119 protein-coding genes and 4 pseudogenes (2 of these 123 cut by a window edge) are annotated in these 111,763 nt (G+C 69.5%); 43 read left to right on the forward strand and 80 right to left on the reverse strand.

Annotated features, from left to right (window positions below; translation table 11 throughout):
• Positions 1-232, forward strand: partial view of a TetR/AcrR family transcriptional regulator gene (locus K5L49_RS11295; protein ID WP_223692809.1) — the 3' end only. It extends 473 nt beyond the left edge of the window; 232 of the gene's 705 nt are visible here — the last part of the coding sequence; the start codon falls outside the window, past its left edge; the stop codon is at positions 230-232.
• A 28-nt stretch (positions 233-260) separates the two neighbouring features.
• Positions 261-620 carry a hypothetical protein gene (locus tag K5L49_RS11300; RefSeq protein WP_223692811.1) on the forward strand — a complete coding sequence of 120 codons (360 nt, stop codon included), beginning with the start codon at positions 261-263 and terminating at the stop codon, positions 618-620.
• Between the two features lie 48 nt (positions 621-668).
• On the opposite strand, the gene K5L49_RS20460 is transcribed toward K5L49_RS11300, so the two are convergent.
• The 4 genes from K5L49_RS20460 to K5L49_RS11320 all read right to left on the reverse strand — a co-directional run bounded on the left by K5L49_RS20460 (position 669) and on the right by K5L49_RS11320 (position 4,725).
• Complete coding sequence (locus tag K5L49_RS20460; RefSeq protein WP_223692813.1) at positions 669-1,976, reverse strand: HYR domain-containing protein; 1,308 nt, start codon at positions 1,974-1,976, stop codon at positions 669-671.
• A complete protein-coding gene (locus K5L49_RS11310) occupies positions 1,973-2,185 on the reverse strand; it encodes a hypothetical protein (protein WP_223692815.1) in 213 nt (70 codons plus the stop codon). Before K5L49_RS11310 ends, K5L49_RS20460 begins: the two co-directional genes overlap by 4 nt.
• A gap of 75 nt (positions 2,186-2,260) precedes the next feature.
• Positions 2,261-2,941, reverse strand: coding sequence for a response regulator transcription factor (locus K5L49_RS11315; RefSeq protein WP_223692817.1), 681 nt, complete (start codon positions 2,939-2,941; stop codon positions 2,261-2,263).
• Complete coding sequence (locus K5L49_RS11320; protein ID WP_223692818.1) at positions 2,929-4,725, reverse strand: sensor histidine kinase; 1,797 nt, start codon at positions 4,723-4,725, stop codon at positions 2,929-2,931. Before K5L49_RS11320 ends, K5L49_RS11315 begins: the two co-directional genes overlap by 13 nt.
• Before the next feature lie 160 nt (positions 4,726-4,885).
• Between K5L49_RS11320 and K5L49_RS11325 the strand changes: the two genes are divergently transcribed.
• The 3 genes from K5L49_RS11325 (at position 4,886) to acs (ending at position 8,591) form a co-directional block, all read left to right on the forward strand.
• The gene (locus K5L49_RS11325) at positions 4,886-5,377 is read left to right on the forward strand and encodes a nucleoside deaminase (RefSeq protein WP_223692820.1); all 492 of its coding nucleotides are present in this window, start codon (positions 4,886-4,888) and stop codon (positions 5,375-5,377) included.
• A gap of 144 nt (positions 5,378-5,521) precedes the next feature.
• Positions 5,522-6,400, forward strand: a complete 879-nt coding sequence (locus K5L49_RS11330; protein WP_223692822.1) for a hypothetical protein — start codon at positions 5,522-5,524, stop codon at positions 6,398-6,400.
• 154 nt (positions 6,401-6,554) lie between these two features.
• Positions 6,555-8,591, forward strand: a complete 2,037-nt coding sequence (acs, locus tag K5L49_RS11335; protein ID WP_223692824.1) for an acetate--CoA ligase — start codon at positions 6,555-6,557, stop codon at positions 8,589-8,591.
• A gap of 27 nt (positions 8,592-8,618) precedes the next feature.
• On the opposite strand, the gene K5L49_RS11340 is transcribed toward acs, so the two are convergent.
• Complete coding sequence (locus tag K5L49_RS11340; protein WP_223692826.1) at positions 8,619-9,548, reverse strand: aldo/keto reductase; 930 nt, start codon at positions 9,546-9,548, stop codon at positions 8,619-8,621.
• A 62-nt stretch (positions 9,549-9,610) separates the two neighbouring features.
• Here K5L49_RS11340 and K5L49_RS11345 point away from each other — a divergent pair, with 62 nt between their 5' ends.
• Positions 9,611-10,138 (forward strand): hypothetical protein, encoded by a 528-nt coding sequence (locus tag K5L49_RS11345; protein ID WP_223692828.1) that lies wholly within the window; start codon positions 9,611-9,613, stop codon positions 10,136-10,138.
• A complete protein-coding gene (locus K5L49_RS11350; RefSeq protein WP_223692830.1) occupies positions 10,135-10,695 on the forward strand; it encodes a 4'-phosphopantetheinyl transferase family protein in 561 nt (186 codons plus the stop codon). Before K5L49_RS11345 ends, K5L49_RS11350 begins: the two co-directional genes overlap by 4 nt.
• Here the strand turns inward: K5L49_RS11350 and K5L49_RS11355 are convergent.
• From K5L49_RS11355 to K5L49_RS11365, 3 genes are all read right to left on the reverse strand, one after another.
• A complete protein-coding gene (locus K5L49_RS11355) occupies positions 10,673-12,040 on the reverse strand; it encodes a M1 family metallopeptidase (RefSeq protein ID WP_223692833.1) in 1,368 nt (455 codons plus the stop codon). The two genes, K5L49_RS11350 and K5L49_RS11355, sit on opposite strands and share 23 nt — an antisense overlap.
• Complete coding sequence (locus K5L49_RS11360; RefSeq protein WP_223692835.1) at positions 12,037-16,026, reverse strand: Pls/PosA family non-ribosomal peptide synthetase; 3,990 nt, start codon at positions 16,024-16,026, stop codon at positions 12,037-12,039. The genes K5L49_RS11355 and K5L49_RS11360 overlap by 4 nt, the downstream gene beginning before the upstream one ends.
• A 91-nt stretch (positions 16,027-16,117) precedes the next feature.
• A complete protein-coding gene (locus K5L49_RS11365) occupies positions 16,118-16,744 on the reverse strand; it encodes a hypothetical protein (protein ID WP_223692837.1) in 627 nt (208 codons plus the stop codon).
• Positions 16,745-17,026: 282 nt separating this feature from the next.
• Between K5L49_RS11365 and K5L49_RS11370 the strand changes: the two genes are divergently transcribed.
• On the forward strand, positions 17,027-17,719 hold the full coding sequence (locus K5L49_RS11370; protein WP_223692839.1) for an ATP-dependent endonuclease: 693 nt from the start codon (positions 17,027-17,029) through the stop codon (positions 17,717-17,719).
• Between the two features lie 80 nt (positions 17,720-17,799).
• Here K5L49_RS11370 and K5L49_RS11375 read toward each other — a convergent pair whose 3' ends face one another.
• The 3 genes from K5L49_RS11375 to K5L49_RS11385 all read right to left on the reverse strand — a co-directional run bounded on the left by K5L49_RS11375 (position 17,800) and on the right by K5L49_RS11385 (position 20,162).
• A complete protein-coding gene (locus tag K5L49_RS11375; protein ID WP_223692841.1) occupies positions 17,800-18,723 on the reverse strand; it encodes an AEC family transporter in 924 nt (307 codons plus the stop codon).
• A 58-nt stretch (positions 18,724-18,781) separates the two neighbouring features.
• The gene (locus K5L49_RS11380; protein ID WP_223692842.1) at positions 18,782-19,162 is read right to left on the reverse strand and encodes a hypothetical protein; all 381 of its coding nucleotides are present in this window, start codon (positions 19,160-19,162) and stop codon (positions 18,782-18,784) included.
• Between the two features lie 103 nt (positions 19,163-19,265).
• On the reverse strand, positions 19,266-20,162 hold the full coding sequence (locus K5L49_RS11385) for a LysR family transcriptional regulator (protein ID WP_223692843.1): 897 nt from the start codon (positions 20,160-20,162) through the stop codon (positions 19,266-19,268).
• A 78-nt stretch (positions 20,163-20,240) separates the two neighbouring features.
• Here K5L49_RS11385 and K5L49_RS11390 point away from each other — a divergent pair, with 78 nt between their 5' ends.
• Complete coding sequence (locus tag K5L49_RS11390; RefSeq protein ID WP_223692844.1) at positions 20,241-21,311, forward strand: TDT family transporter; 1,071 nt, start codon at positions 20,241-20,243, stop codon at positions 21,309-21,311.
• 25 nt (positions 21,312-21,336) lie between these two features.
• Here the strand turns inward: K5L49_RS11390 and K5L49_RS11395 are convergent.
• Positions 21,337-22,117: pseudogene (locus tag K5L49_RS11395) on the reverse strand (putative protein N(5)-glutamine methyltransferase).
• Between the two features lie 71 nt (positions 22,118-22,188).
• On the opposite strand from K5L49_RS11395, the gene K5L49_RS11400 reads away from it, so the two are divergent.
• Positions 22,189-24,132 (forward strand): MSCRAMM family protein, encoded by a 1,944-nt coding sequence (locus K5L49_RS11400; RefSeq protein WP_223692845.1) that lies wholly within the window; start codon positions 22,189-22,191, stop codon positions 24,130-24,132.
• A gap of 121 nt (positions 24,133-24,253) precedes the next feature.
• The gene (locus K5L49_RS11405) at positions 24,254-24,523 is read left to right on the forward strand and encodes a hypothetical protein (RefSeq protein ID WP_223692846.1); all 270 of its coding nucleotides are present in this window, start codon (positions 24,254-24,256) and stop codon (positions 24,521-24,523) included.
• A gap of 13 nt (positions 24,524-24,536) precedes the next feature.
• On the opposite strand, the gene K5L49_RS11410 is transcribed toward K5L49_RS11405, so the two are convergent.
• Positions 24,537-24,935, reverse strand: a complete 399-nt coding sequence (locus tag K5L49_RS11410; protein ID WP_223692847.1) for a GNAT family N-acetyltransferase — start codon at positions 24,933-24,935, stop codon at positions 24,537-24,539.
• 66 nt (positions 24,936-25,001) lie between these two features.
• On the opposite strand from K5L49_RS11410, the gene K5L49_RS11415 reads away from it, so the two are divergent.
• The 6 genes from K5L49_RS11415 to K5L49_RS11440 all read left to right on the forward strand — a co-directional run bounded on the left by K5L49_RS11415 (position 25,002) and on the right by K5L49_RS11440 (position 29,703).
• Entirely contained in the window at positions 25,002-25,691 is a 690-nt protein-coding gene (locus tag K5L49_RS11415; protein WP_223692848.1) for a hypothetical protein, read from the forward strand.
• 131 nt (positions 25,692-25,822) lie between these two features.
• The gene (locus K5L49_RS11420; RefSeq protein WP_223692850.1) at positions 25,823-25,987 is read left to right on the forward strand and encodes a hypothetical protein; all 165 of its coding nucleotides are present in this window, start codon (positions 25,823-25,825) and stop codon (positions 25,985-25,987) included.
• A 74-nt stretch (positions 25,988-26,061) separates the two neighbouring features.
• The gene (locus tag K5L49_RS11425; protein WP_223692852.1) at positions 26,062-26,463 is read left to right on the forward strand and encodes a RidA family protein; all 402 of its coding nucleotides are present in this window, start codon (positions 26,062-26,064) and stop codon (positions 26,461-26,463) included.
• A 57-nt stretch (positions 26,464-26,520) separates the two neighbouring features.
• Positions 26,521-27,375, forward strand: a complete 855-nt coding sequence (locus K5L49_RS11430) for a hypothetical protein (RefSeq protein WP_223692854.1) — start codon at positions 26,521-26,523, stop codon at positions 27,373-27,375.
• A gap of 152 nt (positions 27,376-27,527) precedes the next feature.
• Entirely contained in the window at positions 27,528-28,544 is a 1,017-nt protein-coding gene (locus K5L49_RS11435) for a Gfo/Idh/MocA family protein (protein WP_223692856.1), read from the forward strand.
• A 136-nt stretch (positions 28,545-28,680) separates the two neighbouring features.
• A complete protein-coding gene (locus tag K5L49_RS11440; RefSeq protein ID WP_223692858.1) occupies positions 28,681-29,703 on the forward strand; it encodes a Gfo/Idh/MocA family protein in 1,023 nt (340 codons plus the stop codon).
• Positions 29,704-29,858: 155 nt separating this feature from the next.
• On the opposite strand, the gene K5L49_RS11445 is transcribed toward K5L49_RS11440, so the two are convergent.
• The 9 genes from K5L49_RS11445 to K5L49_RS11485 all read right to left on the reverse strand — a co-directional run bounded on the left by K5L49_RS11445 (position 29,859) and on the right by K5L49_RS11485 (position 41,577).
• Positions 29,859-31,517, reverse strand: coding sequence for a glycoside hydrolase family 3 protein (locus tag K5L49_RS11445; RefSeq protein WP_223692859.1), 1,659 nt, complete (start codon positions 31,515-31,517; stop codon positions 29,859-29,861).
• A gap of 74 nt (positions 31,518-31,591) precedes the next feature.
• On the reverse strand, positions 31,592-34,348 hold the full coding sequence (locus K5L49_RS11450) for an FAD-binding and (Fe-S)-binding domain-containing protein (protein ID WP_223692861.1): 2,757 nt from the start codon (positions 34,346-34,348) through the stop codon (positions 31,592-31,594).
• Positions 34,345-35,034 (reverse strand): PIG-L deacetylase family protein, encoded by a 690-nt coding sequence (locus K5L49_RS11455; protein WP_223692862.1) that lies wholly within the window; start codon positions 35,032-35,034, stop codon positions 34,345-34,347. Before K5L49_RS11455 ends, K5L49_RS11450 begins: the two co-directional genes overlap by 4 nt.
• Positions 35,035-35,065: 31 nt before the next feature.
• On the reverse strand, positions 35,066-35,917 hold the full coding sequence (locus K5L49_RS11460) for a carbohydrate ABC transporter permease (RefSeq protein ID WP_223692864.1): 852 nt from the start codon (positions 35,915-35,917) through the stop codon (positions 35,066-35,068).
• 31 nt (positions 35,918-35,948) lie between these two features.
• A complete protein-coding gene (locus tag K5L49_RS11465) occupies positions 35,949-36,917 on the reverse strand; it encodes a carbohydrate ABC transporter permease (RefSeq protein ID WP_223692866.1) in 969 nt (322 codons plus the stop codon).
• A gap of 76 nt (positions 36,918-36,993) precedes the next feature.
• On the reverse strand, positions 36,994-38,298 hold the full coding sequence (locus K5L49_RS11470) for an extracellular solute-binding protein (RefSeq protein WP_223692868.1): 1,305 nt from the start codon (positions 38,296-38,298) through the stop codon (positions 36,994-36,996).
• Between the two features lie 32 nt (positions 38,299-38,330).
• Positions 38,331-39,305, reverse strand: coding sequence for a GNAT family N-acetyltransferase (locus K5L49_RS11475; protein ID WP_223692869.1), 975 nt, complete (start codon positions 39,303-39,305; stop codon positions 38,331-38,333).
• Positions 39,306-39,400: 95 nt separating this feature from the next.
• Positions 39,401-40,639, reverse strand: coding sequence for an exo-beta-N-acetylmuramidase NamZ family protein (locus tag K5L49_RS11480; protein WP_223692871.1), 1,239 nt, complete (start codon positions 40,637-40,639; stop codon positions 39,401-39,403).
• 68 nt (positions 40,640-40,707) lie between these two features.
• On the reverse strand, positions 40,708-41,577 hold the full coding sequence (locus K5L49_RS11485) for a MurR/RpiR family transcriptional regulator (protein ID WP_223692873.1): 870 nt from the start codon (positions 41,575-41,577) through the stop codon (positions 40,708-40,710).
• A gap of 160 nt (positions 41,578-41,737) precedes the next feature.
• Here K5L49_RS11485 and K5L49_RS11490 point away from each other — a divergent pair, with 160 nt between their 5' ends.
• The 5 genes from K5L49_RS11490 (at position 41,738) to K5L49_RS11510 (ending at position 44,840) form a co-directional block, all read left to right on the forward strand.
• Positions 41,738-42,658, forward strand: a complete 921-nt coding sequence (locus tag K5L49_RS11490; RefSeq protein WP_223692875.1) for an N-acetylglucosamine kinase — start codon at positions 41,738-41,740, stop codon at positions 42,656-42,658.
• Positions 42,651-43,601: an N-acetylmuramic acid 6-phosphate etherase gene (gene murQ, locus K5L49_RS11495; RefSeq protein ID WP_223692876.1), complete on the forward strand. Its 951-nt coding sequence runs from the start codon at positions 42,651-42,653 to the stop codon at positions 43,599-43,601. Before K5L49_RS11490 ends, murQ begins: the two co-directional genes overlap by 8 nt.
• The gene (locus K5L49_RS11500; protein ID WP_223692878.1) at positions 43,598-44,200 is read left to right on the forward strand and encodes a GNAT family N-acetyltransferase; all 603 of its coding nucleotides are present in this window, start codon (positions 43,598-43,600) and stop codon (positions 44,198-44,200) included. Before murQ ends, K5L49_RS11500 begins: the two co-directional genes overlap by 4 nt.
• A 107-nt stretch (positions 44,201-44,307) precedes the next feature.
• The gene (locus K5L49_RS11505) at positions 44,308-44,607 is read left to right on the forward strand and encodes a hypothetical protein (protein WP_223692880.1); all 300 of its coding nucleotides are present in this window, start codon (positions 44,308-44,310) and stop codon (positions 44,605-44,607) included.
• A 35-nt stretch (positions 44,608-44,642) separates the two neighbouring features.
• Positions 44,643-44,840 (forward strand): hypothetical protein, encoded by a 198-nt coding sequence (locus K5L49_RS11510; protein ID WP_223692882.1) that lies wholly within the window; start codon positions 44,643-44,645, stop codon positions 44,838-44,840.
• A 105-nt stretch (positions 44,841-44,945) separates the two neighbouring features.
• On the opposite strand, the gene K5L49_RS11515 is transcribed toward K5L49_RS11510, so the two are convergent.
• From K5L49_RS11515 to K5L49_RS11520, 3 genes and pseudogenes are all read right to left on the reverse strand, one after another.
• Positions 44,946-46,448 (reverse strand): glycoside hydrolase family 3 C-terminal domain-containing protein, encoded by a 1,503-nt coding sequence (locus K5L49_RS11515; RefSeq protein WP_374107706.1) that lies wholly within the window; start codon positions 46,446-46,448, stop codon positions 44,946-44,948.
• Positions 46,422-47,209, reverse strand: a pseudogene (locus tag K5L49_RS20680) (glycoside hydrolase family 3 N-terminal domain-containing protein); the annotation flags it as partial. The pseudogene K5L49_RS20680 and the gene K5L49_RS11515, both read right to left, overlap by 27 nt.
• 106 nt (positions 47,210-47,315) lie before the next feature.
• Positions 47,316-50,030, reverse strand: coding sequence for a hypothetical protein (locus K5L49_RS11520; RefSeq protein ID WP_223692884.1), 2,715 nt, complete (start codon positions 50,028-50,030; stop codon positions 47,316-47,318).
• 187 nt (positions 50,031-50,217) lie between these two features.
• Between K5L49_RS11520 and K5L49_RS11525 the strand changes: the two genes are divergently transcribed.
• Complete coding sequence (locus tag K5L49_RS11525) at positions 50,218-50,451, forward strand: hypothetical protein (protein ID WP_223692886.1); 234 nt, start codon at positions 50,218-50,220, stop codon at positions 50,449-50,451.
• 18 nt (positions 50,452-50,469) lie between these two features.
• Here K5L49_RS11525 and K5L49_RS11530 read toward each other — a convergent pair whose 3' ends face one another.
• Together K5L49_RS11530 and K5L49_RS11535 are read right to left on the reverse strand one after the other, a co-directional pair.
• A complete protein-coding gene (locus tag K5L49_RS11530; protein ID WP_223692887.1) occupies positions 50,470-50,670 on the reverse strand; it encodes a hypothetical protein in 201 nt (66 codons plus the stop codon).
• Positions 50,671-50,707: 37 nt separating this feature from the next.
• A complete protein-coding gene (locus tag K5L49_RS11535; RefSeq protein ID WP_223692889.1) occupies positions 50,708-51,340 on the reverse strand; it encodes a TMEM175 family protein in 633 nt (210 codons plus the stop codon).
• Positions 51,341-51,533: 193 nt separating this feature from the next.
• Between K5L49_RS11535 and K5L49_RS11540 the strand changes: the two genes are divergently transcribed.
• Both K5L49_RS11540 and K5L49_RS11545 read left to right on the forward strand, forming a co-directional pair.
• Positions 51,534-52,313, forward strand: a complete 780-nt coding sequence (locus tag K5L49_RS11540; protein ID WP_223692891.1) for an amino acid permease — start codon at positions 51,534-51,536, stop codon at positions 52,311-52,313.
• A gap of 85 nt (positions 52,314-52,398) precedes the next feature.
• Positions 52,399-53,028, forward strand: a complete 630-nt coding sequence (locus K5L49_RS11545; protein ID WP_308116538.1) for a hypothetical protein — start codon at positions 52,399-52,401, stop codon at positions 53,026-53,028.
• Between the two features lie 167 nt (positions 53,029-53,195).
• Here the strand turns inward: K5L49_RS11545 and K5L49_RS11550 are convergent, their stop codons facing one another.
• The 8 genes from K5L49_RS11550 to K5L49_RS11585 form a co-directional block, all read right to left on the reverse strand.
• Positions 53,196-53,432, reverse strand: coding sequence for a carbon storage regulator (locus K5L49_RS11550; protein WP_223692893.1), 237 nt, complete (start codon positions 53,430-53,432; stop codon positions 53,196-53,198).
• 4 nt (positions 53,433-53,436) lie between these two features.
• A complete protein-coding gene (locus K5L49_RS11555; RefSeq protein WP_223692895.1) occupies positions 53,437-54,153 on the reverse strand; it encodes a hypothetical protein in 717 nt (238 codons plus the stop codon).
• A gap of 64 nt (positions 54,154-54,217) precedes the next feature.
• Complete coding sequence (locus K5L49_RS11560) at positions 54,218-56,266, reverse strand: flagellar biosynthesis protein FlhA (protein ID WP_223692897.1); 2,049 nt, start codon at positions 56,264-56,266, stop codon at positions 54,218-54,220.
• Positions 56,263-57,381: an EscU/YscU/HrcU family type III secretion system export apparatus switch protein gene (locus K5L49_RS11565; RefSeq protein WP_223692898.1), complete on the reverse strand. Its 1,119-nt coding sequence runs from the start codon at positions 57,379-57,381 to the stop codon at positions 56,263-56,265. Before K5L49_RS11565 ends, K5L49_RS11560 begins: the two co-directional genes overlap by 4 nt.
• Complete coding sequence (locus tag K5L49_RS11570) at positions 57,378-58,139, reverse strand: flagellar biosynthetic protein FliR (protein ID WP_223692900.1); 762 nt, start codon at positions 58,137-58,139, stop codon at positions 57,378-57,380. The genes K5L49_RS11565 and K5L49_RS11570 overlap by 4 nt, the downstream gene beginning before the upstream one ends.
• Entirely contained in the window at positions 58,139-58,414 is a 276-nt protein-coding gene (fliQ, locus tag K5L49_RS11575; RefSeq protein ID WP_223692901.1) for a flagellar biosynthesis protein FliQ, read from the reverse strand. The genes K5L49_RS11570 and fliQ overlap by 1 nt, the downstream gene beginning before the upstream one ends.
• Entirely contained in the window at positions 58,414-59,184 is a 771-nt protein-coding gene (gene fliP / locus K5L49_RS11580) for a flagellar type III secretion system pore protein FliP (protein WP_223695291.1), read from the reverse strand. Before fliP ends, fliQ begins: the two co-directional genes overlap by 1 nt.
• A gap of 77 nt (positions 59,185-59,261) precedes the next feature.
• Complete coding sequence (locus K5L49_RS11585) at positions 59,262-59,822, reverse strand: FliO/MopB family protein (protein ID WP_223692903.1); 561 nt, start codon at positions 59,820-59,822, stop codon at positions 59,262-59,264.
• A 59-nt stretch (positions 59,823-59,881) separates the two neighbouring features.
• Between K5L49_RS11585 and K5L49_RS11590 the strand changes: the two genes are divergently transcribed.
• Positions 59,882-60,628 (forward strand): formylglycine-generating enzyme family protein, encoded by a 747-nt coding sequence (locus tag K5L49_RS11590; RefSeq protein ID WP_223692905.1) that lies wholly within the window; start codon positions 59,882-59,884, stop codon positions 60,626-60,628.
• A gap of 16 nt (positions 60,629-60,644) precedes the next feature.
• Here the strand turns inward: K5L49_RS11590 and fliN are convergent, their stop codons facing one another.
• From fliN to K5L49_RS11605, 3 genes are read right to left on the reverse strand one after another with little or no spacing between them, the layout of a single operon-like run.
• A complete protein-coding gene (gene fliN, locus K5L49_RS11595; protein ID WP_223692906.1) occupies positions 60,645-61,367 on the reverse strand; it encodes a flagellar motor switch protein FliN in 723 nt (240 codons plus the stop codon).
• A gap of 1 nt (position 61,368) precedes the next feature.
• Entirely contained in the window at positions 61,369-62,250 is an 882-nt protein-coding gene (locus K5L49_RS11600) for a flagellar motor switch protein FliM (protein ID WP_223692908.1), read from the reverse strand.
• A 32-nt stretch (positions 62,251-62,282) separates the two neighbouring features.
• Entirely contained in the window at positions 62,283-63,749 is a 1,467-nt protein-coding gene (locus K5L49_RS11605) for an MDR family MFS transporter (RefSeq protein ID WP_223692910.1), read from the reverse strand.
• A gap of 67 nt (positions 63,750-63,816) precedes the next feature.
• Between K5L49_RS11605 and K5L49_RS11610 the strand changes: the two genes are divergently transcribed.
• From K5L49_RS11610 to K5L49_RS11625, 4 genes are all read left to right on the forward strand, one after another.
• Positions 63,817-64,410: a TetR/AcrR family transcriptional regulator gene (locus K5L49_RS11610; protein ID WP_223692912.1), complete on the forward strand. Its 594-nt coding sequence runs from the start codon at positions 63,817-63,819 to the stop codon at positions 64,408-64,410.
• A gap of 94 nt (positions 64,411-64,504) precedes the next feature.
• The gene (locus K5L49_RS11615; protein ID WP_223692913.1) at positions 64,505-64,834 is read left to right on the forward strand and encodes a flagellar FlbD family protein; all 330 of its coding nucleotides are present in this window, start codon (positions 64,505-64,507) and stop codon (positions 64,832-64,834) included.
• On the forward strand, positions 64,834-65,646 hold the full coding sequence (locus K5L49_RS11620) for a motility protein A (RefSeq protein WP_223692916.1): 813 nt from the start codon (positions 64,834-64,836) through the stop codon (positions 65,644-65,646). The genes K5L49_RS11615 and K5L49_RS11620 overlap by 1 nt, the downstream gene beginning before the upstream one ends.
• 1 nt (position 65,647) lies before the next feature.
• Positions 65,648-66,460, forward strand: a complete 813-nt coding sequence (locus tag K5L49_RS11625; RefSeq protein WP_223692918.1) for an OmpA/MotB family protein — start codon at positions 65,648-65,650, stop codon at positions 66,458-66,460.
• A 16-nt stretch (positions 66,461-66,476) separates the two neighbouring features.
• On the opposite strand, the gene K5L49_RS11630 is transcribed toward K5L49_RS11625, so the two are convergent.
• Together K5L49_RS11630 and K5L49_RS11635 are read right to left on the reverse strand one after the other, a co-directional pair.
• Entirely contained in the window at positions 66,477-67,226 is a 750-nt protein-coding gene (locus tag K5L49_RS11630; protein WP_223692920.1) for an ABC transporter permease, read from the reverse strand.
• A gap of 78 nt (positions 67,227-67,304) precedes the next feature.
• Positions 67,305-68,788 (reverse strand): annotated as a pseudogene (locus K5L49_RS11635) (MFS transporter).
• A gap of 138 nt (positions 68,789-68,926) precedes the next feature.
• Between K5L49_RS11635 and K5L49_RS11640 the strand changes: the two are divergent.
• Positions 68,927-69,508 carry a TetR/AcrR family transcriptional regulator gene (locus tag K5L49_RS11640; RefSeq protein ID WP_223692922.1) on the forward strand — a complete coding sequence of 194 codons (582 nt, stop codon included), beginning with the start codon at positions 68,927-68,929 and terminating at the stop codon, positions 69,506-69,508.
• Between the two features lie 73 nt (positions 69,509-69,581).
• On the opposite strand, the gene K5L49_RS11645 is transcribed toward K5L49_RS11640, so the two are convergent.
• From K5L49_RS11645 to K5L49_RS11705, 13 genes and pseudogenes are all read right to left on the reverse strand, one after another.
• On the reverse strand, positions 69,582-70,823 hold the full coding sequence (locus K5L49_RS11645; protein ID WP_223692924.1) for an FAD/NAD(P)-dependent oxidoreductase: 1,242 nt from the start codon (positions 70,821-70,823) through the stop codon (positions 69,582-69,584).
• Positions 70,738-71,007, reverse strand: a complete 270-nt coding sequence (locus K5L49_RS20685; RefSeq protein WP_374107684.1) for an FAD-dependent oxidoreductase — start codon at positions 71,005-71,007, stop codon at positions 70,738-70,740. The genes K5L49_RS11645 and K5L49_RS20685 overlap by 86 nt, the downstream gene beginning before the upstream one ends.
• Entirely contained in the window at positions 71,004-71,306 is a 303-nt protein-coding gene (locus K5L49_RS11655) for a (2Fe-2S)-binding protein (RefSeq protein ID WP_223692926.1), read from the reverse strand. The genes K5L49_RS20685 and K5L49_RS11655 overlap by 4 nt, the downstream gene beginning before the upstream one ends.
• Positions 71,299-72,453 (reverse strand): annotated as a pseudogene (locus K5L49_RS11660) (NAD(P)/FAD-dependent oxidoreductase); the annotation flags it as partial. The gene K5L49_RS11655 and the pseudogene K5L49_RS11660, both read right to left, overlap by 8 nt.
• A 55-nt stretch (positions 72,454-72,508) precedes the next feature.
• Entirely contained in the window at positions 72,509-73,438 is a 930-nt protein-coding gene (locus K5L49_RS11665; protein ID WP_223692928.1) for a dihydrodipicolinate synthase family protein, read from the reverse strand.
• 9 nt (positions 73,439-73,447) lie between these two features.
• Positions 73,448-73,864 carry a YybH family protein gene (locus K5L49_RS11670; protein ID WP_223692930.1) on the reverse strand — a complete coding sequence of 139 codons (417 nt, stop codon included), beginning with the start codon at positions 73,862-73,864 and terminating at the stop codon, positions 73,448-73,450.
• On the reverse strand, positions 73,861-75,564 hold the full coding sequence (locus K5L49_RS11675) for a DUF885 domain-containing protein (protein WP_223692932.1): 1,704 nt from the start codon (positions 75,562-75,564) through the stop codon (positions 73,861-73,863). The genes K5L49_RS11670 and K5L49_RS11675 overlap by 4 nt, the downstream gene beginning before the upstream one ends.
• Positions 75,561-76,793, reverse strand: coding sequence for an amidohydrolase family protein (locus K5L49_RS11680; RefSeq protein WP_223692933.1), 1,233 nt, complete (start codon positions 76,791-76,793; stop codon positions 75,561-75,563). The genes K5L49_RS11675 and K5L49_RS11680 overlap by 4 nt, the downstream gene beginning before the upstream one ends.
• A 49-nt stretch (positions 76,794-76,842) precedes the next feature.
• Positions 76,843-77,631 (reverse strand): ABC transporter ATP-binding protein, encoded by a 789-nt coding sequence (locus K5L49_RS11685; RefSeq protein ID WP_223692935.1) that lies wholly within the window; start codon positions 77,629-77,631, stop codon positions 76,843-76,845.
• A gap of 2 nt (positions 77,632-77,633) precedes the next feature.
• Positions 77,634-78,473: an ABC transporter ATP-binding protein gene (locus K5L49_RS11690; protein ID WP_223692937.1), complete on the reverse strand. Its 840-nt coding sequence runs from the start codon at positions 78,471-78,473 to the stop codon at positions 77,634-77,636.
• A complete protein-coding gene (locus tag K5L49_RS11695) occupies positions 78,470-79,384 on the reverse strand; it encodes an ABC transporter permease (RefSeq protein WP_223692939.1) in 915 nt (304 codons plus the stop codon). The genes K5L49_RS11690 and K5L49_RS11695 overlap by 4 nt, the downstream gene beginning before the upstream one ends.
• Complete coding sequence (locus tag K5L49_RS11700) at positions 79,381-80,403, reverse strand: ABC transporter permease (RefSeq protein ID WP_223692940.1); 1,023 nt, start codon at positions 80,401-80,403, stop codon at positions 79,381-79,383. The genes K5L49_RS11695 and K5L49_RS11700 overlap by 4 nt, the downstream gene beginning before the upstream one ends.
• 99 nt (positions 80,404-80,502) lie before the next feature.
• Positions 80,503-82,098 (reverse strand): ABC transporter substrate-binding protein, encoded by a 1,596-nt coding sequence (locus K5L49_RS11705; RefSeq protein ID WP_223692942.1) that lies wholly within the window; start codon positions 82,096-82,098, stop codon positions 80,503-80,505.
• A 188-nt stretch (positions 82,099-82,286) separates the two neighbouring features.
• Here K5L49_RS11705 and K5L49_RS11710 point away from each other — a divergent pair, with 188 nt between their 5' ends.
• Positions 82,287-82,841 carry a helix-turn-helix domain-containing protein gene (locus K5L49_RS11710; protein ID WP_223692944.1) on the forward strand — a complete coding sequence of 185 codons (555 nt, stop codon included), beginning with the start codon at positions 82,287-82,289 and terminating at the stop codon, positions 82,839-82,841.
• A 91-nt stretch (positions 82,842-82,932) separates the two neighbouring features.
• Here K5L49_RS11710 and K5L49_RS11715 read toward each other — a convergent pair whose 3' ends face one another.
• Genes K5L49_RS11715 through K5L49_RS20470 form a run of 3 tightly spaced genes read right to left on the reverse strand, consistent with a single transcriptional unit; the run spans position 82,933 to position 85,208 of the window.
• Positions 82,933-84,102 (reverse strand): flagellar hook protein FlgE, encoded by a 1,170-nt coding sequence (locus tag K5L49_RS11715; protein WP_223692946.1) that lies wholly within the window; start codon positions 84,100-84,102, stop codon positions 82,933-82,935.
• A 25-nt stretch (positions 84,103-84,127) separates the two neighbouring features.
• The gene (locus K5L49_RS11720; RefSeq protein ID WP_223692948.1) at positions 84,128-84,580 is read right to left on the reverse strand and encodes a flagellar hook assembly protein FlgD; all 453 of its coding nucleotides are present in this window, start codon (positions 84,578-84,580) and stop codon (positions 84,128-84,130) included.
• A 19-nt stretch (positions 84,581-84,599) separates the two neighbouring features.
• A complete protein-coding gene (locus K5L49_RS20470; RefSeq protein ID WP_223692949.1) occupies positions 84,600-85,208 on the reverse strand; it encodes a flagellar hook-length control protein FliK in 609 nt (202 codons plus the stop codon).
• A gap of 273 nt (positions 85,209-85,481) precedes the next feature.
• On the opposite strand from K5L49_RS20470, the gene K5L49_RS11730 reads away from it, so the two are divergent.
• Positions 85,482-86,195, forward strand: coding sequence for a hypothetical protein (locus K5L49_RS11730; RefSeq protein ID WP_223692951.1), 714 nt, complete (start codon positions 85,482-85,484; stop codon positions 86,193-86,195).
• On the opposite strand, the gene K5L49_RS11735 is transcribed toward K5L49_RS11730, so the two are convergent.
• The 14 genes from K5L49_RS11735 to K5L49_RS11800 all read right to left on the reverse strand — a co-directional run bounded on the left by K5L49_RS11735 (position 86,128) and on the right by K5L49_RS11800 (position 97,311).
• Positions 86,128-86,844, reverse strand: a complete 717-nt coding sequence (locus K5L49_RS11735; protein WP_223692952.1) for a C40 family peptidase — start codon at positions 86,842-86,844, stop codon at positions 86,128-86,130. The two genes, K5L49_RS11730 and K5L49_RS11735, sit on opposite strands and share 68 nt — an antisense overlap.
• Entirely contained in the window at positions 86,841-87,275 is a 435-nt protein-coding gene (locus K5L49_RS11740) for a flagellar FliJ family protein (RefSeq protein WP_223692955.1), read from the reverse strand. The genes K5L49_RS11735 and K5L49_RS11740 overlap by 4 nt, the downstream gene beginning before the upstream one ends.
• Positions 87,275-88,648 carry a FliI/YscN family ATPase gene (locus K5L49_RS11745; protein WP_223692957.1) on the reverse strand — a complete coding sequence of 458 codons (1,374 nt, stop codon included), beginning with the start codon at positions 88,646-88,648 and terminating at the stop codon, positions 87,275-87,277. The genes K5L49_RS11740 and K5L49_RS11745 overlap by 1 nt, the downstream gene beginning before the upstream one ends.
• Positions 88,645-89,256 (reverse strand): FliH/SctL family protein, encoded by a 612-nt coding sequence (locus K5L49_RS11750; RefSeq protein WP_223692959.1) that lies wholly within the window; start codon positions 89,254-89,256, stop codon positions 88,645-88,647. Before K5L49_RS11750 ends, K5L49_RS11745 begins: the two co-directional genes overlap by 4 nt.
• A complete protein-coding gene (gene fliG, locus K5L49_RS11755; protein ID WP_223692961.1) occupies positions 89,246-90,265 on the reverse strand; it encodes a flagellar motor switch protein FliG in 1,020 nt (339 codons plus the stop codon). The genes K5L49_RS11750 and fliG overlap by 11 nt, the downstream gene beginning before the upstream one ends.
• On the reverse strand, positions 90,262-91,860 hold the full coding sequence (fliF, locus tag K5L49_RS11760) for a flagellar basal-body MS-ring/collar protein FliF (RefSeq protein WP_223692963.1): 1,599 nt from the start codon (positions 91,858-91,860) through the stop codon (positions 90,262-90,264). The genes fliG and fliF overlap by 4 nt, the downstream gene beginning before the upstream one ends.
• Entirely contained in the window at positions 91,860-92,168 is a 309-nt protein-coding gene (fliE, locus tag K5L49_RS11765; protein WP_223692964.1) for a flagellar hook-basal body complex protein FliE, read from the reverse strand. Before fliE ends, fliF begins: the two co-directional genes overlap by 1 nt.
• Positions 92,168-92,560: a flagellar basal body rod protein FlgC gene (locus tag K5L49_RS11770; protein ID WP_223692965.1), complete on the reverse strand. Its 393-nt coding sequence runs from the start codon at positions 92,558-92,560 to the stop codon at positions 92,168-92,170. The genes fliE and K5L49_RS11770 overlap by 1 nt, the downstream gene beginning before the upstream one ends.
• A complete protein-coding gene (locus tag K5L49_RS11775; RefSeq protein ID WP_223695293.1) occupies positions 92,560-92,901 on the reverse strand; it encodes a flagellar basal body rod protein FlgB in 342 nt (113 codons plus the stop codon). Before K5L49_RS11775 ends, K5L49_RS11770 begins: the two co-directional genes overlap by 1 nt.
• A 424-nt stretch (positions 92,902-93,325) precedes the next feature.
• On the reverse strand, positions 93,326-93,619 hold the full coding sequence (locus tag K5L49_RS11780; RefSeq protein ID WP_223692966.1) for a hypothetical protein: 294 nt from the start codon (positions 93,617-93,619) through the stop codon (positions 93,326-93,328).
• Positions 93,606-94,043: a flagellar export chaperone FliS gene (locus K5L49_RS11785; RefSeq protein WP_223692967.1), complete on the reverse strand. Its 438-nt coding sequence runs from the start codon at positions 94,041-94,043 to the stop codon at positions 93,606-93,608. Before K5L49_RS11785 ends, K5L49_RS11780 begins: the two co-directional genes overlap by 14 nt.
• Positions 94,040-95,425, reverse strand: a complete 1,386-nt coding sequence (gene fliD / locus K5L49_RS11790; protein ID WP_223692968.1) for a flagellar filament capping protein FliD — start codon at positions 95,423-95,425, stop codon at positions 94,040-94,042. Before fliD ends, K5L49_RS11785 begins: the two co-directional genes overlap by 4 nt.
• 115 nt (positions 95,426-95,540) lie before the next feature.
• Entirely contained in the window at positions 95,541-96,374 is an 834-nt protein-coding gene (locus tag K5L49_RS11795; RefSeq protein WP_223692969.1) for a flagellin N-terminal helical domain-containing protein, read from the reverse strand.
• Positions 96,375-96,492: 118 nt separating this feature from the next.
• Positions 96,493-97,311 (reverse strand): sigma-70 family RNA polymerase sigma factor, encoded by an 819-nt coding sequence (locus K5L49_RS11800; RefSeq protein ID WP_223692971.1) that lies wholly within the window; start codon positions 97,309-97,311, stop codon positions 96,493-96,495.
• 442 nt (positions 97,312-97,753) lie between these two features.
• Between K5L49_RS11800 and flgN the strand changes: the two genes are divergently transcribed.
• The 5 genes from flgN to fliW are packed head-to-tail and all read left to right on the forward strand — an operon-like array spanning position 97,754 to position 100,960.
• Complete coding sequence (flgN, locus tag K5L49_RS11805; RefSeq protein WP_223692973.1) at positions 97,754-98,248, forward strand: flagellar export chaperone FlgN; 495 nt, start codon at positions 97,754-97,756, stop codon at positions 98,246-98,248.
• Positions 98,249-98,259: 11 nt separating this feature from the next.
• Complete coding sequence (locus K5L49_RS11810; protein ID WP_223692974.1) at positions 98,260-98,790, forward strand: flagellar basal body protein; 531 nt, start codon at positions 98,260-98,262, stop codon at positions 98,788-98,790.
• Positions 98,712-99,683 carry a FlgK family flagellar hook-associated protein gene (locus K5L49_RS11815; protein ID WP_374107707.1) on the forward strand — a complete coding sequence of 324 codons (972 nt, stop codon included), beginning with the start codon at positions 98,712-98,714 and terminating at the stop codon, positions 99,681-99,683. Before K5L49_RS11810 ends, K5L49_RS11815 begins: the two co-directional genes overlap by 79 nt.
• 3 nt (positions 99,684-99,686) lie before the next feature.
• On the forward strand, positions 99,687-100,571 hold the full coding sequence (flgL, locus tag K5L49_RS11820; RefSeq protein WP_223692977.1) for a flagellar hook-associated protein FlgL: 885 nt from the start codon (positions 99,687-99,689) through the stop codon (positions 100,569-100,571).
• Positions 100,568-100,960 (forward strand): flagellar assembly protein FliW, encoded by a 393-nt coding sequence (gene fliW / locus K5L49_RS11825; protein ID WP_223692979.1) that lies wholly within the window; start codon positions 100,568-100,570, stop codon positions 100,958-100,960. Before flgL ends, fliW begins: the two co-directional genes overlap by 4 nt.
• A gap of 49 nt (positions 100,961-101,009) precedes the next feature.
• Here the strand turns inward: fliW and K5L49_RS11830 are convergent, their stop codons facing one another.
• Positions 101,010-102,311 (reverse strand): serine hydrolase domain-containing protein, encoded by a 1,302-nt coding sequence (locus K5L49_RS11830; RefSeq protein ID WP_223692981.1) that lies wholly within the window; start codon positions 102,309-102,311, stop codon positions 101,010-101,012.
• Between the two features lie 69 nt (positions 102,312-102,380).
• Between K5L49_RS11830 and K5L49_RS11835 the strand changes: the two genes are divergently transcribed.
• The 4 genes from K5L49_RS11835 to K5L49_RS11850 all read left to right on the forward strand — a co-directional run bounded on the left by K5L49_RS11835 (position 102,381) and on the right by K5L49_RS11850 (position 104,541).
• A complete protein-coding gene (locus K5L49_RS11835; RefSeq protein WP_223692983.1) occupies positions 102,381-102,683 on the forward strand; it encodes a DUF2470 domain-containing protein in 303 nt (100 codons plus the stop codon).
• A 95-nt stretch (positions 102,684-102,778) separates the two neighbouring features.
• A complete protein-coding gene (locus tag K5L49_RS11840) occupies positions 102,779-103,192 on the forward strand; it encodes a DUF4383 domain-containing protein (RefSeq protein ID WP_223692985.1) in 414 nt (137 codons plus the stop codon).
• A 25-nt stretch (positions 103,193-103,217) separates the two neighbouring features.
• Entirely contained in the window at positions 103,218-103,802 is a 585-nt protein-coding gene (locus K5L49_RS11845) for a hypothetical protein (RefSeq protein ID WP_223692987.1), read from the forward strand.
• A gap of 91 nt (positions 103,803-103,893) precedes the next feature.
• Positions 103,894-104,541, forward strand: coding sequence for a biliverdin-producing heme oxygenase (locus K5L49_RS11850; protein WP_223692989.1), 648 nt, complete (start codon positions 103,894-103,896; stop codon positions 104,539-104,541).
• Positions 104,542-104,593: 52 nt separating this feature from the next.
• On the opposite strand, the gene K5L49_RS11855 is transcribed toward K5L49_RS11850, so the two are convergent.
• Positions 104,594-104,947, reverse strand: coding sequence for an FHA domain-containing protein (locus K5L49_RS11855; RefSeq protein WP_223692991.1), 354 nt, complete (start codon positions 104,945-104,947; stop codon positions 104,594-104,596).
• Between the two features lie 37 nt (positions 104,948-104,984).
• Positions 104,985-106,262 carry an ATP-dependent DNA helicase gene (locus K5L49_RS11860; RefSeq protein WP_223692993.1) on the reverse strand — a complete coding sequence of 426 codons (1,278 nt, stop codon included), beginning with the start codon at positions 106,260-106,262 and terminating at the stop codon, positions 104,985-104,987.
• 88 nt (positions 106,263-106,350) lie between these two features.
• Here K5L49_RS11860 and K5L49_RS11865 point away from each other — a divergent pair, with 88 nt between their 5' ends.
• Positions 106,351-107,424, forward strand: a complete 1,074-nt coding sequence (locus tag K5L49_RS11865) for a hypothetical protein (RefSeq protein ID WP_223692994.1) — start codon at positions 106,351-106,353, stop codon at positions 107,422-107,424.
• 48 nt (positions 107,425-107,472) lie between these two features.
• Here K5L49_RS11865 and K5L49_RS11870 read toward each other — a convergent pair whose 3' ends face one another.
• From K5L49_RS11870 to K5L49_RS11900, 7 genes are all read right to left on the reverse strand, one after another.
• A complete protein-coding gene (locus tag K5L49_RS11870; RefSeq protein WP_263299293.1) occupies positions 107,473-109,383 on the reverse strand; it encodes a bifunctional copper resistance protein CopD/cytochrome c oxidase assembly protein in 1,911 nt (636 codons plus the stop codon).
• A gap of 189 nt (positions 109,384-109,572) precedes the next feature.
• Entirely contained in the window at positions 109,573-109,860 is a 288-nt protein-coding gene (locus K5L49_RS11875) for an HU family DNA-binding protein (protein ID WP_223692998.1), read from the reverse strand.
• Positions 109,861-110,219: 359 nt separating this feature from the next.
• Positions 110,220-110,525, reverse strand: a complete 306-nt coding sequence (gene rpsN, locus K5L49_RS11880; protein ID WP_223693000.1) for a 30S ribosomal protein S14 — start codon at positions 110,523-110,525, stop codon at positions 110,220-110,222.
• Between the two features lie 3 nt (positions 110,526-110,528).
• Positions 110,529-110,696 (reverse strand): 50S ribosomal protein L33, encoded by a 168-nt coding sequence (gene rpmG, locus K5L49_RS11885; RefSeq protein ID WP_027692168.1) that lies wholly within the window; start codon positions 110,694-110,696, stop codon positions 110,529-110,531.
• Positions 110,696-110,932, reverse strand: a complete 237-nt coding sequence (gene rpmB / locus K5L49_RS11890) for a 50S ribosomal protein L28 (RefSeq protein ID WP_055857759.1) — start codon at positions 110,930-110,932, stop codon at positions 110,696-110,698. Before rpmB ends, rpmG begins: the two co-directional genes overlap by 1 nt.
• 267 nt (positions 110,933-111,199) lie before the next feature.
• The gene (locus K5L49_RS11895) at positions 111,200-111,592 is read right to left on the reverse strand and encodes a Fur family transcriptional regulator (protein WP_223693001.1); all 393 of its coding nucleotides are present in this window, start codon (positions 111,590-111,592) and stop codon (positions 111,200-111,202) included.
• Positions 111,593-111,601: 9 nt separating this feature from the next.
• Positions 111,602-111,763, reverse strand: partial view of a metal ABC transporter permease gene (locus K5L49_RS11900; protein WP_223693002.1) — the 3' end only. 720 nt of this gene lie beyond the right edge of the window; the window shows 162 of its 882 coding nt (coding positions 721-882); its start codon lies beyond the right edge, outside the window — the gene reads right to left on this strand; it ends in the stop codon at positions 111,602-111,604.

A 111,763-nucleotide genomic window follows, 5' to 3' on the forward strand; every position in this document is an offset into this window, starting at 1 on the left:
CAGCGGGCACGTGCGCAGCATCGTGCAGCAGCAGGTGACGACCGGCGCACCCGAAGAGGCCACGGCCGCCCTCATGATGGAGATCATCGGGGAGAACGCCACACGGTTCCCCCACGTTGCGTCAGCGTTCGCCGGCGCCTCGGCCGGCGACGACCGCGACAACGCCCTCGCGTTCGGCACCGAGCGCATCCTGGATGGCATCCAGCAGCTCATCGTGACACGCGCCGGCTGACACCGCGCGGGTTCGCTACTCTTCAGAGGTGACCGCTCCGTACCCGAACCAGCCGTCGGCGCCGTCGAGCAGGGCGGCGCGGCTCTCCGTGTCGTTCGCGCTTTTCATCATCGTCGCGAACATCGTCCTCAACCTCGTGGCCGGAGCGGTGCTGTCGAACTCCCCCTCGCCGCTGCTCGCCTGGGCGTCCGTGATCGTGCACCTGCTCATCGTGGCGGCACTGTTCGCCTTCTCGCTCCGCTACGGCCTCGCCGGCCTGCGAGAGACCGCCGGAGGCGCGATGCGCGGGCGCGGATCCGCCATCGCCGGAATCATCCTCGCGAGCCTGCTTCTGGCGTTCACGGTCGGCTCCACCCTGCTTCAGATCGCCGGGGCGTTCGCCGACTGACGTCCCACGGGTGCGCGGCGGCGGCACAGCCAACCATGCGGCGGCGCCTCAGCCAACCATGCGGCGGCGCCTGGCGATCAGGAACGTCGTGGCGCCCACGAGCAGCAGGGTGGCGGCGGCGAGAAGAGCGGCGATGGGATCGCTCCCGGTCGCGGCGAGCGGCGTCGCATCCCCGGCCGCAGTGCCGGTTGGCTCCCGGCCACCGGTGGTCGCATCCCCGGGGCCGGCCGGCACGACGACGGCCTTCGCAGGGGTGACCTGCACCGTGAGCACGGCGGTCGCACCGGTCGAGAGCTGAGTCACGGTGATCGTGTGCGGGCTGGCGTGCGGGAAGCCTACGGCGAAAGACCCGTCCGCTTTCGTGATCTCGTCGCTCGACACGCTCGACACCACCGAGTAGTCCGCCGCAGGCAGCGGCGAGGTTGCGCCGGTGTAGTCGGTGGCCGAGATCGAGAACGTGCTGGTGCCGCCCTGGGCGGGAGCGGTCGCACCCTCCGGGGCGAGGTGAACGGCCGGAGTCTGCGCAGCGCGCACGCGTGCTGTGAACGACGTCGACGACACGTTGCCCAGGGCATCCCTGGCGGTGCAGGTCACGAGGGTGTCCCCCGCAGCGAAGGCCGAACCGCTCGTCGACGAGCAGTGTTCGTCGGCGACATCCGCCGGGTCGACGGCCGGGTCGGCCCAGATGATCGGCACCGACGTCTCCCCCGGTGAGAGCTGACGGATGAGATCGGGAAGCGCCCGGAGGGCGGGGCCGGTGGTGTCGATCGTCGCCGCGGCCGGGGCGACCGCGAGGTTCGTGTCCGTGCTCGCCGCCGCATCCTGGCCGTGCACGGCGCCCGCCGGCAGACCGACCGTCACCGTGCCGTCGTTCGCCACACCGGTGATCGTGACCCGGTAGATGGATGCGCTCGACGAGAGGGCGAGCCCGACGGTGTCGAGCGGAATCGGGTAGTCCTTCGCGCGCTGAACGGGTGTGAGCAGCGACACCGACGCACCGACGGGATGCGCGGTGCCACCGAGGAGGAGATCCGGCGCATCGAAACCCGCGACGGCCTCCGAGAAGCGCACATCGAAGGTCGGCAGTGTTCTCGTCGGCGTGGCTTTCGCCGGGGAGAGGGCGATGCTCGCCGCGAGGGGCAGACCGTCGCAACGCCCGAGGAACTCGCTGCGATTGTCGCTGTCGCCGTCCGCGATGCTGTCGCCGTAGATGCCGGCGATGATCGGGTTCGCGGTCGGCGCAGCAGTGAAGGGCGCGACGATGGATGACCCGTCAGTGACCGTGACGACGTCGTAGGGCGCTGCCGTGAAAAGAACCGTGCCGTTGCCGTCGATGACCTGCGGTGTCGCCGTCACCCCGTCTCCGGCCGTGCCGAACGTCCCCCGTAGCCGGGTTTCGCGGTGAGGCTCCACGAGGAGCAGCCGATGTCGGATGTGGCCATGCGGTCGGTCAGCAGCGACAGGTTGCACGCGGTCAGGCTCAGCGCGAGCGTGCCCGCAATGGCGAGACCGACGCTCCGGCGGATGATCCGCCGACGACGCGGCGAACGGTGTGCTGCCGTCATGTGTGCGATCCCTTGCTCTGAAGCTGACTCCCCAGAGTAGAAAGCGGGGGATGTGCGCACCAGGGAGCTGGGTACCTACCTGATCTCCGCCACCCGACCCGGCGCCGCCTCACTCATCAGGTAGCGGGTCACCGCGCGCACGCGGCGGTGCACATCGTCTTCGGCGAGCAGGCCGAAGGTCTCGTAGATCCGCGAGATGTGGCCGACGACCGAGCGCTCGGTGAGATGCAGGGCTGCCCCGATCGCGGCGTTCGACAGGCCCTGCGCCATCAGTTCGATGATCTGCTGCTGGCGGGCCGTCAGCTCGCCTTCGACGGCCGCCCTCCGGCGGGCTCCGGCCGCCAGGGATTCCACCACTTCCGTGTCGAGGATCGTGGCACCCCCGGCGATCCCGGTCAGGTCGGCGCAGAACCGTTCGATGTCTCCGACGCGCTGCTTCAGGAAGTAGCCGACACCGCCACCACCCCCGCCGATCAGTTCGCGAGCGTACTGCTGCTGCACATGCTGCGAGAGCACGACGACGGCGGTCTCCGGATGCGCGGCACGGATCGCGAGGGCCGCCAGCAGGCCCTCGTCGCGCATCGCCGGCGGCATGCGGATGTCTGTGATCGCGATCGCCGGGCGTTCGTCGGCGACCGCCCGGATCAGCTCGTCGGCCGTTCCGACCGAGCGCACGACCTCGAACCCACGGTCGCGCAGCACCGCCGACAGGCCTTCCCGGATGAGCGGCTCGTCATCCGCGATCACCACCCGCATGGCATCCTCACGCTCACTCTCGTTCCGCCGCCCGGCTCGGAACGGAAAGCGACCCGGCCGCCCATCGTCTCGACCCGGTCGACGATGCCGCGCACCCCGACCCCGCTCGGCTGACTCCCGCGGGCCGTTCCTGTGCCGTTCCACTCGGCGCCGTCGCCGTCGTCGCAGATGTCCATCCGCAGTTCGCCATCGTCGAGGGCGAGGTGAACGGTCACCGAGGATGCGCGCGCGTGCTTCACCACATTGGTCAGAGCCTCCGCCGCGACGAAGTACAGGGCTCGCTGGATGTTCGGCGGAATCCGCTGCTCCGCCTGCGCCATCGAGGGGGAGATCTCGACGGTCGACGGCACCGGCGCGTGACCGGCCAGCCCCTCGATGGCCGCCCCGAGCCCGCGCTCGACCAGCAACGGGGGCATCACCTCGCGCACGAGTCCACGCACTTCGGCGGCGGCGACGTCGATTGCCTGACGCAGGCCGGTCGCGGCCGCCGCCGCATCGGCGTCGTCGAGCCGTGCGGCGAGCGAGCCCGCCTGCATCGACAGCACGACCAGGCGCATCTGCACCCCGTCGTGCAGATTCTGGGCGATCTGCGCGCGCGCGTCGTCGGCGGCGCCCACCAGGCGCACCCGCGAATCCCGAACCTCCTGCTCGCTCCGTCGGAGCCGGTCCGTGAGATGTTGGCGGGCGACAGCGACCGCGATGAGCTGCCCGGCCGCTTCGAGGCGTGAGGAGTCGGTGACCAGCAGTGTCGAGTACACGATCGCCGCCAACAGATTCGGCCCGTCACGGATGGCGTGGACGCCGACACGCTCGTCGTCCGAGCGCATCCGGAGGGCGTGCCCCTCGGCCGGGTCGACCACCACCGAATCGATCGCGTCGCCGCGCAGATCGCACAGCCCCCGGGCCTCCGACCACAGCATCACCTCGGCCGTCGGGTCGCCCAGGAGGCGCGTGAGCGCGTGCGACAGCTCGGGATCACCCACCCCGTGGTCACCGGCCGGGCGGTGCGCCGCGGTGGACTCCGGAACGAACCGCCCGCGCAGCATCCCGAGCACGAAAGCCACCGGCACGCTGCAGAGCAGCACGTACTGGGTCACGAAGAGGGCGACCGGGTTCAGGCCGAGGATCGGCAGCATCGGCACGGCGACCACGGCGATGAGGCCGTACAGGTAGAACGAGGTCAGCAGGCGGCGTGCTGCCGACCCCGCCCGGGCCAGCCGGAGCGCCAGCACGACGACCACGGTGAGCTGCACGGCGAACATGGCCCATCCTTTGACCGCGAGGAGGACTCCCACCGCGCGGTCGGTCGCCCCCGCGACGGCCGACGTCTCGACGACCGCGACGATGACCGCCTGCATCCCCACCACCGTCAGATAGGCGGAGCCCGCGGTGACGCGCTCGACCCACCCCACCAGGCGCCCGCCAGGGTAGATCAGCAGAAGGTGCACGCACACCGCGATGATCGCCGCCGACGCCACCGTGCCCACAAGGCGAAGCGCTGTCTCGCCACTGTTGACGAGGCAGCCGACCACGACCGCGGCGCTCCCCGCGACGATGAGCGCGCCCACCGGATTGGTGGGCCGTCTCTCCCAGGCGGAGATCCCGGCGACGAGGTAGACGGCGGCGACGGCGAAGGGCAGGCCGAGAGAGAGCGCTGCGTCGGGAACCGAGTAGTCGGCGACGACGACCGAGATGACGCTGAGGGCCACGAGCAGGATCACGATCACGGCGAACGCCCGGCGCAGACTGTGCGACGATTCCCCACCCCGGCGGTCTGCCGTCATCCCTCGACCTCTTCTGCTCGGCACCACGCTAGCGCTGACCGGGCGAACATTTGTGCCGAATGCGGCGTCCCAGGCGGCCTCAGGCGATATGTGGCGCAGATGTTGGGGGCAGGATTGGGGTGCGGGAGACACCACCCGCCCGCACCGAGGAGGACAACGGATGACCGACCCCACGACAGTGTCGCCGACCGACGAGACGGTTCTGCGGCGGGCGATCGAGGTCGCCCGCCTCGCCCGCGAGGCGGGGAGCCACCCCTTCGGCGCCGTTCTCGTCACTGCCGGAGGAGCCACCTTCGAGGCGCAGAACTCGGTCGGCGACGGCGACCCCACCGGGCACGCCGAGACGAACCTGGTGCGGCTGGTCAGCATCCGCCTCAGCCGCGAGGAGCTGCGGACCAGCGCCCTCTACGCCAGCACCGAACCGTGCGCCATGTGCGCCGGCGCCATCTACTGGTCCGGGATCGGCCGGGTCGTCTACGCCCTCCCCGAGCAGGCTCTTGCCGCCCTGGTGCCGGCGCAGGACGGCGAGCCGACGCTGGACCTCCCTTGCCGCGAGGTGTTCGCCCGCGGCGGGCAGACCGTCACCGTCGCCGGCCCGGCGCTACTGCCGGAGGCGACCGCCGTGCACGCCGGGTTCTGGGAGTCGCTGTAGGAGTTGCCGCCCCGCGGGAACGGATCCACGTATCGAATGGTCGCAAACTGTCGTTCTGAGCGTCGTTTCGGGCGTCGAAACGATAGTTTGCGACCGCTCAACGGGAACACGGCCACCCGGCGCGGCCGTCCGCCACAATGGAACGTGCACAATCTCGGACTCCTCTTCGACGTCGACGGGCCGCTCGCCAGCCCGGTCACCCGGACCATCGCCATCCGCAGCATCGTCACCGACCTCGTCGCGATGACGGCGGCCGGGGTGCCGATCGCGTTCATCACCGGCCGGTCGGGCGACTTCATCCGCAACCAAGTGGTGGCCCCGCTCCGCGACGCCGGGCTCGCGGACGCCCTCGACCAGCAGGGTGCGCGCATGTTCGGCGTGTTCGAGAAGGGCGGCGCCTGGGCGCCCATCACCGGCGACGGGATGGGGGAGGTGACCGTCGACGAGACCGTGGCGTTCGGCGCCGACGCGGTCGACCGCATCCGGAACCTGGTTCGCGAGCGGTTCGCCGACACCATGTTCTTCGACGAGACGAAGCGCGCGATGATCTCGGTCGAGCAGCGCACCGACGTCGACACGGCGACCTTCGCCGAGGCGCAGGACCATTACTGCGACGCCGCCTTCGACCTGCTCACCGGACTCGGCTACGGTCTGCGCCACGGCGAGCGCGTGTCACCGGATGCGCGCGGCGACGTGCCGTTCCGCATCGACCCGACGATCATCTCGACCGACATCGAGTCGGTGCTGCTCGACAAAGACCGCGGAGCCCAGCGCGCATTCGACTATTTCGCGGCCCGCGGCGCGCTCCCGCGGCGCTGGCGGTCGATCGGCGACTCGCGCAGCGACTACCTGATGGCCGATTTCGTGCACGGCGCCGGCTTCGACGTGGCCCACGTGGATGTGCGGCCGGCCGACGGCATCCTCGACCGGCCCTACGAGGTGATCACGATCGGCGACGCGACCCACGACACCGCCGGCGCCGAGTTCCTCGCTCACTGGCGCAGGGAGCTCGGGCTCGAGTGATGCTGTCCCGCCCTTCCGCGATGGGCTCGGCGCTCGCGGCGCCGGGGGCGGGGCTCACCGCCCTCAGCCTGCCCGCCGGCGCAGCCCCGCCGACTATTGCGCAATACGACGCCGGCCGCCGCGGGCGGCCAGCGCTCCCGGTATCGTCGCAGCGGTGACCACGATCGAGAATCCGGCCGCCCCCACCCGCGTCTACCCGCCCGAACCTGTCTTCGCCGCGCTGGCGAACGTCGGCGAGGAGGCCTGGGAGCAGGCCGCCGATCCTGTCGCCTTCTGGGAGCGCCAGGCCGAACGTCTGCACTGGGAGCGACGCTGGGATCGGGCGCACACCTGGGAACCGGCACGACCGACCGGCGAGGTCGACCCCGACGGGCGCGATGTGCTCACCGTTCCGAAAGCCGAATGGTTCGCCGGCGGCCGGCTCAACGCCGCCGTGAACTGCGTCGACCGGCACGTGGACGCAGGGAACGGCGACCGTGTCGCCATCCGCTTCGAAGGCGAGCCCGGCGACCGGGAGACGATCACCTACGCCGAATTGCAACGCCGAGTGGCGCAGGCGGCCAACGCGCTGGAGCGACTCGGGGTCGGCGAGGGCGACCGGGTCGTCGTCTACCTGCCGGTCATCCCGGAGACGATCGTGATCACGCTGGCGATCGCGCGCATCGGTGCCGTGCATTCGCTGGTGTTCGGCGGTTTCTCTGCCGAGGCACTGCGATTCCGGGTGGAGGACACCGGGGCCAAACTGCTGGTGACCACCGACGGGCAGTTCCGGCGCGGCGCGGCCGTCGCCGTCAAGGAGCGGGCCGACGAGGCTGCGCGCGGCGAGAACGCGATCGAGCATGTGCTCGTGGTGCGGCGCACGGGCGAGCTGACCCCGGACATCCCGTGGACCCCGGGGCGCGACGTGTGGTGGCACGAGGTCGTCGACACCGCGCCGACGACGCACGAGCCGCGGTTCTTCGACGCGGAGACGCCCCTGTTCATCATCTACACCTCGGGCACCACGGGCACCCCGAAAGGCGTGGTGCACACCACGGGCGGCTACCTCACCCAGGCCTCGTGGAGCCACTGGGCACTGTTCGACGCGAAGCCGGACGATGTCTACTGGTGCACGGCCGACCTCGCCTGGGTGACGGCGCACACCTACGTGCTCTACGGTCCGTTCTCGAACGGCGCCACCTCGGTCATCTATGAGGGGACCCCGAACACCCCGCACCCCGGCCGGCATTTCGAGATCGTCGAACGGTACGGCGTCACCACGTACTACACGGCGCCGACGCTCATTCGCACGTTCATGACCTGGTTCCCGAATGGTCTCCCCGCCGACTGGGACCTCTCCAGCATCCGGCTGCTCGGCACGGTGGGCGAGGCGATCAACCCGGCGGCGTGGGAGTGGTTCCGGGCGAACGTCGGGGCCGGGAGTGCCCCGATCGTCGACACCTGGTGGCAGTCGGAGAGCGGATCGGCCATCGTTGCGCCCCTCCCCGGCGTGGCCGTGCTGAAGCCGGGGTCTGCCGGGCGGGCCGTTCCCGGTGTCACCGTGCGGGTCGTGGATGCGCACGGCGACGACGTTCCGAGCGGCACGAGCGGCTTCATCGTGATCGACGGCACCTGGCCCTCGATGGCACGCACGGTCTGGCGCAACCCGCAACGGTACCTCGACTCGTATTGGCGGCCGTATGCTGACCGCGGCTACTTCCTGGCGGGCGACGGCGCCAAGGTGGATGCCGACGGAGACATCTGGCTGCTCGGCCGCATCGACGATGTGATCAACGTCTCGGGCCACCGTCTCTCGACGATCGAGATCGAGTCGGCGCTGGTCGCGCATCCCGCGGTCGGTGAGGCCGGTGTGGTGGGGGTGACGGATGCGACGACCGGGCAGGCCGTCGCCGCGTTCGTGATCCCGGCCAGGTCGTTGACCGCCGAGGAGCGGGCCGACCCCGCCGTCTGGCGGGCTATCGAAGACGAGCTGGGGGCGGCATTGCGCGCCCAGGTGACCCGCGAGATCGGCGCGATCGCCAAGCCGCGGGACATCATCGTGGTGCCCGACCTGCCCAAGACCCGCTCGGGCAAGATCATGCGCCGGCTGCTCGTCGACCTGTTCGACGACCGCCCGCTCGGCGACACAACCTCTCTGCAGGACGACACCGTTCCCGCCCAGATCGCGACCCGCCTCGCCGACCGCGCCTGAAACGCCTGCGAGGCGGGGAGGCGCGGGTCAGGGGAGGATGTGACCGGCGGCGGTGAAGAGGCGGTACCACTCTTCTCGGCTGAGGCTCACATCCGAGCCGGCGGCAGAGTCGAGCAGGTGGTCGACCTTCGTCGTGCCGAGCACCACCTGCATCCGGGCCGGGTGGCGGGTGATCCAGGCGACAGCGATGGCCGCCGGCGCTACGCCGTACGCAGCCGCGAGGTCGTCGATCACCGTGTTGAGCTCGGGATACGCCTGCCGATCGCCGAGGAACACACCGTCGAAGAACGCCTTCTGGAACGGCGACCAGGCCTGCAGGGTGATGTCGTTGAGCCGGCTGTAGTCGAGGATGCCGTTGTCGCGGTCGATCGATTGGTCGAGGCCCACCATGTTGGCGGCGATGCCGGCGGCGATCAGCGGCGCGTGGGTGATGCTCAGCTGCACCTGGTTGATCACCAGCGGCTGTGTGACGAAACGCTTGAGCAGCTCGATCTGTCCCGGGGTGTGGTTGGAGACACCGAAGGTGCGCACCTTGCCGGCCTGCTGAAGTTCGTCGAACGCGGCGGCGACCTCCTCCGGCTCGACCAGCGTGTCCGGCCGGTGCAGCAGCAGTGTGTCGAGGTAGTCCGTGTTCAGCGCGGCGAGCGACTCGTCGACCGTGCGCAGGATGTGCTCCTTCGAGAAGTCGAAGAAGCCGGGACGGATGCCCACCTTCGACTGGATGATCACCGATCCGCGCTCCGAGGCCGGGATCGCGCCCGCCTCGCCGAACCGGCGCTCGCACTCGTGCCGTTCGGTTCCGTAGATGTCGGCGTGATCGAAAGTGGTGATTCCGGCGTCGCGCGCGGCGCGCACCAGGGTGCGGATCTCCTCGTCGCTGAGGGAGCTGATCCGCATCAGGCCGAGGATGATGTCGGAGGATTCGAGGGTCGTGTTCGGAAGCGTGAACGTCTTCATCCCTCTATCTTGGTCCCCCGCGCGCCCACCGCGACCCCCGCGTGGGTCGATATCCTCTCCTCGTGGACGATGCGCGCGACGAGAAGGCGATCGATGGCATCCGCGTGCTGCTCCGGGATGCGGTCGAGCGGCTCGACGTCGCGGGCGCCCGCGACGAGGGTCTCGCCGTCTTCGTGCCGCGGCACCGACGGATGCTGGTGACCCGCGAGGCCGTGCTGCGGCCGGCCGGCCGGGTGTGGCGGCTCGGCGTTCTGCTGCTCGACCGCTCAGGGTCGCTGCATGCCACCGGTTCGATCACCCGCGCCGCTGAGTCGAACCGACCGACCTTCCAATCCGTCTCCGCGGAGACGCGGCGAGAACTGCGCGTCGCGGCGGTGCGCGGGCATTTCGCGGTGGGCGAGACCGTGAACTACGACGCCCCCGAGATCGACCTGTCTGCGGCCGGGCTCCGCGGAGCGGGCGGGCCGCTCGTCCTGCGCGACGGTGTCGCATTGGTGCGCTGGAGCCCGGCGGCCTTCGCCACGGTTCCGTTCGGCCCCTACCTCGCCGAGCGGGTGAGCCTGCTCACCGATCCGCCGCAGGGCGCGTGAGCGTGCTCGGGGAACGGCGCGACCGCGGCCTCCTTCTGCGGGTCGTGCACGGAACACTCTCGGGCCGGCCCGTGCTGCGCGAGCTGGTGTCAGAGCTGTGCGGGGTTCCGGTCTCATCCGTTCTCATTCAGGCGCGCTGCCCAGACTGCGGCGGCGCGCACGGGCGGCCGGTGGTCATGGCTCCGGCGGCCGCCACGCGCATCCGCGTCAGCCTGAGCCATGTGGGCGACACCGTGGTGGCCGCGGCCTCTCTCGACCGCGCGGTCGGGGTGGATGCGGAGCCCGCGGATGCGGCGACGGACCCGGAACGCACCACGGCCATCGAGCACGTCTCCGGGCGGGAGGGCGCCGATCCGCTCGCACGGTGGACCAGCATCGAAGCCGTGCTGAAGGCCGACGGCCGCGGGCTGCGCGTCGACCCGTCGGCCGTCACGTTCGGCCGGTCCGTCGACGGGGTGCGGATGCTGGCCCGGCTCCCCGACAGCGATCGTGTCTATGAGGTGTGGGAGGCGGCGGCCGACCCCGAGCTGAGGATCAGCGTCGCCCGCGAGCTCTGACGGAGGTCGCCGGGGCGGGCGGCAGAGCGGGGAGCGGTTCCCCGTCGAGCCAGGCGTCGAAGAGGGCGTCCAGTCCCGTTGCACCGGCCAGACGCTCGCCGGCGAACGTGCGGAAGTCTTCCGTGGTCACCACCCCGAACCGGTTCTGTTCGGTCCACGCGCGCACGAGGTCGAAGAACGCCGCATCCCCCGCCGTGATCCGGAGCGCGTGCAGGGTGAGCGCGCCGCGCTTGTAGACGCGGTCGTCGAACATCGACGCGGCGCCCGGGTCGGCCAGAACGAGGTCCTGCGGCAGGGCCTGCAGACCCGCATGGTAGCGACGGGCGAGCTGATCGGTCGTCTCGCCGCCGGCGCGCTCCGACCAGAGCCACTCGGCGTAGCAGGCGAAGCCCTCGTTGAGCCAGATGTGCCGCCAGGCGGCGAGGCCGACGCTGTTGCCGAACCATTGGTGGGCGAGCTCGTGGGCGATGAGCCGTTCCGACCCGCCCGCGCCATCCACATGGTTCTCCCCGAAGATCGCGGCGGCCTGCGCCTCGAGCGGGATCTCGAGCGGGTCGGCCGTCACCACGACGGTGTAGTCCTCGAACGGGTAGGGGCCGAAGATCTCCGCGAAGTACCCGAGCATGGTCGCGAGGGGGGCGAAGTCGGCGTGCACGCGGGCCTCCAGCTCCGCAGGGAAGGCGAACGCGACCGAGGTCGGGCTGAGCTCGGCCCGGCGCAGCAGGTAGCGCCCGATCTGCACGGTCGCGAGGTAGGTGGCCGTCGGCTCCTCGCAGTCGTACGTCCAGGTCGCGCGACCCGACGACACAGTGCGGTCGGTCAGCCGACCGGATGCGACGACGGCGTACATCTCCTCGGCCGACACCCGGATGCGGTAGCGGGCTTTGTCGGAGGGGTGGTCGTTGCAGGGGAACCACGTCGGTGCCCCCGAGGGTTGGGCTGCGACGATGACGCCGTCGGTCAGCTCCTCCCAGCCGACCGTGCCCCACGGGCTGCGACGCGGCGCGGGCGATCCGGCGTAGTCGAACTCCACCGTGAACGTCTCGCCGGCGCCGATCATCCGTTCGGGCGTCACCACGACCTTCGACGGCGTCTGCGTGAAGCGGGTGCGCTTGCTGCCGTTCAGCCGCACCTTCCCCACCCGCAGCCGCACGAGGTCGAGACTGAACGACGAGAGCTCCTGCGTGCTCGTGGCGACGATGACCGCTCGGGCGTCGAGGCGATTGGTGGCCACGCGGTACCGCAGGTCGAGGTCGTATGACTCCACCGTGTATCCGCCGTTGCCCGAGTGCGGCAGGTAGGGGTCTCCCGCGTGGTGGGCTCCGGCGCTCTTCGCGCCCGTCATGGCGTCGTCGCGTGGTAGTCGGCGATCGTGACCTCGCGCCACGGGCCTATCGGGTTGCCGCTCCACCGGCTGCGATCCGGAACGAGCTCCCCGCGCATCACCAGCGAGGCCGGCCCGACGGTGGCGTGCTCGCCGATGCGCGCCGCCGGCAGGATGACGCTGTGCGGCCCGAGGGTCGCGCCCGTCTCCAGCGTCACCGTGTCCATGCTCATGATTCGATCATGGAACAGGTGGGTTTGCACCACACAGCCCCGATTCACCGTGGATGCGTCCCCCAACCGCACCAGATCGGCCTCGGGCAGCCAGTAGCTGTCACACCAGACTCCGCGCCCGATCGAGGCGCCGAGACTGCGGAGCCACCACACCAGCGCCGGCGTACCGGCGGCGGCTTCGGCGAACCACGGAGCGGCCACCATCTCGGTGAAGGTGTCCGACACCTCGCTGCGCCAGACGAACGACGACCAGAGTGGATGCTCGGCCACCCGGATGCGCCCGATCAGCACCCACTTCGCCGCCGTACTCACCGCGGCGGCCACGGCTCCGGCCGCCAGCATGACCACACCACTCAACAGGACCGTCGCCAGCAGACCCCAAGCCTCGGCGAGCGCCGCCAGCGCGAACAGCACCGCCAGCCCGATGGCGCAGGTGATGAACACGGGGACGATGCGGCCCAACTCCCAGAGCGTGCGAGCGGTGCGCAGGCCCCCGGACGGGTTGTACGTGCGGTTGTCGTCCCCGGTCGCGGCCGTGCGTCGCAGCCGAACCGGCGGGGAGCCGAGCCACGACGACCCCGGCTTCGATTTGCGCGGTGCGGCGGAGAGCACTGCCACAAGGCCGTCACGAGGAACCCGGTGGCCGGCGCCGGCCATTCCCGAGTTGCCGAGGAAGGCCCGCGCCCCGATCTCCGCCCGCGCCAGCCGCACGCGTCCGCCACCCAGCTCGTAGGAGGCGACAAGAGTGTCGTCGGCGAGGAACGCGCCGTCTTTGACAGTGGTCATGCCCGGCAGCAGCAGCACGGTGGAGGCTTCGACGTCGCGGCCGACCTCGGCCCCGAGCATCCGGAGCCAGACCGGAGTGAACAGGCTGGAGTAGAGCGGGAAGAGCAGGGTGCGTGCGAGGTCGAGCAGCCGTTCGGTCGTCCAGACCTGCCAGCCCACCCGACCGCGAACCGGGTAGGTGCCGGCGCCGACGCCGATGCCGAGCAGACGCACCCCGACGACGACCGCTCCGGCAAGCACGAGGCCGGCAACGAGCGTCGCCGGCACCACCGCCGCCAGCGCCGGCAGCAGCGCGGCGGCGAGCGAGGACGAACCGGCCACGAACACCGCGACGAGCACACCCCCGGCGGCGAACGCCACGACCGGCAGCAGCGCGATCGCCACGGCCGACACCGCATACGCGAGCAGCCAGCGCGTGCGCCGGGCCGGACGTTCCTGATCCCACCAGGCCGAGGCCGGGCCGACCCGCTCGGCAGGCGAGCCCGCCCAGCGCTGGCCGGCTCGAACCCGACCGAACACCGACGAGCCGGGCGCGATCTCGGCGTTCTTGCCGATGCGCGCCCCGGGAAGGAGGGTGCTGCGCGCGCCCACCGTGCTGTTCGCGCCGATGCGGATCGCGCCGATGCGCAGCAGATCCCCGTCGATCCAGTGCCCGGAGAGGTCCACCTCCGGTTCGATGGCCGCGCCGGCGCCGATGCGCAGCATCCCGGTCACCGGCGGCAGCGCGTGCAGGTCGACATCCGGCCCGATCCGGGCGCCGAGGGCGCGAGCGTAGTAGGTGATCCACGGCGCTCCGGCCAGGCTCACCGCTCCGACCTGGTGCGCCACCTGCTCGGCGAGCCACAAACGCAGGTGCACCCCGCCGCCGCGCGGGTAGTCGCCCGCGGTCACACCGGCCAGCAGGAGCCGCGCGCACGCCACCGAGACGGCCATGCGCCCGAACGGCGTCGCGAAGACCAGCAGCCCAACGATGAGCAGCCACAGCGGGGCAGTCGGCAGAAAATCGAACCCGCCGAACCCGTTGAGGATCGCGCTGGCGGTGAGCAGCCACAGTAACCAACGGAAACCGCTCAGCACGAACAAGGGGATGCCGAGCAGAGTCTGCAACCACTGCATCCGCGCCGGCGTCGGCGGAACCGTGTGGGTCGAGGCGGCGGCGACCGGATGCGAACCACTCAACCGCCCCGCGAGCTCGGCCGCCATCGCCCCCAGCCGCGGATGCGAGTAGATATCGGCGACCGTGAACTCGGGGTCGCGCTGCCGGATGCGGGTGACCAGCTGCGCCGCAGAGAGCGAACCGCCGCCCAGGTCGAAGAAATTGTCGTCGGGGTTCGTGACCGGGAGCCCGAGCACCGCCTGCCAATCGGCGGCCAGCTCGCGCACGGCCGGATCGAGGTCGGCCGCGCCGGCCTCCGCCTCGGGCAGCGGCCAGGGGAGGGCCGCCCGATCGACCTTGCCCGAAATGCGCGTCGGCAGGTCGCCCACCACCGCGAGCAGCGGCACCAGGGCCGCCGGCAGTTCCTCGCGCAGCCGCGCCAGCGCCGCCGAGCGGTCGAACGAAGCCGGATCGGCCACGGCCAGGTAGCCCACCAGAACCTGGTTGCCGGCGTCGGTGCTGCGCACTGCGGCCGCCGCCCCGGAGACGCCGGCGAGGCCCTGCAACGCCGACTCGATCTCCCCGAGCTCGATGCGGCGGCCACCCACCTTCACCTGGTCGTCGGCGCGCCCCTGGAAGAGCAGGCCGGCCGGGTCGAACCGCACGAGGTCGCCGCTGCGGTAGGCGCGCTCCCAACCGAGGGTCGGGAACGGAGCGTACTTCTCCGCATCCTTCGCCGGGTCGAGGTAGCGTGCCAGACCGACACCGCCGATGATCAGCTCACCCACCTCGCCCTCCGGAACGGGCAGACCCTCGGCGTTCACGACGGCGAGCGCCCACCCGTCGAGCGGCAGCCCGATGCGCACCGGCTCCCCCGGGGCGAGCAGCGCGCCGCAGGCGACGACGGTCGCCTCGGTCGGACCGTAGGTGTTCCAGACTTCGCGCCCTTCGACCGCCAACCGTTCCACCAGCTCGGGCGGGCACGCCTCCCCACCGAAGATCAGCAGCCGGACATTCTCCAGCGACTCCGCCGGCCACAGGGCGGCGAGCGTCGGCACCGTGGAGACGATCGTGATCCCGCGGGTGGTCAGCCACGGCCCCAGATCCATTCCGCTGCGCACCAGCGACCTCGGCGCCGGCACCAGACAGGCGCCGTGCCGCCAGGCCAGCCACATCTCCTCGCAGGACGCGTCGAACGCCACCGACAGACCTGCCAGCACCCGATCGCCCGGACCGATCGGCTCCCCCTGCAAAAACAGGCGGGCCTCCGCATCAACGAACGCCGCCGCCGATCGGTGACTCACCGCCACCCCCTTGGGCGTGCCGGTCGACCCCGAGGTGAAGATCACCCAGGCGTCGTCGACCGGCAGCGGTGCCGACACGATCGGGGTGGCTGAGGTGCTGGGATGCGCCGGTGCGCCGGCGAAGAGGTCCACATCCGTCGCCGACGCCGCGGCCGCCGGTTCGTGGTCGGACGCAGGATCCTCTGCCTGCTCGGGGCCCGGCAGGTACTCGCCGTCACCGACGATGACACCGCGCACCCGCGCCTCGCCGAACACGAGGTCGGCCCGCTCCAGCGGGTCGTCGGCATCCACCGGGACGTAGGCCGCCCCGGCCGCGATCACCGCGAGGATCGAGATGTACAGTTCGCGGGTGCCGGAGGGCAGACGCACGCCCACCCGGTCTCCGCGCCGCACCCCGGCCAGGGTGAGCCGCGCGGCCACGGCCACGACGCGCGCCATCAGCTCGCGGTAGCTCAACGCCCCCCGAGCGTCTTCCAGCGCCGAGGCGTCCGGATGCGTCTGCACCGTCTCGCGAAGCACGTCGAGGAGCGTGCGGGCGGGCGCCGCCAGATCCTCGCGGTCGATGATGCCCGTTCGAGGTTCAGTCACGTCTCAACTCCGGTCGCCACGAACGCCCGAACGCTCCGGGCACGTGGCTGGAACCCTAGTCACCACCGGTAGCCGGAAGGTGAACGCGACCCTAACCGGCGTCGGCGAGCGCCGCGACGAGGCCCGCCTTCGTGAGCGTCGAGTAGCCCCGGATGCCGGCCGCCCGCGCCCGCAGCCGGAGGTGGGCCACCGTGAGAGTGGAGAGGTCGGACAGGTGCGGCGTGACCGGGGTCGCCCGCGGGTGCGCCGGGGCAGCGGCCGGGGCCGCCTTCTCGGCAGCGGCGGACGTCGCCGGCTTCGCGGATGCGGCCGGCTTCGCACTCCTGGCCGGCCTCGCAGCTGCTGCAACGGGCGGCTTGGCCAGGGTCTCGGCTTTCGCCTTCTTCGTGATCGTCTTCGCCGGTTTCACTGACTCGGCGGCCTTCGCGGGTTTCACCGACGTGGCCGGCTTCGACTGCTTGGCCGACTTCGCCGATTTGGCGGGCTTGGCCGACTTCGCCACCGTCGCCGCTTTCGCCGCTTTCAGCTCTTTCGCGGTCTTCGCGGCGGCGACTTCGGCCTTCTTTCGCAGCGCATCCAACTCCCCGGCGAGCGCCTCGACCTTCTTGCGGCCGCTCTTGTCGGCCTTCTTCGCGGCCCGCTTCGCCTCGGCGATCGCTTCGTCCGCCTTCTCGATCGCGGCCTCCACGGCCTTCTCGAGCTTGGTCTTCTTCGCCATTTCGTCCCCTTCACCTGGGTGCCACGCGGCGTGCTCAGTCTGTCACCGCACCGCTCCGGGCGCACCTGTTCCGCGCCGGCCCGTAAGACGGAGACACGGATCGTGCCCACGACCGCGCGCATCCCGCCCCGAAGCCACGGTGAGAGGTCGCATAGTGCCGTTCTCGGCGTCGAATCGGGCGTGAGAACAACGTTTTGCGACCGCTCGACGACGAACGGCCGATCGAGCTGCGAGCGAAGAACGAATCGGGCGCCCTCGCCGCTGCGGTGCCAGAATGGCACGGTGACGAAGCGGGCGAGCATCCGTGCCGGCGACGGCGAACTGCGCACCGACCGGGTGCGCGGATTCGAGCGCGCGGTCGGGGTGTGGCTGTCTGGCGCGGTCCCGGCCCGGGCGGCACGCGTGCCGGCGAAAGCGCGGGCGGATGCCCAGGAGTCGGCGGAGCGCGGTTTCGTGCGATCCGCCGTACTTGTGGAGGGCGCAAGCGACCGCGCGGCGCTTCGGGCGCTCGCGAAAGTGGACGGTCGGGATCTCGCCGCGGACGGGGTCTCGGTGCTCCCGATGGGCGGCGCGATGAGCATCCGCCGGTTCGTCGACGCACTCGGTCCGGGCGGGCTGGGGCTCGGCCTGCACGGGATGTGCGACGCGGGCGAGGTCGGGTTCTTCGAACGGGCCGGGATGGGCGGCCCCGGTTTCGAGGTGTGCGATCCCGATCTCGAAGGCGAACTCATCCGGTCGCTCGGGGTCGCCGCCGTGGAGGCGGTGCTCGACGAGCAGGGCGACCTGCGCCTGTTCCGCACCTTCCAACGGCAGCCGGCGCAACGCGACCGGAGTGCCGAACGGCAGTTGCACCGCTTTCTGGGCACCACCTCGGGCCGGAAAGAACAGTACGCGCGGGAACTCGTCACCGCTGCGGCGACTCTCGTGGGCGTGACACCGCCCGCCCCGTTGCGGCGACTGCTCGACGGCGTCTGAGCGTCGCCGGCGGAATCGGCATCGCCCGCGGCAAAGTCGTCGCCCGCGGCACCGGTGATGAAGGCGACAGGCCGTCGCGGTCAGGGTGCCAGCAACGCCGCGACCAACAGCAGTGCGGGGATGGCCAGCACCGTCGTCAGCAGCACCGTGTCGCGCGCGATGGCCTCGCCGCGTTCGTAGCGGGCGGCGAAGTTGTAGACGTTCTGGGCCGTCGGCAGGGCGGCGAGCGCGACGGCGGCGAACAGCGCCTGGCCGTGCAGGTCGAACACGAACGCGCCGACCAGGTAGGCCACCACCGGCATCAGCACCGACTTGATCAGCGAGGCGGTGAGGATCTCGACGCGGCCGCTGTCGGCTCGCAGCGGGCGGGAGCCACGGAGCGACATGCCGAATGCCATCAGCACCAGCGGCACCGCCGCCCCGCCGATCAGCGCAAACGGCTGGAAGACCGCATCCGGGAGGTGCACCCCGCTCACATCGACGAGGATGCCGAGAACGGAGGCGATGATCATCGGGTTTCGGAACGGCTGCGTCAGGATGGAGCGCAGCGAGACCGCCCCGCGCGAATGGGTGTCGAGCACGGTGAGGGCGATCGGCGCGAACACGATCAGCTGAAGCAGCAGCACCGGCGCCACATAGGAGGCACTTCCGAGCACGTAGACCGCCACGGGAAGCCCGATGTTGTTGGCGTTGACGTAGCCCGCACCGAGCGCACCGATCGTCGTCTCGGCAGCACCGCGTCGGAACAGCAGTCGCGAGAGCACTACGAAGACGCCGGATGCGACGAGCGCGGCGACCGCGGCCACCACCAGCTGCGATGAGAACGCGACGTGCAGATCGGCTTTCGCCAGAGTGACGAACAGCAGGGCCGGGTTGGTGATGAAGAAGGCGATGCGGTTCAGAACGAACGGGGCCTGCGGACCTCCCACGCCGAACCGGCCGGCCAGGTAGCCGACGCCGATCACGAACGCGATGATCGCGAACCCGACCACCACGCCGCCCATCCTCCCAGCCTAGAGCGATCGTGTGCTGCGGAGGCGGCCGCCGGGCCGGAGACGGATGCTACGCGACCTGGCGGGAGGAGGTCAGGACGCCCGCCTCGTGCAGGGCCACACCGAGCGCGTTGGCGGTGTCCATGAAGACGTTGTTGGCCTTCGCGGCCCCGATCGCACCGCCGGTGGCGAAAGCGGAGACGGACACACGGCTGAGGCGGGCGACGACCTGCCCTTCGAGCTGCATGATCTCCACCGTGAACGACATGTAGAGCTTGCCACCGGCCAGACCGCCGAACAGCACGGTCATCGGCACGCTGCCGCGTTTGGCGACGAAACCGGCGGTGGGGGTGGTCTCGACCGTGAAACCACGGCCGGTGAGGGTCTGACCGATGACACTGCGCACCAGGTCGGGGTCGGCCGTGCTGAAGAATTCGTGGCTGGACGCCATGTCGGGCTCCTGAGGGTCGGCGAAAATGTGCGGGTCGAGCATAGCGCCCGCCAGCCCCGGCCCTGCCTCATCGCCGCTCGATGAGGGGTGGGCGCGCATCCGCTCAGGTCCGGCGGGCGATCCGCAGGAGCGCGTCGAGGGCGGGAGGAAGCGGGCCGGGCATCACCGCGCGCAGGTCGCGCACGATCCGCGCGTCGCTGAGGGGGACGCGCACGAGCCGGCCCGAGGCGAGGTCGTCGCGCACGGCGAGGATGCTCAGAACGGCCGGGGCGACACCGGCCGCGACCGTGGTGCGGATGCCCGAGGCCGTCGGCAGTTCGGCCGCCGACGGCGCGAGCTCGCCCGCCGCCGCCCGCAGAACGCGCTCCGCCGAAAGTCGCGTGCCCGAACCGGGCTCCCGGGTGACGAGCGGGGTCGCGGCGAGCTGCGCCGCGCTCACCCCTCGACGCCGGCGGGCCCATGGGTGCGAGGGGGCGACGACGACGACGAGTTCGTCGCGGGCGACGCGCAGAGTGCGCAGGCCGGGCGCGGCATCCGGGGTCTCGATGAAGCCCAGCGGATGCTCGCCGGCGCGCACAGCGTCGATGACGGCCCGGCTGTTCACTGCCGAGACCGCGATACGAGCGGATGCGGTGGCCGGGTCGGCCCGCAGCGCGATGAGCCACCTGGGCAGCAGATGCTCGGCGATGGTCAGGCTCGACGCGACGGTGAGGCCGCGGTCGGCTCCGGCACGGAGGGCGTCGACGCCGTCGACGAGACGGTCGGCGGCGGCGGCGACGTCGGCCGCCCAGCCGGCCACCACCGTTCCGGCGGTGGTGAGCGTGGTACCGGCCGGGGTGCGCACGAGCAGGGCGACGCCGAGGTCGGATTCGAGACGGCGCATGCGGGCCGAGACGGCCTGCTGCGTGACGCCGAGCGCCGCGCCGGCAGCCGAGAGGGAGCCGGCGTCGGCCACGGCGCCGAGCATCCGGAGCGCGACGAGATCGGGGGTGCTGCGCATCCGACCTCCAACAGTTGCTTGTATCCCGCCAACGTCACGACCCTACTCCGCACTGCGCGACCGGCGGAAGCTGGTCGCATGACCCGCTTCACGCTGTCCACTGTCACCCCCAATTGGTTCGCCACCGTGATGGGCACCGGCATCGTGGCCACGGCGACCGTCACACTGCCGGTGGCCTTTCCGGGACAGCGGGCCGCGGCACTCGTCGTCTGGCTGCTGGCCGCGGTGCTGCTCGTCTTCCTCCTCGTCGCCACCGCGGTGCACTGGCTCCGTCATCCACGACGTGCTCGGGAGCACCACCGGCACCCGGTGATGGCGCACTTCTACGGCGCCCCGCCGATGGCCATGCTCACGGTGGGCGCCGGCGCCCTGCTCATCGGGCGCGATCTGATCGGTCTGCCGGCCGCGCTGGCCATGGACGCGGTGCTGTGGACGGCGGGGACCCTGCTGGGGCTGGCGAGCGCCGTGATCGTGCCATACCTCGTCTTCACCACCCACGAGGTGCGCGACGATGCGGCGTTCGGCGGCTGGCTGATGCCCGTCGTGCCCCCGATGGTCTCGGCCGCGACCGGTGCGCTGCTCGTGCCCCACCTACCTGAGGGCCAGAGCCGCGAGACGATGCTGCTCGCCTGCTACGCCATGTTCGGCCTCAGCCTGATCGCCTCGCTCCTCGTGATCACCCAACTCTGGGCGCGTCTCACCCGGCACAAGGTCGGGGCCTCGGCAGCGGTGCCCACCCTCTGGATCGTGCTCGGCCCGCTCGGCCAGTCGATCACGGCCGTCAACCTGCTGGCCGGCAATGCGTCCTCCGCGCTGCCCGGGCTCGACCACGCCCTGCTCGTCTTCGCGGTGCTCTACAGTGTTCCGGTGCTCGGCTTCGCGCTGCTCTGGATGGCCGTGGCCGTGGCGATCACCGTGCGAACGGCCCGGCGCGGTCTGCCGTTCAGCCTCACCTGGTGGTCGTTCACCTTCCCGGTGGGCACCTGCGTCACAGGAACGGCCGGGCTGGCCGCGCACACCGCATCCACACCCCTCGCCGTGCTGTCCGTGGCGCTCTTCGCCGTGCTCGTCGTGGCCTGGCTGACGGTCGGCGTCCGTACGCTTCGCGGCGCCGTGGCGCACGAGGTGGTTCCGGCCCTCCCGGCGTGAACCGAAAAGACTCCCGCGCGGGCGGTCAGCTGTCGCTGGTCGCGATGACGATCGTCGAGTCGGCGTCGTCGGAGGTCTCGATCCGTACGCTCAGCCCGGCTCCACGGAACAGCCCCACGGTGCGCTCGGCCTGGAGCCGGCTCGTCTCGATGAGCAGGGAACCGCCGGGTGCGAGCCACTCGGGGCGCCTTCGGCCACGCGGCGCTGCACATCCAGCCCGTCAGCTCCGCCGTCGAGGGTGACAGCGGGTTCATACAGTCTCGCCTCCGGCGGCATCAGCGCGATCGCCTCGGTGGGGACATACGGTGCGTTGACCGCGAGCACCGTCACCCGGCCCCGCAGGGCGTCGGGGAGGGCGTCATAGAGATCCCCTTCGTGCACCTGACCGCGCGGCTCGACGGTGCGGCGGGCACAGTGCACCGCGGCCGGCTCCACATCGGCCGCATGCAGCTCCACCCCAGGCCCGAGCCGGTCGGCGATGGCCACGCCGATCGCGCCAGTGCCGCAGCAGAGATCGAGGACCACCGCATCCGGCCGTCCCAGGTCGACGGCGCGACGCACCAGGAACTCGGTGCGCTGCCGGGAACGAACACGCCCGGTTCGACCGTGACGCGCAGCCCGCAGAACTCGACCCAACCGAGCAGAGGCTCGAGCGGGAACCCGGCGACACGACGAGCGACGAGACTCTCGAGCTCGTCCGGCGAAGCGGCGGCCTCGCTCAGCAGACGGGCCTCGTCTTCGGCGAAGACGCATCCTGCCGCGCGAAGTCGCGCCACGAGAGCGGGGTCGGGTCGGGGGTCGGTCACGAGCGACCATCGTAGCCGCGGAAGTTCCGCGCTGCTTCCGCCGACCCGGACCGGCGGGTTAGCCTGAACACATGCACAAGCGCGTCCGGCTTCTCATCCCTGCCCTCGTCGCGGCGATCGTGATGCCCTTCGCCCTCGCCGCGCCGGCCTCCGCCGCCAGCACCTCGCAGTGGGCGGGATGGGCGCCCCTCACCGGCGCGGGCGGCGCGTACACGACGACGATGACGCTGGCGAACAAACCCCAACTCATCGCCGACGTCACCAGCGACTCGCGCGCCGGCCAGGTCGGCGTGATCTCGGGCACCTCGACCTGGCTCGCCCAGGGCACGCCGGTCGGCGCCAAGTACGGCTCCAGCATCAACCAGCCCTACCTGAATCTGCGCCCCAAGGCGGACACACCGACGGCGCCCTCGACGACGACATACTCCTTCCGCACGCCGACGCCGACCTCGGGCTGGACCTTCGTGCTCGGCGACATCGACGCCGACCAGGTTCAGATCCGCGCGGTCGGCCCGAACGGCGTGGCGCTCACCTCGGCACAACTCGGCTTCCGCGGCGGCTTCAACTATTGCGCCCCAGGCGTGACCGGCAAGCCGTCATGCACCGGCTCCGCCACCGATGTGCCCAGTTGGAACCCCACGACCGCCGTGCTGCTCGGCAATGCGGCCGCCTCAGACACCTCCGGTGCATCCGCCTGGTTCGAGCCGTCGGCGGCCATCGCGTCGCTCACCTTCGTTTACGCCCAGCGCTCCGGTTTCCCCGTGTACCAGACCTGGTTCGCCTCCCTCGCCCGCGACATCACGGGCACAGTCACCGACCAGACGACCGGCCCCCTCAACGGCGCCACAGTCACCCTCACCGACCGCACCGGAGCGGTGGTCGGAACGGCGACCACCGCCGGCGGCGGCCTGTACTCCTTTCCCGGCTTCCTCGCGACCGACGGATACACGGTGTCGGTGACCCCGCCCGTCGGCAAGATCGCGGTCGGCGCTGCAAGCAAACCCGCCGATCTCACCGCCACCGATGCCGTCGTCGACTTCGCCGTGCGCGACATCGTTCCCGTCGGCGTGAGCGGAACCGTCCGCGACACCGACGGTCATCCCATCGCCGGCGCCGTCATCACAGTGGACGGGCAGAGCGCCACCTCCGGCCCCGACGGCACATACCGGTTCGAGAGCGTCGCCGTCGGCACCTACACCCCGACCATCACGCCTCCCGCCGGGTACACCTCCGTGGCACCGCTTCCGAGCTTCACCGTGAGCACGGGATCGGAGAGTCCCATCGTCGACGTGGACTTCGTCGTCGCCGCGAACCCGACCATCTCCGGAACAGTCACCGCCGGCGGAACCGGGGTCGCCGGTGTGACCGTCACCGCGGTCGGCCCCGGTGGAACAGAGACCACCGTCACCGCGACGGACGGCACATACTCATTCCCACGTGTTCCGAGCGGCGGGTACACGGTCACGGTCACCCCGCCGGCCGGTTCCACCGTCGACGGGCCGGCCAGTCAGTCCGTCACCGTGGCCACGAACGACGTGACCGACGTGGACTTCGCGCTCGCCAAGGCGGGCAGCATCGCCGGCGCCGTCGATGACGGCACCACCCCCGTCCCCGGTGCCACGGTGACCGTCAGCGGCCCCGGCGGCAGCACGGTGCTCACCACCGACGCGAGCGGCGCGTACGCCCTCGGCTCCCTGCCCTCCGGCACCTACACGATCACATTGACCGTTCCCGCCGGATACACGGCGGGCAGTCCCCTGACCAAGACCGTCACCGTGACTGCGGCGGGTGAGGCGTTCGTCGACCAGGACTTCGCAGTCACCGCCGTGGTCGTTCCGCCGACGACTCCCCCGACCACTCCGGCACAGCCGGGGACCACCGGAACGTCGGTGGGCGAGCTGGCAGACACCGGTTCCAGCGTCAACGCGTGGCCTGCGATCATCGCCGGAATCGTCGTGCTGCTCGGTGCGGCGGCCGTCATCATCGCGGCTGTGCGGCGGCGACGCTCCCAGTAGGGCCGACAGCGGGCCGGCGACGCTTCGCCGTCACGCCCGACGGCCCGCCCTCGGCTCGCCACTGGCGCATTCGCAGGGCACGCGTACTATCCGCCTCCAGATACCCAATCGGGGAGAGGAAATGCGGGTGTACCACGTGTACGTCGATGACCTGCGGTTCACTTTCGTCGACCGGGCTCCGGTGGACGAGTTCAAGGAGCGGGTCGTGGAAGCCAGCCGGGCCGAAGGGGCGTTCGTGCCCATCTCCCGGTCCAGCAGGCCTCCGAGCGAGGTCTTCGTCACCAGCCGGACGCGAGTGCGCATCGAGACGGCCACCATCCCCAGCGAGACGACAGGCGACGAAGACGACGGAGACGACGCGTTCTGGTTCGACTTCGACTCCCTGAAGTGACCGCGGGCAGGCCTCAGCGCAACTGGATGAGTCCCGCGTTCGTCGGGCGGAACCCGCACGCGCCGAAGTAGAAGGCCTTCAGCTCGTCGTCGAAGTCGACGTGCAGCCACTCGCATCCCGCAGCCCGGGCTTCCTCGGTCGCGACGGCGATCAGGCGTTTGCCCACTCCCTGATGCCGAACACGCCCGGCCACGAGGGTGTCCTCGATGAACGCGTGGATCTGGCCGTCCCAGATCACATTGACGAACCCGACGAGACCGTCGTCGTCGCGTGCGACGACCCAGCCGAGACTCAGCCGGGAGAGCATCCCGTTCCAGTCGTCATCGAAATATGCGTGCTCGAAGCCTTCCGCATGCAGCCGATTGACCTCATCATTGGTGAAGCCGCCGCGCCATTCCCAGGTGATCGTCATGCCGACAAGCATTCCAGACGCGCGTCGAGGGTGGCCACGGTCGCGGCGGCGCAGTATGGTCGCGGCATGACTATTCCCAACGACGACAGCAAGCCTGACGTGCCCGCCGACGGATCCGTGCCGCCCGCGCCCGACGCCGGCTCCGTGCCGCCCGCCCCGGAGCAGCCCATCACCCCGGCGCCCGACGCCGCCTTCCCGCCTGCTCCGCCGGCCGCGTACCCGGCCGCTCCGCCGGCCGCACCGCCCGGCACGTTCCCGGCGTACTCGGCGGCACCCAACGCCCCGGTCGCCGCTCCGTCGAGCCGCCCGTCGCTGGTCAACACGGCGTTCTGGCTCTTCATCGCGGCCGCCGTGCTCAGCGTGATCAGCGGCATCGTGACGATCGCCTCGGTCGGCTCGACCCGTCAGCAGATCATCGACCAGCTGCAGAAGACGAGCGGACTCAAGACCAACGGTCTCAGCATCGAGCAGTTGGCGGACGCCTCCATCGCGGGCGTCACCGCCCTCTCGATCGTCACCCTGATCTTCTGGGCCTTGGTCTTCGTGCTCTTCGCGTACTTCATGCGTCGCGGAGCCAACTGGGCCCGCATCGTTCTCACGGTGCTCACCGTGCTCTCGCTGATCAACATCCCGTGGGGCTTCTTCGCCGGTGCACTGCAGGTGATCGCCGCCATCGTGGCCACGATCCTCATGTGGCTCAAGCCGTCGTCGGCGTACTTCGCCGCCGTCAAGGCTTCGAAGGCCCCGCGCGCGTGACCCGCAGCTCTTAACCACGGAGGGCGGGTGAGGTCAAGGGGCTCGCTCCTGCGACGACATGCGCCTACGGTGGCCTGTGTCCGCCCGTCGACCCCACGGGCCGGTCTCAAAGAGAAAGCAGGTATCGGCACATGAACATACTGCTCATCGTCATCGCCATCGTGGCCGTCGTCCTCCTCTTCACCGGCGGGTTCGTGCAAGCCCTCAGCTGGCTGCTCTGGGTGGGGATCATCCTCCTGGTGTTCGCCGTGATCGTGTGGTTGGTGCGAATGATCAGCGGGCGCCGCTCCGTGTGACCAACGGCCAGAACGACGAAGCCCCGGGTGTTCGCATCCGGGGCTTCGTCGGTGGTGGCTGACACCATGACCGCATGGAGATCCTTCGCTTGCAGCCGGCCGGCCTCGTCGTGAGCCCCGCCTTCAGTCACGTGGCCGTCGTTCCGGCCGGCGCCACGACGGTATACGTCGGCGGGCAGAACGGCGTCGACGCCTCCGGCGCCGTCGTCTCGGCCGATGTCGTCGAGCAGTCCGTGCGGGCCGTGGAGAACGCCGCTCTCGCCCTCGAGGCTGCCGGCGCCACGCTCGCCGATGTCGTGCAGTGGACGGTGCTCATCGCCGAGAGCGCCGATGTGCGCGCGGCCTATGGCGCCGTCGCACCGCGCTTGGCGACCGGTGGCGCGCCTCCTCTGGTCACCGCCGCCCTGGTCGCCGGGCTCGGCGTTCCGGGCGCCCTCATCGAGGTCAGTGCGATCGCCGCCATCCTGCCTACCTGAATCCTGGACCGCCTGAGCCCTGGCCCACCCCGTTCCCGAACGGCCTACACTCGCGGCATGACCCTGCGCGAGATCGCGGACGAACTGTACGGAGTTCCGGCTGCGGCGTTCACTGCGGCGCGGGCCGCCGCGGCCGCCGGAACCGGCGATAAGCGTCTGGCCGAGCAGATCCTCCGCCTCCGGAAGCCGAGCGCGGCGGCGGCGGCCGTGAACCGCCTCGCGCGCGAAGAGCCCGAGCTGATCGAGGCCCTCCTCGCAGTCGGCGAACGGATGCGCGCTGCCGTCGGGAGCGGCGATCGAGCGGAGATCCGCGCACTCACCGGTGAACGTCGGCGGCTGCTGCAGAAGGCCGTGGACCGAACCGGTGGCAGCGCCGCGGTTCACCGTACCGTGGAGGAGACCCTGCAGGCGACGGCGATCGATCCGGCGGCGGCGGCGGCGGTCCGCAGCGGATTGCTGCTGCGCGCCCTCGCCTCCACCGGGCTCGACCCGGTCGAGCTGTCTGACGCGATGGCCCTGCCGGTGGGCCCGGATGCTCACCCGCTCGCGAGGCCGCAGACGACACAGACGCCGGAGGCCCCGCACAGTCCAGAGCCGAACACCGCGCCCGGCGTCACTGCCGCACGGCGTCGCGAACGCAAGCGCCGCATCCGGGTCGCCGAGACGGCGTTGGAGCGCTCCCGCTCCGCCGCGGAAGCTCTCGACGCCGAACTCGCCGAGGAGGTCGACCATCGCACCGCGCTGGAGGTGGAACGCGACGACCTCACCCGCCGTCTCGAGCACACCCGCGACGAACTCGCCGAGGCTCGGGCGACCGAGCGGGAGCTGCGGAGCCGCATCAGCCGGGCGCACTCCGCCGTGCGCGCCGGCGAACGGGAACTGCGGACGGCCAGGGAACAGCCCGAGTCTTAGAGCCGATCCCCTCTCTGCCGGTGATGGGCGGGGCCGAAACCGATCTCTACTTTCGCTGCGAATCCTGCAGAAGTCACCCGTTGGGCCGCCATAGTCGGTAGGCTTGTCGCGTTCGCGCGCTCGATCCCACAGGCAAGGAGGCCTACTCGGCCATGTCCCATCCCCTCACGGTCGCCGCGATCGGCTTTTGGCACGTTCATGCGGGCGACTACGCACGTGAAGCGCAACAGCATCCCGACACCACCCTCGTCGCCGTCTGGGACGACGACGAGGAGCGCGGCCGGGCGGCCGCCGCCGAATTCGGCGTCGAGTTCGTCGCCGACCTCGACGCGCTGCTCGCCCGCCCCGACCTCGACGGCGTCACCGTCACCACTTCCACCGACCAGCACCACGCCGTGATGGTCAAGGCCGCACGGGCCGGCAAGCACATCTTCACCGAGAAGGTGCTCGCGCCCACCGTGGCCGAAGCCGAAGAGATCGTCACCGCGGCACGGGATGCGCGGGTCACCCTCGTGGTGTCCCTGCCCCGGCTCTACGACGACTACACGCAGGCGATCGAGCGCATCCTCGACGACGGCACCCTCGGCGAGCTGACCTACTCGCGCGTGCGCCTGGCGCACGACGGTTGGGTCGCCGGCTGGCTCCCGGAGCGCTTCGGCGACCCCGCGACCGCCATCGGCGGCGCGCTCACCGACCTCGGCTGCCACCCCGCCTACCTCACCCGACTGTTCCACCGCGCCGAGCCCGTCTCGATCAGCGCCGGGTACGGCAGCGTGTCCGGACACCCGCTGGAAGACAACGCGGTCGTCACGGCCACGTTCCCCGGCGGTCGTCTGGGCGTGTTCGAGGCGAGCGTGGTGACCGCACCCGGCACCTTCACCATCGAGCTGCTCGGCACCGAGGCGGCCCTGATCTTCGGCTTCGGCGGCGACCGGATGCTCGCCAAAGGCGGCGCCTACGGCGACGATTGGCAGGAGCTCCCGCTGCCCGAACGGGCGCCGATGCCGTTCGACCAGTGGGTGGGGCACATCCACGCCGGCACGACCGCCGAGGACAATCTGCGGCACGCGCTCGCGCTGACCGGGCTCGTCGTGGCGGCGAACACCTCGGCGCGGGCCGGCTCCGCAGTGCCGTACGACGCACCAGCGTTCGCTCCCACGCGGGCGTAGCGCACTCCCGGCCCACACCTCCCCCGCGGTCCGCGACCGCATCCCTCCGACCCCACCGCGCCCCGACGGCGCGGCCCCTCGACGGCGTGACTTCCGTCGCACCTCCCTTCTTTCACGACCTTTCAGGAGAACCATCATGAACACCACCGACCGCACCATCCGTATCGGCCTGATCGGAGCCGGCGGCATCGCCGGCGCCCACGTCGCGGGTTACGCCCTCAACCCCGACACCGTCACCTTCGCCGCCGTTGCCGACCCGGTGCGCGCGAACGCCGAAGCGCGCGCCGCCGGCACCGACGCCGCGATCTTCGCCGACTACACCGAGATGCTGGCCGTCGCCGACATCGACGCCGTCGACATCTGCCTGCCCCACCACCTGCACAAGACAGCGATCGTCGCCGCCGCCCGCGCCGGCAAGCACATCTTGTGCGAGAAGCCGCTCTGCCTCACCCCGGAGGAGGCCCGCGAGGTCGCCGCCGCCGTGGACGAGGCGGGCGTCACCCTGATGTGCGCCCACAACCAGCTGTTCCTGCCCGCTGTCGCCAAGGCCAAGGAGCTGCTCGACAGCGGCACGATCGGACGCGTCTACGAAGTGCGCACCACCGACAGCTTCCACAACGACTTCGACCCCGAGAACATGGGGTGGCGCGCCCATGCCGCCACGAGCGGCGGTGGCGAGCTCATCGACACGGGGTACCACCCCTCCTACCTGCTGCTCCACCTGGCCGGCGCTTCGCCGGTGGAGGTCACCGCGATGCTCGCGACCCACCGCCTCAGCTTCATGGAGGGGGAGGACTCCGCCACCGTGCTCGTGCGCTTCGACAACGGGGTGATCGGCACCATCGTGACGAGCTGGGCCTACGATGCCGCCGACAGCACCGAGCGCTTCTCAGCGGTGGGCGAGCGGGGAACCCTCACCAGCGACGGCACCACGCTGAGCTACCACGTGCGAGGTGAGGAGCCGGTGATCCTCGAGCTGGACCCCGTCGACGAGTTCGGCGAGGAGATCGGCCACTTCGCCCGCAGCATCCTCGACGGAACGCGACCGCTGCACACGCAGAAGGAGGGGATCGAGGTGCTCGGCATCATCCTCGGCGCGTACGAGTCCGCCCGCACCCGCGCGATCGCGGAGGTGCGCTCGCTCGACCGCGTCGGCTGAGCCGAGCCCAGCCCGAGCGCACCTCCACGCCCGCGCTGCGCCACCCCCGCCCCACCCTTGAACCGGCGAGCGGTCGCAAAACGTCGCTTCGACGCCTGAAATGACGACGAGAACGACGATTTGCGACCGCTCATCAGAGGTGCCGATAGGCGGGGTCAGGCGCAGAGCAGCCGCGCGACCGCCTCCGCGTTCACCCGGCCGGAGCCGTAGGAGTAGACCGCGTTCACCGCACCCGAGTCGGGGAGCCGGCCGGGCGCATCCGGCGCGGGCCAGCCCGCCACGATCACGACCGTGTCGGGGCGGGAGACCAGCACCGCGGCGAGCACCCCGGCCTCCAGCGAACTGCTCTGAACCTGGTTGACGACGAGCACGGGCGCCGTCGCACCGGCCAGGGCGCGGGTCGCCCGCAGCGTCGCCGCCTCGACCCCGCCCGCCTCGGTCAGCCACACGGGATCGACCTCACGATAGGCGCCGAGCGCCTGTGCGAACCGGTCGCTCTGCGGGCCGACCGCGATGTTCCGCTTGGTGCGGGCATCGACCACGGTCACCCGGCCCGGCCCCAGAACCGGCCGGCCGACGACGCGGAGCGCGGCCTCGGCGACCGGCAGCCAATCGACCGGCGCGGGCACTTCGACCGACACAGACGCTTCGACCGGCACAGGCGCTCCGACCGGCGCGGGCGCTCCGGCCGACACAGACGCTCCGGCCGACACAGACGCTTCGACCGACACAGACGCTTCGACCGGCGCGGGCACTCCGACCGGCGCGGGCGTTCCGAGCGGCCTTCTTTCGCGCACCCAGGAGGCGAGCCCGGTCACCCGGGCAGCCGCCGCCTCGACCCGAGCGGGCAGCAGCTCACCCGACACCATCGCCGCGACGATCGCATCCCGCACCTCGAGGAACTCCCGTTCGTCGGTGGCTCCGCCCGGCTGGGGCGGGTTGCTGGCAGGGTTGCCGACGCAGAGCAGGTCGACCCCGGCGAGGAGCGCGGCGACCGCGCCCGGCCCCATCCCGACGGTGTGGCGGATCGCCGCCATGTCGAGCGCGTCGGAGACGATCACCCCGTCGAATCCCAGCGAGCGGAGCATCCCGAGCGCCCGGGCGTTCAGCGTGGCCGGCGCTTCGCCGAGGTGCGGCACCCGGATGTGGGCGGTCATCACGGCTTTCACCCCCGCCTCGATCGCGGCCACGAACGGAGGCAGGTGAACCCCGTCGAGCTCCTCGGGAGTCGCGTTGGAGATCGCGAGGGCGAGATGCGAGTCGGTCGAGGTGTCGCCGTGTCCGGGGAAGTGTTTGGCGCATGCCGCTACGCCGGCCGATTGGAGCCCGCGAACGGCCGCGGCCGTGTGCCGCGACACGAGCTCGGCGCTCGCGCCGAACGACCGCACCCCGATCACGGGGTTGCGGGGGTCGACGTTCACGTCGAGCGTCGGCGCGAGATCGACGTCGATTCCGGCCGCGGCCACCAGCTCGCCGGTCCAGACGGCGGCCGCCTCCGTCGTCGCGGTGTCGTCGTAGCGGCCGAGCACGGCGTTCCCCGGTGTCGACGAGCCGGTGCGCGCCTCGAGCCGGGTGACGATTCCGCCCTCCTCGTCCACCCCGATGAGCGCGTTCGGGTTGAGCTCGTGGATGCGCGCCGACAACGCCCGCACCTCGTCGCTGCCGCCGATGTTCTGTTCGAAGTAGACGAGGCCGGCGAGCCCCTCGGCGAGGGCGTCCTCCGCCCACGAGGGGAGGGTCCGCCCCCGGAATCCCGGCCACACCACGGCGTTCGCCAGGCGTCGCAGGGCGGCGTGATCGGAAGGGTTCTGCACGGCGATGCTCCGTTCGATGGAGGGAGGGGGTTCCGCTCCGTGCGATCGCGCCGAACGCACGGAGCGGAAGTTTGTCAGTGCGGCGGCCTCGTGGCCCGTTCGAGGTGCACGAGAATGTGCTCGTACTCGGCGCCGACCGCGCGGGTCAGCCCGAGCTCGCAGGTGCGATTCGTCGAGGCGTATGCGTCGCATCCGGCCCCGGCGATTTCGGCCGCCTCGGCCGCCGTCGCACTGGCGGTGAGCTCGGGATGCAGCAGACCCCGGTCACCGGCGAAGCCGCAACAGCTCCAGTCCACCGGTGTTGTCACATCGGCCGCGATCGCCGAGGCGATCTGCGTGAGGTCGGCGTCGATCCCGAGCTGGCTCGACGAGCAGGTGGGATGCAGCGCCATCGAGCCGATGCGCTCCGTCACCGTGAGCGCCGGGAGCACATGCTCACGCACGAAGGCGATGCTGTCGACGACGGTCATCGACCCGTTCTCCGCACTCGCGGCCAGGCCCTCAGTGCAGCTGCTGGCGTCGCAGACCACCGGCAGACGGCCGCCGTCGGTCGCGCTCGCCAGAACGGATCCGACGCGTTCGTCCATCCGTTCGTGGCCGGCGGTGAACCCTTTGGACTTCCAGGGGGTTCCACAGCAGAGCGAACCGATGCCCGACGGGATCAGCACCTCCACCCCGGCACGCTCGCAGAGGGCGAGGAACGCCTCCGACACCGAAAGCGCCCCGGCGGGAGGGCCGAACATCGTTCCGACGCAGGCTGGGAAGTACACGGCGACGGGATGCTCCGGCGTGCGTGACCGTCTCGTCTTCCCTCCGCCCGGCAGTTCGGGCGAGGCGAGCGGAATGCGGTCGTCCCCCAGCACGGCCCGGCCGAGCGTCGTGACACCGCCCACGAGCGGGTGGGGGAGGATCTTCGCCGCGCTGAGCGCCACGCTCGCCGTGCTGGTCACCGCACCCCAGACGCGCGAGGCGCCATTCCACACGGCCGACTCGACCGGCCCCACCGACTCGGCGCGCAGGCGCCGAACGAGGTCCCCGGTGTTGATGCCGACCGGGCAGGCCGATTGGCACATCCCGTCGACCGCGCAGGTGTCGACCCCCTGATACTCGTAGTCGGCTCGCAGCTCACCGAGCAGGGCGGTGTCGCCGCGCGCCTCCGCGTCGGCCATCTCCCGCCGCAGCACGATGCGTTGTCGCGGGGTGAGGGTGAGATCCCGCGAGGGGCAGGCCGGCTCGCAGTAGCCGCATTCGACGCAGCGGTCGACCTCGGATTCGACCGCCGGGGTGATTTTGAGGTCGCGGAGGTACGAGTCGGCCTCGTCGGAGAGCACGACGCCGGGGCTGAGGATGCCGTGCGGATCGAACAGCCGCTTGATCTCCCGCATCACGGCGTGGAGTTCGTCGCCGTATTGCCTCCCGACGAACGGGGCCATCACCCGGCCCGTGCCGTGCTCGGCTTTGAGCGAGCCGCCGAGCCCCAGGACGAGGTCGACCATGGCTTCGGTGAAGCCGCGGTACCGCTCCAGGAGCTCGGGCCGGTCGAACCGTTCCGTGAGCATGAAGTGCACGTTGCCATCTTTTGCGTGGCCGAAGATGACGGAGTTCTCGTACCCGAAGCGGGCGAAGAGCTGGATCAGTCCCTCGCAGACGGCGCCGAGGTTCTCGACGGGGACGACGATGTCTTCGAGCAGCGCGGTGGTGCCCGAGGAGCGCGCGCCGGCGACCGCCGTGTAGAGGCCCTTCCGCACATGCCAGAGCGCGGCCCGCCGGTCGGCGTCCGCCGTCATCGAGACCGGTGCGACAACCGGCAGCGCGGCGACGACCGCTGCGGTTCGCTGCAGTTGCGCGGCGAGCGCCGACTCGGATGCGTCCTGCAACTCGATGAGCAGCGCGGCGTGCTCGTCGACCGCCAGATCGCCGATGTCGGGGGGACAGTCGGGTAGCTGCTGCGCGACCCGCAGGGAGGTGGCGTCCAGCAGCTCCACCGTCGCGAATCCGGCGGCGGCCAGCACCGGCGCTGCCGCCGCCGCCTCCTGCAGGGTGGAGAAGACCGCGAGGGCGGTCGCCGCCACCGGCTGCACGGGCACCGTGCGGAACGTCGCGTCGGCGATGAACCCGAGGGTGCCCTCACTGCCGATCAGCAGGTGGGCGAGGATCTCGGCGGGGCGCTCGTGGTCGAGCAGCGCGTTGACGCTGTACCCCATGGTGTTCTTGCGGCTGAACAGCCGCTGAACCGTCGCGACCGACGCCGGATCGGCGAGCACCCGGCGGCGCAAACCGGCGAGGCCGGCAGACAGCTCGGGCTCGAGTCGCGCGAGCTCGGCCTCCACATCCGGATGCGCGGTGTCGACGACGGTTCCGCTCGGCAGCACGACGACAAGCGACTCCACCGTGCGATACGAGTTGTGCTCGATCCCGCACGCCATGCCACTGGAATTGTTGGCGAGGACACCGCCGATGGTGCAGGCGACCTCGCTCGCCGGGTCGGGCCCCAATTTGCGACCGAATCGCGCGAGATGCGCGTTCACCTGCCGCACCGTCGCCCCGGGGCCGACCTGCACGCGCATCCCGTCGTCGAGCACCCGGATGCGCCGGAAGTGGCGTCGTGTGTCGGCCAGCACCCCGGCGGTCGATCCCTGCCCGCTCAAGCTGGTGCCGCCCGAACGGAACGTCAGCGAGTCTCCCGCTTCACGGACGCGCCCGAAGAGGGCGACGATGTCGTCGACCCCTTCGGGCGTGGCCACCGCCGACGGCACGAGCAGATAGTGCGATGCGTCGTGCGCGATGGCGTGCCGACGGGTCAGGCCGTCGGCGAGCGGGGTCGGGCTCACGGCCCGGCGAGCTCGAACTTGGAGCTGCCCCCGACGACGAAGCCGCAGGCGCGCTCGGAACCGACGAGACAGCCTTTGGCCGTCATCATCGCGGTGTAGTAGTCGATGTAGCGGAAGCCGTAGGTCTCGCCGCGGGCGAAGGCCTGGTTCTGGATGGCCGCCCGCCAGCGCTCGAACGCCTCCTCCGGGATCGGCACGTAGAGATCGGGCACGAAGCCGTCGGCATCCTCCCAGTTGTCGGCGTGCAGGAACTGGTTGACGCCGTGCCGGCCGAGCGGGCTGTCCACCGGCAGCGACGCGAGGAACCGGGCGCGCTCGGCGAGGATCGCCGCCCGCTCGTGGTCGCGGTGGATGCTCTTCGTCCAGTGGCTGATGATGATCTCGGGCTTCTCGACCCGGATGATGTCGGCGATCTGGTCGGCCGCATCGTCGTCGTCCGGCAGGAAGCCGTCGGAGTAGTCGAGCACCCGGAACTCCGCGCCGATGTCGGCGGCGAACTGCTCGCCCTCGCGGATCTTCTGCACGCGGTATTCGTCCGGCGTGAGACGGGGGTGGCCGCGTTCTCCATACGTGCAGGCGAGGATGATAGCCCGATCCCCGTCGAGGACCATCTTGGCGAGGGTCGGCCCCGCCGTCAGATCCATGTCTCCGATGTGCCCGCCGATGGCGAGGACGGTTCTGCTCACGTTCTGCTCCGTTTCATTCTGCGGGTGCCGGTCATTTCATGCCGCTGAGCACGACACCGCGCACGTAGTACTTCTGGAAGAAGAGGAAGATCAGCAGCACGGGGATCGTGCTGATCACGATGCCGGCCATGACGATGGGCATCGTGCGGTTCGGGTCGATGAAGCTCTGCAACAGCTGGATGCCCACCGGGAGGGTCATCAGGTCGGGGTTCGTCGACGCCATCAGGGAGGTCCAGATGTATTCGTTCCACTGGCCGACGAAGGTGATCAGGCCCAGCGTGATCGCGACGGGTTTCGCCTGCGGGAGCACGATGTTGAAGAACAGCCGCCACTCCCCCGCGCCGTCGATCCGCGCCGCCTCCAGCATCTCGTTCGGGACGCCGACCATGAACTGGCGCATGAGGAAGATGCCGAAACCGCTGACGAGGAACGGGAGCATCAGCGAGACGATGTTGGTGGTCATGCCGCCGTCGCCACCCTGGCCGAGGATGTTGTTGCCGCCGACCAACGGCCAGTTCAGCATGATGAGGAAGTCGGGGATGAGCAGCAGGAACGGAGGGAGCATCATCGTCGCCAGGATGAAGCGGAAGATCACGTCGCGGCCGCGGAAGCGCAGTTTTGCGAGCGCGTAGCCGGCCATCGCCGAAGTGATCAGCACCGAGGCCGTCACGACGAGGGTCACCACCACGCTGTTGACGAAGAGGTGGCCGAGCTGCAACTGCTCGAATGCGGCGCCGTAGTTGCCCCAGGTGAAGTCCTGCGGAAGGAAATGGTAGGGGAGGATGCCGTATTCGCCCGCCCCTTGAAGGAACTGAACAGCATGTCGAGGAACGGCAGTGCCATCAGCACGCCGCCGATGGCGACCAGCGTGTAGGAGAGCCACGGGGTGCGGACCCGCTTGTTGCGCGCAGCCATCAGTCGTCGTCTCCTGCCCGTCGGCTGACCCAGAGCTGGATCAGGGTGATGATGAAAATGATCAGGAAGAGCACCATCGCCATCGCGCTGGCCGTTCCCCACGCGCCGAACTTGAACGCCTGCTGGTACATCTCGAACGCCGCGACGTTCGTCGAGTTCACGGGCCCGCCGTCTTTCGTCATGACGATGATGAGGGCGAACGACTGCAGCCCGGCGATGCACTGGGTGATGAAGACGAAGAGCAGGGATGGACGCAGCAGCGGCAGGGTGATGCCCCAGAACGTCTGCCAGCTGTTCGCGCCGTCGATCTCGGCGGCTTCGTAGACGGTGCGGTCGATCGCCTTGATGCCGGCGGTCAGGATGAGCACCGCCGCGCCGATCGAGGCCCAGGCCTGCACGACCGCCACCGAGGGCAGAGCGATCTTGGGGTCGGAGAGGAAGCCGACCGAGTTGATGTGCAGCGCGTTCAGCAGGCCGTTGATCAGCCCGGACGGCTGGTACATCATCTTCCACACATTGCCGATCGCGACGACCGTCGCGACGACGGGGAGGAAGTAGAGGAATCGCCAGAACCCCTGGAACCGCAGGCGTTCGATGCACTGGGCGACCAGCAGCGAGCCGGCGACGGCCAGCACGACCGAGAGCACGGCGAACACCAGAGTGTTCACGAGGATCGGCGATACGAAGGTGCTGTCGAAGTTGAGGATGTCGGAGTAGTTCTGCACTCCGATGAATTTGATCTGGGTGAGGTCGTAACCGCCCCATTTGGAGAGCGAGAGGAAGATCGCGAAGAACGACGGGAGGATCAGGAACAGCGTGAAGAACAGGAGCGAGGGTGCGAGGAAGAGGTAGCCGGCGCGCCCTTCCCGCCGGAACCGTCGCGTGCGTGTTTTCGTCGGTGCGGTGAGTTCAGTGGCACCCCGTCGGGTCGCCGCCTCCCTGGTCGCATCCGCGTACGTCTCTGTCATCTGTCGTCTCCGCCCGGTCGGGCTTGGTTCGGCCGTGGGGGCGGGGCGGCTTCTCGCCGCCCCGCCCCGGGTGGCACTACTTGCGGTTGATCTCGGCGACCAGGCTCTTGAAGGTCTGGTCGACCGGCGCCTTGTTCACGAGGATCTCGTTGAGCGCGTTGTGCAGCGAGGTCTTCGCCTTGTATGCGTTCTCAGCGTTCGACTCGGCCATCGCGTACGCCGCGGCGTCGTAGATCGGCGTGAGGTTCGGGTCTGCCGCCTGCAGCTTCGGGCCGAGGATGGCGGCGTCTGCCTTACGCGGCGGGATGAGCCCATTTCCGGCCAGGAAGTCACCCATCTCGGTGACGCCCTCTTTGTTCTTGGCCGAGTTCAGCCAGGTCACGAACTTCCAGGCTTCGGCCTTGTGCTTGCTGCCGGAGTTGACGCCGGTGAAGAACGCGTAGGCCAGCGAACCCTTCTCGCCCGCCTCGGGCCCCGGGACCGGAGCCGTTCCGACGTTGGCGTAATCGTCCTTCATCTGGGTCTTCAGGCTGCCGATCCACCAGCTCGCCTGGATGGCCATCGCCACACCGTTGCTCGGGAAGGTCTTCGTGGGCATGATCGACGTGGTCGTCGCACCGGACTTGGCCAGCTCCGACTCGAGTTGCATGACCGATTTCGCCTTGCCGTCGAGCGCCGAGTTGCCCTTGGCGTCGAGGAACTTGCCGCCGGCCGCATCCAGCAGAGACAGGAACGGGTGCGCGGTCTGGTTGTCGCCGTCCTGGATGAGGGAGAGCCCCTCGACCTGGTAGTTGCCCGACGAGTCCTTCTTCGTCGTCTTGTTCGCGATCTCCTTCAGCTGCGCCCAGTCGGTCGGCGGCTTGTCGTAGCCGGCCTCGGCGAGGATCTTCTTGTTGTAATAGAGGACGTAGGTGTTGAACTCGGTCGGGTAGCCGAACACCTGTCCGGTGCCGCCGGTGACGGCGTCGGCCGCGGCCGGGCTGTAGTTGTCTTTGATGTCGGCCGCGACACTCGCCGGCGGCTTGTCGAGCACGCCGTTGGCCGCGAGCTGACCACCCCAGAGGGCGTACGAGCTGAGGATGTCGGCACCCTTGCCGCCGGTCTGTCGCACGTTCAGGGTGGTGAGGAGGTCGTCGAAGCTGACGGTCTGCTGCTTGACCTGGATGTCGGGGTTGGCCGCGTTCCATTCGTCGACCAGCTTGGTCAGGCCGCCCTTCATGGGCTCCTGGCCGTAGTGGCTCAAGAAGGTGAGCGTGACCTTGCCGTCGTCGCTGCCGGAGCTTCCGGCCCCGCTGCAGGCGGATAGCGCGAGGGCCGCGGCGCCGGCGACGAGCGCGACTTTCGCGAGTCGGCCACGGCGGCCGAACAGAGCTGTTCTCATGATGTTCCTCTCGGTGGTGGGGACGCTGTTGTTCAGACAGCGAGCGGCGCGTGCAGGATCGCGAATGTGCGAGTGATGGTGAAGCCGGTCTTCGTGTAGAGGTAGCCGGCGGCGGAGGTCTCTTCCGTCCAGAGGAACCACGAGCTGTGGGCGCCGAGGGCGCGCATCCGCTGCAGGGTGAGGTGGAGGAGGATTTCGCCGAGCCCGGTTCCCCGGCTCTCGGGCAGAACGCCGAACGGGCCGAACCGTTCGAGGACGTTCTCGTAGGTTCCGTGCATCGCCCAGCCGAGCATGACGCCGTCGGGGTTTCGCACGCAGAGGATGCGTTCGAGCGACTGCCCGCCGAGCACGCCTTCACGGATGCCGCGCGCCCAGTCGGGGTTGAAGCGGCTTCCGGCGATGTCGATCAGGTCGACGAGGTCGTCGCCCGTCGGGGATCCGAAGCTCCAGCCGTCGGCGCTCAGCGCGGCGACACGTTCGCGGATGCGTTCGGGGAACTCGTAGTCGTTGAGACTGCGGTCCATCGCGACCGACTCGTACTGCGTGGTGAAGCCGAGCGAGGCGAGCAGGCGGGAGGCGTCGGGGTAACGTTCGGCGTCGAGCCCGGGGAGGAAGTAGTTGGGGGTGTACGACGAGAAGTAAACCGTCGTCGCGCCCTGACCGGCGAGCCAGTCCATGACGCCGCGCACGAGTTCGCCCCCCAGACCGTGCCGGCGTGCACCGGGTACCACGAAGAAGAACGGGATCCAGCCCGAGCCGGCTTCGAGGTCGGCGCCGTCGGCGGCGATCCGGCGGCGAACGCCGTACGCCGCTCCGACGATCGCACCGTTCTGTTCGGCGACGAGGAGTCCGTCTTTGTCGAAGTTCCGGTCGAGCAGGAACATGTCGCGGAAGCGCTCGTAGGTGATGCCGTCCGCCGGTGCGGCGGCGGTCCAGGCTTCGGCGATCGCGGGCCCGTCTCCGGGACCGAATGGTCGGATCGTCGCGTTGGATGTGGACTGCTGCATCGAATCTCCTCGTGCGTTCTCACTTCGGTGTGCCGGCGCATCCTGGCCTGGCACCGAAATTACCGGCGTCGGTAGAACTATGTCAAGCATTTTCATCATTTGATAGTTTTGCGGCAATGGTTTACGCAGTTGTCACAGGCTCGAAACACGCGGGTAGAGCAGCACCTCGTCACTGTAGACATCGGAGACGTCTGCGACGCCCGGGCCGAGCGCCGTCGGCGGGACGCCGGAACCCATCGCCTCGCGCAGCGAAGCCGACCCCAGAGACGGTCGACCGCATAGCCGCGCTCGCCCGACTCGACCCGCACGCCGGGGTCGAGGAACCGGAATTGATCAGGATACAGTTCGGCGACCGTCTCCAGAATCACGAGCCCGGTTCCGACCGGTTCGAACGCCGAGCGGTCGGTGAGGTGGAGCTGCACGCCGCGCAGCGTCTCTCCCGCGTACTTGTGGAACGTCGGTGCGAACCAGATCTCCCGGAAGGCGACACCGGGAAGGTCGCGCTCGCGCAGAGCGGTCGCCAGCCTGCCGTCGATGTAGGGCGCCCCCAGCACCTCGAACGGTCGCGTCGTCCCACGGCCCTCGCTGACGTTCGTGCCCTCGAACAGCCCGGTTCCGGTGAACGCGAACGCCGTGTCCAGCGTCGGCATGTTCGGCGACGGCGGCACCCAGGGCAGGCCCGTGGCATCGAAGTCCCGCATCGCATCCCAGTCGCGCATGCCCACCACGTCCAACTCCACGGAGAGCCCCCGGGCGCGCAGATCGCGCGTCACGAACAGCCGGGCGAGTTCGCCTGCGGTCAGCCCGTGGCGCTGATGGATGTCGCTTCGCCCCACGAAACTGGCGAAGCCGTCGACATCGAGGCCGGGCCCGGCGACGACGGCGCCGCCGAGCGGGTTCGGGCGGTCGAGCACCACGACGCGGATGCCCGTGCGGGCGGCGCTCTCCAGGCAGTCGTAGAGCGACCAGATGTAGGTGTAGAACCGCACTCCGAGGTCTTGCATGTCGAAGACGACCGTGTCGACGCCCGAGGAGACGAGCAGTTCGTCGAGGGCCTCCCCGCTCTTCAGATATGTCTCGACGATCGGCAGATCGGTGGCGATATCGTACCGGCCGGACTCGGTCTCACCGGCTTGCACCGAGCCGTTGAGCCCGTGCTCGGGCCCGAAGAGCGTCGTGATCGGCACGCCGGCGGCCAGGAGGGCGTCGATCGTGCGACCGAGGTCGGGTGTCGTCCCCGTGAAGTTCGTGAGCAGCCCGATGGCGCCCTCACCGAGGAGCCGCGGTGTCTCGACGGCGATCTCGATGCCGGTCCGGGTGCGCTGGTGTGTCATGTTCTTCCTTCTCTGTGCGCGCGCCATCGCACCCGGTGCGGTGCGCGCACAGTCAGGCGGATCAGCGCTCAGTGGTCGTCTCGGAGCTCCTTGACGATTTCGTATGTGCTCTTGAGCGCCTGCACGGTTCGGTCGTAGCGCCCGCGGGCGACGCCGACGAACAGGTAGTCGACGATGGTCAGCTGGGCGATCCGGCTGGCCATCGCCCCGGAGCGGAAGGTCGTCTCCCGCACCGCCGTGCGCAGCACGGCGTCCGCATGGTCGGTCAGCGGCGAGTCGGGCACGTTCGTGATGGCGACAGTGAACGCGCCGCCTTGTTTGGCGCCGCGCAGGAACGCGTTCGTCTCTTTCGTCTTGCCGTTGTGCGAGAACCCGACGGCGACATCGCCCGCATCGATCAGCGCCGCGGAGACGAGCGCATCGTGGGCGTCGTGGAACGCGAGCGCCACATGGCCGATCCGCAGCAGCTTCTGAGCGAGATCCTGCGCTCCCGCATTGCTGGCGCCCACGCCGAAGAGCACGACCCGTTTGGCGCGTTCGAGCCTGCGCACCACGCGCTGCAGCACTTCGATGTCGATGCTGTCCGCAGTCTCCCGAATGCCGAGGATCTCACTGCTGGCGATCTTGGAGACCATCTCGGCCAGGGTGTCGGATGGGCTGATATCGGCCCCGTAGGCGCCGGAGCCGTTGGCGCCGAGCTGCGCTGACTCTTTGCCGAGCTCGGAGGCCATCTGCAGTTTCAGCTGCGGGTATCCGGTCAGGCCGAGCGCCCGGCAGAAGCGCACGATCGAGGCCTCCGACGTGTTGCAGGCGCGCGCGAGTTCCGTGATCGTGTTCTCGACGACGATCTGCGGTCGCTCGAGGATCGCGTCGGCGACTCGGCGCATCGTCGGGGGGAAGGAGTCCACATGCGCCTGGATGTTGGTCTGAATGCTCACAGGGATGACACTAACGACACGGCTCACCCGCTCCACCTCCGTCCCGTCGATTTCTCTCGCTGGCGTGCCACGCTATCCAGGCGAGCGCATCCCTGTCAATGATTTACTTTGCAATGACGAATCCTGTAAATTATCTTTATCACCAGAGGAAGGGGGTCTCGTGACGACACCTGTCGCACCGAGCTCGCTCTCGGTCGATCTCGGCAAGACCCAGTGCCGCATCCGCGTCGACGACGAGAACGGCCGGGTCGAGCGGCACGGGCCCGGGTTCCCCGGATTCGCCGCCGCGTCGAGCGTCGAACTCGCACTCGCCGCGGTCGTGCCCCTCGTCGAGACCGTCGGCCTCGACCGCGTCTTCGCCCTCGGCGGCATCGGCATCGGCGCGGCCGGAGTCGATTCCGGGCCGGCGAACGCCCGCGAATTCGCACTCCAGCTGCGGCAGAGCTGGCATGTCGGGGTCGTCGTGGCCTCCGATGTGCTCACCGCGCACCTCGGTGCGTTCGCCGGCGGCGCGGGCACGGTACTGATCGCAGGCACCGGCGCAGTCGCCTACCGCATCGACGACGGCGGCGAGGCACGACGCTCCGACGGATGGGGGCCCTGGCTCGGCGACGAGGGGAGCGGCCGCTGGATCGGCCAGGCCGGACTGATCCGAGCACTGAGGTCGGCCGACGGCCGCGGCCCCGCGACGACCCTCGAACAGGACGCCCGCGACGTGAGCGGCGAACTGGGAGCCCTCCCCCGCGTGCTCACCGGCGGCGACGACGTCGCCCGCTCCCTCGCCTCCTTCGCCCCGACCGTGCTCCGCCGCGCCGCCGAGGGCGACGACATCGCCTCCGCCGTCGTGGCCGAAGCCATCGGCCACCTCGCCGCGACGACGGCGTCGATCGCCGAACCCGGCGACGCCGTGAGCGTCATCGGTGGCGTCGCCGACGACCCCGGGTTCCGCCGACGCCTGCTCGACGAGCTCACCCGTCTCCGCTTGACGCCGCACCGCCCCGCCGGAACGCCGCTGGACGGGGCGGCGACACTCGCCGTCCGCCGCGACCTTCCCCATGAAAGGTATGCCATCCGTGTCTGACATCTTCAACATCACGCGAGGTTCGCGAGAGCTGCTCCGCGACGAGCTCTCCGCCCTCACGACCGAGGCGATCCGCGAAGACCTCCGCGATCTCGACACGCTCAGCACGCTCCGCATCGTCACGCTGATGAACGAGCAAGACCAGACCGTTCCGCCGGCGGTCGCCGCCGTGCTGCCCCAGATCGCGGCCGCCGTCGACGACATCGCGGAGCGCATGCGGCAGGGAGGCCGCCTCATCTACATCGGCGCCGGAACCCCCGGTCGTCTGGGGATCCTCGACGCGAGCGAGTGCCCGCCCACGTTCAACACCGACCCGTCCCAGGTCGTCGGAGTCATCGCCGGCGGCGACGGCGCGATCAGGATCGCCGTCGAGAACGCCGAAGACGACGAGCAGGGCGGCGCCGACGCGCTCGCCGAGCTCGATGTGCGGGCGGCGGATGTGGTCGTCGGCATCTCCGCATCCGGGCGCACCCCGTATGTGGTCGGCGCCCTCGGCTTCGCCCGTGACCGCGGCGCCCTCACCGTCGCGCTCGCCTGCAATGGCGGGTCGACGATCGGCCGTGGCGCCGACCACGTGATCGAGGTCGTCGTGGGTCCGGAGGTGATCGCCGGCTCCACCAGGCTCAAGGCCGCGACCGCGCAGAAGCTCGTGCTGAACATGCTGTCGACGATCACGATGGTGCGGCTCGGGAAGACCTACGGGAACATCATGGTCGACCTCCGCGCCACGAACGAGAAGCTGCGCGCCCGCGCGGAACGCACCGTGATGCTCGCGACCGAGTGTTCCGCCGCGCAGGCCGAGGACGCCCTCGCCCGATCGAACGGGTCGGTGAAGACGGCGATCCTGATGGTGCTCCGCGGCCTTACCGCCGACCAGGCCACCACCGCGATCTCCGCCACGACGAGCCTGCGGGAGGCGTTGGCCACGGCGGGGCCGGTGTGATCCGCGGCTACGGCGCGGCCGACCTGGCGGCGGTCTACGACATCTGCGTCAAGACGGGCGCCTCGGGCGAGGATGCGACCGGCCTCTACGACTCCGACTCCCTCCTCCCCGACATCTACGCCGGCCCCTATCTGGCCCTCGAACCGCGGCTCGCCCGTGTGGTGGAGGTCGACGGTCGAGTGCTCGGGTACTGCGTCGCGGCGGCGGACAGCGCCGCGTTCGCCGCCGCATACCGGCGTGCGTGGCTGCCGCGCTTCGCCGCCGCGCATCCGCTCGTCGTTCCGCCGCGCACGCCGAGCGAGCGCCTCATCGAGATCGGCCACAGGCCCGAGTCGCTGATCGGCCCCGACGCCGAGCTGTTCCCCGCCCACCTGCACATCGATCTGCTCCCCGACGCGCAGGGCGCCGGATGGGGACGGTCGCTGCTGCGCGCCCTGCTGGCCGATCTGCGGGCGCTCGGCGTTCCCGGCGTGCAGCTGGGTGTCGGCGAACGCAATGTCGGCGCGCGCGGATTCTATGAGCACCTCGGCTTCGCGCCGCTGCCCGGCTCGCCACAGGACCACCTCCGACTCGGAATCGCCAACGACGCGCCACTCTGAGGTCGCCCCCGGAGCGTCCGTCCCCGGTCGGCGGATGCCGTGGCTCTTGCGCGCGGCGCCGCACGGGCGTTGGATGCTGCCTGAGGCATCCGACGAAAGGGTCAGCCATGTCCGCCAGCGAACTTGAAATGTCCAGCGTGCGCTTTCCTTACCGAGAGCGCATCTTCCACGTCGAGAAGCAGTCCGCCGGACGCTGGGTGGTGCTCGACGACACGCACGCGCAGCTGGGCACGCTCGTGCGGGTCGCGCCCGAGGGTGAGGAGCATGAGCCGGTGTTCGGCGCCATCCCGCCGGGCGACACAGAGACACTGCACGAGGGCTCCGACTGGAAGATGCTCGTGTCATCGCTGATCAACCAAGCGCTCGACCCCGGCCCGGTCTCCACCGGCAATCTCGGAGGCTCGTGACCGGTGGGATGCGCGACGCGGCTACGATACGGAGCGTGAGTCCCACGGCAAGGGCGGTGCTGGGCTGGGTTTCGGCCCTGCTCCTGAACGTCGGCGCGCTCACCTTCGTGGCCGGACTCGTGCTGCCGCGCGCCGAGGGCGCGACGACGATCGTCACCGGCGTCGCGCTGTGCCTGTTCGGTGCGGCGGCCGGGGCGTTCTGGCTGCTCGCGTCGCGCGCACCGCATCCCTGAACCGTCGTCGGTGCAGAACGGCCCCACCCGATCCGGCCCCACCCGATCCGGCCCTACTCGATCCGGGCAGGGCCGAGCCGGGCGGGGCCGATCCGGGCGGGGAATCTACGCGGGAACGCCCGCACCGTTCGCCGCGGCGACGAGCTGGTCGAGCTGGTCGCGCGTGACGGGACTTCCCGGGAAGGCCGCGACACGCACCAATGGCATCGACTCGGCCATGCGCACCAGCGACGGGTCGGAGAGCATCGCCCCCATCCCTTCGTTCCCGGCCTGCGCGAGCGCACCCATCAGGATCGGGCCGCCCACCGGGTGCTTCAGCCATTCCCCGATCGTGGACTCCACCGACAGCTGCGGGATGCCGGCGTCGCCCGCCAGCGAGACCGTCGCCGTGCCGCGCAGATCGCGGGAGGATGCGCCGACCGTGACCTCGTACTCCCCACCCTCCACGATCCACCGCGAGCGCGCCGTGTCGAAGTAGGCGAGGTCTTCGTTCGGGATGCGGATGCTCACGCGCTGCGAACGGCCAGCCGCCACCGCCACATTCGCGAATCCTTTGAGCTCGCGCACCGGGCGCGCGACCGCCGACCCGGGAACCGCGACGTAGACCTGCACGACCTCCCGGCCGTCGCGGTCGCCCGTGTTGGTCACCGTGAGCTCCACGTCGATGCCGGTGTCCGAGCCGGCGACCGACAGCTCCGACAAGACGAACTCGGTGTACGAGAGACCATGGCCGAACGGGAAGCCGATGGCGGCATCCCGAGCGTCGTAGTCGCGGTACCCCACGAAGAGGCCCTCGCCGTAGCGCACATGGCCGGCCTCACCGGGGAAGTTGAGGAACGCGGGGGTGTCCTCCAGGCGCAGCGGGATGGTCTCGGCGAGCCGACCGGAGGGGTTGACCACCCCGAACAGCACGTCGGCGACGGCGCCACCGCCCGCCTGTCCGAGCAGCCAGCCCTCGACGATGCCCTGCACGCGGTCGGCCCAGCCGGAGAGCCGCACGACACCGCCATTCGAGAGCACGACGGTGACGCGGGCGCTGACGGCCAGCACCGCATCCAGCAAGGCGGTCTGGGCGGCAGGGAGTTCGAGGTGTTCGCGGTCGAAGCCCTCGGACTCGTCTTCGCCGGGGAGGCCGAGGAAGACCAGCACATCGTCCGCGGCCTTCGCGGCCGCCACCGCTTCAGCGGTGAGCGCTGTCGCGTCGGCCGACCCGTTGGCGTCGATCACGTAACCGGCTGAGAAGGTCACCGTGGCGTCGGCGGCGAGCGACCGGATCTCGTCGAGCGCGTTGTCGAGACGGGTGGGCACGATCTGCGAGCTGCCGGCGCCCTGGTAGCGCGGGGTGCGGGCGAACTCGCCGACGACGGCGATGGTGCGGCCGGCCGTTCCCGCGAGCGGGAGCACACCGTCGTTCTTCAGGAGCACGATACTGCGCCCCGCCACCTCGCGAGCGAGCGCGTGATGGCCCTCGCGGTCGTAGTCGGCGGCCGGGTCGGCGCCGTCGACGGCCTTCTGCACGAGGTCGATCACCCGGTCGGCGGCGGTGTCGAGCACCGTCTCGGCAAGGGAACCGTCGCGCACGGCGGCGACGAGCTGCGCATCCGTCACACCGTCGCTGGAAGGCATCTCGAGGTCGAGGCCGGCGACCAGGGCCGCGACGCGGTTGTTCACTGCTCCCCAATCGGAGACGACGAGGCCGTCGAAGCCCCACTCGCCGCGCAGCACGCTGGTGAGCAGCCACGGGTTCTCGCTCGCGTAGACCCCATTGATGCGGTTGTAGGAGCACATGACCGTCCACGGCTTCGCGTGCTGCACGACATGCTGGAAGCCGCGCAGGTAGATCTCGCGCAGGGGGCGCTCGTCGATGTCGGCGCTGACCCGCAGCCGATCGGTCTCTTGGTTGTTCGCGGCGAAATGTTTGAGCGAAGCGCCGACGCCCTGCGATTGCAGGCCGGTCACGAGCGCCGCACCGAGCCGCCCGCTCAGGATGGGGTCTTCCGAGAGGTACTCGAAGTTCCGGCCGCAGAGGGGGAGCGCTTGATGTTGATGCCCGGGCCGAGCAGCACGCCCACCCCTTCCGCCTTGGCCTCCTCACCGAGGGCGACGCCGACCCGCTCGAGCAGCTCCGCATCCCACGACGAGCCCAAGGCGACCGCCGGCGGGAAGCAGGTGGCGGGAACGCTGTCGCCGATGCCGAGGTGGTCGCCACCCTCCCGCTGCTTGCGCACCCCGTGCGGACCGTCGGTGAGATAGATCGACGGGATGCCGACACGGTCGACGCCTTTCGATTCCCAGAAACTCTTGCCGCTGGTGAGCGCGGCCTTCTCTTCGGTGCTCAGTGCGGCGGCGCGAGGCAGGCGGTCAACCATGGTTCTCCTTCGATACGGTCCCGTGAATATGTGAATACCTTACATTCCTCGGTTTTAGCCGCAACCAGGTTCCCAGTGATCTCGGAGTTCGGTGCTCCGCGACGGTCTAAAGCAGGTCGATCATGCGGTGCAGGTTTGCGACGTACTGCGCCGATGACTGATAGCCCGGATGGGTCGCCACCTGCACCAGATACTCAGCCGGCCCGAACTCGTCGGCCCCGCTGTCGATCTCATTCGCCTTGTGACTGTGGTCGGGGAACCCGAGATAGTCGGTGCGGCGCCACAGGTTGAACCACGCCACCGCGCCCGACGGCTGGGTGAGCAGGCCGCGCAGGGTGGGGTCGTCCGCATCCGATGCCGTGCGGGCGCGGGCGGCGACCACGTCGTCGTCGTCGCGATGGTCTTCGATGACCTGCCGGTACCAGGGGTCGGCGCGCCAGAGCGACGGTGCCGATTGGGGACGCGTCCCGAGGGCTCCCGGCCCGAAGAGCTCCGGCCAGAAACGCCCGAAGTAGACCCGCAGCTGGGTTCCGTAGGTGAGCAGGCCGACATTGTCGACGGCGACCCTCGTCTCCGGCTGCAGGGTGAACAGGCAGGCCACGGCCAGCACCCCGCCGAGGCTGTGAGCGCTGAAGATCACCGTGCGCTCGCCGCGGTGGGTGAGGCCCTCCGGGCCGAGCCAGGCGAGCGTGCGCTGTCGCAGCTCGGGCACCACGCGCTCGGCATAACAGGGCGGACCGAAGGGATGCCCGGCCCGTGGCAGGAAGCAGATGAGATCCCACATGACGCCGAGCGGTCGTTCCTTCTTGGTGGCGGCGTTGCCGGCCACCATCACCACGGCCGCCACCGCGATCACCCCCAGCACCGTGACGACGAGCGCCTGATAGCTGCGCCAGAGCGCCAGGTCGATGTGCACGGTGAGAGCGAACACGAACCCGACGGCCAGCAGGATCGCGAGAAATCCGAGAACGGGCTCACCACGATGGAACATCGCCGCGAACCGGCGAGCGCGCAGCATCTTCATCGACAGCTTGCCCGCATCGCTCACGAACGGCACCCGACCGTCCTTGTAGTCGGTGAGGGGGTAGCGCAGCGGCCGACCGCCGCCGGTGTGCGGCGTGGTCAGCTGCGGCACGCGCACCAGCCGGAGGAACACCATCACGGCCACGAGCGTCAGCAGCAGCAGTGCCAGCAGGGGCAGGATCACGCCGAAGTCACGGAAGGCGGCCGGGGGCGTGAGCCGGCCGAGAGCGGCGGCCGCGGACGCGCCGGAGGGCTTGCCTCCCGTCTCCAGCCAGGTCTCCACCCCCAGCACCAGCAGCGTGGAGAGGATCATCGCGCCACCCAGCGACAGCAACAGCAGCACACCCGGCCCGGTGCCGCGCCAGCCCTGGTAACGGAATGTGCGGCGGCGGGCAACGGGAACGAAGACGATCAGCAGCAGCAGCGCGAGAGCAGCGGTACCGGCGACCGCGAACGCGACGATCCTCGGGATGCCGCCCTCGTCTGCCTGAGACACGGCCACGAGCAGGGCCGACCCGGACACGGTCACCACTGCGATCGACAGCCATCGCGGTACACCGCGGCGCCACCCCAGGGCTGACACGGCGATCGCCAGCAGCGCGCCGAGCAGGATGGACGGTGCCGCGACGAGACCCAAGAACTCGCGATCGCCGGCAGTCTCGTGGTAGTCGCCCGCCGCGGCGACGACACCGGCGGTGAAACCGAACACGACGATCGCGGCCGCCAGGAGCACGCCGGCGAACCGCTCCCGGGTGTGCTGTTTGCGGCGCGCCAGCCGCTCGCGCTGTGCGGCATCAGTGGTCTTCGGCACGGTGTCCGCGGCGGCCGCGATCCGCACGACGACCACGATGAGCCCGGCCGCCGCGGCGAGCATACCGATGCCGGGCAGCAGTGCGGCACTGAGCGGACCGGAGGCGAGGTCGAGGCAGGCGTTGCCCGGCACGAAGAAGGTATTCAGGGCGCCGCAGCCCGCGCTCCCCGCGAACACCCTGTCCCAGCCGAGCAGCAACGCTACGAGCAGGAAGGAGGCGGCGAGGTGGAGCCATTCCGTCGGGGCGCCGACACGCGCCTGATCCCAGAACCCGTCCGAGGCGAGGGGGCGGCGGCGCGCGCCCCCGCCGGCGCGCATCGCCGTGACCGTCTCGAAGATGCCGGCCTCGTAGCGCATCCGGGCATGGTGCGATACGAGGAAGAGCACGAAAACCCCGGCGAGCGGAAGCAGCGACAGGATCGCGAGCCGGGGGCCGCGCTCCGGCGCCACAGAGTCGAAGAAGGTGGTGAGCGCGTTCGGAAGCGCCGGGCAGGATTTGCCGTCGCCCAGGCACTGCGAGCCGACGAGATCGAGACTCACCGATGCGAGGGCGCAGACGTAGAGCAGCGTGAGCCCGAGGGCGAACACCCGCAGGGAAGAGGCGCCGCGGCCCGCTCGCCACTCGTTACTGCCTCGCTGGATCGGGATCTCGCGCGCCCAATACGCCGTGTTGCAGAGGCCGAAAGGCAACAGGAGCAGCCAGGCGACCTGCACGAAGAACTGCCCGATCACGAAGAGGGCCCCCCCGTCGGAGCGCGCCATCGCACCCCAGGAATAGGCCTCGCGCCGAACGCCGACCGGCGGCGTGGCGGGGTCGGCGGGATCCCCCGGCGGCGCGGTCGAGATCCAGAAGCCGCCCTCATCGTCCCCCTGGTCGAGCCGCAATTGCGCGGCGGGGATGCCGAGCATTTCGCTGGGCGGTGTGTTCTTGATCCCGTGGATGCGGAGTTCGAGGATCCGCGGCCCATCCTGCGCGGCATTCGTCATGATGGGCGAACAATACTCCCGCCCGCGATTCCTCGTCCACCGGGATCGGGGAACGATCGTCCAGGGCTGCACGAACGTGCGCCGCCCGCGCCTAGCCCGGCCGCGCCCGCCGGCGTAGAGTCGCCTCACGCCCGCCGGTGGGCGCGGTCTGCGCCGCCGTCGGAAGGCCAATTCTGAAGGAGCCACGATGAGCGCGATGGACGAGCAGACCGGCGACGACCGGGAGAATCTGGAAGGCACGTACACCGAGAGCGATGGGGAGGGGCCCATCGAGCGGACGGTGCACGGGCAGTACACCGAATCCGACGACTTCCCCGGCCCGGAAGCCGAGACCGAGGGCAGCTATGTCGACTCGGACGACGCCGAAGAGGCGCCGGCGAACGAAGAGCAGGGGGACTACACCGAGACCGACCAACCCTGAGATCTCTGCGCCGACGCGTCAGCGCAGCTTGCGCTGCACCGCCTTGCGCGCCTTCTGCGCTTCGCGGGTCGTGTCTTTGCGAGCCTGCTTGACCGTCGGGTCGTTCCAGAACGAGGTGACGGCCCCCTTCATCTGCTCGTAGCGTTCGCGCCCGGCGCGAGCGCCAAGAACGTAGGCCACGCCGGCGATGACGAGGATGACGAGGAATCGGGGTCGCATGAGTTCTCCTACCGCTGTCTGTGGCCGACGATAACCCTCACGACCCGCTCTGTGAACCCCGGCGACCGAACACCCGGTTGAGCAGCAGGTAGAGCGGCGTGGAGAGCAGCATCAGCAGCACCCAGAACATGCCGACGTTCGGGTAGAGCGACGCCAGCACGGTGGCGACCAGCAGCAGCAGCGGCGCGCAGCAGGCCCGCACCAGATCGACCTGCCCCCGCCCCCGCTCGGTGAGGAGGGCCGGGTTGCGCATCAGGAGGTACTCGATGAGCACCATCGCGCCGCTGGTGACGACCATGCTCCCGATGTAGAAGCCGTACACATCCCCTCGCCCGTTCTGAGCATTCGCGAGCAGATTCGCGGCGAACGGTACGGTGACGATGCCGGCCATCCAGAGCAGGTTCGCCCAGAGCAGCCCGGTCGAGTAGCTGTCTACCCACTCGAACACGCGATGGTGCACCATCCAGAACCGGCCGATCACCCAGAACGAGATGACGAAGCCGATCACCTCGCCGCTGTTCGTGCGGAGGAATTCCCACAGCGTCATGTCCGTGATCTTGGACGAGACGTCGACGAGGGGCAGGATCAGGATGGTGATCGCGATGGCGACGGTCGCATCCGAGAAGTTGACGAGTCTGTCCAGCCCGCGCTCTGTTCGGATCTCGGCCATAGGCTCATTCTGCCGCGCTGACGCACATTCCGCTGAGGTCTTCGATATCAGTTGCAATCCCTTATGACGACAGCCGTTATGGGCCGTGATCTTTACAAGAAGCCATCGAATCCGTACAAACTTGTTGGTCTCAAGGGATGCGTGGTGCTAGCGTTCGCGCAGAACATCCGTACACCGCAGTACAGGGAGAGACATGGCTGACGTCGACACCGCGACCTCGAGCCCCACCGGGGCACCGCAAGAACCGCACGAACACAAGCTTCAGGCCGATGGCGTGAGCGCCGCGGGCTCCATCGTGATGGCGGTCGCCGGCAGCGCTCCGGCCTACTCGATCGCCGCGACCACGGCCACCCTCGTCGCCGCTGCCGGACTCGCCAGCCCGGCTGCGCTGCTCTGGTGCGGGCTCCCTATGCTCGGCATCGCCTGGGCCTTCATGTACCTCGGCCGAGCGGATGTGAACGCCGGCGCCGCATACTCCTGGGTCGGTCGGGCGCTGCACCCCATCCTCGGGTTCTTCTCCGGCTGGGCGCTCGTCGTCTCGGCCACGATCTTCATGGTCGCCGGCGCACTTCCCGCCGGCGCGATGACGGTGGCGCTGTTCAGCCCCGAGAACTCCGGCAATGTGGGATTGGTCACCGCGATCGGCGCGGTGTGGTTCCTCGTCATGGCGGCCTGCGTACTATTCGGCGTGCGGATCACCGCCCGGGCACAGTGGATCATGTCGCTCGTGGAGGTGGCCATCCTCTTCGTGTTCGCCATCGTCGCCATCATCAGGGCCTCGACGAGCGCGCACGCCGGCCCGTCGTTCTCGTGGGACTGGCTGTCGTTCGCGCACTTCACCGGCCCCGGGCTTTCGTGGCGGCCGCGCTCGTCGCGGCCTTCTACTACTGGGGCTGGGATGTGGCCTCGAACCTCAACGAGGAGACCAAAGACGGCCACAAGAGCGCCGGGATGGGCGGCATCATCGGCGTGATCATCGTGTTCGTGCTGTTCGAGGTGTTCACCATCGCGACGCTCGTGATGCTCCCGCGAAAACCATCGAGGCCAACGGCGGTAACGTGCTCGGCGTGCTCGGCGAGGTGATCTGGCCGGGTGTCGGCGGGAAGATCCTGATCGTCGCCGTGATGCTCTCCACGATCGCGACGCTCGAGACCACGCTCATCCAGGTGACCCGCACGCTGTTCGCCATGGGACGCGACCACACCATCCCCGCCGCCTTCGGCCACTCGCACCCGAAATGGCGCACCCCCGCGTTCGCGACCCTCGTCGTCGTCGGCGTCTCGCTCGTGCTCTTCATCGGATCGAACTTCCTCGGCAGCATCGGCGAGATCCTCAACAATGCGATCAGTTCGATCGGACTGCAGATCGCGTTCTACTACGCGCTGGCCGGCATCGCCGTGGTGGTGGCGTATCGCAAGATCATCTTCAAGTCGGTGAAGAACTTCATCTTCATCGGCCTGTGGCCCGCCCTCGGCGCGCTGTTCATGGTCTGGATCTTCGTGGTCTCCATCCCGTCACTCGACACGATCGTCGTCGTCATCGGCATCGGTGCTCTGGCGCTCGGGATCGTTCCGATGATCCTGTTCTGGAAGAAGGGCAAGGCGTACTTCAGCCGACGACCGCTGGAACTGCCCGACGAGCTGGACGCGACCGCTCCGGCCGGCGTGGACGACGCGCCGGTGAAGTGACGCCGGGGCCGGTCACGGCTCAGGCAGGTCTTCACCGTCGCCTCGCCGATGACGAGCTCGGCGCCGATGGCCGCGTTCGTGCGCCCGTCGGCGGCGAGCCGGAGCACGTGCGGGATGTCCGGGTCGGTCTCGTACACGACCGGGTGAGGAACGCGGGGAGGTTCCGGCTACAGGCCGAGAGACTTCTTGATGAGGGATTCGGCGTCGTCGGTGGTGGCGGCCGATGTGCTGGCCTCCTGGTTGGCCTCCGTGACCGCCCGGATCACCTCGTCGCGCTGGATGCGGACGCCGCGCGGCGCATCGATGCCGATGCGGATGCCGTCGCCGCGGGCATCCAGGATCGTCACGACGATATCGTCGCCGATGAGGATGCGCTCACCGGGCTTCCTCGTCAATACCAGCATTCCCTCAGCCTATCCCGCCCGGTGCACCGTCGATCCATCGCACCGGGATGCCGAGCCCCCGCACCGTCTCCGGCGTCGCCGTGAGTGCCGCACCGGAGACGACGAGTCCGTCGACCGCCAGCACTGCGTCGACGGCACGCACCCAGCCCGCCGTGTCCTCCGTCTTGCGCGAAGAGTCGACGGCCGCCCACACCTGGTCGGGTTCGATACCGGCCAGGCTTTCGGCGATGTCGGCCACCGCGGCCGCCGCGCCACTGAGGCCGTAGGCCACCACGATCGCCCGTTCCCGGCGCACCCCGTCGGCGCGCGCCCGCAACGCCCCGCGCCGGTCGTCCGCCCGCGGTGCAGCGGCGCGCGAGCTGCCGCCCGGGCGCACCTCCGCGTCGCCGATGTCGGCGGCGAGCTCCCGCGCGGCGGCCAGGGCGTCAGGGCCGAGGCCGACCACAAGGGTGAGGTCGCCGCGCGCCCGCAGCAGGGCGGGTGGTGGCGGGGGAACGCGCAGCGGGGCCGATGTCGGCTGCGGCCCGGTTCGCGGCGGGATTCGTGCAGCGGTTCGCTGTTCCGCGCCGAGCCCGGCACCGATATCCGATTCCGGGGCGCCGACACCCCCAGCGGGCGCCGTGCCGAGAGGCGCTTCGGCCTCCACTTCGCCGACCGTGCGCACCAGATCGTCGAGGATCGACTGGAATGCAAGACTGCTGGTCGAGACGGCGGGGAGCATCGGTTCGGCAGGGTCGACGCCGGGGGCGCCGTCTGGGTCAGATCCGGGTGCGACGCCGAACCATTCAGGCCGCGATCGGCTCCGCAACACGCACCACCCCCACCGTCTCGATGGCCGTCTGCACGGCCGTCACCTCCTGATAGGAGAGCACCGCGAGCCCGCTCAGCTGCCCGGAGACCAGTCGGCGCACGGCCGGACGGAGCGCGGGCGCGCAGACGAGCACGGCGGCCACCCCGGCATCGTCGAGGGCCGACGCCGTCTGCTTCAGGGAGCCGATCACGGCCTCCAGGCGGGTCGGATCGAGCACGATCTGCGTGCCGAGCTCGGCCGGACGCAGCCCCTCGAGCATCGCCTGCTCCAGTCCGGGATCGATCATGATCACGCGGAGCGCCCCGCCATCGAGATGCGGGGCGACGATGGCCGGCCCGAGCGCCGAGCGCGCCACCTCCACCAGCCCCTCCGGGTCGTTCGAGACCTTCGCCCGCAGGGCGAGCGCCTCGAGGATGCGCGGCAGATCGTTGATCGCCACCTGCTCGGCGAGCATCCCCTGCAGCACCCGTTGCACTTCGGCCAGGGTGAGCAGGTTCGGGATGAGCTCGTCGACCGCCGACGGATTGACCTGTTTGACGCCCTCGGTGAGCTGGCGCACATCCTCCCGGGTGAGCAGTCGGGCGGCGTTCTCCGTGATGATCGAGGAGAGGTGGGTGATCAGCACGGAGACCCGGTCGATCACGGTGGCTCCGCCCAGCTCGGCACTGTGCCGCATCTCGCTCGGAATCCACTTGGCCCCGAGCCCGAACACCGGCTCGACGGTGGGCGTGCCGGGCAGAGCATCCAGGGCGTCGCCCAGCGCCAGCACGCGGCCCGACGGTGCCTGACCGCGACCCGCCTCGATGCCGGCAATCTTGATCACATAGGTCGATGGCGGCAGGTCGGCGCTGTCGCGGGTGCGCACCGGCGGCACGATGATGCCGAGGTCGAGCGCGATCTTGCGGCGCAACGCCCGCACGCGGGCGAGCAGGTCGTCTGACGATCCGCTCACGATGTCGACCAGGTCGGGCGCGAGCGTGATCTCGAGCGCGTGCACGCGCATCTGCTCGAACAGGTCGTCCGAGGTGTCGGGGGCGCCGGCGTTCGCCACCGCGGCCTTGGCCGCCTCGGCTTTCTTCTCGGCCGCCTGCTTCGTCTTGATCCGCTGCGCTGCCAGCACGAGGAAGGCGCCGACCAGCACGAACGGGATGGGCGGCATGCCCGGGATGAGAGCCATCACGATGGCCGCGCATCCGGCGATCGTGAGGGCGTTGCGCGACTGGCTCAGCTGGCCGCCGGCAGTCGTGCCGATGTCGCTCTCCGCGTTGGAGCGGGTGACGATCATGCCGGTCGAGACGGCCATGAGCAGGGCGGGGATCTGCGTGACGAGACCGTCGCCGATCGTCAACAGCGTGTAGGAGTTGACGGCGTCGCCGATCTCCATGCCTCGCTGCACCATGCCGATCGCGATACCGCCGACCACGTTGATGACGATGATGAGGATGCCCGCGATCGCATCCCCCTTCACGAACTTCGAAGCACCGTCCATCGCGCCGTAGAAGTCGGCCTCAGCCGACACCTCGGCGCGACGCGCGCGAGCCTGATCCTCGCTGATGAGCCCGGCGTTCAGGTCGGCGTCGATCGCCATCTGCTTGCCCGGCATCGCGTCGAGAGTGAACCGTGCACCCACCTCGGCGACGCGCTCCGCGCCCTTCGTGACGACGATGAACTGGATGACGATGAGGATCAGGAACACCACCGCGCCGATGATGATCGAGCCGCCCACCGCCACATGCCCGAAGGCCTGGATGACCTGCCCGGCGTAGCCGTCGCCCAGCACGAGCCGGGTGGAGGCGACGTTCAGGCCGAGCCGGAACAGCGTGGCCACCAGCAACAGCGACGGGAACACCGAGAAGTCCAGGGGCTTCTTCACGAACATCGTGGTCAACAGGATCACCAGCGCCAGCATGATGTTGACGATGATGAGGGAGTCGAGCAGCCAGGCGGGAACCGGCACCACCAGCAACATGATGATGCCGACGACACCGATCGGCACCGACACTTTCGCGGTCGTCGACTTCATCTCTCGTTCCCTCCAGCGGCCGCGGCGGCGGTGACCGGCGCCTGCGGCATCATCGTGTGGATTCCGTGCGCGGAACCGCGGGCCTTCAGCGACATCACGAAGGCGAGCACCCGGGCGACCGAGTTGTACAGCTCGACGGGGATCTCGTCGCCGAGCCGGCAGCTGCTGTGCAGCGCCCGCGCCAGCGCCACATCTTTGACGATCGGCACGCGCTCCTCCTCGGCCTTCTCCCGGATGCGCAACGCGATCGCGCCCGCGCCTTTCGCCACCACCCGTGGTGCCGACTTGCCCGGCTCGTATTTGATGGCCACCGCGATGTGCGTCGGGTTGACGAGCACCACATCCGAGCCGCCGATGCTCGCGATCATGCGGTTGCGGCTCATGGCCAGCTGACGGGAGCGCCGGTGCGACTTCACCAGCGGGTCGCCGTCGGTGTTCTTGTTCTCGTCGCGCACTTCGCGCTTCGTCATGCGCGTGTGCTTGCGGTTGCGGCGCATCACCACGAACACATCGAGACCGGCAAGCACGAGGCCGGCGCCGACCGCCGCCCGCAGCAACCCGGTCGCCCCGCTCGTCGCTGCCTCGAGAAGGGCGTTCAGCGACAGGCTGCCGGCCGTCAGCAGCACCGGCATGAGCCCCTGAATGACGAGCACCAATCCGATGGAGACGACCGCGGACTTCAACAGGGTCTTCGCGCCCTCCCAGAGGGCGCGCATCCCGAACAGCCGGCCGAGACCGGCGACGACGTTGAACTGCTCGTACTTGCCCTGCAGCTTCTTGAGATGGATGCCGCCCTGGGCGGCCGCACCGGCGACCACGGCGAGAGCGGTCACGATCAGCAGCGGGCCGAGAGTGACGAGGATGCTGCCCAGGCCGTCGCCGAGCGCGCCCAGGGCTCGCGCGGGGTCGGGGTTCTCGATCACATTCGTCACCGTGAACAGCTGGTCGATCCCGGCCCTGCTGCCCCGGTCGATCGTGAACGGCAGCATCAGCGCGGCGGCGCCGACCCCCACCCAGGCGGTGAGGTCGTTCGACTTGCCGAGGCGACCCTTGGACCGGGCCTCTTTCATGCGTTTGTCGGTGGCCCGCTCGGTGCGTTCCTGCGCGTCGCTCATCGGCCCACCCCCAGCATCGTCTTGACCGCCGTGCTCGTGAGACCCTCGACGACCCCGGGCAGGGCGACGAACACCACTGCGGAGAGCACGATCGTGAGCATGATCTTCAGCGGGAACCCGAGCGAGAACGCGTTGAGCGCGGGCGCGACACGGGTGAGCAGTCCCAACCCCACATCCGCGAGGAAGAGCACCACGATCAGCGGCCCGGCGATCTGCACGGCCGCGAGGAACATCTGGGTCACCCCGGAGACCATCTGCTTGGCGGGGTCGGCCATATCGATGCCCGCGGCGAGCGGGATCGCATCGTAGGAGCGCACCAGTCCGCCGATGATGAGCTGGTAGCCGCCCGATGCGAACAGCAGGGCCAGCGCCGTCATCTGGAACAGCCGGGTGAACTGGGCGCCGTTGATCATCGCCTGCGGGTCGAATGCCTGCGCCAACTGGAAACCGCCGAACAGGTCGACGAGGTTGCCCGCCGACTGGATCGCCGCGAACACGAGGAAGACCAGGAACCCCAGGGTGGCGCCGACGGCCAGCTCCCGCAGCAGATCGAGGAAGAACGCGCCGGTGTCCCCCATCCGGTACCCGACCGAGACGCGGGGCGCCACGGCCACGCCGAGACCGAGGGCGAGCATCCCCTTGATCTGGGCGGGGATGCCGTTGTACGAGAACGGCGGCGCGATCACCAGGAAGGCGACCATGCGCAGGGAGGCAAGCGCGACCGCCTCGATCATGCCCAGATCGATAGGGATGCTCATCAGCCACCGCCCAGCAGCGACGGGATCTTCTCGAACAGCACCTGGGTGAAGGTGATCATTTCGGAGATCATCCAGTGCCCGCAGATCAGCAGGGCGACCCCCACTGCGGCGGCCTTCGGCACGAACGAGAGCGTCACCTCCTGGATCTGGGTGATCGACTGCACGAGCGAGATGGCGAACCCGACGACGAGCGCGGTGATCACGATCGGCGCCGCGAGTTTGGCCGTCACCAGGAGGCCCTGCATCGCGATGTCCAGAACGGCGTTGGCGTCCATCAACCGCTCCGATAGCTCGAGATCAGCGAGGTGATGACGAGCCCCCAACCGTCGACGAGGATGAACAGCAGGATCTTGAACGGCAATGAGATCATCACCGGCGGGAGCATCATCATGCCCATGGACATCAGCGCCGCCGACACCACCATGTCGATCACCAGGAACGGCACGAAGATGACGAAACCGATGATGAACGCGGCACGCAACTCGGAGATCATGAACGCCGGGATGAGCGTGAGCATCGGAACCGCCGCCGGGCTCGCCGGGTTCGGCCGGCCGGCCGCGCGGGTCATCAGCGCGATGTCCTCTTCCCGAACGTGCGCGAGCATGAACCCGCGCAGGGGTGCCTCGGCCGCGTGCACCGCCGCCGCGAAGTCGATGTGACCGTCCAGGTACGGCTGCACCGCATGCGAGTTGATGTCGATGAGGACCGGACTCATGATGAACAGGCTGAGGAACAGCGCGAGACCGGCGAGCACCTGGTTGGGCGGGATCGACGGCAATGCGAGGGCGTTGCGGGTGAGAGCGAGCACCACGAAGATCTTCGTGAACGACGACATCATCAGCAGCAGCGCGGGTGCCACCGATAGCAGCGTGATGCCGAGAAGGGTGAGGATCGCGGCGGACGGCGTGCCGTTCGGGCCGTTGATGTCGATCGTGACGCCGCCCGAGCCCCCTCCCGGGCCGACCGGCCCGTTCGGCGTCGGAACCGGTGTCGGGTCGGGCATCGGCAGCACGGCGTGAGCGGAGTTGGCGGAGACGAACACCATCGCCACGGCGACGACCAGCGCCAGAAGGATCACCACGACGAAACGCGGGGAGCGCACGAGACGCCCCACGGCGGCGATCACCGTTTGGGCCGCACCGCCGAGCTCGCCTGTCGCCACGTTGCAGGGGACAGGATCGAGCCCTTCAGGGCGTCGTCGAAAACGGATGCGCGTCCCTGCGCAGTCAAGTAATCGGCATCCTGCCTGTCCTGCTTGCCGGTCTTCGAGGCCCCGGCAGGCCTTGCGGTACTGGTGGTGCTGATGGTGGTGCTGGGTTCGGCGTTCACGGTGGCGAGCGCATCCTGCGACTCACCGGGGCGACCGAGTGGTTTGGCGAACGTCTTGCGCACCGGGGTGAGCTGGGTCACCTCGGCGTCCAGATCGGTGGGGCGCTCCCCCGAATGCAGCACGTTCACTGCACGCTCGGTCACGCCGAGCACGAAGCGGGTGCCGTCAACATCCACGACGACGACGGACGCCTTCGCGCCCACCCCCTGCCTCCCGACCACGGTCACCGCGTTTCCCCGGCGCAGACGCGCACCGCGCTTGCCCGTGGTCACGCGACGTTGCACATACCAAAGCAGCCCGACGATGACGGCGAGCACGACGAGCACTCGCAGCGCGACGAACAGGGTATCCACGGGTGCGACTATCGGCCGGCGAGGTCGGACCGTTAGGGGAGACATGGGATGCTTCCCTGGTGACCGACATCGAGATGGCGACGATCCCCGCCGGAATGGTGACATTGCACGACGCCCGTCTGAAGCGGCGGTGGAGCGTCGAACTGGAGGAGTTCGAACTGGGGGTGTATCCGGTCACCGAGCTGCAGGTCGCTGAGCTGATCGGCGAGCCCGCGCCGCATCCGCGCCGCCCGGCGAGTGACGTGAGCTGGCTGCGGGCCGTGCGGTTCTGCAATGCCGCCTCCGAATGGGAGGGACTCGACCCCGCCTACACCTTCGACGGAGAAGACGTCACGTGGCACGTGGACGCCGACGGCTTCCGCCTTCCCACCGAAGCCGAGTGGGAGTACGCCTGCCGGGCGGGTTCGACCGCCGCGCAATACGGCCCGCTGGCCGAGATCGCCTGGACGAGGGCCGACGGCGTGTTGGCGCCCCAGGATGTCGGCAGCCGGATGCCCAACCTCAACGGGCTCTTCGACACGCTCGGAAATGTGTGGGAGTGGTGCTGGAATCTGCTCGATCCGGCGCGCTACGACGACTACCGCGTCTTCCGCGGGGGCGGTTTCGCCGACGACGCGTGGAGCGTGCGCGCCTCCACCCGGCGCGGCGGTTCCCCGCGAGCACGGCACGACGATCTCGGCTTCCGCGTCGCCCGCGGCGGTTTCGACGCGGTCGGAGAAGCGCAGGGCTGGTCCGCCGCGGCGGACCGCGAGCGCGCCGACATCCCGGGCCCGCTCCCTCTCGGCTGGACCCCGCGCCGCACGTGACCCGCCTTCCCCCAGGTCAGTCCAGGTCTTCGGCGGCGTCGAGGATCTTGGTGATGCGCACCGCGTAGTCCTGGTCGACGACGACGATCTCGCCGTGAGCGATCAGCCGGCCGTTGAGCAGCACATCGGCGGGTGATCCGGCCGAACGGTCGAGCTCGATCACGGCCCCCGGCTCCATCGCGAGCACATCGCGCACCGGCATGCGGGTGCGTCCGATCTCCACGGTCAACGCCATCTCGACATTGCTGATCCGACCCAGGTTGCCGGCGAACGAACCGACGGATGCACGCGGGTCGCTCGCGCCCTGTCGCAGCCGAACGGCGAACCAGCCGGCGTTCCCGGTGGGGCCGGCCAGCTCGAACACCACGGACTCGGGGTCGGCGAACAGGTCGCCGGCGTCTTCGACCCGGGCATCGTCGAGCACACCGGCGCCGAAGGTGTCGCTCGCGGCCTCCAAGGCGGGCTGGAGCACATCCTGAAGCGCGACGACCGGCGAGCCGTCGGCGGCTTCGTCGACCAGGGCGGGTGCCTCAATGAGCACGACCGCGAGGTCGGCCGAGACGGCGCCGACGAAGGTCGCGGCGACGGCCTGGCCGGTCGCGCCGGCGAAGGCCCCTTCGGTGTGCAGGCGCGGGGTCAGCGATGCTCCGGTCGGCAGCACGGCGGCGAGGGCTCGCGCCGCCGCCAGGGCGAGCGTCCCCGAGTCGGTGCGGGTGTTCGCGGCGGTGGTCATGCTCATGTCAGTCCTCTGTTCTCACGATCACGCAGGCGAGCCGGGAGCCGCTGGCCCCGAGCGCAGCCTCGGCGACCGACTGGTCGCCCACGGCGAGATCGAACGGTCGGTGTTGCGGGTGTGGCAACGGCAGCAGATCGCCCACCGCGAGCCCCAGCACCACACTGGGCTTCACGCGGGCGGGGGTGAGCCGGAGCGACACATCCACGGGGACGTGCGCCAGCTGAGCGTCGATCAGTTCGCGGGCATCGTCGGCGCTGCTGGTGGGGTTGGTCTCGCCGAGCTGCGGCAGCAGCACCGCGGCGGGCAGGGCGACCGTGGCGGTGGTGACGTTCTCGCCGACGCGGAGGTCGAACCCGGCGACGATCATCAACTCTGCGGTCGCCGCCGCCTGGGCGAACTGCGAGTTGTACTGGATTGCGTCGACCGCGATCGGGTTCGCGAGCGCCGAGCCGAGCGAGTAGCGCAGGTCTTCGAGGGCGTCGTCCATGAGCCGGCGCACAAGCGCGTGCTCGATCTGCGTGAAGGTGCGCTCGGCCGCCGCCGGCGCGCTCTGCCCGCCGAGCATGGCGTTCACCCACGAGAGGGCGGCCGACGTCGGGAACTGGATGACGCCCTTCGGCGCCACGCCATCGAGCTCGCACAGCACCATGGCCGTCGTGGCGGGAAGGGACGCCGCATACTCGTCGTAGGTCTGCATCGCCACCGACTCGCAGGTCACCTGGCTGAGCACCCGCACCTTGGCGGTGAGCTGGGTCGCCCACTGGCGGGCGAACGTCTCGAAGGCCAACTCGAGCACGCGGGAATGCTCGCGCGCGAGGGTGGTCGGCCGGCGGAAGTCGTACACCTGCGCCTCGGGGGCGCGCGGGTCGGCCTGCAGGATGGTCACGAAGGCGACTATCGGCCGCCGTCTGCGACCCGTTAGGGATTCGCGGAAGCGGTGAGCTCACCCGCCGCCGGCGGGGCGGCAGGCGCGGGCGCAACGGCCGGGGAGGGAGCGGGTGCTGCCGCGGCGGGGAGAAGCAGCGAGAGCGCGACGGCGAGCACCGTGAAGCCGACGGCCCACCAGAAGGCCACGTCGAACGCGTCGGCGATGCCGGCCAGGCCGTGCGCACCGACCGCGGCTCCCTGCAGGATCACGGCGAGCAGGGCGACACCGAACGAGCCGCCGACCTGCTGGGCGATCCGGGTCAGAACGCTCGCGTGCGGCACATCCGATCGTTCCAGCCCCACGAACGCGACCGCCATCAGCGGGATCGTCACGGCGCCCAGCCCGAACCCGCGCAGCAGGAGCGCCCCCATCAGCAGCCACTCGTTCGTCGTCGGGGTCGCGAAAGCGAACGGGATCGTGGCGATCCCGACGATCGCGAAGCCGACCAGCGTGACCCAGCGCGCGCCGATCCTGTCCGTCAGCCGGCCGGCGAGCGTGCGGCTGAACAGTGTGCCGATGCCCTGGGGCACCAGCATCAGGCCGGCGCCGAGCGCCTCCATCCCCCGCACCTCCTGGAAGTAGAGCGGGAGCAGCAGCATCGCGCCGTAGAGGGACGCCCCGGAGAGGAACATCAGCGCCGAGGCCGAGGCGACCGGCCGATGCCGGAACAGCCGGACATCCACCAGTGCGCTCCCGGCCAGCCGAGCGGCCCAGAACGCGAACGCGACGAGGAGCAGCACCCCCGCGATCAGCGGAATGAGCACGTCGAGCCGACCGAATCCCCCGTCCCTGCTGACGTTCGAGAGGCCGTAGAGGATGCCGACCATCGACGGCGAGAGCAGTACGAGCCCCACGATGTCGAGCCTGACGTTCTTGCCGGGGACATCCTTCGGGAGCAACGTCGCGGCGAGGATGAGCCCGACGACGCAGAAGGGGACGTTCACCCAGAACAGCCAGCGCCAGTCGAACGCGCTCAGGATCAGCCCGCCGATGACCGGGCCGAGGATCGGGCCGAGCACGGCCGGCAGGCCCACCGTCGCCATGATCCGGCCGAGGTTCTGGCCGTGCGCCGCCTGCATCACGAGGGTGGACATGAGCGGCAGCATCATGCCACCGCCCACTCCCTGCAGCACGCGGAACGCGATCAGGCTCGGCGCATCCCAGGCCATGCTGCAAAGGATGGAGCCGATCAGGAAGATGGTGAGCGCCAGCATCCACAGCCGCTTGCCGCCGAACCGCTGCTGCGCCCAGCCGACGAGCGGGATGGTGACGCCCAGGGCGAGCAGATACCCCGTGCTCACCCACTGGATGGTGTCGACTGAGGTGTGCAGTTCGGTCGCGAGCGTGTGCAGCGCGACGCTGACGATCGTCGTGTCGAACACCACCGCCAATGCTCCGGTGATCACCGCGAACGAGATCCTGACCACGGCGGGATCGAGCTTCTGCTTCTCGGTCATCGTGCTCCTTTAAGGTACGAGTCTGTATCTAATGCAGCAGCATAGGCGCATGCGATAAGATACGCAAATGGATCTTATCGAGGAGGCATCGACCCGCCGACGCCGGGGCCCCGAACTGGAGAACGCCCTCCTCGACGCCGCGTGGGACGAACTCGTCGAGAACGGATACGCTGCCCTCACCATCGACGCCGTGGCAACCCGGGCCGGCACGAGCCGCCCGGTCGTCTACCGCCGCTGGCCCGGAAAACACGAACTCGTCCGCGCCGCGATCGCCCACGCCTCCCGGAAGAGCCAAGCTCCGGCCCTCCCCGACACCGGCACGCTGCGCGGCGACCTGCTCGCCGTCATGGAAGCGGCCAACGACACCCGCATCGGCATCGCCGCCATCCTGAGCGCCCATCTCGGCGATTTCTACGACGAGACCGGCACCAGCCCCTCCGACCTGCGCGACGTGCTGCTCGGCGATCGGGCGAGCGCGGTCGATGTGCTCTTCGACCGCGCCGTCGCTCGAGGCGAAGTGGATGCGCGCACGCTCACGCGGCGCATCCGCTCGGTGCCGTTCGACCTGTTCCGTCACGAGATCCTCATGACCATGCGGCCGGTGCCCCGGTCGACCATGGAAGAGATCATCGACACCGTGCTGCTGCCGCTCATCCGGTAGCGAGGCCGGCGCGGCCACCCCTTACGCCGACCGGCGTGCGGCCGATAGTGCCCCTGTGACGGCTCACCCGGAGCCGAGACCAGGACACCCGCCCATGATCGTCGTCACCCGGCTGAACGAGAGCCAGTTTGCGGTCAACCCCGACCTCATCGAGCGCATCCACGCCAGCCCCGACACGACGCTCGTCATGGTCGACGGCGCCAAGTTCATCGTCACCGAGAGCATGGCAGACGTGATCGAGAAGATCGCCGCCTACCGGGCACGCGTGATCGCACTCGCCCACGACCTCCCGATGGTCGCCCCGCCACGCCCGGCCGGAACCCCGCAACTCGGGCTGGTGCCGCCCGCAGACTCTGCGGCCGAAGACGAAGAGAGCGCCGCCGAACCGGCCAGGGCCGTTCCCCTTCACGCAAGGAAGAAGTAATGGATCCCGCAACCATCATCGGCATCGTCGTGGCGTTCGGCTCCGTCGTCGCCATGGTCACGATGGAGGGCGCCAGCCTCGGAGCACTGTTGATCCCGGCGCCGATGGTGCTGGTCTTCGGCGCGACGATCGCCGTCGGAATCGCCAGCGGAACCCTCAAAGACTTCTTCGTGGCGATGAAGGCGCTGCCCGGAGCCTTCCGCGGCAAGGTCGAGCCGCCGGAGAAGGTCATCGACCAGGTCGTCGCCCTCGCCGAGAAGGCCAGGACCAGTGGATTGCTCGCCATGGAGCAGGAGGCCGACACCGTCACCGACCCGTTCCTCAAACGCGCTCTGCAGAACATCGCCGACGGAACCGACGGCGACGAGCTGCGCATCCTGCTCGAAGATGAGATCGCCACCCGGTCGAAGAAAGACCGCGTCGCCGCGAAATTCTTCTCCAGCATGGGCGGCTACGCGCCCACCATCGGCATCATCGGCACTGTCGTCTCGCTCACCCACGTTCTCGAGAACCTCGCCGATCCGGGCCACCTCGGCCCGATGATCGCCAGCGCCTTCGTCGCCACCCTCTGGGGCCTGCTGTCGGCCAACTTCCTGTGGCTGCCGATCGGTGCCCGGCTGCGCCGGCTCGCCGATCTCGAAGTCGACCGCATGACACTGCTCATGGAGGGCGTGCTCGCGGTGCAGTCCGGCAGTCAACCCCGCCTCCTCGGCGAGCGCCTGCGCGCGATGGTGCCGGATGCGGCGCCGGCGAAAGCCGACAAAGGCAAGGCCGCGAAGGACGACGACCAGAAGCTGAAAGAAGCCGCGTAACGTGGGCGCCCGCCGTCGACGCCGGCACGAGCCGGAGGAGGAGCACGAGAACGAGGAGCGCTGGATGGCCTCCTACATGGACATGGTCACCGTGCTCATGTGCATGTTCATCGTGCTGTTCGCCATGTCGACGGTGGACCAGAAGAAGTTCGCCGAGCTCAAAGACTCCCTCGCCACCGGCTTCGGGCAGGTCAAATCGCAGAAGGTCGACACCGCGGAGGGCGTCATCGTCCCCCCGGAGAAGGTGGACGACAAGGGCAAGAACACCGACTTGGCCCTCGCGCAACGAGAGGCGGCCGATCTGAAGGAGCTGCGCGACCGCATCCTGGCCGCGCTCGGCAAAGACGGGCTGCAGAACGCGGTCACGATGAAGATCGACCAGCGCGGTCTCACCATCGGCCTGGTCGGCAACGAGACCTTCTTCGCCTCGAACCGTGCCGAACTCAGCGTGCAGGCCACCCAGGTGCTGAGCGACATCGGCCCGATCCTGGCCCCCACCAGCTACCAGGTGTCGGTGGAGGGGCACGCCGACCTCCGCCAGCCGGGCTCGCCCTACCCCACCAACTGGGAGCTGTCGGCCGGCCGGGCCACGAGCGTGCTGCGCCACCTGGTGGAGAACGACGGCTTTCCGCAGGGACGCATCGCGGCGGTGAGTTACGGTGCCGCGCGGCCACTGCCCACCGCGACCGGGACCACCGACCAGGATCTCGCCGCCAACCGCCGAGTGGATGTGGTGGTGCTGTCGAACCAGCCCGACACGGTTCGCGCGCTCATTCCCCAGGCCCTCGGAACAGGAACCGCCTCCGCCGGCTGACCGCGTCGCCCGTCGGTCAGGTGAGTGGCAGCGGCTTGCGTTGCACGGGGGCGAGCCAGGCGGCGACGATCACGGCGGTGATCGCACCGGCCGCCATGATCGCGGCGAGCACCACGACTTGGAAGCGCCCGGCTTCGAGTGGCGAGACACCGCCGAAGATCGCCCCGACGAACGCTCCGGGCAGGGTGACCAGCCCCGTCGTCTTCGTCTGGTCGACGGACGGGATGAGGGCTCCGTAGACCGCGCCGCGGGCCAGGTCGAGCGTCGACTGGCGCGGTGTGGCGCCGAGCGCGAGCCAACCTTCCACCTCATCCCAGTGCCCGATCACCCCTTCGGTGAACCGCCGGCCGGCCAGTGTCGCGATGCTCATCGAGTTGCCGACGATGATGCCGCCGATCGCCAGCACATAGCGCGCCGAGAAGTCGATCGCACCACTGACGAAGACGATCGTCAGGGTCACCACGATGCCCACTGCCATCGCCGATCCCATCATCAGCGCGTGCTCCCGCGACCAGCCGATGCGGTGCGTCGCCGTACCGGCTGCGACGCAGAACATCACGATGAGCGCGACCGCGACCCAGAGCGGGCTCGTGATGACCCCGGCGAGGATGAGGCTGATCACAGCGAGCTGGGCCGCACCGCGCAGAACCGCGAGAAGGGGCGCCCATCGTCGTGGCACCCGGTAGGCGGCGAGCACGCCCGTCGCGAGCGCTGCGAGGATGAGCACGCCGACGATCGTCGGCCCCAGCTCCTGCACGATGCTCATGGGGCGAGCATATTGCGACCGGAGCGAGAGCCGGTGCGACATCCACGGGGGACGCCACACCGGCCGCGGTTCGGGGCGTTAGCGCAGGGCGGGTTCCGGCACCGGCTCGAGAACGGGCTCGGGCTCGGCGAATGGCGACTCTGCGGCCGTGACGACGACCTGGTCGGCCGCCTCCCCGACCGGGCGCCGCGCGCGGCGGGCGAGCACGATCGACAGCACCGTGACCGCCAATGCGCCGAGCGCCAGGAGGCCGGCGGTGACGAATCCGTCGGTGTAGCCGGATTCGGCGGCGAGCCCGTCGGCGCCTGTCGCGCCCGTGACCATCGCCGTCATGAGAGCGGCGCCGATGGCGGAGCCGACTGTGCGGAGGTTGGCGTTCATCCCGCTCGCGATTCCTGTCTGCGTTGGCGGCACGCTCTGCACGACGACGCTGGAGATGGCCGCGTAGACGAGGCCGAGACCGATGCCGAACACGCCGGCTTCGATCGACACATCCAGCAGCGTCGAATGGAACAGTCCGATCGAGACACTCGACACGGCGATGACTCCGCTGGCGATCACGACCTGGGCGCGGAAGCCGATGTACCGGGCGAGCGGGCCGCTGAGGAATCCGGTGACCGCCATCGTGACGAGCATCGGGAGCATGAGCAGTCCGGACTCCGCGACCGTCGCGCCGAGGCCGTAGCCGGTCGAGGTCGGGGTCTGCACGAAGCGCGGGAAGAACGAGAACACGGCGAACATCGCGGCCCCGATGAAGACGGCGGCGGCGTTCATCGCCCACACCCCGGGCAGCCGCATCATGCGCATGTCGACGAGCGGCATCCGGGAACGGAGCTCGACGACGATCCACGCGGCGAGCAGAACGGCGGCCGCCGCGAACAGACCGATCACGAGCGGGCTGCTCCAGCCCCACTGGCTCCCGGTGCTGAGCGGCAGCAGAAGGGCCACGAGCCAACCCGAGAGAAGCACGGCGGACCACGGGTTGATGCCGCCCGGTGCGCGAGTGGACGATTCCGGGATGAACGCGAGGGCCAGCCCCGCAGCGCTCAGCGTGAACGCGACAGGGACGAGGAAGAGTCCGCGCCAGCCGAGCACATCGGCGAGCGGACCGGCCAGGACGGTGCCGAGGCCACTGCGATCGCCATCACCGAGGCGAGGGCGCCGATCGCAGAGGGGAGCCGGTTGGCCGGGAAGGCATCGCGGACGATGCCGAAGGCGAGCGGGAACATCGCACCGCCGATGCCCTGGATGACGCGGGCGACGATGAGGACGCCGATCGTGGGCGCGAGGGCCGCGATCACGCTGCCGAGCGCGACGGCGAGCAGCGAGCCGACGAAGATGCGGCGCTTGCCGACCATGTCTCCGACGCGGCCGAGCAGCGGCGTTGCGACGGCGGCCGAGATCAGCCATGCGGTCATGGTCCAGGTGGCGCCGGCCGTGGTGGTGCCGAGGTCGCGCTGGATCACCGGCAACACGGGGACGACGAGGGATTGAAGAGTGGCGAAGGAGCCGACACTGAGCGCCAGGATGGCGAAGGTGAGGGCCGGGCGGGATCGAGACATTGAGATCTTTTCCGTTCTCGAGGGTGTGCCGAGCGGGAATCGGCTAGAATTGGAGGGAGGCTCCGATCGGAGGGCCCCTCCGGTTAAGAGAATAGCGGAGGGAGCCTCCGGTACGCAAGCCTGTTCTCCGGAGGACCCATGACCGACATCGCCAGCACGCTGATAGCCCAGCGCCCGCAACGCGCCGACGCCCGGCGAAACTTCGACGCGCTCCTCGCCGCCGCCCGCGACGCTTTCGCCGCCGACGGCACCAGCGCCTCCCTCGAAGACATCGCCCGCCGGGCCGGCGTCGGCATCGGCACGCTCTACCGCAACTTCCCCACCAGGGATGCCCTGATCGAAGCCGTCTACGTCGACGAGGTCGAGTCGGTCGTCCGCGCCGCCCGCGAAGCCGAGTCGCTCGAGCCGTGGGAGGCTCTCGACAGCTGGCTGCACCGCTTCGTCGGCTACGTGGGCACGAAGCGCGCACTGGTCGACGGTCTCAACAAAGACTCCCCCGTGCTGCTCAGCTGCCGCACCGCCATCTACGGCGCCGGCGGCCCACTGCTCGACCGAGCCCAGGCCGCGGGCGTGGTGCGGAGCGACGTCGCGATCGACGACGTCGTCCGGATGGTGTCGGGCATCGCTGGCGTCGCGTTCGACGACGACGCCCAGCGCACCAAGGTCGTCGAGCTCGCGATCGACGGCTTGCGCGTGCAGGGGGAACCCCGGCCCCGCTAGCCCCATTCGGAACCAGCCGCGGAACGGCCGACGCGCGGAGGCCGGCCGACGAAAGCACGCCATCCGGAGAGTGCTACGTCTCTTCGGCCAATCCCAGGTACGAGGTGAGCGGCACCGGCTTCACCGGCACATGCGCGGCGAAGCGGCCCGCGTCCTCCACGCGCATCCCGCGCGACCGGGCGACGAGACCGGCGACCGTCGTCTCGCAGTAGCGACCTTGGCAGGGGCCCATCCCGCTGCGGCACTCGAGTTTGACGGCGCTCGCGGAGCCGGCGAAGGGGTTGGCGTCGAGGAAGCCGTCGATCGCTCCCCGGGTGACCCGTTCGCAGCGGCAGACCGTCGTGCCGGCGTCGGTCAGGGCCAGCAGCCCTTCGCGGTCCGGCTCGAACAGCTCTTGCACCACGCGGGCAAAACGGTCGCTGTGCGCCCGCGCACGCTGCGCATCCTCCCGATCCCGAGCGGAGACGGTCGCCTCCAGGTCGTCGGCGATGGCCAACCCGGCGAGCACACCCTCGGTACGAGACTGCTCCGCGCCGGCGACGCCGGTGGGCTCGCCCGCAGCGAAGACGCCGGGCACGGTCGTCGCGAGACGTTCGTCGGTGGCGACCACCCAACCGCCCTTCGGCGAGTCCCAGCGCAGCGCGCACCCGAACTGCCGCGCGAGTTCGGTCGACGGGTGGAACCCGAAGCCGAGCACCAGAGCGTCGACGTCGACCGTGCGTTCCGCGCCACGGGGCCGCCAGAAGCGGTCGACCGACGACAGCCGCACGCGCTCGACGCCCCGTTCACCCTCCGCGGCCGTGACAAGGGTCCGCGTGCGGATCCGGGTGCCCGACGCCTGCAGCCGAACAACACAGGCCGCCAGTTCGGCCAACAGCCGGGTGTGGCCCGGAATCGCAGCGAGGGAACGGAAAGCCTCCCGCAGCGAGGGCAGACCTCTCGCGAAGGCGAGCTCGACGACGTCGGCGCCGGCCGCGCGCAGCTGGTCCGCGACGATGAAGAGAAGGGGATGCGAACCGGCGAGCACCAGCCGGTCGGCCACCCGGAGCTTCTGCGATTTGAGGAAGCCTTGCACGGCGCCGGCCATGAACACACCGGGGAGGGTGCCTCCCGGAATCGGCACGGGCAGGTCGTAGGCGCCGGTCGCCAGGAGCACGCGTCGGGCGTGCACCCGCAGCGTGCCTCCCGCCCGCGCGGCGGCGACGATCACGCCGCCGCCGACTCCGGTCTCACGGAACAGCCCATAGGCCGTCGTGCCGAAGAACCACTCGATCCCGGTGTCGTCCTCCGCCCCCGCAGCAACCCTTCCGCCCACGGATATCCGGTCGGCGACGACCACCCGGAGCCGAACGGGGCCGGCGGGCGGCGAAAGATCTGTCCCCCGCGCGCTGCTGCTCGTCCAGCACGGCAACGGTGAGGCCCCTCGTCGACACCTCGCGGGCCGCGGCGACGCCGGCGGGTCCGGCTCCGATCACGACGACATCGAACCGTTCCGTCATCGCACATCCCCCGTTCGCACATCCATTCCGTCGACGACGGGAGTCAGGCAGGCCCGGGTCAGCGCGGCGCCGTCGATCGTGATGGCGCACTCGAAGCAGGTGCCCATATTGCACAGCGGAAGCCTGTCCTCCCCCGCCCTGCTGGCGAAGCGTTCGACGCCCGCCACGAGCAGGGCGGATGCGACGGTCTCGCCGTCGAAGGACTCGCACGCGGCGCCGTCGACATGGATGACGACCGGGCGACCCCGTTCAGCGGGGAGGCGGCGCGCAGGGGGACGCGACGATGTCGACTCAGACACGGACGGACCTCTCGAAACGTTGAGGGTTGTAGGGGGCGAGGTCGACACCGGGCGTCCTTCCGCCCGCCAGGTCGACCAGGGAGCGGGCGAAGCTCGGGCCGAGGGTGAAGGCGCTCCCGCCCGTCGCCACGTAGACGCCCGGGCATCCGGCGACCTCGCCGACCAGGGGAAGCTGGTCCGGCGTGATCGTCGTCGTTCCGACCCAGCTCCGCACCACGGGCATGCGCCCGGTGGCCGGGACCACCCCGATCGCCGCCGCCGCGTTGCCCGCAAGGGAGCCGGGCAGCAGGCTCGGGCGACGATCGAGAAGCGGTGCGCCGTGCTCGTCCGTCGGCAGACGCGCCGGCCAGCCGCCGCCGATCAGCACCGTCCCATCGGGCGTCTGCTTGAGCGAGAGCCGCTTTCCTGCGTGCTGCACGAGATGCGGGATGACCGGCGCGATCGGCGCCGTGACGCTCATCGTGAGAGCCAGAGGGATCGTCGGGAGCGTCGCCCCGAGCATGTGGCCCAGCCCGGTCGTCCACACGCCGCCCGCCAGCATCACCGTCTGGGCGGTCAGGCGCGAGGGCCGCGGGCCGGCCGTCGTGTGCTCGACGATGTCCACCCGCCATCGGCCGCCGTCGCGGTGCAACCCGACGACTTCGGTCCGGGTGCGGATCTGGGCCCCCAGCCTCGCGGCCCCGCGGGCGAGCGCCGGACCGGCGATGCGCGTATCCGCCTTACCCTCGCTCGGGCAGTAGGCGGCGGCGATCACACTGCTCGACAGGTAGGGCGCGAGCTCGTGCGCCTGTGCGGCGTCCAGCATGCGCACATCGAGCCCCCACTCCCGCTCGATCGAGGACTTCTGCTCCAGCACCCGCGCCTGTTCGCGGGTCTCGGCGAGCATGAGCCCGCCCTTCTGGGCGACGCCGACATCCTCACCGAGCTCGTCGCCGAGCACAGCCCAGTGCCGTGCCGCCTCCAGGTGCAACGGCATCGCCTCGGCGGCCGTTCGAGCCGCCTCGATCCCGTTCTCGACCATGCGGTATTCAAGCTGGAAGTGCAGACTTCCGGCGTTCTGGCCGGAGGCGTGCTGGTTCAGCTCGTCCCGTTCCAGGAGGGTGACCGATGCGCCCTCTCGGGCGAGCATCCAGGCCAGCGCGCCGCCGAGGAGTCCTCCCCGACGACGACGGCATCGACATCTGTTCTCACTGTTCTCAGACTCAGGACAGCGGGCGGGTTTCGATCCCGAGGCCCTCCAGGGTGACCCGTACGCGGTCGACCTGGTCCGGGGTCAGCTCGAGCAGCGGACGGCGCACGAATCCCGCGGGAACGCCCTGAAGCCGCAGCGCCGTCTTCATGATCGCCTGCTGATTGCCGAACAGCGCGCCGTAGTCTCGGCCGAACCAGCTCGTCATCACCACCCGGTCGCGGGCACCGAGAGCGATCGCCGTCTCCCGGTCGCCGGATTCGAGCGCATCCCAGAAGCCGGGGTGGTCGCGTCCCAGCGGGGCGCCGGAGCCCATCAGGCCGTCCCCCCGCCCGAGGCCGACCAGATCGGCTCCGAGCTCGCTCGTGGGGATGCCGAAGTAGCGCACCGTGTCGGCCAGGGCATAGAGGCCGGCCAGGAAGCCGGCCTGGTCGCCGGTGGAGTTCTTGATCGCCACCACCGCATCGATCTCGGCCAGCTCCGCGAGCGTGTCCACATCCAGGTCGACGATGCACCCGCGCGGCCAGTTGTAGACGCAGATCGGGATGTCCGTCGCCGCCGCGACGTCTCGGTAGAAGGTGACGATCTCTTCGCGACCGGGAACGAGGTACGGCGGCGGTGTCAGCAGGATGCCGTCGAGCCCTGCGCGCTCGGCCGCGTGGGCGTGGCGGATCGCCTCGGCGGCGGTGAAAGCGTTCGCCCCACCGAGCACGCGCATATCGTGACGGAGAGCCCCGCCCTGACGGAACAGCTCTGCACGCTCGCCCTCATCGAGGCTGAACCATTCGCCGGTCGTGCCGGCGAGGATGACACCGTGCATCCCCTGACCGGCGAGCCACTCCATCTGGCCCTCGAACGCCTCCAGGTCGAGCGTGCCTTCCCGCGTGAAGGGGGTGGTGATGGCCGGGATGTATCCGTGCCAATCGACTGAGTTCCTGTCCACTGTCCGTTCCTATTCTTCGTCGTCGCGGTCGCCGTCGCCGGCGAGATCTTGGGCGTGGTGGTGCACGATGCGCCAGCGGCCGTCGGCCGAGCGCCGCACCACATCCGTCATCCGGACCCGCTCGATCACGGGACCGTGTTCGTCGTCGCGCACTTCGAGTACGGCTCGGATGAGGCCGGTGTCGCCCCACGATTCGGTGACGAGATCGACGGGACGCACATGCGGGAGCGGGCTCGTGCGCTCGGCGACGGGAACGGCCGGGCCTCGCAGCTCGTCGAGTTCGCCGAGCCCGCGCAGCAGACGCGGATCGGCGCTCTCCCACACCGTCAGCTCGGGGTCGAGCGAGGCGTCGAAGGCGGCCCGGTCACCGAGGTTGCGGTACAGGGTGAGCAAGAAGTGCTCCAGGTCGGGGTCGGGCGAGGTCATCGAAGCTCCGTATCGTCGGCGAGGAGGAGGTCGTTCAGCGGCGCCAATCCCATCGGGCCGAAGGAGAGCGCGCGGGAGTGGAACTCCTTGAGCCCGGTCCCCCGGCGGGCGGCGGCGGCCCTGGCCTCCGTCCACAGCTTCGCTCCGACCTTGAATGCGAGCGCTTGGCCCGGCCACCCGAGGTAACGGTCCACCTCGAATCGCGCCGTGACCGGGTCGACCCGGGCGAGCTCGACGAGCAGGGTCCGCGCGAGCTCGGTCGTCCAGACCTGCCCGGCCGTGAAGCCGTTCTCCGGCAGGGGGCGGCCGGTGTGGAGGCCGATGTCCGCCACGATTCGCACGGCTCGCCAGATCTGGCCGAGAACCATTCCGAACCTCTCGGCCGGGTCGCGGATCAGGCCGAGTTCGTCGGAGAGCTCTTCGGAGTAGTGCGCCCAGCCTTCGGCGTAGCCGTGGATCTCGCACAGGTAGCGCTGCCAGGGATGCAGCCGCGGGTTCGCCCGGTTGATGGTGTGCTCGAGGTGGTGACCGGGAACGCCTTCGTGGTGGAAACTGGTGACCTCGTGCCAGGAACCGATCGAATGGGCACCGGTGGGGAGCGTCCACACGATCTTGCTGCGCGAGCTGCCGTCCGGTGCCCCCGGCGTGTAATAGACGACTCCGCTGGCCGCCGTCGGGACGACGCAGTCGACCTCCCAGACGCTGGACGGCAGGTCGAACGCCACCCCGTCGACCGCTTCGATCGTCGCCGCGAGGCGGTCGCGCAGCCAGCGGGTGGTCTCGTCGGTGCCGCGCAGTGCGTAACGGTCGTCGGCGTCGAGGGCCACGGCTGCGGCGGCCACATCGTCCGGAGTGTGTCGAGCCGCCGTGCCGAGGATCTCCGCGGCGAGGGCGCGGGACCGGCCGACGAGCCGCTCGAGCTCCGACCAGCCGTAGGCGTAGACCTCATCGAGGTCGAGGGCGGTGCCGAGGAAGCTCCTCGCCGTCTCTGCGTAGACCTGCTCTCCGACCGCGTCGCGCTCGGGCGCGAGCGGGGCGAGTTCGTCGCGCAGGTAGCGTTCGAAGGCCGCGAACGCACCCGTCGCGTCGTCGGCGGCGGCGGTGAGCGCATCCCGTCGCCGGGGATCCAGCCCGTCACCGGGGATGGACGGGAAGTAGTCGACCCGCTCGGGGTCGATCCACGCGGCGATCTGGTCGGCGACCTCGACGACCTGTCGACGTGCGGCGACACCGGTGCCGCTGAATCCTCCGCGCCCTCCTTCCGCTCTCGCCCACTCGAGCCGGCCACGCAGCTGTTCGAGTGCCTCGGGAACGCGGGCCAGCCGGGCGATCGCCTCATCGCCGCGGGAGTCCGCGGTCACCACGAGGTCGTCGAAAGCTTCCCGGATCTCGTGCACCGGTGTCGCCAGGGGCGCCAGGAGGCGCGGCGTGAACCCGGTGTCGAAGAGCGCGATGTCACTCGCGAGCCGCTCCCGGAAGGCAGCGTGCAGGTTCCTGTCAACCCCTTCGAGGGAGCCCGGGTCGGTCGCGTCGACGGCTGCGAGCGTGGTCTCCTGGAGCGCCCGCTTCTCCACCGCCCAGTCGGCGCTGAAGTCGCCGAGGCGATCGCTCGCGGCCCGGCCGAGCGCCTGAGCGGCGGCGGGTTCGTGCTGGGCGAGCACGGCGAGATAGCGGTCGGCGAGCTCCCGTACGGCGCTCACACCGCGACCCGGGACGCATCGTCGCGAACGACCTGCCCCGCCTTCATCACCCAGTCGATTCCGCGCAGGGCCGACACGTTCTTCGAGGGGTCGCCGTCGGTGGCGACGAAGTCGGCGTGGGAGCCGACCGCGATCCGCCCGACGCTCGTCGTGCCGAGCAGCTCGGCCGCCCGGCTCGTAGCGGAGAGCAGCACGTCGAGGTCGCTCATACCCGCCTCGACCATGAACTCCATCTCGCGCACGGTCGCGGTGGTCCCGTCGAAGTTCGCCGCGGGCGGCATATCGGTGCCCATCGCGATCTTCACCCCGGAGGCGATGGCGTGCTGCAGGCTCTCCCAGTGGCGGGGCCCTGCGCCGAGCGCACGCTCCTTCATCCAGGCGGGCACGCCCTGCTCGTCGAAGAACTCGGCGCAGCGGCTGACGGTGATCGTCGGCACATACCAGGTTCCGGCCGCCGCCATGAGGTCCGTGACCTCCCGGGTGAGCTCGTAGCCGTGCTCCACGCAGTCGAGACCGAGGTCGATCGCGCGCTTGAGCGTGGCCGCCGGTCCCGCGTGCGCCGTGACAAGACGGCCCCAATCGTGGGCGGTCTCGATCACCGCCCGCATCTCGTCATCCGTCAGCTGGGGGGTGTGGATCTGCTCGTGCTCACCCGCGATGCCCCCGGAGATGCAGACCTTGATCAGGTCGGCACCGTGGCGGATCTGCAGCCGGGTGAGACGGCGGAAGTCGTCAGGGCCGTCTCCTTCCAGCGCATCCGACTCCCAGCCGTGACCGCCCGTGCAGCACAACGCGTGACCGGCGGTGTGGATGCGCGGCCCCGGCACGACCCCGGCTTCGATTCCGCGACGCAGCGCGAAGTCGAGGTAGCGGCTCTCGCCGACCAGGCGGGCCGTCGTGACCCCCGCGTTCAGCGTGTGTTTGGCGCTGCCCGCCATCACGAGCAGAAGATCGGGATCGGATTTGCCCGCGACCAGATCACCCGCGGTGCCGGGAAGCGCCAGCCCCAGGTGCACGTGAGTGTTGATCAAGCCCGGGGAGAGCACGCGCCCGGTGAGGTCGACCCGGTGGGGGCGGCGGCCAGCGAGCGCGAGCTCGGACTCGGGCGCGATCTGCTCGATCACCCCGGCGCGGTCGACGAGCACCGCCTGTCCCACGAGGAGCTCGGCGCCCATCCCGGTGAAGATGGCCGCTCCGGCGATCAGGGTTCCGTCTGTCGACTGGTTCATCCGTGTTCCTTGTTCTTCGTTTCCGCGAGTGTCGTGGTGGTGGGTGCGGTCAGTTCTCGTCGAGACCGGGGAGCCGCTTCACCGGGCCGATCTCGGGGATGGCGGCGATGAGCGCCTTGGTGTAGTCGTGCTGCGGATCGTTCCACAGCTGCTCGCTCGGTCCGCGCTCGACGATCTCGCCCGCATACATCACGCAGGTCTCGTCGGCGATCGCGCGCACGAGGGAGAGGTCGTGCGAGATGAAAAGCATCGCCATGTCCAGCTCGGCCACGAGCGTCTGCAGGAGGCGCACGATCTGCGCCGACGAAAAGGCATCCAGCGCTGTGACCGGTTCGTCGGCGACGACGAGACTCGGATCGGCGGCGAGCGCGCGGGCGATCGCAAGGCGCTGCCGCTGACCGCCCGAGAACTGGGAGGGGTAGCGGTTCGCGGCGCCCACCGGCAGCCCGACCAGGGTGAGCAGCCGTTCGACCTCGGCACTCCGGTCGCTTCGTTCGACGCGTCCCGGCACGCCGTCCAGCAGCTGGCTCTCGACGGTGCGCCGGGGGCTCAGCGACGCGTAAGGGTTCTGGAACACCATCTGCAGGCGCCGATCCTCGAGCGGTCGCTGCCGGGTCTTCAGCGCGTTAAGCGGGCGCCCTTCGAACAGCGCCTCGCCGGAGGTGGGGGCCTCGAGCCCACTCGCGACGCGTGCCAGCGACGACTTGCCGCAGCCGGACTCGCCGACCAGGCCGACGACCTGGCCGCGCTCGACCGTGAGGCTCACGCCACGGACTGCGCGCACGGGTTCGCCGCCGGGGCGCTTATGGGTCACCACGATGTCCCGGAGATCGAGCATGCTCACTTCTGACCCTCCCTCTGCTCCGCGACACGCGAAGCCGCGAGCGACTGCGCCCGCGACGCGATGAGCGCTTTCGTGTACTCGTGGCTCGGGTGGTTGAGGATCTCGGTCGTGACGCCCTCTTCCACCACAGTTCCGTCCTTGAAGATGTAGGTCCGGTCGGCGATCGAGCTCATCACCCCGAGATCGTGCGTGATGAAGAGCATGGAGACTCCCGTCTCACGGCTGAGACGGTCGAAGAGTCGCAGGATCCCCGCCTGCACGGTCACGTCGAGCGCGGTCGTCGGTTCATCGGCGATCAGCAACCGGGGCTCGCAGGCCAGGGCGATGGCGATCGCGGCGCGCTGGCGCATTCCGCCCGAGAACTGGTGCGGGTAGGCCCGCACGGCCTTGTGCGGCTCTGTGATCCGAACGTGATCGAGCAGTTCGATCGCCCGGGCGGCCGCCTGCTTCTTGGAGATCCCTTTGTGATGGATGAGGTGCTCGGTGATCTGGGTGCCGATCCGCAGGAGCGGGTGCAGGGCCGCCGACGGGTCCTGGAAGATCATCGCGATCCGATTGCCGCGAACGGAGTCGAGCTGGCGGGAACTGAGATCCAGCAGGTTGCGACCCTCGAACCCGATCCGTCCCCGGGCTCGGGCGCCCTGTGGGAGGATGCCGAGCACGGCCGAGGCGGTCATGGTCTTGCCGCTCCCGGATTCGCCCGCGAGCCCGACGATCTCGCCTTCGCCGATCTCGATCGTGGTGTCGTGGACGAGCGTCGTCGCCCCGAAGGGGGTCGGCATGACCACCTCGAGACCTTCGATCGTCAGCAGGGGTGTGCGCGCAGCCGTGGTCACTTCGCCCTCCTCACCCGCGAGCGCGGGTCCAGATAGTCCTGAATGGCGTCGCCGAGCAGGTTGAACGCCATCACGATCGTGAGGATCGCGAGGCCGGGGAACAGGCTCACCCACCAATTGGTGAGGTTCTGCGAGCCGAGGGCGATCATCGACCCCCACTCCGCCGCGGGCGGGCGCGGGCCGAGTCCCAGGAACGAGAGCGCGGCGAGCATCAGGATCGCGTTCCCGAGCTCGATGGTCGACATGACGAGTGCCGGGCCCGCCGAGTTGGGGATCACGTCTTTGACAATCGACTTCAGCGTCGTCGATCCGAGCATCCTGCCCGACACGACGTACTCCTGCTCGCGCACACTGAGCACGGACGACCGGATGATGCGGGCGTAGAGCGGCCATGAAACGATCACGAGCGCGAGCACGGCGTTGCCGACGCTCGGGCCGAACGCTGCCGCCACCGCCATCGCCAGGATGATCTGCGGAAAGGCGAGCACCAGGTCGGCGACGCGCATGAGGGTGTTGTCGACGGCTTTGCCGAAGTAGCCGGCGGCGAGACCCACGATTCCGCCGGTGACGAGCGAGCAGAGCACGATGGCGACGGCCAGCGGGAGGGAGAGCTGCGCGCCCCAGACGACCCGGCTGAGCATGTCGCGGCCGAGGTCGTCCGTGCCGAACCAGTGTTCACCCGTCGGCGGCTGCAGATTCGCGCCCGTCTTCGCGAGGGGGTCGTATGGCGCGACGAGCGACGCGAAGACGGCCGTCAGCACCCAGAGGGCGATCACGGCGACGGAGGCGACGGTGAGCGGTCGCCAGAAGCTGCCCGCACGCAGGTAGACGCGATCGAGGCCGTCTCTGCTGCGGCCGAAGCGGGGGCCGCGCCGGCCGGCCTGCACCCGGTCCGAGGAGAGGATGGTCATTTCGCTCCGATCCGCGGGTCGATGATGCTGTAGAGCACGTCCACGATGAGGTTGATCGCCGTGTACACCACGGCGATGAAGAGGGTGACCCCGAGGATCGCCTGGAGGTCCAGCGAGATGGCGCTCTTGTACGCGTATTGGCCGAGACCGGGCCAGCTGAGCACCTGCTCGACGAGCACGGCCCCACCGAGCAGCGATGCGAACATCAACCCCGAGACGGTGAGCACCGGGAGCAGCCCGGCGCGGAACACGTGCCGCCAGATGACGATGCGGCGCGGCAGGCCTTTGGCGATCGCGGCACGGATGTACTCGGCGTCGAGCACCTCGATCATGGCCGACCGGACGAACCGCAGCAGACCGGAGACCGCCAGCGCGGTGAGGATGCCCACCGGGAGGACCAGATGCCAGAGTGCGTCGCCGAAGACGTCCCACTGTCCGGCCAGCGCCGCGTCGACGGTGTACATCCCCGTCACCGTCGGCGGTGGATCGAAGGAGTTCGACAGCCGGCCGCCGTTGGGAACCCAGCCCAGCAGGTAGAAGAACACGTAGAGCGCCACGAGAGCGAGCCAGAACGGCGGTGTCGAGAGCCCCACCAGGGAGAACGAACGGATGCCGGTGTCGACCGGGCGGTTCTTGTTGCTCGCGGCGAGCATGCCGAGGAACACGGCGATCAGGATGGCGAGGATCATCGCGGGAAGGGCGATCTCGACGGTCGCGGGGACGAACTGCGCGAGGTCCTGGGTCACCGGGCGATGCGTCTGCTGCGAGGTGCCGAGATCGCCGTGCAGGATGTTGCCGAGATAGGTGAAGTAGCGCACGATGAGCGGCTGGTCGAGACCCCACTTGGCATCGAACGCCGCGCGAATCTTGGGGTCGTCGTATGCCTGCTGCGAGAGGTTGGCGGCGGCGGGGTCCCCCGGCACGACGGCGACGAGCAGGAAGGTCACGACCGTCACGCCCCAGAGCAGCACCAGGGCGCTCAGCAATCGCTTGACGATCATCTTCAGCAAGGGGGGCATGGCGTCCTTGTCTTGTGCGAGGGGCGGCAGAGCTGCGGCGCGGGCGAGGCCCACGCGAAGGCGGCGGACGCCCCTGGGGAGGGGCGCCCGCCGGTTCGGCTACTTGGAGGACACGTCGGCGACGTCGACGATCCAGCCGGCGGGGGTGTACACGGCACCCTTCAGGTTGCTCGTGGCCACCACGATTCCGGCATCATTGGCGAGGGCGATGAACGGCCCGTACTGGTTCATCGCCTTCTGCCACGGGATCATCGCGTCGTTCTGGGCCTTGGCCGTGGTCGCCGCGTTGACGGCGCCGCCCGCGACGATGACAGCGGGGTTGGCGCGATCTTCGGTCCAGCCGGTGCGCAGCGCCGTCGACTTGCCCGGTGCCATGTTGTTGACCAGCGAGGAGCTTGCCGGGTAGTTGAGGCTGTTCGGCGAGAAGCTGATCTCGCTCTTGCCCGCCGACTGGTTCTCCAGGAAGACGTTGATCGGCTGGGGCGTGAGCTCGATGTCGATGCCGGCCTTCTTCGCGTCCTGCTGCACCTTGGTGACGACCGTGCCGAGGTCGACACCGTGGTACGTGATCGCCGGGTAGACCAGCTTCACCTTCGGAGCGGTGATCCCCGCGGCGGCGAGCGCCTTCTTGGCGCCATCGATGTCCTGCTTGGGAGCGTCCGATTCCGGCAGCGCTCCGGCGTAGGCCGGCGGAACGAGGCCGGCGGCGGCCGTCGCGCCCTTGCCGAAGAGGTCAGCGATGCCCTGGCCGTCGACCGTCTGCCGCAGCGCCGCGACGAAGGCGGGGTTGCTGGTGATGGCCGAGACCGCGGGATCCTGGTTGAGGCTCAGGAAGTACGACGTGTCGGCGACACCGGAGACCTGGAGCTTCGAGGAGAGGCCCTTGGCCTGGTTTCCGGTCAGGTCGAGCGCGATCTCGTCACCGGTCGACTTCTGGATGGTCAGCTTCTGGTTCTGCACGTCCACGTTCTGCAGCACGACACGGTCGTACGCCGGCTTGTCGCCCCAGTATTTCGGGTTGGCCGTGAGGACGATCTTCGAGCTCGCATCGTAGCTCTTGAGCGTGTACGGGCCGGTGCCGAGAGACGCGGTGTCGAGCTGGTTGCCGACCTTGTCGTCTTTCGCAGCGTTCTCGTCGTCGCTCGCGCCGAGCTTCTTGGCGGCGGTCGCGTCGATGATGCTCGCGGCGGGCATGGCGAGCTTCGTGAACACCTGCGGGTCCGGCGTCTCGCTCGTGAAGACGACCTTGTCGTCGCCGTCTGCGGCGACGTGCAGCCCCTGCACGGTCTGCGAGGCGGAGCCCTGGAGGTTGATCAGCCGGTTCAGGCTGAACACGACGTCGTCGGAGGTGAGCTTCTTGCCGTCGGCGAAGGTCACACCCTTGCGCAGCGTGAAGGTGAAGGTCTTCGCGTCGTCCGTCTGCTCGAACGAGCTCGCGAGCGACGGCTTGACCGTGGAGACATCGCTTCCGTCGAAGGTCACGAGGGTGTCGTACAGCGCGTGCACGGCGATGTTGCCGGTCGCTTCGTAGACCATTCCCGGGTCGAGGGACTTGACGACGAACGACGTGTCGACCGTGAGGGTCTTGTTGGAGGACCCCTGTGTTCCGGAGCCGGAGGCGCAGCCGGTCATGGCCAGCGCGAGCGCGAGCGCTCCGGCGGGGATGGCCCACTTTCTCATTGCGGTTGCAGTCATCTTCGCTACTTCCTTGTGGTTGTGATGGACCGCCGCACTAGAGTTCGGGGGTGCCCGCGACTCTCCTGCTATCGGCGTACGTGAACCAGATGTTCACTCAGAGTGAATATCGTTCAATCTGTGTGAACATTAAGTACCATACTTTGGAGCGTTAAGTGGAATCGGGCACAAGCGATGGAGCGCATGGAATGACGGGAGCACGTGCCGTGCTGGGCGAACGACTGAAGGCTCTCCGAGCGGAGAAGGGGATGTCGCTGCGGCAGCTCTCCGAGCAGACCGGCTTGTCCCCGGGGATGCTCTCCAACATCGAGAACGGCGTGAATGAACCGAGCCTGGGTTCTCTGCGCACGCTCGCAGCTGTCTTCGAAGCCTCGATCGCGACCCTCTTCACCGACCCTGACGCCCCCATGGTCGCCATCAGTTCGCCGGGCGAACGGATGATCCTGCAGGCGGGCGGCGCGGGCTACAGCTACGAGCGGCTCACCCCCGGCCGGGGCGACCTCGAAGTTCTCTCGGCGGAGATCCCTCCCGGCGCGGCCAGCTCGCCGACCACCTGGGGTCATCCGTCGACCGAGTGCGCGTACGTCATCTCCGGTACGCTCACCGTCGAGATCGGCGACGAGACCCACACTCTGCATACCGGCCAATCGGTGACGTTCGATTCCCGCCAGCCGCATCGGTACCTCAACGAGTCCAAACGCGTCACGCGCATCATCGTCTCCGTCACGCCCCCGACCCCCTGAAACGTCGAGCGCCTCCGCCGTCGAACACCTCCGCCTCACGCGAATCGCCGCGCAATCAGGCGATTGCACGGCGATTCGCGTGAGGCCGGAGTCAGCGCTTCAGGTTGGTGAGCTCCTGCAGCACCTCGTCGGAGGTGGTGATGATGCGGGCGTTCGCCTGGAAACCGCGTTGGGCGACGATCAGGTTCGTGAACTCCTGGGAGAGGTCGACGTTCGACATCTCGAGCGACCCGCCCTGCAGCGAGCCGAGGCCGTCCTCGCCGGGGGCGCCGAGCTGCGCGGCACCCGAGTTGACCGTGACGCGGTACCCGGAGCCGCCGGCCTTCTCGAGCCCGCCCGGGTTGACGAACGTCGCGAGGGCGATGCGTCCGACGGCCTGCTTGGCACCGTTGGAGAAGAGACCGATGATGGTGCCGTCTTTGGAGAGCGTGAAGGACTCCAGCGTGCCGGCGGGGCTGCCGTTCTGGTCTTTGAACGCCACGGTGGTGAGGTCGGCGTAGCCGGTGACCTTGCTGAGATCGATGGCGACGCCGCCCACCGTGAGGGTGCCGCCGGTGGTCAGCGCACCGTCGGTGAAGCCGAGGGCGCCGGCAGCGGTGGCGGCTCCATCGGTTCCGGCGACATCCCAGCCCGCCGTCGTCTTGGTGAACGTGAGAGTGAGGTTGCGGGCGGCACCGTTGGCGTCGTACACCTTGATGTCGCGCACGAGCTGGTCGCCGATCGCCGCACCCGACGGCAGGTTTCCTGTGACGTTCGCCGCGCTGGAGACCGTTGCGGGCGAGACGGCCTTCAACGGAATGGTCACATCGCCGAGAGCGCCGCCCTGCTGCACGACGCCGTTGACCGCATTCCAGCCCTGCAGAATGGCACCGCCGGGCCCGACGAGGCGGCCCTGCGCATCCGGGTCGAACGAGCCGGCACGGGTGTACTGGGTCTCGCCGCCGACGTTGACGACGAAGAAGCCGTCGCCGTTGATCATCATGTCGGTGGCGCGACCGGTGGCCTGCGCCGCACCCTGGGTGAAGTTCGTCGAGATCCCGGCCACCAGAACGCCGAGACCGATCTGGGCGGGGTTCGTGCCGCCGACCTGCGCCTGCGGTCCGCCGGCGCCCTGCACCAGCTGCGACAGGGTGTCCTGGAACTGCACGGCGCCCGATTTGAACGCGGTGGTGTTGACGTTGGCGATGTTGTTGCCGGTGACGTCGAGCATGGTCTGGTGCGAGCGGAGGCCGGAGATTCCGGAGTAGAGCGAGCGAAGCATGGGAGTGCCTTTCGGTGGTGGGAGATCAGGCGGTCGGGGTGGGGACCGGCGCAGGACTGACGACGCCGGAGATCGAGTCGAGGTTCACCTTGGCGTCCCCGACGGTGACGACCGGAACGGAGCCGGCGAAGGAGACGGACGAGGCGACACCGGTCTGCGTGTCGCCGTTCTTGTCGATGTAACTGACCGTGTGGCCGACCAGGTTGGCGGCGGCCATGCGCATCTGCAGGGCGAAGTTCTCCTGGTTCGTGCTGTCCATATTGGTCAGCTTCTCCATCATCGCCAGCTGTGTGGTCTGCGCGATCATCTGGTTGGTGTCCATGGGGGAGCTCGGGTCCTGGTTGCGCAGCTGAGTGACGAGCAGGTTCATGAATGCCTCACCGTCGAGACTCTGTTTGGGCGTGCGGGTCGGCTGGGTGGAGTACAAGCCGCCGGTGGAGGCGGTATCGCTGGTTCCGGTGACGGGGTCGACGGCCACGGTGGCTCCTTTCTGTCGCCTAGACGACGAGGTCGATGGTGTGGACGGGGTCGCCGAGTCGGTGCGTCGGCTGTTGGGTCGTGTTGGGGGTTGCGGATGCGCGCACGGGCGACGAAGGCTCGCCCGGCGCGCCTCCCGTCGGGCGTTCGCGCTGGTCTTCGCCGTTCGGCTGGTTCTGCGACGACAGGTCGAGCGTTCCACTCAGGCCCGCCCCTGTGAGATCGCGCCGCAGTTCGGGCAGGATGGCGCGCAGCGCATCGCGGCCTCCGTCGGTGGGGGCGAACAGTTCGACGCGCACGCCGTCGGCGCCGACGTGGGCTCGCACGGTGACGGGGCCGAGCGCATCCGGGGTGACGTGCACGGTCATGACGTGCTCACCGTGTCCGGCGGCCGCCAGGGTGAAGATCGGGCGAGTGAGTTGGGCGGGGAGGGCGGTGGTCGTTGGGGCGGCCGTCTGAGCCGGCGCGGATGCAGTGGTCCCGACCGTGGGCGGCGTGGCGGGGGCGGGAACCAGAGAGGGCGTCGCGGCGACACCTGTCGTCGACGGAACCTCGACGGGCCGTTCGGCGGTCGCGGTGGCGGCAGGCGCCGGGTCGGCCGGGCCCGGTCGGAGGGATGCGGGCGGCACGGTCGCGGGGGCGGGGGCGGGAGCCGGGGGTCGGCCGGGCCCGGCCGGAGGGATGCGGGCGGCACGGTCGCGGCAGGCGCCGGGTCGGCAGGGCCCCGTCGGAGAGCTGCGGGCGGCGCGGTGGCCGCGGCGGTTGCGGCCCCTGCCGGCTCCTCGCTTTCCGGCTGTGGGGTGCTCCCGAATCGGGGATCGCCCGACAGCGCGCTTTCCGCCCCGCCACTCTCGCGTGCCCCTCCGCGCAGGACCGTCGGCAGGGAATTCCCGGTCGGCTCCGTGGCGTTCGCCTCGGCCGTGGTGCCGTTCATGGTGTTCGTGACGCTCTTCTGCGTGGTGGCCACGCCGACCGGCTTCGCGTCGGTGACGTCGGCCTCGGCGAGCGCGGCGACGGTCGCCGCCGGGAGGGCATCGGATGCGGGTGCTGACGGCTGGCGGGCCGCGGTCGACGCTCCGGCGATCGCGTCGGCGTCCGAGGTGGGAACCGGAACGGCGGAGTCCCCGGTTGCGACGGCGAGCCCGGCACCTGCGGCTCCCCCGGTGGCGGCGGTCCCGGCGGTGGCGGCGGTCCCGGCGGTCGCGGCGGTCGCGACAGGGTCGCCCGTCGGGGTCGCCGCATCCGTCGGCGCGGGTGTCGGGGTGAGTGCGTCCGGGCGGGCGAGGTGCCCGTGGTCGCCGGGCGCGGAGCCGTGGGCGCGCGCCGACGCATGGGCGTTCGACCCGGCAGCGGCATCATGTGATGGCGCGTCCCGGTGTGTCTCCTTCTGGGCCGGTTTGCGTCGTTCGATGTGGGACGGCTCGGCCGAGGTCGCACCCTGCAGGAACCGCTCGAACGCGTCGGCAGCGCCGGCCGCCTTCCGCGAGGCGCTCGCCGAGGCCGACGGGGCCGACGGGGCCGCAGCCGGCGCAGACGCCACCGCGGGGTTCACAGCGACGACCCGGAGAGCATCGATTGCAGAAGAGCCCGCAGCGCGGCGGTCTGCGAGGCGGTGACACTCGACGTTCCGCCGGTCAGCGCGCCCAGCAGCGAGCTGACGCTGCCGCTCGATAGACCGGCCGATGAACCCGCGGAGGCCGAGGTGCTCGAAGCGCTCGCCTCCGGCACGAGGCGGCGGATGGTCACGATGTCGGAGTCGTCCATCCACGCCGGAACGAGACTGACATTCCGCCCTTCGCTGGGTGCGTGGATCACCTTGCCATCGCCGGCGTAGATCACGATGTGCTCGCCGCCGTTGGTGACGATCAGATCCCCGGGCTTCGCCTGGGCGAGGGAGGGCACTTCGGTGCCGAGCTTCGCCTGCCCCGAAACGAGGCGGGGAACGTCGATGCCGAGATCTTTGTAGACGCGCTGAACCAGGCCGGAGCAATCCAGGCCGCTCGCACTGGTGCCGCCGAACACGTAGGGGACCCCGAGGTACTTCTTGGCATCGGCCACCACATCCGATCCCGTCACCGCTCCTCCGCCGAGGGTGTCACCCGCGCCGGCGGTGCCGAGCGCCCCGGCGAGCGCATCGGCGAACCCGGTGGACGAGCCGGTGGCCGCCGAACCCGACGTGGCGGTGGTCTTCGTGCCGGGGTTGTCGAGCTGCACCAGGGTCGACTGGATCTGCGTGATCCGGCTGAGGGCATCCGTCACCGTCATCGTTCGTTTCCTTCCCGTTCGCGCACCCAGGCGCCGGTGGCTACTTCGTCGATGGCGGCCTGTTCGGTGCTGAGGTCGAGGGCGACCATCTCCGAGCGGTGCCGATCTTCGAGCTTCTCCAGACCGACGGCCTTGGCTTTCGCGGCGCTGAACGCAGTCTGAGCGTCGTCGGCTTCCCGCTCGGCGCGGGCCGTGAGCGCGGTGAGGTCGGCGAGCATGCTGCGACTGGATGCCCGCGCGGCCGCCATCGCCAGCAACGAGCTCGCATCCACGGCGTCGACCGGAACATTGTGCAGCGCGGCCAGCGCGCTCGCCTGACGGTCGCCGGCGTCGCGGCGCAGGGCGTTCGCCGCCGCGAGGTCGCTCGCCGCGTGGTCTTTCTCGATCTGTCGCAGCCGCAGCAGCCCGGCAAGCGGGAAAGTGCGCGCCATCAGGCTCCTCCCCCGGTCGGAAGTGGGTGGGCGAAGAGGGCGGCAAGGGCGTCCAGGCGGGCCCAGGCCTCGGCCGTCGCCGCAGATTCGCCGAGGTTCTGGCGCAGGAACCCGTTGATGGCGTTTTCGTGGGCCACCGCCGCATCCACTCGCGGGTTGCTTCCGGGCTTGTACGCCCCGACGTCGAGCAGGTCTTGGGCGGCGACCTTGGCGGCGAGGATGCTGCGCAACGCCACCGCGTTCGCCCGCTGTGCGGGAGTGGTCACGCGCGAGGCCAGCCTCGAGATGGAGCCGAGCACATCGACGGACGGGAAATGCCCCACCACCGCGAGTCTCCTGTCCATCACGACGTGACCGTCGAGGATCGACCGGGCCGCGTCGGCGATGGGCTCGTTGTGGTCGTCGCCGTCCACCAGCACCGTGTACATGCCGGTGATCGAGCCGATCTCCCCGGTTCCGGCCCGTTCGAGTAGTTGGGCGAGCAGAGAGAAGGTCGAGGGCGGGTACCCCCGCGTGGCGGGCGGCTCCCCCACCGAGAGTCCGATCTCGCGCTGGGCCATGGCCACCCTGGTGAGCGAGTCCATCATCAGCATCACGTGGGCGCCGGTCTCGCGGAACGACTCCGCGATGCGGGTCGCCACGAACGCGGCACGCAGGCGCATGATCGCCGGTTCGTCCGAGGTGGCGACGACGACGATCGAGCGCGCGAGGCCCTCCGGCCCGAGGTCGTCTTCGAGGAACTCGCGCACCTCGCGGCCGCGCTCCCCGACCAGGGCGATCACGGAGACCTCCGCCTCCGTGCCACGGGCGATCATCGAGAGCAGCGACGACTTGCCGACGCCGGATCCGGCGAACAAGCCGAGACGCTGGCCGCGGCCAACGGTCACGAGGGTGTCGAGCACTCGCACGCCGAGACCGAGGGCGCTATCGATGCGGGCGCGCCGCATCGCTTCGGGAGCGCGGTTGTCGAGCGAGACGAATGTGTCGGCCTGGAGCGGGCCCTTGCCGTCGACCGGACGCCCGAGAGCGTCGATCACGCGGCCGAGCATCCCGAGTCCGGTCGGAACGAGCAGCGGTGCGCGCACGGTGCGGGCCGAGGCGCCGGCGGCGATGCCGGTCAGGCGGCCGAACGGCATGCACCGGATGCGGTCGGCCGTCGTCGCCACGACCTCCGCGTGCACGCCCGGGTTGTCGCCGATGGTCACCAGGTCGCCGATCGCCGCGTCGATGCCGGTCACCTCGGCTCCGAGGCCGACGACGCTCGCCACGCGGCCGACCCGTTCGGGCCGTGCGGCGTCGACGGCTCCCGACCAGCGGTCGGGGCGGGTCCCCCGCGGCGCGGAGGAGGGGCGGGTGGCGGATGCGGTGGTCACACGATCGCCTCTCTGGCGCGGGCGAGGGCGGTTCCGATGCGCGCGTCCAGCCAGCCGTCGGGCAGTTCGCCGATCGCGTCGCCGGAGGCGAGGGCCGGGTCGGCCACGACGGTCAACGCTCCGTCGGCCGTCAGCTCGGCGATGGCATCGTCGCCGAGGGCGCGGATGTCGTCCGGGTTGAGACGCACCCGGCTCACGATGGCTCCCGTGTCGGCTTCGAGCACGCGCACGATCGCGGCGCGGGCCGCCGCCACCCGGTCGGCGAGGGCTGCCCCGACCACCGCCTCGGCGAGCTCGAAGGCGGCGGAGACGAGGGCGGCGTCGACCTCCGCGAGCGGCGGGAGCGTGCAACCGCTCAGCTCGAGGGCGGCCGCCCGCAGCAGAGCGACATTCTGCGACCGGCGATCGCCGGCGTCGACGCGCTCCTGCTCCTGCCGCGCCTCCGCCTGCGAGATCCATGCCGCCTGTTCAGTGGCGGCGGCGCGGAGCCCTTCCGCATAGCCCGTCGCGAATCCCCGCGACCGCGCGGCCGTGGCGGCGGTCTGCGAGAACTCCGTCTCGGCGAGAACCGGGATCGGAACGGGCGCGAAGGCGAGCTCATTCGACATAAGCGTCCTCGTCGGTGCGCTGTACGGTGATCGCCCCGGTGGCCTCCAGGTCGCGGATGGCGCGCACGATGTCGGCGCGCGCATCCTCCACCTGCGACAGCCGCACGGGCCCGAGCACGCGGATCTCGTCCTCCAGGATCTCCCTATTGCGCTCGGAGAGATTGCCCGTGATGGTCTCGACGACCTGCTCAGTGCTGCCTTTCATGGCGGTCGCGAGCACGGCGGCGTCGACGCCGCGCAGCACCTGCTGCACGTCGCGCGCCTCCAGCTTGACGATGTCGGCGAAGGTCAGCATGCGCGAGCGCACCTCCTCCGCCAGTTCGGGGTTGCGCCGTTCGAGGGCCTCCAGCAGCGCCTTCTCGGTGCTCGCGTCGGCCCGGTTGATGATCTCGACGAGCGGCTGCACGCCACCCACCACATCCGAAGCCTCCCGTGAGGAGACGACCGCGCTCGCCCGCTGCTTGAGGGTGTCCGCGACGACCCGCACGGCGTCCGGACTGGCGCTGCCCATCGTGGCGATCGCGTGCGCCACCTCGGTCCGGATCTCGTCGTCGAGTCCTGCCAGCACCCGCGAGGCGTGCTCGGCGCGCAGATGGGCGAGGACGAGAGCGATGGTCTGCGGCAGTTCACCCGCGAGCAGCATGTGGATCTGTCCAGGCTCGACCGCGTCGAGGAACTCGAACTGTTTGCCCGCCATGGTGGAGGCGACACGGTTCATCACGCCGACGGCCTTCTCGGCCCCGAACGACGCCTCCAGCAGCCCCACCGCGATGTCGCGGCCACCACGGGTCGACATGCCGCCGCGCACCGTGAGCTCGTGGAACTCGCTCATCGCCTTCTCGGCCACGGCCGGGTCCACCCGGCGCAGCCGCAGGATCTCGGCGGTGATCTCGTCGGCCTCCGCCTCCGAGAACTGCTTCATCACCTGCGCGGCGCGCTGCTGATCCATGTTCATCAGCACCACGGCCGCCTTCTGGGCGCCGGTCAGGGGGGTCTTGAGCTCGTTCATACCGTCTGCCGATCCTCCATGAGGCTGCGCAGGAACTCCGCCGTCTTCTGCGGGTCGCGTTCGGCCAGGGCCTCGATATCGGCCCGGCGGCGCTCGGCCCCGACCTCGGGGGCGGAAGGGTCCGGCGTCGGATCGAGCTGCATCGGCACGGTGGGCGCCGCCTGCTCCAACGACATCGGGAACGGCGAGGCATCCAGGGCGAGCGTGTCAGCGTCCTCGGCGAGCGCCGCCTGCTCGGCGGCCCGTTTGCGTCCGCGGCGGAACAGGGCGAAGGCGATGACGATCGCGGCGAGCACGGCCGCACCGATGATCGAGGTGCGGATGAGTCCGTTCAGCTGGTCGGCGGCGGTCGCATCCTTGGCTTCCTGAAGCGCCTTGGCCGCCTCGGCGGCTCCGGCGGTGCTGAAACTCACCATCTCCACGCTCACGGAGTCGCCGCGCTTGGTGTCGATTCCGGCGGCCGCGTTGACCAGGCTGCGGATCTCGCCCGCGCTCACCCCGCTCACCGCATCCTTGTTGAGCGCCACCGAGACGGTCTGCCGGTTGATCGCCCCGGCCGGGATGGTGCGCTGCTCGGTGATCTTGTCGACGGCGTTGTCCTTCGTCGACGACTCCGAGTTGAAGGTGCCGTTTCCGTTCGCCGTGCCGCTCGGTACGGCGATGTTGTCCGGGCCGAGCACACCGGCGGCCGAACCGCCGGTGCCGGAGTACGTCTCTTTGCTGCTGGTCTCGCTGAGCGATGGCGCGTTCGTCGGGGATGTGTACGTCTCCTCGGTGCGCTGAGCCGATTCGTTGCTGAGGTCGGCCGCGACCACGACGGTCGCGTTGCCCGCGCCGACCACCTTGTCGAGCATCGCCTGCACAGCGGTGCGGACACGGGTCTCGTAGTCGCCCGCCTGCTTGTCCGCTCCCCCGACCGCGCCGGTCCCCACCGCGCTCAGCACGGTTCCAGAAGCGTCGATCACCGCGACATCCGTCGGCTGCATGCCGGTGATGGCCGCGCTGGTGAGGTGCACGATCGCCTGTACCTGGTCGCCGGTCAGGGTGACGCCGTTCTGCGTCTCGACGAACACGGAGGCGGTCGGATCCTTCTTCTCAGACACGAACACGGTGTCTTCGGGGATCGCGAGGCGAACGGATGCGGTCTTGACGCCCTTCATCGCGCCGATCGTCGACCCCAGCTCGCCTTCCATCGCACGCTTGTACGTCACCGACTGCTGGAACTCCGACGAGGTGACCCCCATCTTGTCGAGCAGGGAGTACCCGCCGGTGCTCGACGAGGGGAGGCCGGCCGAGGCCGCCTTCAGCCGCTCGTCGTAGACCTTCTGCTGCGGCACCAGGATCGTTCCGCCGCCGTCGGTCAGCTGGTAGGGCACACCGTCGGTCTTCAGCTGGTCGACGATGCTGGACGCATCCGTCGCCTGCAGCCCCGAGAACAGCGGCGTGTAGGCCGGCTGGGTCGCCCACATCGTGAGGCCTGTGATGCCGAGCACGACGACGGCCACACCGATGACGGCGATGGTGCGCTGCGCGAACGAGAACCCGCGGACCGTGTCACCGATCCGTCGGAAGAAGCTCGTGACCTGCTGAGGCATCAGGCCTGCATCCGCATGATCTCGTTGAAGGCGTCGACGGCCTTGTTGCGCACGCCGGCCACGAGTTCGAGCGTCACCTGGGCCCGCGAGGAGGCGAGGGTCGCGTCGTGGATGTCGTCGAGGTTGCCGGTGACGGCTTGGATGGCGAGCTTGTCCGAGGTGGACTGCAGCTGCTGCAGGTTGTCGACGGCGCCCGTGAGAGCCGAGCCGAACGAGGAACCGCCGGTGGCGGTCGCCCCGGCGGTCGCCGCGGTGACGGCTCCGCTCCCGGTGACGGCGTCGATGGCTCCGATGGCGGGGATGGGCATCAGTTGCGTCCGATCTCGAGGGCGGCCTGGTAGGTCTCTTTCGCGCGGTCGACGACGGCGGCGTTCGCCTGGTAGCCGCGCTGCGCCATGATGAGCGAGCCCATCTGGGAGGAGAGGTCGATGTCGGGGTAGCGCACGTACCCCTTGGCATCGGCCACGGGGTTGTCCGGCTCGTAGACCATGCGGCCTTCCGCGCTGCCGTATGCGGCGCCCGCCACATAGGCGCCGGTCACGCCCTGCCCCTCCTGGGCCACCACATAGCGGGCCTGGAAGGCCGCGCCGTCGGTGGGCTTGGCGGTGTTGATGTTGGCGAGGTTGTCGGAGATGGCGTCGAGCCATTTGCGGTGCAGCGTGAGCCCCGTGCCCGCGATCCCGATTGCGTCGAAGGTCATCAGCTGGTCCTCAGGGCCGCGCGGATCGCCGTGAACTGGCCGCCGGCCGCCTGGGAGGCGAACTGGAAGCGCAGCACGGTGTCCACATTGGACAGTGTCTCGGTGTCGAGGTTCACGTTGTTGCCGTCGAGCCGCGTCGGCTCCAGAGAGCGCGCGGTGCTGGCGGTAGCGTGCCCGTCGCCGTCGGCCACCGATCGGGCGAGCGCATCCTCGAACGACACCCGCTCGGCGGTGTAGCCGGGGGTGTTGACGTTGGCGATGTTGTTCGCGATCGCACGCTGCCGGGCGGCCAGCCCGTCGAGGGCGCTGGCGAGCGCGGCGCTGGTCACGGATTCGAGCACGAGTGCACCCCATCGGAATTCGTCAGTGGCTTGCGGCCCATCCATGGCCAATTCGGCGAGCGATCCGTGCTCGAAGACTGTTATCGGCACTCTCGCCCGGATGGTTAGGGATCGACGCCCGAGTTTTTCGGCGGCCCTCCGCGGGGTTCCCCCACGGCCGTCCGCGTCGGTGAACGCCGGATGAACTCAGCCGATTTCTCACAGAGTCATCCACAGCTCTCCACACCACTCGAATTACACGAAGGTAATTTCGAAGGAACGTTCGAAGATCACAGAATGCGAACAAAATCGCTGATCGGAAGCTCTTTCAAGCAAGACACGCCCGCGTGCAGATGAACATCCCGCGCGTGTCCTCCACACCTTTGCACCGATCATCCACCAGTTGTCCCCAGCGTTATCCACAGGCGGGAACCGGCGAGGCCGCTCAGCCGATCAGGTCGAAATAGACCGGATGCGCGCCGACCTCGGCGGCCGGAACCGCACGCACCGCAGCGAGGTGCTTCGCGGTGGTCTGTCGAACATCCTCGAGGTAGCGGATCGTGTGCGCCTGGGCCTCGATGATGCGGGCCGCGCGCTCCACCAGCTCGGGCGGAATCGGTCCGAGAGCGATCGGCGGGCGCCAGGGCACCGGGTCGATCTGGGCGAGGGCATCCTGCAGGTCGTCCTCGAACCGGCGGAGGGCCTCTTCCCACTCGGCCCGTCCGTCAGGCGACGCCAAGATCCCGGTCCCGTCCCTGCCCGACCTCGGCGCTCGCGGCCGGAAGGGCGGCGGCGGCCTCGTGCCAGGTCTGACGCAGCGGCTCGACGAGCGAGATCGCCTCGCGCACCCGATCCGCGTCGCGGTCGATGTTGCCGTACACGATCAGGTCGGCCACATAGGTGTACAGCTGCAGCAGACCATCGGCGCCGTCCCACGCGTCGAGACGGAGCGATGAGGCGAGCTCGGCCACGATCTGGTCCGCGTGGCGCAGGTTCTCCCAGGCCACCGGCCAGTTCTGGGCCTCCAATGCGGTCTCCGCGCGTGTGAGGTCGAGCACGAGCCTGTCGTAGAGCATCGTGAGCAGCCGCACCGGGGAGGCGGAGAGGACCGCGTCGCGGCCGTACTGCGAGATCCGGGTCGCGGCCCCGTTCAGGAGGCTCACGACGAACTCGACGAGAGAGAGGCGAGCTGCCCGGTCAGCCACGACGACTGCGACTGCAGCTTCTGCAATTGGACTTCGAGGTTCGCATAGGTCTTCTCCAGGCTGGAGCGACGGTCGGACAGCCGCGTATCCCAGTTGCTGATCTGGTCGTTGAGGCTCTTGACCGTCTTCTGCTCGCCGGCGATCTTCGTGGTGATCGTTCCGTCGTACTTGTCGCTGACCTGTTTGGCGGCGTCGGCCACCCGGCCGGCGATCGTCTGCACGGCGGCCTTGACCTTGTCGGGATCAACCGCGAGCGCCGCCGCGAACTTGTCTTTGTCGAAGGCGATGGTTCCATCGCGCGTGATGCTGATGCCGTAGGTCGAGGGCGAGACGCCATCGATGGGGCCGCTGGCCGACGAGAGGATCTTCTGATTGGCGTCGCGCACCGTGGAGTCGCCCGTGAAGGCGCCGGCGGTCACGACCGTGCCCCCGGTGGAGTTGGTGGTCGAGGTCACCGCCTGCTTCTGGGCGATGGAGGCGAAGATGTCGGCGAGGCTGGCGACGAGTGAGGCGGCGACGGCGGTGATCCCGGCATCGTCGCGCGCGACCGTCAGCGAGACGGGGGCGGTGGTGGGAGCCGTCACGGTCAGCGAGACACCCGGCAGCACATCCGTGAAGGTGTTGGTGGAAGAGGTGACCGTCTGCGCGGCGCCGCTTCCCGCCCACAGGGTGAGCTGAGCATCCTGGGCGGCACGCACCTGCGCTGCGCCCGGATCGGTGAGCAGATCGGTCGCCGAGCCGGCGGCGACATCGGCGGGCGTTCCGCGGTAGGCGGTGAACGCACCGGCCTCGCCGGTCTTCGTCGAGCTGAGCTGCAGACGATAGAGCTGCTGCCCGCTGGAGGGGTCGAGCCCGGCGGCCACGCGGGTGGCGCTGACGCCCACACCGGCCTTGTTGATGGCCGCGGCCACATCGGCCATATCCGAGCTGGCGGCGGTGACCTGCGTCGTCTTGCCGTCGGCGGTGACGAAGGTGAGCACGGGCGGTTGGTCCGGCCACTGCGTGAGCGGACCGGTCACGGTCACCTGCGACTGCGCGACCCGGTCCACGGTGAAGTCGATCGTGCCGTCGGTGGCCCCGGGGCCGGCCGTCGCAGCGACCGTGGTGGAGCTGCTCGTCACAGTGTGCAGGTCGACGGCGGGGGCCTTGCTCGATTTGGTCCCCAGGTCGGCCAGCGCGGCGATCTTCGTGTTGAGCGCCTGCATCGCAGTGATGTAGGTCTGCGACTGTGTCGCCTTGCTCTTGAGCAGGGTCTGAGGCACCGCCTCGGCCTGCATCAGCTGGTCGATCAACGCGGTCGTGCTGAGCCCGCTGATGAGCCCGTCGATGGCCATGCCCATGATTCGCCGCCTCCCTCGGTGCGGTGGGTGTTACCGGAGTACAGAGGCGGCCGGGATGCGTTTTGGGGATCGCATCCCGGCCGCCGGCTTGTCAGCTGGTCGGCCGGTCGGTCGACTAGCGGAGAAGCTGGAGAACGCCCTGGCCGGACTGGTTGGCCTGAGCGAGCATCGCGGTGCCGGCCTGCGACAGGATGTTGGAGCGGGTGTACTTCACCATCTCCTCCGCCATGTCGGTGTCGGTGATGCGCGACGATGCAGCCGAGAGGTTCTCCTTGGAGACGCTCAGGCTGCGGATGGTGCTCTCGAACCGGTTCTGTGCGGCACCGAGGCTGGCGCGCGCGGTCGACACGGCGGTGATCTGGGTGTCCAGAGCCGCGATCGAGGTCAGCGCGTTGGCAGCGGTGTCGAACGTGAGCGCTCCGACCGCGGTGGCGACCGTCGTGACGTTGGCCCCGGTGAGGTCGACGTCGATCTGGTCGTTGGCGGCGACCGAGCCCGCGCCGACCTGGAAGGTCAGCTTGGCGTTGGAGCCGTCGAGCAGCTGGATGCCGTTGAAGTTGGCGTCGCCCGCGATGCGGTTGAGCTCCTTCGTCAGCTCGTCGACCTCGGTCTTGATCGCGCCACGCGAGTCCGCGTTGTTCGAGTCGTTGCCGGCCTGAACCGCCAGGTCGCGCACGCGCTGCAGGATCGAGTGGACTTCGGTGAGCTGACCTTCAGCGGTCTGCACGACGCTGATGCCGTCCTGAGCGTTGCGGGCGGCGACGGTGAGGCCGCCGACCTGCGACTTCAGGCCCTGCGAGATGGCCAGGCCGGCCGCGTCGTCCGCCGCACGGTTGATGCGAAGGCCGCTGGACAGCTTCTCAAGCGACTTCGACAGGTCGCTCTGAGTGTTGTTCAGGTTGCGGTAGGCGTTGTTGGCCGCCACGTTGGTGTTGATCTGCATACCCATGATTGCTTTTCCTCCATGACTTGGGCTGACTTACCGCCGCCCATCCGTGGGCGACATCGTGTTCTATCGACCGGTCCGCGCATCCCGTTAGGCGCGATGCGGGAGTTTCCGCAACCGGTCAGGAGGCGTTGCGTGCGGAGGTGGTGGTCGGATGCGGTGCGAGCCTGGCCACGTTCGAGACCGCGTGCTGGGCGAGCCGGGCGAGGTAGGCGCTGCGCCGGGCCTGGGAGGTCTTCGCCTCGATCACCTCGGGGTCGCCTTCGTCGGCGTAGTGGGTCGCCATTCCTTCGCGCATCAGACGGATCGCCTCCGAGCGCTGCTGCGAGACCGCGGAATGGGTGATGCCGAGCTCATCGGCGATCTCGGTGACCGTGCGGTCGTCGAAGTAGATCGCCTGCACGATGGAGCGCATCCGCTCGGGCAGGGCCTCGACGGCGGCACGCACATAGGCGGTCTGTTCGCCGGCAAGCAAGGAGTCCTCCGGCGAGACCGCGTCGGACACGAGGAAGATCTCGGTGGTCTCGTCGATCGTGGTGACCGAGCGGGCGGCGTCGGAGAGGCCGGCACTGGCCGTCTCCCGATCGACACCGAGCGCGTTCGCGATCTCGTCGACGGTCGGCGTGCGGCCGAGCCCGGCGGTCAGGCTCTCCTGCACCGCCGTCGTCTCTTTGATGCGTTTGCGGGCGGAGCGTGTCGCCCAATCGCTCGCGCGCATCTCGTCGGCGAACGCGCCGACGATGCGGGTGCGGGCGTAGGCGCCGAAGGGGATGCCGAGCGTCGGATCGAACGCGTTGGCGGCGGTCACGAGGGCCAGCGCGCCGGCGGAGGCCAGGTCGTCGCGCGAGAGATGCGTCGCGCGGGCACACAGGTCGGAGACGAGGTAGCCGACGAGCGGCAGGTTCTCGACGACGAGCGTGTTGCGTTCGGTCCGGTTCACGCGGGCGACCCCTGTCTTGGTTTGCCGATCGTCGCGCCTTGCGTCGTGTCGGGCGACGGGGTGCGAATCGGTGCTTGTGGTGCTGTGGATGCTCGGTCAGGGTCGGGTACCGAACAGGCGCTAGGGTCTTTCGCTGTTCACGCTAACAACGCGACACGGCCGAATACTTGTATTCCTTGCCCCCACAACGGGGAGGGCCCTACCCCCAGTACCGGGGATACGGTTCAGGCGATCCCCAGGTCGACGGCCGTCACATCGGCACCGCTCCACGTGCACATCCGAATGCTGTGAGAAGAGAGAGGGAGTTCAGCGATTTCACGGCACGCCGCCCCTAACATCGTCCCCAACCGTGCCGATGGTTCACCCTGACGGCGAGCGGACGCGCGCCGAGACCCGAGGGGACCAGGTGCGCACATCGACTCACGAGGAAGTTGGTAGCGACATGGCCGCGAGCGAACTGTCAGCGCAGCTCTGGAAGGAACGCGAGCTGCTGGAGTTGCTGCTCTTCAAGCTCGAGGAAGAGCAGTTGCTGCTCACCGCCGGCAAGTCGCGCTGGGTCTCCCATGCCACCCGCGAGGTCGAACAGGTCATGACGCGGATGCGCTCCGTCGGTCTCGCCCGCACCGTCGAGGTGGCCTCGCTGGCCGAAGAGTGGGGGATCAGCCCCGACTCGTCCCTCCGCGAGCTCGTTGCCGCGGCGCCCGACGGCATCTGGGCCGATATCTTCTCCGCACACCTGGCCGCGATGATCGAACTCACCGGTCACGTCGCCGATGTGCGCGACACCAACGAACGCCTGCTGCGCGAGGCCGCCCGCTCCACCCAGGAGACGCTGAGCGGCCTTGCGGGCCCCGGCGGAGACCCCGGCGTCTACGGGGCCGGCGGCGAGAGCCGCCCCGGCGCCACCACCGCAAGACTCTTCGATACGGAAGCGTAGGACGTGCCCCGATGAGCACCTTCAGCGGCCTGAACACCGCATACACCGGCCTCGTGGCCGCCAAGACCGGCCTCGACGTGGTCGGCCAGAACATCGCCAACGCGGGAACCGCCGGCTACACCCGCCAACGCGTGACCAGCTCGGGCGTTCCGGCCCTGAACTCGGCCGGCCTCTTCACCGGTGGCGTCCGCCCCGGCCAGGGCGTGAGCATCGACGGCATCCAGCGGCTCGACGACGCGGCCCTGGATGCGCGAGTGCGCACCACCGCGGCCCTCTCCGGCTACTCCGGCATCCGGGCCGCCGCGCTCGCCACTCTCGAATCCTCGCTCAACGAGCCCGGGACCAATGGCATCTCGGCCCAGCTGCAGAAGTTCTGGTCGGCCTGGCACGACGTCGCCAACCAGTCGGGGAGCAGGCGCCCGCCGGGGTTCTGCTCGGCCAAGCGGCAACACTCGCCACCCAGATCGCGCAAGGATACCGCGCCGTCGACGACCAGTGGACGTCGCTTCGTACGAACGTCGACGGCATGGTCTCCGACCTGAACCAGGCGGCGAGTCAGGTGGCCGAGCTGAACGGACGCATCCGTTCCACGCTTGCGGCGGGCGGGTCGGCCAACGAGCTCATGGACATGCGCGACCGGCTCACCACCACCATCGCGAATCTCTCCGGCGGGGTGACCCGCGCCAACGACGACGGCACCGTCGACGTGCTGATCGGCGGGAACGCGATCGTCGCCGGCACCACCTTCAACGCCGTGCAGGCGGCAGGCGCGCGGCGCATGGGTGATGCCACCGGCGACCCGGTGCGGCTGGAGTGGGCGCACCGGCCCGGCTCCGCCATCGCGATGGAAGGCGGGGCCCTGTCGGGTGCGATCTCCACGCTCGCGCCGGCCGACGCATCCGGAACCGGCGGGGTGCTCGCCGAGGCGGCCGCCGGGTACAACGCGTTCGCGGTCGGCCTCGCGCAGCAGGTGAACGACGTCCACCGCACCGGCTCGACCCCCACCGGCACCACCGGCCTCGACTTCTTCGCGATCGACCCGACGAAGCCCGCCGCTCTCGGCCTCTCGGTCGTGCCCACCGGCGTCGACCAGATCGCCGCGGGCAAGCCCGGCTCGGGCGGCAGTGACGGCAGTATCGCGGATGCGATCGCCCAGCTCGGTGCCGGACCGAACGCCGTCGACAAGCAGTGGGGCGCCTTCGTGGTGCGCATCGGTGTGGCGAGCAAGACCGAGAGACAGCAGTCCGACCTCGCCGACCTCGCCACGAACTCGGCCATCTCGGCCCAGCTGTCGAACTCCTCCGTCGACCTCGACGAAGAGAACATGAACCTGCTGACGTTCCAGCACGCCTACCAGGGCGCCGCACGCGTCATGACCGCCGTCGACGAAGCCCTCGACACACTCATCAACCACACCGGATTGGTCGGGAGGTAACCCGTGTTCACCCGCGTCACCAACGCCACCCAGACGCTCAATGCGCAGCACAACCTGCAGGCGAACCTGCAACGCCAGGCCGCGCTCTACGATCAGGCGACCAGCCGCAAGCTGATCACCCGCCCGTCGGACGACCCCACGGCGACGGCGAGTGCACTCGGCGTTCGCGCCGATCAGAGCGCGACCGCGCAGTACTCCCGCAACGCCGACAACGGCAATGCCTGGCTCACCACGGCCGACTCCACGCTGACATCGGTGGAGTCGATCATGGGCCGCGTGCGAGACCTCACCGTTCAGGGTGCCAACGACGGCGCCCTCTCGCCCGAGGCCAAGGAATCCATCGCCACCGAGCTCGACGGGCTCAAGAAGAGCCTGCTGGCCCTGGCGAACACCAGCTACCTCGGTCGCACCGTCTTCGCCGGCAACTCGGATGCGGGCGTCGCGTTCCAGCCCGACTACAGCTTCACGGGGGTCGTCGGGAGTACAGTCGAACGCAGAATCGGCTCCGACTCCACCGTGCGGGTGGATGCCGACGGCGCGGCGGCGTTCGGTACCGGCGCATCCTCGGTGTTCGCCCTCATCGACAACACCGTCAACGATCTGCGGACCGGTGTCAACGTGGGGCCGCGGCTGGCCGAGATCGACGATCGGATGAAAGCAATCGTGGGAGAACACGCGGAGATCGGCGGCCGTCAGACACGCATCGACAAGGCGAAAGACACCCTCGCCACCAATGCCAACTCGCTTGAGGCGCAGCGCTCCGGCCTCGAGGATGTCGACCTCAGCAAGGTGCTGCTCGACCTCAAGACACAGGACGTGAACTACCAGGCCGCGCTGGCGGTCACCGCCCGTGTGCTGCAGCCCACGCTGATGGACTTCCTGCGATGAGCGCCGCGACCGTCCTGCGTTTCGTCACCCCGCCTCCCGGACTCGAGCCGCTCGTCGACTTCAGGCTCGACCCCGTGACGGGCGCTTCGGGTCTGTTCACGCTGCAAGCCGTCGACCGCCCCGAGGTTCGCATCTTCACGATCGACGCCGCCGCCCACCTCCCCGGGTACTCGCCCGAGCTCCCGGATGATCGCGCCCGCGAGATCGGGGTCGCCTCGGCCGAGGAAGTGCTCGCGCTCGTCGTCGTCACTCCGTCACCGGAGGGGAGCACGGTCAACCTGCTCGCGCCCGTGCTGGTGAACCGGGCCACCGGCGCGAGCCTGCAGCTCGTGCTCGACGACGACTCGTTCCCCGTCCGAGCCGAACTTGCGGCCCTCGCGAACGCTTAGACCCTCGGGGCCGCTTACACCCTCGGGGCCGCTTAGACCGTCGGGGCCGCTATTTCTTCGGTGTGCAGGAGGCGGTTCTGGCGAGCTCGGCGACGGTCTGGTCTTCCGACCAGGGCAGGCCGGTCACGGCCTTCGTGCCCTTCTGCGTCACCGGAGCCTTCGCCGCGATCGACACCAGCCGCTGGGCGAGCGCCTGGATGAAGGCGACGCCCGGCGTGGAGTTGTTGAGGGCGACCACCACGGTCAGCCCTGAGGTGGGGTCGCTGAACATCGCGGAGAGGTAGCCGGGCACAGCGCCGACGTTGCCGCGCAACGGCCCGAGCATCAATGTGCCGAGACCGTACTTCTGCCAGCTCGCGCCGATCGTGATGCCGTTCGCCTGCGCCTTCGCCGATGTGCCGGAGACCAGCGCGCCGGTGGCGAGCGCCTGCACGAAGCTCTTGAGGTCGGAGACGTTCGACACCACGCCCATCGCCGTCCAGCCCATCGAGGGGGAGAGCTCCGGCATCGCGGTCGGCTTCTCACACACCCGGGCGCCCGCGGCGTCGAGCGGGGTCACGTAGCCGGTCGGATGCGCACCGGGCACGGTCACCTGCGCGTCCGAGGGGAGCGAGGTGCCGTTCATCCCGAGCCGACCGAAGACGTAGGTGTTGTAGAGGTCGGTCCAGCTCTTGCCGCTGGCGTTCTGCAGGGCCATGCCGAGGAGCACGAAGTTGGTGGCCGAGAGACCGTACTTCTCGCCGGGCTTGCCGAATGGCTTGGCTGCGATCCCGTCGCTCACCAATTCGAGCTGCGGCCACTCGCGCGTGGGGTTCGCCACGAACTCGGCGGCGAGCTCGCTGGCGTAGTCGCCGACACCCGAGGTGTTCTGGCACAGTTCGCGCAGCGTGATGCCGTCGACACCGACCATCCCCGGCAGGTATTTGGAGACCGCATCGTCCAATCGCACGGTGCCGTCATCGACAAGCCCGAGCAGCACAGTGCAGGTCATCGGCATGGTGTTCTGCGCGATACGGAAGTTCATGTCGGCCGAGACGGGGGTTGTACCTTTCGCCGTCGTCGTGCCGAGACCAGAGACCCAGCTCCCGGACCACGGTGCCCACACACCGACCAGCGCGGCGGAGGCGTCGGATTGCTTCATCGCATCCTCGACGGCCGATCGGAGCTTGCCCTTCACCTCCGCACCGAACCCGCCAGACGCCTGCGAGGGAAGCCGGGAGCCCGGATCGACATGACCGGTGCAGGCCGTGAGCACGAGGGCGAGCACCGCTGCCAGAACGACGACGGTCGACCCTCTCGTACCGGATGTCCGCCGGCTCATCTGCCACCCCCCGATGGTTCGTCTGCTCACTGCATTGAATTCTAGCGGGAGTTCGACCGGCATCCCGTCGGTCCAGGAGCGTGGCCTAGCATCGAGGTCATGCAGAGCTTCAGCCCCGAGGTCGTCGACGCCGTCCTCCGTCACATGAACAGCGACCACCGTGACGACAACCTCGTCATCGTGCGGGCGAACGGCGCCCCGGACGCGTCGACGGCCACGATGACCGGCCTGGATGCGACCGGCGGAGTGTGGACCGTCACCACCACCCCGCACGCGGCGCAGACCGAACTGCACGTGCCGTGGACCATCCCCGTCGTGGAGCGACCCGACATCCGCAAAGCAGTGGTCTTCCTCTACCGCGCGGCCTGCGCCGACCTCGGCATCGAGCCGCGTTCGGAGTAGCCGGGCGAGAGCGGGCCAATCCGTTCTGCGCTGTCCTTCCGAACACAGGATGATCACGACGATCGTCGTGCTCATCCAATAGGAGGGATCTTGCCATGCGCACTTCACCGAATCGCCTGGTCGCCACCATTTTCGGCGCCGTCTACCTCGTGGTCGGACTTCTCGGCTTCGCCTACACCGGCGGCGTCGGATTCGTCGCGACCAAAGGAGGGCTGATCCTCGGGATCTTCGAGGTCAACCCGCTGCACAACGTCGCCCACCTGCTGATCGGAGCGGCGCTGCTCATCGCGGGCCTCACCCGGGTGGCGGCGGCCAAAGCGGTCAACACCACTGTGGGAGCCGTCTACCTTCTTCTCGGAATCGTCGGCTTCTTCCTGGTCGGCACGGGGGCGAACATCCTCGCCCTGAACACGCCCGACCACTTCCTGCACCTCGTGAGCGCCATCGTGCTGCTCGGTGTCGGACTCGGCGCCGAGAAGACCGCGCGCACGAACTCGGCCGTCGCCTGACGACCACCACGACGAGCCTGTGCTGATGAACACCGTCTCGGTGCCCCGGGCGCCGACCTCCGGGGTGATGGCGGGGTCGGAACACTCGGCGACGGCGACGATCGTCTCCCCGCCCGTCCGGGCCTGGCTCGCCGTGGTCGCGCTCGGCGCTGGGCTGTTGCACGCAGCTCTCGCGGCGAGCGCCCCCCTCCCGGCCCTGATCGTCCTCGCGACGATCGGGGCCGCGGAGCTCGGGTGGGCCGCCCTCACGTTCGCGCGCGAACACCCACCGCTGCTGCGTGCCGCTCTCTTCCTCTCCCTGGCGCCGATCGCGGCCTGGGCCGCCGTCGCCTCGATCGGCGCGGCCACCGAGGCCGGCACCATTCTCGCCCTGCCACCCCTGCCCCTCGGCGTCGCTTCGGCGCTCGATCTGACCGTCGCCCTGACCATCGCGATCGTATTGCGACGGCACCGACCGGCCGCGCGGAACGCAAGCGCATTGCGCTTCGTCATCGCGCTCACCCTGAGCGCCGCCGTGGTGTGCGCCGTCACCATCCCGGCACTCGGTCAGACGGATGCGGGGGTCGCCGCTGTCGACGTGCACCTGCTCCACGGCGGCCACCAGCATTGAGTCCGCTGCGAACCCCGGGTGAGGGGGTGCGCATCCCGACGGCGTTCCCCTAAACTTAGGTCACCCTTACCTCATCGACCTCTGGAGCATCGTGGCCGACATCATCCCCTTCTCGCAAGCGCTTCGCGAGCGCACCCGCACCGATCACGGCTCGAGCGAGGGCGCCGGGTTCATGCAGAACCTGATGACCGGCAAAGGAACCCGCGACGACTACATCGCGCTCGTCGCCCAGCATTACTTCATCTATGAGGCGCTGGAGGCAGCCGCCGCCGCGATGAGCGACGACGAGGTCGCCTCCGCGTTCATCACACCGAAGCTCACCCGGCTCCCGGCCATCGTCGCCGATCTCGAATTCCTGCTCGGTCCGGACTGGCGCGACCGCGTCGCCCCGCTCCCGACCACGGTGCGCTACGTCGAGCGCATCCACGAGGTCGCCGGAACCTGGGCGGGAGGGTTCGTCGCCCACCACTACACCCGATACCTCGGCGACCTCTCCGGCGGCCAGATCATCCGCACCCTGATGCAGCGGCAGTTCGGTTTCGAGACGAACGGCGTCGGCTTCTACCTCTTCGCCGAGATCGCGAAACCCAAAGAGTTCAAAGACGTCTACCGAGCGCAGCTCGACGCCGTGGCCTGGGATGCCGCCGAACGCGAGCGGGTGATCGACGAAGTCATCCTCGCCTACCGGTTCAACACCGAGCTCTTCGAAGACCTCGCGGCCGCGAAAGCCGCCGCCTGAGCTCCGGCCGCCACCGCCCCACCCCGCTCGACCCCACCCCGCTCGGCGTCGGTCAGCGCCGACTGAGTGCGAACGACGCCCGGCCGAACCGGACGACCGACCCCGGGTCGACCTCATGGCGGGTCTTCGGGTCGCAGGCGTAGGCGCCGTCGCCCGGGTACTCGATCGTCGTGCCGTTCGCCGACCCCAGGTCGAGCACCCAGAACACGTCCTCGTACTGCCCGAAGGCGAGGTGGGCGCGCGACACCGACTTGGTGTCATCGGGCACGATGATGAGCTCGACGTGCGCCGGGTCGTCGAGTTCGGTTCCGGGCACGTATACAGCCGGGTTCCGGCCGATAACCCCGTTCCCCGTGGTCTCCACACGCTGCCCGTCACTGAAGTCGAGAACGTACGTCACAGCCATCTTCTCCTCCATCCACGTCGCCGATCCGATCCGGGGCTCAGCGCGGTGTGCGCATGAACCGCTCGACATCCGGGTCGACCATGATGTCGCTCGGGCGCAGGGGCCGGCTCAGGTAGAGGCCGTCGAGCGAGGTGATCCGGCTGAGCGCCACATAGGTCTGTCCCGGGCTGAAAGCCCGGTGGCCGAGGTCGACGATCGCCGAGTCGTAGGTCTTGCCCTGCGATTTGTGGATGGTGACCGCCCACGCCAGCCGCAGCGGGAATTGGGTGAACTCGGCCACCACATCTTTGGTGAGCTTCTTGGTGGCAGGGGAGTACGAGTACTTGAACTTCTCCCAGATCGCCGGCTCCACCTCGTGGATCTCTCCATCGACCTCCACGAAGACGTTCGAGTCGATGCGGGTCACCGTTCCGATGGTGCCGTTCACCCACCGCGGCCCATCGCCCTGGCCCGCGTCATTGCGGAGGAACATCACCTGGGCGCCCACCTTGAGTTCGAGCGCCTCCTCGGCCGGGTACGCCCGGCCGCCGAAGTCGCCGCTCACCTCCGCCTTGGCCGTGAGCGCGCGGCCGGGAAGCCGACTCAAAGCCTGCGCATTGATGCGGTTCACCGTGTCGTTGCGGGTTGCCAGCGTGATGGTTCCGTCGTGAGGCGCCTCCCGCGCTCCCGTCTCGTTGAGGCGGTCGGCGATCTCCTTGGTCACCCGACCGTGCCGCACCGCATTCAACATGTACTTGAAGTCGGATTCGTGCTGCCGGTGCACCTCCACCAGCTCGACGATCTTCAGCTCGACCTCGGTCCACACCTTGGCGTCGAAGAACCACATCGACCGGTAGGTGTCGGCGAAGTAGGCGCGCTCCTCGGGATCCCCGGGAACGGGGGCGAGCTGGTATGGATCGCCGAAGAGCACGACCTGCACCCCGCCGAACACCTCAGCCGGTTTCTGGCGTGCCTGCCGCAGGCTGCGGTCGATCGCATCCATCAGGTCGGCGTTGACCATGGAGATCTCGTCGACCACCAGCGTGTCGATGCTGTTGAGCAGTTTGCGCAGTTCGGCGCTCTGTTCGATGTCGTGGTCGGCGATCACGCCGATCGGCAGCCGGAACAGCGAATGGACGGTCTGCCCGCCCACATTGAGCGCCGCCACCCCGGTCGGCGCGGTGATCACGAGCGACTTCTCGGTGTTCCAGGCGAGATGGTTCAGCAGTGTGGACTTGCCCGTGCCGGCGCGGCCTGTCACGAACACATGTTCGCGGGTGTTCTCGATCAGCTCGAACACCGTCTGCTGCTCGGGGGTGAGGGAAAGCCGACCCATCCGCGTCCTTCCTCGCTCGACCTGCCGAACCACTCTAGCCCGCCACCACCGCGCCGGGCGGTTCTCCACAGGACCTTAGGATGTCCTCATGGGCGGGGATGAGTCGGGGAGCGCGTCTTCGCATCCCCTCGCCGCGCTCTCGGTCCGAACCCGCGCGATCCTGATCTGGGGCGGCGTCGCCGTGCTCCTCGTCGTCGCATTCGCTGCCGCGCTCGGTGCCCTGCAACGCGGCGTGTACAGCGCCGGCGGTTTCGTCTCGGCCTATGTGACGTCGCTCGCCGATCGCGACGTCGACGCAGCGCTGCAGATGCCCGGCGCCGACCCCACCACCGCCTCCCTCACCGACGACGGTCTGCCGGCGAAGCCCTCGCGCGAGCTCCTCCGGGCCGATGTGCTGCCGACGATCCGGCAGGTACGTGTGCTGAGCGACGACGAACTGGTGTCGGGGGAGCATCTCGTGACGCTGGGTGCCCGCGTCGACGGCCACCCCGTCACGGTGCGCTTCCAGGTGCGGCAGACCGGCGCGGTGCTCGGCATCCTCCCCACCTGGCGGTTCAGTGCCACACCACTGACGGTGGCGCACATCACGGTCGAGCACGCAGACACCTTCACGGTGGCCGGCCACACCCTCGACCCGCGCGCCGTGGCCGCCCAGCCGGTGAACGCGTTCACTGTGACCGCCGACTATCTCGTCTTCGCACCGGGGGTCTACGACCTCGGCCACGAATCGAAGTACCTGAGCGCACCCACCAGCACGCTCACGGCTGCCGCGCCCGGCCGCCTCGTCAACGTCGCTGTCGTCGCCGAACCCACCAGAGCGCTTGTCGCCCAGATCGGCGAACAGCTGCACTCCTACCTCGACGCCTGCGCGAAACAGCAGGTGCTCCAACCCGCCGGATGCCCGTTCGGCGTCACCATCGACGATCGCGTCGAGGGCCTTCCCTCGTGGTCGATCGCCAAATATCCGCCGGTCACCCTCGCCGCGGGGGACGACGGGTGGACGATGCCCGAGACGGCGGGCGCCGCTCATCTCTCGGTCACCGTTCAATCGCTTTTCGACGGCAGCATCGACCGGCGATCGTCTGACGAGCCCTTCACGGTCTCACTCTCCGCCATCAGCATCCGCGACGACGGCGCCGTGGACATCACCGTCTCCGGCTGACATCGGGTCACCGAGGCAGTCGGGTCACCGAGGCAGTCGGGAAATGGATCAGCGAGCGGCGCCGTCGCGGGCCGCGAGACGAGCGAGCTGGGCGTTGTACTCATTGAGCTCGGCCTCGCCCGTGCGGTCGGCGTTGCGGTCGCGGCGCTTCGTCTCCCTGTCGTCGGTCCGACTCCATTGGATCGCCACGACGATGGCCAGGATGACCGTGGGGATCTCCCCGACACTCCACGCGATCCCGCCGCCGGTCTGCTGGTCCACGATCGGGGTCGCCCCCCAGGTGCGACCCATCGCACCGAACCAATCCGCCAAGAGCAGCCCCTGGTTGGTCATGATCGAGAGGCCGAAGAACGCGTGGAAGGCCATCGTTCCGAGCAACAGGAGCAACCGGAACGGATACGCGAGCCGGTACTTCACCGGGTCGATGCCGATGAGCGACTGCACGAACAGATAGCCGGTGATCAGGAAGTGGGTGATCATCCACTCGTGGCCGATGTGATCGGTCGTCGCCCAGCGGAACAGGGGCGTGTAGTAGAACAACCACAGCGAACCGGCGAACAGGATCGCGGCGACGATCGGATTGGTGAGGAATCCTGCGACGCGCGAATGCACCGCGAGCAGGATCCACTCCCGGCCGCCGCGCGATCCGTCGGTTCGCTTGCGGATCGACCGGAGGGCGAGCGTGATGGGAGCTCCCGGGACGAGCAGCAGCGGCACCATCATGGTGAGCACCATGTGCGCCAGCATGTGCTGCGAGAACAGGTACTTCTCGTAGACGTTGATGCCGCCCGATGTGATGTAGAACAGCAGCAGAATGCCGGCCACCCAGAACACCGTGCGGTGGATCGGCCACTTGTCGCCGCGCACGCGCAGCCGGCGCACCCCCGCGAAGTAGAAGAACAGGGCGAACGCGCAGGCGAGCACCCAGAGCAGGTCGAAGTTCCAGAGGGTGACGAGGCGCGTCCAGGTCAGTTCCGGTGGCAGCACCTGCCCGGTCAGGATCTCAGCGGGCGTCGGTGCAGCACCGAGCTTCTCCGCCACCGGCGTCGCGGTTCGCGCGAGCGCGGCGGCCACCCCGGATGCGATACCCATGAACGCCAGCTCGGCCGTCACCATCCACCAGAACAGGCTGCGCTTGTCGCTCGCCTTGAGCCGGCCGATCAGGAAGCGCCGCTGGAAGGCGCCGAAGAGGCCGAGCACGACCAGCGCAGCGACCTTGACGAGCACCAGGATGCCGTACGGCGTCGCGAGCTGCGCCAGCGTTCCGACGCGCAGCTCGGCGTTCACATAGCCTGAGGCGGCGACCACGACGAACGAGATGATCGCCAGCGTCGAATAGCGTTCGAGCACCGGCACGATGCGGGCGCCGTCGAGCGTTCGCCGCACGATCACGAGGGTGAGTAGTCCGCCCAGCCAGAGGCCGGCGAAGAGCACGTGCAACCCGAACGAGGTGACGGCCGCATCATGCCCGGCCGCATCCGCACTGTGTCCCTGCTGGGCCATCGGGATGAGCGAGGTGAGCGCCAGGGCGGTCACGAAGACGATCGCCGTGTGGTTGCGCACCGCGAAGCAGAGCACCGTGACAGCCGCCGCGATGAGCGTGATTCCGAGCCAGGCCTGGCCGATCGACACGCTCGTGATGAACGAGCTCAGGCCGTTGCTGAAGGTGTCGTCGAACGAGAACGGCACATTGGAGACACTCACGAAGGTGAAGAGCCCGGTGACCGCACTCGCCACCGTCATCACCCCGGCCGACGCAGCCGCGAAGTCGAGGGCCTTGCCGTATTCCGGCTTGTCCTGACTGAACGCGAAGCAGGCGAGGACGAGGGCGCCGATCGCCCCAGCGGCGCTCAGGTTGACCACGAGCGTCGACGCCGGGAGGCCCCACCGCACCAGGGCGCCCGGATCGGCGAGGAGCGGCGCCTCTGCGCCACCGCCGAAAGCCAACGCCGCGATCATCGCGATCACGGCGACGATCAGCAGCACAGCGGGAGCGGCCACCCGGATGATTCTTGGCACCCGCCAAGCCTACGTCGCCCGCGCTGGGAGCCCGCACACAGCACGCGGGGACCGCAAGCGCCCTCAGGGGCCGGGAACGACGAAGGGGACACCGCCTGAGCGATGTCCCCTTCGAGGAAGCGGGTGAGACTACTTGACGGCAGCCTTGAGCTTCGAGCCGGCGGTCAGCTTGACGCGGTGGCCGGCAGCGATCTTGATCTCGGCACCGGTCTGCGGGTTGCGGCCGGTGCGCGCGGCGGTGGCGGTGCGCTCGGCGGCGAGCCAGCCCGGGATGGTGACCTTGCCACCGTTGGCGACGGTCTCCGCGATGGTGGCGAAGAAAGCGTCGAGCACGCCACCGACGGCAGCCTGGCTCTGACCCGACGACGCGGCGATAGCGGCAACGAGCTCGGTCTTGTTCAGCGACTTGTCAGCCATTGAGTGTCCTCCTCGGACCTTGTGCTGTCTATACAGCTTCTTAGTGGAACGGTTGAGGCCACGCGGGCCGTATCGTTTGGTCGGTTTGACCGCCTCGAATGTATCAGAATCCCGCGAGAACACGCGGATTTTCGGCGTTTCGCGGCAACTTCGCCCGTCACACGCGTCGCACAGGTGCTCCCCGGGTCACTCTGCAACGGTGCCACGCCGTCATCCACTCTTCTCGCAACCGGTTCTCAGGAGACTTCGCGTCGAATCCGCGACGGGGCGGCGGGAGAACGGCGGGGAGGCGGCGGGAGAACGCCGAAGGGGTGCCCGGCCGAAGCCGGACACCCCTTCGGATGCGTCTGTCGCGCTGCTTACCAGCTGGACTTGGTGATACCGGGCAGTTCGCCGCGGTGCGCCATGTCGCGGAAGCGTACACGCGAGATGCCGAACTTGCTGAGGTTTCCGCGCGGGCGGCCGTCCACGGCGTCGCGGTTGCGAACGCGGATCGGCGAAGCGTCGCGGGGGAGCTTCTGCAGGCCGAGGCGGGCCGCTTCACGCGACTCGTCGGTGCCGTTCGGGTCGACGAGAGCCTTCTTGAGCTCGAGGCGCTTGGCGGCGTAACGCTCGACGATTACCTTGCGCTGCTCGTTCTTGGCGATCTTGGATGTCTTGGCCATGTCTTAGCGCTCCTCTCGGAAGTCCACGTGCTTGCGCACAACGGGGTCGTACTTCTTGAGCACGAGACGGTCGGGGTCGTTGCGGCGGTTCTTCTTGGTCACGTAGGTGTAACCGGTTCCAGCCGTCGAACGAAGCTTGATGATCGGACGAACGTCCTGCTGCTTTGCCATTAGATCTTCTCCCCACGGGCCAGGAGGTCCTTGACCACGGACTCGATGCCACGGGCGTCGATGACCTTGATGCCCTTGGCGCTCAGCGTCAGGGTCACGTTACGGCGAAGCGACGGAACGAAGTACGTCTTCTTCTGGATGTTCGGGTCGAAACGGCGCTTGGTGCGCCGGTGCGAGTGCGAGATGTTGTGACCGAAGCCGGGAACGGCTCCTGTCACCTGGCACACTGCTGCCATTGTCTTTTCTCCAATACCGCGGAGCCGGATGCTCCGCCCAAGGTCACTTGTCGGCACGCTCGATCCCGTGTTTCTTTCGAAGGTCGGGGATCTGCGTACGATCTGAGCAGGAGAGGCCCACTCAGCCAAACATCAATACTACGTGACGGATGCACTCCCGCCAAATGCGGCGACGGCTCCTGGTCACTATCAACTGATCGTCCTCGTGCCGGCATCAGCGAACCGGGGCGAGATCTACCGCAGCGTCTGAGCTTCGAGCGGGATTGATCAGCCGGCGACGGCGCGCGAGCAGTTCTCGCACAACCCGAACACGTCGACGACGTGCTGTGCTTGCGTGAAACCGTGGGAGGCGGCGGCGGCCTGGGCCCACTGTTCCACCGCATCCGCCTCGATCTCGACCGTGAGGCCGCAATTGCGGCAGATGAGGTGGTGGTGGTGCCCGGTGGTGCAGGCCCGGTAGAGGCTTTCCCCTTCGGGGGACTGCAACGAGTCCGCATCACCTTCGGCGGCGAGGTCGGCGAGCGCCCGGTAGACCGTTGCGAGCCCGATGGGGGAGCCGGTCTCATGCAGCGACAGATGAAGTCCTTGCGCGCTGATGAAGCCTTCCGTGGAGGTCAGTGCCTCTCGGACGGCTTCGCGCTGCCAGGTGTTTCGCTTCACGCCTCTAGGCTAGCCCGCCTGCCTCACGAGTCGCCGTGAGCCGGTGCGGGCGCCGACGAGCCGGCAGACCACGTAGATGACGAAGGAGATGGTGGTGACGTAGGGGCTGATCGGCAGGGAGCCGCCGAGCGCCAGCATGATGCCGCCCACCACCGAGGTCAGCGCGAAGCC

This window comes from Leifsonia poae, assembly GCF_020009625.1.
Lineage (GTDB): Bacteria > Actinomycetota > Actinomycetes > Actinomycetales > Microbacteriaceae > Leifsonia > Leifsonia poae_A.

Excerpts from the sequence above, each read along its gene's own strand:
- K5L49_RS11375 (WP_223692841.1), bottom strand. The coding sequence starts at position 18,723 with ATGGGCGGCGTGGTGGTCGGGTTCGCGATCATCGCGTTCGTGATCGGC.
- K5L49_RS11470 (WP_223692868.1), bottom strand. The coding sequence starts at position 38,298 with ATGAGAACAGCTCTGTTCGGCCGCCGTGGCCGACTCGCGAAAGTCGCG.
- fliG (WP_223692961.1), bottom strand. The coding sequence starts at position 90,265 with ATGAACGAGCTCAAGACCCCCCTGACCGGCGCCCAGAAGGCGGCCGTG.
- fliP (WP_223695291.1), bottom strand. The coding sequence starts at position 59,184 with ATGGTGTTCGTCTCCGCCAACTCCGCTCACGCCGTGCTGCCGATGCCC.
- K5L49_RS11870 (WP_263299293.1), bottom strand. The coding sequence starts at position 109,383 with ATGATCGCGGCGTTGGCTTTCGGCGGTGGCGCAGAGGCGCCGCTCCTC.
- fliN (WP_223692906.1), bottom strand. The coding sequence starts at position 61,367 with ATGAGCATGACCACCGCCGCGAACACCCGCACCGACTCGGGGACGCTC.
- K5L49_RS11400 (WP_223692845.1), top strand. The coding sequence starts at position 22,189 with ATGCACAAGCGCGTCCGGCTTCTCATCCCTGCCCTCGTCGCGGCGATC.
- K5L49_RS11405 (WP_223692846.1), top strand. The coding sequence starts at position 24,254 with ATGCGGGTGTACCACGTGTACGTCGATGACCTGCGGTTCACTTTCGTC.
- K5L49_RS11565 (WP_223692898.1), bottom strand. The coding sequence starts at position 57,381 with ATGAGCGACGCGCAGGAACGCACCGAGCGGGCCACCGACAAACGCATG.
- fliE (WP_223692964.1), bottom strand. The coding sequence starts at position 92,168 with ATGCCCATCCCCGCCATCGGAGCCATCGACGCCGTCACCGGGAGCGGA.
- rpmG (WP_027692168.1), bottom strand. The coding sequence starts at position 110,696 with ATGGCAAAGCAGCAGGACGTTCGTCCGATCATCAAGCTTCGTTCGACG.
- K5L49_RS11865 (WP_223692994.1), top strand. The coding sequence starts at position 106,351 with ATGGGCGGGGATGAGTCGGGGAGCGCGTCTTCGCATCCCCTCGCCGCG.
- K5L49_RS11705 (WP_223692942.1), bottom strand. The coding sequence starts at position 82,098 with ATGACTGCAACCGCAATGAGAAAGTGGGCCATCCCCGCCGGAGCGCTC.
- K5L49_RS11325 (WP_223692820.1), top strand. The coding sequence starts at position 4,886 with ATGACCGACCCCACGACAGTGTCGCCGACCGACGAGACGGTTCTGCGG.
- K5L49_RS11440 (WP_223692858.1), top strand. The coding sequence starts at position 28,681 with ATGAACACCACCGACCGCACCATCCGTATCGGCCTGATCGGAGCCGGC.
- K5L49_RS11420 (WP_223692850.1), top strand. The coding sequence starts at position 25,823 with ATGAACATACTGCTCATCGTCATCGCCATCGTGGCCGTCGTCCTCCTC.
- K5L49_RS11840 (WP_223692985.1), top strand. The coding sequence starts at position 102,779 with ATGCGCACTTCACCGAATCGCCTGGTCGCCACCATTTTCGGCGCCGTC.
- K5L49_RS11750 (WP_223692959.1), bottom strand. The coding sequence starts at position 89,256 with ATGTCGAATGAGCTCGCCTTCGCGCCCGTTCCGATCCCGGTTCTCGCC.
- K5L49_RS11315 (WP_223692817.1), bottom strand. The coding sequence starts at position 2,941 with ATGCGGGTGGTGATCGCGGATGACGAGCCGCTCATCCGGGAAGGCCTG.
- K5L49_RS11740 (WP_223692955.1), bottom strand. The coding sequence starts at position 87,275 with ATGGCGCGCACTTTCCCGCTTGCCGGGCTGCTGCGGCTGCGACAGATC.
- K5L49_RS11710 (WP_223692944.1), top strand. The coding sequence starts at position 82,287 with ATGACGGGAGCACGTGCCGTGCTGGGCGAACGACTGAAGGCTCTCCGA.
- K5L49_RS11540 (WP_223692891.1), top strand. The coding sequence starts at position 51,534 with ATGGCTGACGTCGACACCGCGACCTCGAGCCCCACCGGGGCACCGCAA.
- fliD (WP_223692968.1), bottom strand. The coding sequence starts at position 95,425 with ATGGGCATGGCCATCGACGGGCTCATCAGCGGGCTCAGCACGACCGCG.
- K5L49_RS11640 (WP_223692922.1), top strand. The coding sequence starts at position 68,927 with ATGACCGACATCGCCAGCACGCTGATAGCCCAGCGCCCGCAACGCGCC.
- K5L49_RS11570 (WP_223692900.1), bottom strand. The coding sequence starts at position 58,139 with ATGAGCATCCCTATCGATCTGGGCATGATCGAGGCGGTCGCGCTTGCC.
- K5L49_RS11735 (WP_223692952.1), bottom strand. The coding sequence starts at position 86,844 with ATGACGGTGACGGATGCCCTCAGCCGGATCACGCAGATCCAGTCGACC.
- K5L49_RS11380 (WP_223692842.1), bottom strand. The coding sequence starts at position 19,162 with ATGGCGTCCAGCCACGAATTCTTCAGCACGGCCGACCCCGACCTGGTG.
- K5L49_RS11525 (WP_223692886.1), top strand. The coding sequence starts at position 50,218 with ATGAGCGCGATGGACGAGCAGACCGGCGACGACCGGGAGAATCTGGAA.
- K5L49_RS11410 (WP_223692847.1), bottom strand. The coding sequence starts at position 24,935 with ATGACGATCACCTGGGAATGGCGCGGCGGCTTCACCAATGATGAGGTC.
- K5L49_RS11810 (WP_223692974.1), top strand. The coding sequence starts at position 98,260 with ATGAGCACCTTCAGCGGCCTGAACACCGCATACACCGGCCTCGTGGCC.
- rpsN (WP_223693000.1), bottom strand. The coding sequence starts at position 110,525 with ATGGCCAAGACATCCAAGATCGCCAAGAACGAGCAGCGCAAGGTAATC.
- K5L49_RS11860 (WP_223692993.1), bottom strand. The coding sequence starts at position 106,262 with ATGGGTCGGCTTTCCCTCACCCCCGAGCAGCAGACGGTGTTCGAGCTG.
- K5L49_RS11415 (WP_223692848.1), top strand. The coding sequence starts at position 25,002 with ATGACTATTCCCAACGACGACAGCAAGCCTGACGTGCCCGCCGACGGA.
- K5L49_RS11835 (WP_223692983.1), top strand. The coding sequence starts at position 102,381 with ATGCAGAGCTTCAGCCCCGAGGTCGTCGACGCCGTCCTCCGTCACATG.
- K5L49_RS11550 (WP_223692893.1), bottom strand. The coding sequence starts at position 53,432 with ATGCTGGTATTGACGAGGAAGCCCGGTGAGCGCATCCTCATCGGCGAC.
- K5L49_RS11620 (WP_223692916.1), top strand. The coding sequence starts at position 64,834 with ATGGATCCCGCAACCATCATCGGCATCGTCGTGGCGTTCGGCTCCGTC.
- flgN (WP_223692973.1), top strand. The coding sequence starts at position 97,754 with ATGGCCGCGAGCGAACTGTCAGCGCAGCTCTGGAAGGAACGCGAGCTG.
- K5L49_RS11535 (WP_223692889.1), bottom strand. The coding sequence starts at position 51,340 with ATGGCCGAGATCCGAACAGAGCGCGGGCTGGACAGACTCGTCAACTTC.
- K5L49_RS11605 (WP_223692910.1), bottom strand. The coding sequence starts at position 63,749 with ATGACCGAGAAGCAGAAGCTCGATCCCGCCGTGGTCAGGATCTCGTTC.
- K5L49_RS11430 (WP_223692854.1), top strand. The coding sequence starts at position 26,521 with ATGACCCTGCGCGAGATCGCGGACGAACTGTACGGAGTTCCGGCTGCG.
- K5L49_RS11310 (WP_223692815.1), bottom strand. The coding sequence starts at position 2,185 with ATGACGGCAGCACACCGTTCGCCGCGTCGTCGGCGGATCATCCGCCGG.
- K5L49_RS11615 (WP_223692913.1), top strand. The coding sequence starts at position 64,505 with ATGATCGTCGTCACCCGGCTGAACGAGAGCCAGTTTGCGGTCAACCCC.
- K5L49_RS11435 (WP_223692856.1), top strand. The coding sequence starts at position 27,528 with ATGTCCCATCCCCTCACGGTCGCCGCGATCGGCTTTTGGCACGTTCAT.
- K5L49_RS11480 (WP_223692871.1), bottom strand. The coding sequence starts at position 40,639 with ATGACACACCAGCGCACCCGGACCGGCATCGAGATCGCCGTCGAGACA.
- K5L49_RS11855 (WP_223692991.1), bottom strand. The coding sequence starts at position 104,947 with ATGGCTGTGACGTACGTTCTCGACTTCAGTGACGGGCAGCGTGTGGAG.
- K5L49_RS11475 (WP_223692869.1), bottom strand. The coding sequence starts at position 39,305 with ATGCAGCAGTCCACATCCAACGCGACGATCCGACCATTCGGTCCCGGA.
- K5L49_RS11465 (WP_223692866.1), bottom strand. The coding sequence starts at position 36,917 with ATGACAGAGACGTACGCGGATGCGACCAGGGAGGCGGCGACCCGACGG.
- K5L49_RS11530 (WP_223692887.1), bottom strand. The coding sequence starts at position 50,670 with ATGCGACCCCGATTCCTCGTCATCCTCGTCATCGCCGGCGTGGCCTAC.
- fliQ (WP_223692901.1), bottom strand. The coding sequence starts at position 58,414 with ATGGACGCCAACGCCGTTCTGGACATCGCGATGCAGGGCCTCCTGGTG.
- K5L49_RS11680 (WP_223692933.1), bottom strand. The coding sequence starts at position 76,793 with ATGAACCAGTCGACAGACGGAACCCTGATCGCCGGAGCGGCCATCTTC.
- K5L49_RS11340 (WP_223692826.1), bottom strand. The coding sequence starts at position 9,548 with ATGAAGACGTTCACGCTTCCGAACACGACCCTCGAATCCTCCGACATC.
- K5L49_RS11390 (WP_223692844.1), top strand. The coding sequence starts at position 20,241 with ATGACCCGCTTCACGCTGTCCACTGTCACCCCCAATTGGTTCGCCACC.
- K5L49_RS11875 (WP_223692998.1), bottom strand. The coding sequence starts at position 109,860 with ATGGCTGACAAGTCGCTGAACAAGACCGAGCTCGTTGCCGCTATCGCC.
- K5L49_RS11320 (WP_223692818.1), bottom strand. The coding sequence starts at position 4,725 with ATGACGGCAGACCGCCGGGGTGGGGAATCGTCGCACAGTCTGCGCCGG.
- K5L49_RS11385 (WP_223692843.1), bottom strand. The coding sequence starts at position 20,162 with ATGCGCAGCACCCCCGATCTCGTCGCGCTCCGGATGCTCGGCGCCGTG.
- fliF (WP_223692963.1), bottom strand. The coding sequence starts at position 91,860 with ATGCCTCAGCAGGTCACGAGCTTCTTCCGACGGATCGGTGACACGGTC.
- K5L49_RS11770 (WP_223692965.1), bottom strand. The coding sequence starts at position 92,560 with ATGACCTTCGACGCAATCGGGATCGCGGGCACGGGGCTCACGCTGCAC.
- K5L49_RS11695 (WP_223692939.1), bottom strand. The coding sequence starts at position 79,384 with ATGACCATCCTCTCCTCGGACCGGGTGCAGGCCGGCCGGCGCGGCCCC.
- K5L49_RS11355 (WP_223692833.1), bottom strand. The coding sequence starts at position 12,040 with ATGACGGGCGCGAAGAGCGCCGGAGCCCACCACGCGGGAGACCCCTAC.
- K5L49_RS20685 (WP_374107684.1), bottom strand. The coding sequence starts at position 71,007 with ATGACGGAACGGTTCGATGTCGTCGTGATCGGAGCCGGACCCGCCGGC.
- K5L49_RS11845 (WP_223692987.1), top strand. The coding sequence starts at position 103,218 with ATGAACACCGTCTCGGTGCCCCGGGCGCCGACCTCCGGGGTGATGGCG.
- K5L49_RS11630 (WP_223692920.1), bottom strand. The coding sequence starts at position 67,226 with ATGAGCATCGTGCAGGAGCTGGGGCCGACGATCGTCGGCGTGCTCATC.
- K5L49_RS11560 (WP_223692897.1), bottom strand. The coding sequence starts at position 56,266 with ATGAAGTCGACGACCGCGAAAGTGTCGGTGCCGATCGGTGTCGTCGGC.
- K5L49_RS11670 (WP_223692930.1), bottom strand. The coding sequence starts at position 73,864 with ATGACCTCGCCCGACCCCGACCTGGAGCACTTCTTGCTCACCCTGTAC.
- rpmB (WP_055857759.1), bottom strand. The coding sequence starts at position 110,932 with ATGGCAGCAGTGTGCCAGGTGACAGGAGCCGTTCCCGGCTTCGGTCAC.
- K5L49_RS11795 (WP_223692969.1), bottom strand. The coding sequence starts at position 96,374 with ATGGGTATGCAGATCAACACCAACGTGGCGGCCAACAACGCCTACCGC.
- K5L49_RS11505 (WP_223692880.1), top strand. The coding sequence starts at position 44,308 with ATGTCCGCCAGCGAACTTGAAATGTCCAGCGTGCGCTTTCCTTACCGA.
- K5L49_RS11520 (WP_223692884.1), bottom strand. The coding sequence starts at position 50,030 with ATGACGAATGCCGCGCAGGATGGGCCGCGGATCCTCGAACTCCGCATC.
- K5L49_RS11610 (WP_223692912.1), top strand. The coding sequence starts at position 63,817 with ATGGATCTTATCGAGGAGGCATCGACCCGCCGACGCCGGGGCCCCGAA.
- K5L49_RS11555 (WP_223692895.1), bottom strand. The coding sequence starts at position 54,153 with ATGCTCCCCGCCGTCTCGACCAGCAGTCTTGCATTCCAGTCGATCCTC.
- K5L49_RS11425 (WP_223692852.1), top strand. The coding sequence starts at position 26,062 with ATGGAGATCCTTCGCTTGCAGCCGGCCGGCCTCGTCGTGAGCCCCGCC.
- K5L49_RS11685 (WP_223692935.1), bottom strand. The coding sequence starts at position 77,631 with ATGCTCGATCTCCGGGACATCGTGGTGACCCATAAGCGCCCCGGCGGC.
- K5L49_RS11700 (WP_223692940.1), bottom strand. The coding sequence starts at position 80,403 with ATGCCCCCCTTGCTGAAGATGATCGTCAAGCGATTGCTGAGCGCCCTG.
- fliW (WP_223692979.1), top strand. The coding sequence starts at position 100,568 with ATGAGCGCCGCGACCGTCCTGCGTTTCGTCACCCCGCCTCCCGGACTC.
- K5L49_RS11715 (WP_223692946.1), bottom strand. The coding sequence starts at position 84,102 with ATGCTTCGCTCGCTCTACTCCGGAATCTCCGGCCTCCGCTCGCACCAG.
- K5L49_RS11365 (WP_223692837.1), bottom strand. The coding sequence starts at position 16,744 with ATGGCGAAGAAGACCAAGCTCGAGAAGGCCGTGGAGGCCGCGATCGAG.